General features: G+C 58.8%; 99 protein-coding genes and 3 pseudogenes (2 of these 102 running past the window's edge). 64 read left to right on the top strand and 38 right to left on the bottom strand.

Going from position 1 to position 115,343, the window contains the following annotated elements:
• Both K7H94_RS09000 and K7H94_RS09005 read right to left on the bottom strand, forming a co-directional pair.
• Positions 1-721 carry the beginning of an exoribonuclease II gene (locus K7H94_RS09000; protein WP_222951986.1) on the bottom strand. It extends 1,214 nt beyond the left edge of the window, so only the first 721 of its 1,935 coding nucleotides appear in the window; the start codon lies at positions 719-721; the stop codon falls past the left edge of the window.
• A gap of 126 nt (positions 722-847) precedes the next feature.
• Entirely contained in the window at positions 848-3,157 is a 2,310-nt protein-coding gene (locus K7H94_RS09005; protein ID WP_222951987.1) for an FdhF/YdeP family oxidoreductase, read from the bottom strand.
• A gap of 247 nt (positions 3,158-3,404) precedes the next feature.
• Here K7H94_RS09005 and K7H94_RS09010 point away from each other — a divergent pair, with 247 nt between their 5' ends.
• Positions 3,405-4,994 carry a PTS transporter subunit EIIC gene (locus K7H94_RS09010; protein ID WP_159378135.1) on the top strand — a complete coding sequence of 530 codons (1,590 nt, stop codon included), beginning with the start codon at positions 3,405-3,407 and terminating at the stop codon, positions 4,992-4,994.
• Positions 4,995-5,182: 188 nt separating this feature from the next.
• Positions 5,183-6,079, top strand: coding sequence for a LysR family transcriptional regulator (locus K7H94_RS09015; protein ID WP_215801111.1), 897 nt, complete (start codon positions 5,183-5,185; stop codon positions 6,077-6,079).
• Here the strand turns inward: K7H94_RS09015 and K7H94_RS09020 are convergent.
• From K7H94_RS09020 to sapC, 5 genes are all read right to left on the bottom strand, one after another.
• Positions 6,076-7,206, bottom strand: coding sequence for a CMD domain-containing protein (locus tag K7H94_RS09020; RefSeq protein ID WP_215800074.1), 1,131 nt, complete (start codon positions 7,204-7,206; stop codon positions 6,076-6,078). The two genes, K7H94_RS09015 and K7H94_RS09020, sit on opposite strands and share 4 nt — an antisense overlap.
• 193 nt (positions 7,207-7,399) lie before the next feature.
• Positions 7,400-8,188: an enoyl-ACP reductase FabI gene (gene fabI / locus K7H94_RS09025; protein WP_021505963.1), complete on the bottom strand. Its 789-nt coding sequence runs from the start codon at positions 8,186-8,188 to the stop codon at positions 7,400-7,402.
• Positions 8,189-8,329: 141 nt separating this feature from the next.
• Positions 8,330-9,133 (bottom strand): putrescine export ABC transporter ATP-binding protein SapF, encoded by an 804-nt coding sequence (gene sapF / locus K7H94_RS09030; RefSeq protein WP_058758607.1) that lies wholly within the window; start codon positions 9,131-9,133, stop codon positions 8,330-8,332.
• A complete protein-coding gene (sapD, locus tag K7H94_RS09035) occupies positions 9,133-10,128 on the bottom strand; it encodes a putrescine export ABC transporter ATP-binding protein SapD (RefSeq protein ID WP_021505966.1) in 996 nt (331 codons plus the stop codon). Before sapD ends, sapF begins: the two co-directional genes overlap by 1 nt.
• A complete protein-coding gene (gene sapC / locus K7H94_RS09040) occupies positions 10,128-11,018 on the bottom strand; it encodes a putrescine export ABC transporter permease SapC (RefSeq protein WP_021505967.1) in 891 nt (296 codons plus the stop codon). The genes sapD and sapC overlap by 1 nt, the downstream gene beginning before the upstream one ends.
• A 78-nt stretch (positions 11,019-11,096) precedes the next feature.
• Between sapC and K7H94_RS22990 the strand changes: the two are divergent.
• A pseudogene (locus K7H94_RS22990) lies at positions 11,097-11,254 on the top strand (Arm DNA-binding domain-containing protein); the annotation flags it as partial.
• A 13-nt stretch (positions 11,255-11,267) separates the two neighbouring features.
• Positions 11,268-11,471, top strand: coding sequence for a hypothetical protein (locus K7H94_RS09050; protein WP_420874728.1), 204 nt, complete (start codon positions 11,268-11,270; stop codon positions 11,469-11,471).
• Positions 11,472-11,510: 39 nt separating this feature from the next.
• Here K7H94_RS09050 and K7H94_RS09055 read toward each other — a convergent pair whose 3' ends face one another.
• The 5 genes and pseudogenes from K7H94_RS09055 to sapA form a co-directional block, all read right to left on the bottom strand.
• Complete coding sequence (locus K7H94_RS09055; protein WP_222951988.1) at positions 11,511-11,900, bottom strand: hypothetical protein; 390 nt, start codon at positions 11,898-11,900, stop codon at positions 11,511-11,513.
• Positions 11,890-12,192 (bottom strand): annotated as a pseudogene (locus K7H94_RS22995) (hypothetical protein); the annotation flags it as partial. The gene K7H94_RS09055 and the pseudogene K7H94_RS22995, both read right to left, overlap by 11 nt.
• A gap of 554 nt (positions 12,193-12,746) precedes the next feature.
• Complete coding sequence (locus K7H94_RS09060) at positions 12,747-13,757, bottom strand: hypothetical protein (RefSeq protein ID WP_222951989.1); 1,011 nt, start codon at positions 13,755-13,757, stop codon at positions 12,747-12,749.
• Positions 13,758-14,168: 411 nt separating this feature from the next.
• Positions 14,169-15,134 carry a putrescine export ABC transporter permease SapB gene (gene sapB, locus K7H94_RS09065; protein ID WP_222951990.1) on the bottom strand — a complete coding sequence of 322 codons (966 nt, stop codon included), beginning with the start codon at positions 15,132-15,134 and terminating at the stop codon, positions 14,169-14,171.
• 2 nt (positions 15,135-15,136) lie between these two features.
• Complete coding sequence (gene sapA, locus K7H94_RS09070) at positions 15,137-16,759, bottom strand: ABC transporter substrate-binding protein SapA (RefSeq protein ID WP_222951991.1); 1,623 nt, start codon at positions 16,757-16,759, stop codon at positions 15,137-15,139.
• A 399-nt stretch (positions 16,760-17,158) separates the two neighbouring features.
• On the opposite strand from sapA, the gene K7H94_RS09075 reads away from it, so the two are divergent.
• The 15 genes from K7H94_RS09075 to K7H94_RS09145 all read left to right on the top strand — a co-directional run bounded on the left by K7H94_RS09075 (position 17,159) and on the right by K7H94_RS09145 (position 31,550).
• Positions 17,159-18,088 (top strand): ABC transporter substrate-binding protein, encoded by a 930-nt coding sequence (locus K7H94_RS09075; protein WP_222951992.1) that lies wholly within the window; start codon positions 17,159-17,161, stop codon positions 18,086-18,088.
• An 83-nt stretch (positions 18,089-18,171) separates the two neighbouring features.
• Entirely contained in the window at positions 18,172-19,191 is a 1,020-nt protein-coding gene (locus K7H94_RS09080; protein ID WP_245001415.1) for a dipeptidase, read from the top strand.
• 149 nt (positions 19,192-19,340) lie between these two features.
• Positions 19,341-19,412 carry a pyrroloquinoline quinone precursor peptide PqqA gene (gene pqqA / locus K7H94_RS09085; protein ID WP_010617686.1) on the top strand — a complete coding sequence of 24 codons (72 nt, stop codon included), beginning with the start codon at positions 19,341-19,343 and terminating at the stop codon, positions 19,410-19,412.
• Positions 19,413-19,467: 55 nt separating this feature from the next.
• Positions 19,468-20,394, top strand: a complete 927-nt coding sequence (gene pqqB / locus K7H94_RS09090) for a pyrroloquinoline quinone biosynthesis protein PqqB (RefSeq protein ID WP_021505973.1) — start codon at positions 19,468-19,470, stop codon at positions 20,392-20,394.
• On the top strand, positions 20,391-21,146 hold the full coding sequence (gene pqqC, locus K7H94_RS09095) for a pyrroloquinoline-quinone synthase PqqC (RefSeq protein ID WP_222951994.1): 756 nt from the start codon (positions 20,391-20,393) through the stop codon (positions 21,144-21,146). Before pqqB ends, pqqC begins: the two co-directional genes overlap by 4 nt.
• 4 nt (positions 21,147-21,150) lie before the next feature.
• Positions 21,151-21,429: a pyrroloquinoline quinone biosynthesis peptide chaperone PqqD gene (pqqD, locus tag K7H94_RS09100; protein ID WP_021505975.1), complete on the top strand. Its 279-nt coding sequence runs from the start codon at positions 21,151-21,153 to the stop codon at positions 21,427-21,429.
• Positions 21,416-22,558, top strand: a complete 1,143-nt coding sequence (gene pqqE, locus K7H94_RS09105; protein WP_222951995.1) for a pyrroloquinoline quinone biosynthesis protein PqqE — start codon at positions 21,416-21,418, stop codon at positions 22,556-22,558. Before pqqD ends, pqqE begins: the two co-directional genes overlap by 14 nt.
• Positions 22,558-24,882, top strand: coding sequence for a pyrroloquinoline quinone biosynthesis protein PqqF (pqqF, locus tag K7H94_RS09110; protein WP_222951996.1), 2,325 nt, complete (start codon positions 22,558-22,560; stop codon positions 24,880-24,882). Before pqqE ends, pqqF begins: the two co-directional genes overlap by 1 nt.
• A 120-nt stretch (positions 24,883-25,002) precedes the next feature.
• Complete coding sequence (locus tag K7H94_RS09115; RefSeq protein WP_058758599.1) at positions 25,003-25,353, top strand: hypothetical protein; 351 nt, start codon at positions 25,003-25,005, stop codon at positions 25,351-25,353.
• A 49-nt stretch (positions 25,354-25,402) separates the two neighbouring features.
• Positions 25,403-27,406, top strand: coding sequence for a protein-disulfide reductase DsbD family protein (locus tag K7H94_RS09120; protein ID WP_222951997.1), 2,004 nt, complete (start codon positions 25,403-25,405; stop codon positions 27,404-27,406).
• Entirely contained in the window at positions 27,406-28,128 is a 723-nt protein-coding gene (locus K7H94_RS09125; RefSeq protein WP_141495602.1) for a DsbA family protein, read from the top strand. The genes K7H94_RS09120 and K7H94_RS09125 overlap by 1 nt, the downstream gene beginning before the upstream one ends.
• Positions 28,125-28,628, top strand: coding sequence for a thioredoxin domain-containing protein (locus K7H94_RS09130; protein ID WP_222951998.1), 504 nt, complete (start codon positions 28,125-28,127; stop codon positions 28,626-28,628). The genes K7H94_RS09125 and K7H94_RS09130 overlap by 4 nt, the downstream gene beginning before the upstream one ends.
• A gap of 255 nt (positions 28,629-28,883) precedes the next feature.
• A complete protein-coding gene (locus K7H94_RS09135; RefSeq protein WP_211726161.1) occupies positions 28,884-29,720 on the top strand; it encodes an MBL fold metallo-hydrolase in 837 nt (278 codons plus the stop codon).
• Between the two features lie 115 nt (positions 29,721-29,835).
• The gene (locus K7H94_RS09140) at positions 29,836-30,258 is read left to right on the top strand and encodes a DUF2231 domain-containing protein (protein WP_136547638.1); all 423 of its coding nucleotides are present in this window, start codon (positions 29,836-29,838) and stop codon (positions 30,256-30,258) included.
• Positions 30,255-31,550, top strand: coding sequence for a PQQ-dependent sugar dehydrogenase (locus K7H94_RS09145; RefSeq protein ID WP_215800082.1), 1,296 nt, complete (start codon positions 30,255-30,257; stop codon positions 31,548-31,550). The genes K7H94_RS09140 and K7H94_RS09145 overlap by 4 nt, the downstream gene beginning before the upstream one ends.
• Before the next feature lie 527 nt (positions 31,551-32,077).
• On the opposite strand, the gene K7H94_RS09150 is transcribed toward K7H94_RS09145, so the two are convergent.
• The gene (locus tag K7H94_RS09150; protein WP_088517157.1) at positions 32,078-32,971 is read right to left on the bottom strand and encodes a LysR family transcriptional regulator; all 894 of its coding nucleotides are present in this window, start codon (positions 32,969-32,971) and stop codon (positions 32,078-32,080) included.
• A gap of 102 nt (positions 32,972-33,073) precedes the next feature.
• On the opposite strand from K7H94_RS09150, the gene K7H94_RS09155 reads away from it, so the two are divergent.
• Both K7H94_RS09155 and K7H94_RS09160 read left to right on the top strand, forming a co-directional pair.
• Complete coding sequence (locus K7H94_RS09155; RefSeq protein WP_166718979.1) at positions 33,074-34,168, top strand: oxidoreductase; 1,095 nt, start codon at positions 33,074-33,076, stop codon at positions 34,166-34,168.
• Positions 34,169-34,424: 256 nt separating this feature from the next.
• Positions 34,425-35,552 carry a DDE-type integrase/transposase/recombinase gene (locus tag K7H94_RS09160; protein WP_227746447.1) on the top strand — a complete coding sequence of 376 codons (1,128 nt, stop codon included), beginning with the start codon at positions 34,425-34,427 and terminating at the stop codon, positions 35,550-35,552.
• Positions 35,553-35,669: 117 nt separating this feature from the next.
• On the opposite strand, the gene K7H94_RS09165 is transcribed toward K7H94_RS09160, so the two are convergent.
• Positions 35,670-36,572 carry a ParB/Srx family N-terminal domain-containing protein gene (locus K7H94_RS09165; protein WP_021505991.1) on the bottom strand — a complete coding sequence of 301 codons (903 nt, stop codon included), beginning with the start codon at positions 36,570-36,572 and terminating at the stop codon, positions 35,670-35,672.
• Positions 36,573-36,709: 137 nt separating this feature from the next.
• Between K7H94_RS09165 and K7H94_RS09170 the strand changes: the two genes are divergently transcribed.
• Entirely contained in the window at positions 36,710-37,342 is a 633-nt protein-coding gene (locus K7H94_RS09170; RefSeq protein ID WP_021505992.1) for a DapH/DapD/GlmU-related protein, read from the top strand.
• 3 nt (positions 37,343-37,345) lie between these two features.
• On the opposite strand, the gene K7H94_RS09175 is transcribed toward K7H94_RS09170, so the two are convergent.
• On the bottom strand, positions 37,346-38,665 hold the full coding sequence (locus K7H94_RS09175) for an MFS transporter (RefSeq protein WP_222952037.1): 1,320 nt from the start codon (positions 38,663-38,665) through the stop codon (positions 37,346-37,348).
• 201 nt (positions 38,666-38,866) lie between these two features.
• A complete protein-coding gene (locus tag K7H94_RS09180) occupies positions 38,867-39,835 on the bottom strand; it encodes a GT-D fold domain-containing glycosyltransferase (protein ID WP_222951999.1) in 969 nt (322 codons plus the stop codon).
• A gap of 571 nt (positions 39,836-40,406) precedes the next feature.
• Between K7H94_RS09180 and K7H94_RS09185 the strand changes: the two genes are divergently transcribed.
• The gene (locus tag K7H94_RS09185; RefSeq protein WP_222952000.1) at positions 40,407-42,767 is read left to right on the top strand and encodes a membrane-bound PQQ-dependent dehydrogenase, glucose/quinate/shikimate family; all 2,361 of its coding nucleotides are present in this window, start codon (positions 40,407-40,409) and stop codon (positions 42,765-42,767) included.
• 60 nt (positions 42,768-42,827) lie between these two features.
• On the opposite strand, the gene K7H94_RS09190 is transcribed toward K7H94_RS09185, so the two are convergent.
• Entirely contained in the window at positions 42,828-44,294 is a 1,467-nt protein-coding gene (locus K7H94_RS09190) for a catalase (protein ID WP_215800087.1), read from the bottom strand.
• Between the two features lie 476 nt (positions 44,295-44,770).
• Between K7H94_RS09190 and K7H94_RS09195 the strand changes: the two genes are divergently transcribed.
• From K7H94_RS09195 to K7H94_RS09205, 3 genes are all read left to right on the top strand, one after another.
• A complete protein-coding gene (locus tag K7H94_RS09195) occupies positions 44,771-46,192 on the top strand; it encodes a carbohydrate porin (RefSeq protein ID WP_374710431.1) in 1,422 nt (473 codons plus the stop codon).
• Positions 46,193-46,358: 166 nt separating this feature from the next.
• Entirely contained in the window at positions 46,359-47,036 is a 678-nt protein-coding gene (locus tag K7H94_RS09200; RefSeq protein ID WP_222952001.1) for a glutamate racemase, read from the top strand.
• 80 nt (positions 47,037-47,116) lie between these two features.
• Positions 47,117-47,821: a pirin family protein gene (locus tag K7H94_RS09205; RefSeq protein WP_222952002.1), complete on the top strand. Its 705-nt coding sequence runs from the start codon at positions 47,117-47,119 to the stop codon at positions 47,819-47,821.
• 115 nt (positions 47,822-47,936) lie between these two features.
• On the opposite strand, the gene K7H94_RS09210 is transcribed toward K7H94_RS09205, so the two are convergent.
• Positions 47,937-48,395, bottom strand: a complete 459-nt coding sequence (locus tag K7H94_RS09210; RefSeq protein ID WP_141495417.1) for an RpiB/LacA/LacB family sugar-phosphate isomerase — start codon at positions 48,393-48,395, stop codon at positions 47,937-47,939.
• Positions 48,396-48,828: 433 nt separating this feature from the next.
• On the opposite strand from K7H94_RS09210, the gene K7H94_RS09215 reads away from it, so the two are divergent.
• From K7H94_RS09215 to K7H94_RS09265, 11 genes and pseudogenes are all read left to right on the top strand, one after another.
• Entirely contained in the window at positions 48,829-50,163 is a 1,335-nt protein-coding gene (locus tag K7H94_RS09215; protein ID WP_222952003.1) for an MFS transporter, read from the top strand.
• A gap of 1 nt (position 50,164) precedes the next feature.
• Positions 50,165-51,910, top strand: a complete 1,746-nt coding sequence (locus K7H94_RS09220; protein ID WP_182688953.1) for a dihydroxyacetone kinase family protein — start codon at positions 50,165-50,167, stop codon at positions 51,908-51,910.
• 2 nt (positions 51,911-51,912) lie between these two features.
• Positions 51,913-52,689, top strand: coding sequence for a triose-phosphate isomerase family protein (locus K7H94_RS09225; protein WP_222952004.1), 777 nt, complete (start codon positions 51,913-51,915; stop codon positions 52,687-52,689).
• On the top strand, positions 52,686-53,504 hold the full coding sequence (locus K7H94_RS09230) for a sugar phosphate isomerase/epimerase family protein (RefSeq protein ID WP_222952005.1): 819 nt from the start codon (positions 52,686-52,688) through the stop codon (positions 53,502-53,504). Before K7H94_RS09225 ends, K7H94_RS09230 begins: the two co-directional genes overlap by 4 nt.
• The gene (locus K7H94_RS09235; protein ID WP_021506006.1) at positions 53,501-54,358 is read left to right on the top strand and encodes a phosphogluconate dehydrogenase C-terminal domain-containing protein; all 858 of its coding nucleotides are present in this window, start codon (positions 53,501-53,503) and stop codon (positions 54,356-54,358) included. Before K7H94_RS09230 ends, K7H94_RS09235 begins: the two co-directional genes overlap by 4 nt.
• A 108-nt stretch (positions 54,359-54,466) precedes the next feature.
• Positions 54,467-55,432, top strand: a complete 966-nt coding sequence (locus K7H94_RS09240) for a sugar-binding transcriptional regulator (RefSeq protein WP_021506007.1) — start codon at positions 54,467-54,469, stop codon at positions 55,430-55,432.
• 156 nt (positions 55,433-55,588) lie between these two features.
• Positions 55,589-56,692 carry an ABC transporter ATP-binding protein gene (locus K7H94_RS09245; RefSeq protein ID WP_058758581.1) on the top strand — a complete coding sequence of 368 codons (1,104 nt, stop codon included), beginning with the start codon at positions 55,589-55,591 and terminating at the stop codon, positions 56,690-56,692.
• 27 nt (positions 56,693-56,719) lie between these two features.
• Entirely contained in the window at positions 56,720-57,997 is a 1,278-nt protein-coding gene (locus K7H94_RS09250; protein WP_104092961.1) for an ABC transporter substrate-binding protein, read from the top strand.
• Positions 57,998-58,007: 10 nt separating this feature from the next.
• Positions 58,008-58,919 carry a carbohydrate ABC transporter permease gene (locus K7H94_RS09255; RefSeq protein WP_215800095.1) on the top strand — a complete coding sequence of 304 codons (912 nt, stop codon included), beginning with the start codon at positions 58,008-58,010 and terminating at the stop codon, positions 58,917-58,919.
• Positions 58,916-59,734, top strand: coding sequence for a carbohydrate ABC transporter permease (locus K7H94_RS09260; RefSeq protein WP_058758579.1), 819 nt, complete (start codon positions 58,916-58,918; stop codon positions 59,732-59,734). The genes K7H94_RS09255 and K7H94_RS09260 overlap by 4 nt, the downstream gene beginning before the upstream one ends.
• Positions 59,735-59,746: 12 nt before the next feature.
• Positions 59,747-60,605 (top strand): annotated as a pseudogene (locus tag K7H94_RS09265) (metallophosphoesterase).
• On the opposite strand, the gene K7H94_RS09270 reads toward K7H94_RS09265, so the two are convergent.
• A complete protein-coding gene (locus K7H94_RS09270) occupies positions 60,589-61,257 on the bottom strand; it encodes an MmcQ/YjbR family DNA-binding protein (RefSeq protein WP_222950923.1) in 669 nt (222 codons plus the stop codon). The pseudogene K7H94_RS09265 and the gene K7H94_RS09270 overlap by 17 nt on opposite strands.
• Before the next feature lie 228 nt (positions 61,258-61,485).
• Between K7H94_RS09270 and rluF the strand changes: the two genes are divergently transcribed.
• The 6 genes from rluF (at position 61,486) to K7H94_RS09300 (ending at position 68,486) form a co-directional block, all read left to right on the top strand.
• Entirely contained in the window at positions 61,486-62,367 is an 882-nt protein-coding gene (gene rluF, locus K7H94_RS09275) for a 23S rRNA pseudouridine(2604) synthase RluF (RefSeq protein WP_222950924.1), read from the top strand.
• 265 nt (positions 62,368-62,632) lie between these two features.
• Positions 62,633-63,619: a sugar ABC transporter substrate-binding protein gene (locus K7H94_RS09280; protein ID WP_058774665.1), complete on the top strand. Its 987-nt coding sequence runs from the start codon at positions 62,633-62,635 to the stop codon at positions 63,617-63,619.
• Positions 63,609-65,132 carry a sugar ABC transporter ATP-binding protein gene (locus tag K7H94_RS09285; RefSeq protein ID WP_088515762.1) on the top strand — a complete coding sequence of 508 codons (1,524 nt, stop codon included), beginning with the start codon at positions 63,609-63,611 and terminating at the stop codon, positions 65,130-65,132. Before K7H94_RS09280 ends, K7H94_RS09285 begins: the two co-directional genes overlap by 11 nt.
• On the top strand, positions 65,129-66,142 hold the full coding sequence (locus K7H94_RS09290; RefSeq protein ID WP_222950925.1) for an ABC transporter permease: 1,014 nt from the start codon (positions 65,129-65,131) through the stop codon (positions 66,140-66,142). Before K7H94_RS09285 ends, K7H94_RS09290 begins: the two co-directional genes overlap by 4 nt.
• Positions 66,135-67,109: an ABC transporter permease gene (locus K7H94_RS09295; protein WP_021506018.1), complete on the top strand. Its 975-nt coding sequence runs from the start codon at positions 66,135-66,137 to the stop codon at positions 67,107-67,109. The genes K7H94_RS09290 and K7H94_RS09295 overlap by 8 nt, the downstream gene beginning before the upstream one ends.
• 12 nt (positions 67,110-67,121) lie before the next feature.
• Positions 67,122-68,486 (top strand): LLM class flavin-dependent oxidoreductase, encoded by a 1,365-nt coding sequence (locus tag K7H94_RS09300; protein ID WP_104092956.1) that lies wholly within the window; start codon positions 67,122-67,124, stop codon positions 68,484-68,486.
• Here the strand turns inward: K7H94_RS09300 and K7H94_RS09305 are convergent.
• The 4 genes from K7H94_RS09305 to K7H94_RS09320 form a co-directional block, all read right to left on the bottom strand.
• Positions 68,483-69,748 (bottom strand): SfnB family sulfur acquisition oxidoreductase, encoded by a 1,266-nt coding sequence (locus K7H94_RS09305; protein WP_222950926.1) that lies wholly within the window; start codon positions 69,746-69,748, stop codon positions 68,483-68,485. The genes K7H94_RS09300 and K7H94_RS09305 overlap by 4 nt on opposite strands.
• Positions 69,749-69,898: 150 nt before the next feature.
• Positions 69,899-70,924 carry an NADP-dependent oxidoreductase gene (locus tag K7H94_RS09310; protein WP_222950927.1) on the bottom strand — a complete coding sequence of 342 codons (1,026 nt, stop codon included), beginning with the start codon at positions 70,922-70,924 and terminating at the stop codon, positions 69,899-69,901.
• A gap of 83 nt (positions 70,925-71,007) precedes the next feature.
• A complete protein-coding gene (locus K7H94_RS09315; RefSeq protein WP_222950928.1) occupies positions 71,008-71,358 on the bottom strand; it encodes a DUF3147 family protein in 351 nt (116 codons plus the stop codon).
• Positions 71,359-71,404: 46 nt separating this feature from the next.
• Complete coding sequence (locus K7H94_RS09320) at positions 71,405-71,680, bottom strand: metal/formaldehyde-sensitive transcriptional repressor (protein ID WP_058769814.1); 276 nt, start codon at positions 71,678-71,680, stop codon at positions 71,405-71,407.
• A 121-nt stretch (positions 71,681-71,801) separates the two neighbouring features.
• On the opposite strand from K7H94_RS09320, the gene K7H94_RS09325 reads away from it, so the two are divergent.
• The 5 genes from K7H94_RS09325 (at position 71,802) to K7H94_RS09345 (ending at position 78,427) form a co-directional block, all read left to right on the top strand.
• Positions 71,802-71,984 carry a DUF1289 domain-containing protein gene (locus K7H94_RS09325; RefSeq protein ID WP_222950929.1) on the top strand — a complete coding sequence of 61 codons (183 nt, stop codon included), beginning with the start codon at positions 71,802-71,804 and terminating at the stop codon, positions 71,982-71,984.
• 267 nt (positions 71,985-72,251) lie between these two features.
• Complete coding sequence (locus K7H94_RS09330; RefSeq protein ID WP_059008842.1) at positions 72,252-73,322, top strand: amidohydrolase family protein; 1,071 nt, start codon at positions 72,252-72,254, stop codon at positions 73,320-73,322.
• Positions 73,297-74,571 (top strand): MFS transporter, encoded by a 1,275-nt coding sequence (locus K7H94_RS09335; RefSeq protein WP_222950930.1) that lies wholly within the window; start codon positions 73,297-73,299, stop codon positions 74,569-74,571. Before K7H94_RS09330 ends, K7H94_RS09335 begins: the two co-directional genes overlap by 26 nt.
• A gap of 321 nt (positions 74,572-74,892) precedes the next feature.
• Complete coding sequence (locus K7H94_RS09340) at positions 74,893-76,008, top strand: lactonase family protein (RefSeq protein ID WP_222950931.1); 1,116 nt, start codon at positions 74,893-74,895, stop codon at positions 76,006-76,008.
• Between the two features lie 322 nt (positions 76,009-76,330).
• On the top strand, positions 76,331-78,427 hold the full coding sequence (locus tag K7H94_RS09345) for an FUSC family protein (protein ID WP_222950932.1): 2,097 nt from the start codon (positions 76,331-76,333) through the stop codon (positions 78,425-78,427).
• Here K7H94_RS09345 and K7H94_RS09350 read toward each other — a convergent pair.
• Together K7H94_RS09350 and K7H94_RS09355 are read right to left on the bottom strand one after the other, a co-directional pair.
• Positions 78,424-83,007: an ATP-dependent helicase gene (locus K7H94_RS09350; RefSeq protein ID WP_420874715.1), complete on the bottom strand. Its 4,584-nt coding sequence runs from the start codon at positions 83,005-83,007 to the stop codon at positions 78,424-78,426. The two genes, K7H94_RS09345 and K7H94_RS09350, sit on opposite strands and share 4 nt — an antisense overlap.
• 127 nt (positions 83,008-83,134) lie before the next feature.
• Positions 83,135-84,562 (bottom strand): purine-cytosine permease family protein, encoded by a 1,428-nt coding sequence (locus K7H94_RS09355; RefSeq protein ID WP_021506030.1) that lies wholly within the window; start codon positions 84,560-84,562, stop codon positions 83,135-83,137.
• A 275-nt stretch (positions 84,563-84,837) separates the two neighbouring features.
• On the opposite strand from K7H94_RS09355, the gene K7H94_RS09360 reads away from it, so the two are divergent.
• Positions 84,838-85,368: a GNAT family N-acetyltransferase gene (locus K7H94_RS09360; protein WP_222950934.1), complete on the top strand. Its 531-nt coding sequence runs from the start codon at positions 84,838-84,840 to the stop codon at positions 85,366-85,368.
• 85 nt (positions 85,369-85,453) lie between these two features.
• Here the strand turns inward: K7H94_RS09360 and K7H94_RS09365 are convergent, their stop codons facing one another.
• Positions 85,454-86,233, bottom strand: coding sequence for an alpha/beta hydrolase (locus tag K7H94_RS09365; protein WP_058774676.1), 780 nt, complete (start codon positions 86,231-86,233; stop codon positions 85,454-85,456).
• A gap of 228 nt (positions 86,234-86,461) precedes the next feature.
• Here K7H94_RS09365 and K7H94_RS09370 point away from each other — a divergent pair, with 228 nt between their 5' ends.
• From K7H94_RS09370 to K7H94_RS09385, 4 genes are all read left to right on the top strand, one after another.
• Positions 86,462-87,193 carry a YoaK family protein gene (locus K7H94_RS09370; protein WP_058758557.1) on the top strand — a complete coding sequence of 244 codons (732 nt, stop codon included), beginning with the start codon at positions 86,462-86,464 and terminating at the stop codon, positions 87,191-87,193.
• Positions 87,194-87,339: 146 nt separating this feature from the next.
• Positions 87,340-87,894, top strand: a complete 555-nt coding sequence (gene abiEi, locus K7H94_RS09375; RefSeq protein WP_021506034.1) for a type IV toxin-antitoxin system AbiEi family antitoxin — start codon at positions 87,340-87,342, stop codon at positions 87,892-87,894.
• Positions 87,869-88,786: a nucleotidyl transferase AbiEii/AbiGii toxin family protein gene (locus K7H94_RS09380; RefSeq protein WP_222950935.1), complete on the top strand. Its 918-nt coding sequence runs from the start codon at positions 87,869-87,871 to the stop codon at positions 88,784-88,786. Before abiEi ends, K7H94_RS09380 begins: the two co-directional genes overlap by 26 nt.
• A 182-nt stretch (positions 88,787-88,968) precedes the next feature.
• Positions 88,969-89,484 (top strand): phenolic acid decarboxylase, encoded by a 516-nt coding sequence (locus K7H94_RS09385; protein WP_058758650.1) that lies wholly within the window; start codon positions 88,969-88,971, stop codon positions 89,482-89,484.
• A gap of 596 nt (positions 89,485-90,080) precedes the next feature.
• Here the strand turns inward: K7H94_RS09385 and K7H94_RS09390 are convergent.
• The gene (locus K7H94_RS09390; RefSeq protein WP_222950936.1) at positions 90,081-90,524 is read right to left on the bottom strand and encodes an NUDIX hydrolase; all 444 of its coding nucleotides are present in this window, start codon (positions 90,522-90,524) and stop codon (positions 90,081-90,083) included.
• Positions 90,525-90,846: 322 nt separating this feature from the next.
• Between K7H94_RS09390 and K7H94_RS09395 the strand changes: the two genes are divergently transcribed.
• Entirely contained in the window at positions 90,847-91,602 is a 756-nt protein-coding gene (locus tag K7H94_RS09395; RefSeq protein ID WP_215480315.1) for an SDR family oxidoreductase, read from the top strand.
• A 40-nt stretch (positions 91,603-91,642) separates the two neighbouring features.
• Here K7H94_RS09395 and K7H94_RS09400 read toward each other — a convergent pair whose 3' ends face one another.
• Positions 91,643-92,476, bottom strand: a complete 834-nt coding sequence (locus K7H94_RS09400; RefSeq protein WP_222950937.1) for a LysR family transcriptional regulator — start codon at positions 92,474-92,476, stop codon at positions 91,643-91,645.
• 109 nt (positions 92,477-92,585) lie between these two features.
• Between K7H94_RS09400 and K7H94_RS09405 the strand changes: the two genes are divergently transcribed.
• Positions 92,586-93,320 carry an SDR family oxidoreductase gene (locus K7H94_RS09405; protein WP_222950938.1) on the top strand — a complete coding sequence of 245 codons (735 nt, stop codon included), beginning with the start codon at positions 92,586-92,588 and terminating at the stop codon, positions 93,318-93,320.
• Positions 93,321-93,322: 2 nt separating this feature from the next.
• On the opposite strand, the gene yeiL is transcribed toward K7H94_RS09405, so the two are convergent.
• On the bottom strand, positions 93,323-94,015 hold the full coding sequence (yeiL, locus tag K7H94_RS09410; protein WP_058780660.1) for a transcriptional regulator YeiL: 693 nt from the start codon (positions 94,013-94,015) through the stop codon (positions 93,323-93,325).
• A gap of 136 nt (positions 94,016-94,151) precedes the next feature.
• On the opposite strand from yeiL, the gene rihB reads away from it, so the two are divergent.
• Entirely contained in the window at positions 94,152-95,084 is a 933-nt protein-coding gene (rihB, locus tag K7H94_RS09415; RefSeq protein WP_222950939.1) for a ribosylpyrimidine nucleosidase, read from the top strand.
• A gap of 83 nt (positions 95,085-95,167) precedes the next feature.
• Complete coding sequence (locus K7H94_RS09420) at positions 95,168-96,418, top strand: NupC/NupG family nucleoside CNT transporter (protein ID WP_222952038.1); 1,251 nt, start codon at positions 95,168-95,170, stop codon at positions 96,416-96,418.
• Positions 96,419-96,433: 15 nt separating this feature from the next.
• Here the strand turns inward: K7H94_RS09420 and K7H94_RS09425 are convergent, their stop codons facing one another.
• From K7H94_RS09425 to K7H94_RS09445, 5 genes are all read right to left on the bottom strand, one after another.
• Positions 96,434-97,297 (bottom strand): DeoR/GlpR family DNA-binding transcription regulator, encoded by an 864-nt coding sequence (locus K7H94_RS09425; protein WP_021506045.1) that lies wholly within the window; start codon positions 97,295-97,297, stop codon positions 96,434-96,436.
• A 128-nt stretch (positions 97,298-97,425) separates the two neighbouring features.
• Entirely contained in the window at positions 97,426-98,373 is a 948-nt protein-coding gene (locus K7H94_RS09430; RefSeq protein ID WP_058758551.1) for a D-ribose ABC transporter substrate-binding protein, read from the bottom strand.
• A 74-nt stretch (positions 98,374-98,447) separates the two neighbouring features.
• On the bottom strand, positions 98,448-99,503 hold the full coding sequence (locus tag K7H94_RS09435; protein WP_058758647.1) for an ABC transporter permease: 1,056 nt from the start codon (positions 99,501-99,503) through the stop codon (positions 98,448-98,450).
• A 22-nt stretch (positions 99,504-99,525) separates the two neighbouring features.
• A complete protein-coding gene (locus K7H94_RS09440) occupies positions 99,526-101,064 on the bottom strand; it encodes a sugar ABC transporter ATP-binding protein (RefSeq protein ID WP_058780568.1) in 1,539 nt (512 codons plus the stop codon).
• Positions 101,061-101,714: a DUF2291 domain-containing protein gene (locus tag K7H94_RS09445; protein ID WP_222950940.1), complete on the bottom strand. Its 654-nt coding sequence runs from the start codon at positions 101,712-101,714 to the stop codon at positions 101,061-101,063. The genes K7H94_RS09440 and K7H94_RS09445 overlap by 4 nt, the downstream gene beginning before the upstream one ends.
• A 432-nt stretch (positions 101,715-102,146) precedes the next feature.
• Between K7H94_RS09445 and K7H94_RS09450 the strand changes: the two genes are divergently transcribed.
• The 4 genes from K7H94_RS09450 (at position 102,147) to K7H94_RS09465 (ending at position 107,201) form a co-directional block, all read left to right on the top strand.
• Complete coding sequence (locus K7H94_RS09450; RefSeq protein WP_222950941.1) at positions 102,147-103,703, top strand: FGGY-family carbohydrate kinase; 1,557 nt, start codon at positions 102,147-102,149, stop codon at positions 103,701-103,703.
• A gap of 3 nt (positions 103,704-103,706) precedes the next feature.
• Positions 103,707-105,236, top strand: a complete 1,530-nt coding sequence (locus K7H94_RS09455; RefSeq protein WP_222950942.1) for a glycerol-3-phosphate dehydrogenase — start codon at positions 103,707-103,709, stop codon at positions 105,234-105,236.
• Positions 105,237-105,246: 10 nt separating this feature from the next.
• Positions 105,247-106,182, top strand: a complete 936-nt coding sequence (locus K7H94_RS09460) for a sugar phosphate isomerase/epimerase family protein (protein ID WP_222950943.1) — start codon at positions 105,247-105,249, stop codon at positions 106,180-106,182.
• 62 nt (positions 106,183-106,244) lie between these two features.
• Positions 106,245-107,201, top strand: a complete 957-nt coding sequence (locus tag K7H94_RS09465; protein WP_222950944.1) for a sugar-binding transcriptional regulator — start codon at positions 106,245-106,247, stop codon at positions 107,199-107,201.
• A 6-nt stretch (positions 107,202-107,207) separates the two neighbouring features.
• Here K7H94_RS09465 and K7H94_RS09470 read toward each other — a convergent pair whose 3' ends face one another.
• The 4 genes from K7H94_RS09470 to ampC all read right to left on the bottom strand — a co-directional run bounded on the left by K7H94_RS09470 (position 107,208) and on the right by ampC (position 111,062).
• Positions 107,208-107,948, bottom strand: a complete 741-nt coding sequence (locus K7H94_RS09470) for a DeoR/GlpR family DNA-binding transcription regulator (protein ID WP_222950945.1) — start codon at positions 107,946-107,948, stop codon at positions 107,208-107,210.
• A 41-nt stretch (positions 107,949-107,989) separates the two neighbouring features.
• Positions 107,990-109,252, bottom strand: a complete 1,263-nt coding sequence (locus tag K7H94_RS09475) for a DUF1479 domain-containing protein (protein ID WP_222950946.1) — start codon at positions 109,250-109,252, stop codon at positions 107,990-107,992.
• Between the two features lie 233 nt (positions 109,253-109,485).
• Positions 109,486-109,935, bottom strand: a complete 450-nt coding sequence (locus K7H94_RS09480; protein ID WP_245001369.1) for a GNAT family N-acetyltransferase — start codon at positions 109,933-109,935, stop codon at positions 109,486-109,488.
• Entirely contained in the window at positions 109,932-111,062 is a 1,131-nt protein-coding gene (ampC, locus tag K7H94_RS09485; protein WP_059008810.1) for a class C beta-lactamase, read from the bottom strand. The genes K7H94_RS09480 and ampC overlap by 4 nt, the downstream gene beginning before the upstream one ends.
• Positions 111,063-111,246: 184 nt before the next feature.
• Between ampC and K7H94_RS09490 the strand changes: the two genes are divergently transcribed.
• The 3 genes in view from K7H94_RS09490 to K7H94_RS09500 are tightly spaced (at most 58 nt apart) and all read left to right on the top strand, a layout consistent with a single transcriptional unit that may run on beyond the window.
• Positions 111,247-113,001 carry a glycerol-3-phosphate dehydrogenase/oxidase gene (locus K7H94_RS09490; protein ID WP_215800109.1) on the top strand — a complete coding sequence of 585 codons (1,755 nt, stop codon included), beginning with the start codon at positions 111,247-111,249 and terminating at the stop codon, positions 112,999-113,001.
• Complete coding sequence (locus K7H94_RS09495; RefSeq protein WP_058758540.1) at positions 112,985-113,824, top strand: class I fructose-bisphosphate aldolase; 840 nt, start codon at positions 112,985-112,987, stop codon at positions 113,822-113,824. Before K7H94_RS09490 ends, K7H94_RS09495 begins: the two co-directional genes overlap by 17 nt.
• Positions 113,825-113,882: 58 nt before the next feature.
• Positions 113,883-115,343, top strand: the 5' portion of a protein-coding gene (locus tag K7H94_RS09500; RefSeq protein ID WP_222950947.1) for an FGGY-family carbohydrate kinase. The gene runs 27 nt beyond the window's last position; the window shows 1,461 of its 1,488 coding nt (coding positions 1-1,461); the start codon lies at positions 113,883-113,885; the stop codon falls past the right edge of the window.

Raw genomic sequence — 115,343 nt, forward strand, 5'->3', positions numbered from 1 at the left:
GTTCGCTGCCGGCAGCAACGTAAGCGGTCGGGTCGGCAATAGCGATGGTCAGCGCCAGCTTGCCTTCTGCCAGCTCTTCAACATACAGCGCATCGTCCATATCTTCGGTGCTGGCGCTGTCGATGGTGACAAAGTTCAGCGCCGTGAGATCTTCACGCTGCAACTGTTCGTCCAGCATCTCGCCAAAGCCCACTTCCGGCGCTTCGCGCTCCAGATTGTGGCGCGACAGCGTGACCCACCACGGCGCAAGGTGATCGTCCGCGGTGACAACAAATTCGGTCAGTTCGGCATAGAAACCGCGATCGCCTTTCAGCGGATGGCGGCGCATCTCTGCCACGGCCCAGTCACCGTTCTGGAAATCGTGGGTCAGGCCACGCACCGCACGGCACTGAATCGCGTCTTTCAGCAGCGGATGATCCGGCACGATAGACAGGCGGTCATCTTTTTTCTGCACGCGGCCGACAAAGCGCGTCAGGAACGGCTCAATCAGGGTTTCCGGCTCCGCGCTCTCGCGGTCTTTATCAGTGTGGATCACGGCGGAAATGCGGTCGCCGTGCATCACTTTCTTCATCTGCGGAGGGGGAATGAAGTAGCTTTTCTGAGCGTCAACTTCGAGGAAGCCAAAGCCTTTTTCCGTGCCTTTCACAACACCTTCGGCGCGCGGGGTCTGCGCGTGAAGCTTCTCTTTAAGCTGCGCGAGCAGCGGGTTATCCTGGAACATAATATATTTAGTTTCGTGGCCTAAGAGCGGTGGACAGTTTTACGCGAATCAGGTCCGCGCGGCAAGGCTAAAACAGGCGAAAAAGCCGCTTTACGCGGCTTTTTACTTTCTGGTAACGCACAGAACTCAGGCGATACGCTGGGTGGGCGCGGCGGCGGTCAGCGCCAGCTTCACCGGTACCGATTTAGAGGTGGGCGTGCCGCTGCCGTCACCGTAGCTGGAGAGCGGTACCAGCGGATTGGTCTCCGGATAGTAGGCGGCGAGGTTACCGCGCGGAATATTATACGGCACCAGCTTAAAGCCGCTGACGCGACGCGTCAGACCGTCATTCCACAGGGTTTCAATGTCAACCAGCTGTCCTTCGCTGAAACCGAGTGACGCCATGTCGTCCGGGTGGATAAACACCACTTCACGCTGACCGTATACGCCACGATAGCGGTCATCCAGGCCATAAATGGTGGTGTTGTACTGGTCATGTGAGCGCAGCGTCTGCAACGTGAACGGCACTTCAACGTCATTGCCCAGCTGCGGGAACAGCGAGGTCGGCAGTGCCGCCGCGCTGAATTCTGCCTGACGCGATGGCGTATTGAAACGCAGTTCTGCGGCAGCGTTACCGAGGTAAAAGCCGCCGGGAATATCACACTGACGGTTAAAATCAGCGAAGCCGGGGATGGTCGCCGCAATGTGAGCGCGAATGACGTTGTAATCAGCGGCCATGCCGAGCCAGTCGATGTGGTCGCTGCCCAGCGTCGCATGCGCGATACCGGCCACAATGGCTGTTTCTGAGCGCTGCGTTTCCGCCAGCGGAATGCCGACACCTTCAGAGGCATGCACCATGCTGAACGAATCTTCCACGGTGATGAACTGGTTGCCGCTGGCCTGGCGATCGCGCTCGGTACGGCCCAGCGTCGGCAGAATCAGGCCTTCGTGGCCCGGTACCAGATGGCTGCGGTTCAGCTTGGTGCTGATGTGTACCGTCAGACCACAGTGCTGCAGCGCTTCTTCGGTAACCGGTGAGTCCGGCGCCGCCGCGGCGAGGTTACCGCCCAGCGCAATCAGCACTTTGACTTCATCACGCAGCATGGCGTTGAGCGCTTCAACCGTGTTATGACCGTGCTCGCGCGGCGGTTCAAAAGCAAAATGCGCGCCCAGCGCATCGAGGAACGCTTTCGACGGTTTCTCGTCGATGCCCATGGTGCGGTTACCCTGCACGTTACTGTGGCCACGCACCGGGCACAGGCCCGCGCCTTGTTTGCCGAGCTGGCCAAACAGCAGCTGCAGGTTAACGATTTCCCGTACCGTATCGACCGAGTGTTTGTGCTGAGTGATGCCCATCGCCCAGGTGATGATCACCCGTTCGGCGCTCTGGTAAATGGCGGCGGCTTCGCGAATCTGCGCTTCGCTCAGGCCCGACTGCTGCACAATCTGCTCCCAGCGGGTCTCGTCGACGGCCGCCAGATACTGCTCAACGCCCTGGGTGTTGGCGTCAATAAAGGCCTGATCGAATATGCCTTTTTCACCGGCGGCCAGCCGTTTACGCTGCTCTTCCAGTAGCGCTTTGACCATGCCGCGCACCGCCGCCATATCGCCGCCGAGGTTGGGCTGATAATAGGCAGAACTGATGTTGCCGGCCATCGACGTCACCACTTCCAGCGGCTTCTGCGGATCGGCAAAACGTTCCAGGCCGCGCTCACGCAGGGTATTAAAGGTCACGATTCTGGCGCCGTGATCGGCAGCGTGACGCAGGCTGTGCAGCATGCGCGGATGGTTGGTGCCGGGATTCTGGCCAAAGACAAAAATCGCATCAGCATGGTCGAAATCGTCCAGGCGAATGGTGCCCTTACCGACGCCAATGCTGCGTTTCAGTCCGGTGCCGCTGGCTTCGTGGCACATGTTGGAGCAGTCAGGGAAATTGTTGGTGCCCAGCACGCGACCAAACAGCTGGTACAGCCACGAGGCTTCATTGCTGGCGCGACCGGAAGTGTACAGCTCCAGCTGATCCGGATGATCCATTGCCTGCAAATGCTGCGCGATCAGCGCAAAGGCGTCATCCCAGCTAATCGGCTCATAGTGATCGGTCGCGCTGTTGTAGCGCATCGGGTGGGTCAGGCGGCCCTGATACTCGAGGAAATAGTCGCTCTGCTGATACAGAGTGCTGACGCTGTGCTGGGCAAAAAATTCTGGCTCGACGACGCGGCGTGTCGCTTCCCAGGTCACGGCTTTCGCGCCGTTTTCGCAGAAGCTGAAGGTGCTTTTGTTATCATCGCCCCAGGCACAGCCCGGGCAGTCAAAGCCGCGCGCTTTGTTCATGCGCATCAGGTTACGCATGTTTTTCAGGGCGGCTTTACTGTCAAGGACAAAACGGGTGGTGGCTTCCAGCGAGCCCCAGCCGCCCGCAGCGGCGCGATAGGGCTGAATCTTACGTTTAAATTTCATGATAGTCGCAGGCTTATTGTTTATGAATTGTTATCAGAATATGACTTCTGTTGGTGAGAAGTGTGCGACTGACGGCAAAAGTTGTCTAATTGATTGACTTAATGGTGCGATAGTTAACGTTTATCGCGCACCAGGGGTGAAAGCGTGATCGCCATCATAAATTATCCGCTGCCGCGCGCCGGCGGGTAAGTGCGCGGCCAAATAGTGGCTAATAATTGCTCTTTCCGTTAGCAAAAGGGCGCGCTCCATGAAGCAACTTGCCAGTCAGGTTCACGCATTCGGCAAAGCCTTAATGATGCCGATCTCCGTCATTGCTGCCGCCGGTATTTTTCTCGGTCTGGCCGCCGCGTTGCAGAATCCGGCGATCACCGGTGAAGCATTTGCCAGTTTACAGGTGCCGCAGTTGATCATCGGTTTTATTCGTAAAGTGGCGGGCGCGCTGTTTGCCAACCTGCCGGTATTTTTTGCCGTCGCCAGCGCAATTGGGCTGGCCAAAGCGGAGAAACCCACCGCCGCGTTTGCGGCAGTGATTGGCTATATCGCCATGAATGTGGGGATCAGCGCCACGCTGGCGGCGAAAGGGCTGACGGCAGCCACCACCACGCCCGAGGCGCTGCAGCAGGCGGGTATGGACCAGACCAGCGCCATGATGACGTCAGCCGAGTACATCGACATGCTCGGCATTTTTACCTACAACATGAGCGTGCTGGGCGGGGTGATTGCCGGCCTGCTCACTGTGATGCTGCACAACCGCTTCTATACCCAGCAGTTGCCCACGGCGATCAGCTTTTTTGGCGGGCGTCGCTTTGTGCCCATCGTGACGGTGGTGGTACTGCCGCTGACGGGCGTGCTGCTGGCGCTTATCTGGCCAACCATCGGTCAGGGCATCGCGTGGGTCGGTCAGATGATCGGTAAAAGCGGTCAGTACGGTGCCTTTTTGCTCGGCGCCTGCGAGCGCCTGCTGATCCCGACCGGCCTGCATCACATCCTCAATGAAACCGTGCGCTTTACGCCGATTGGCGGCATGGCGACGGTGGACGGCCAGACCATCGTCGGCGCGCTGAATATTTTTAACACTTCGCTGACCCATCCCGGCGCGATTCCGGACGACACCGTGCGCACCGCCACGCAGTTTCTCGCCCAGGGCAAAATCCCGGTGATGATGTTCGGTCTGCCCGCCGCCGCGCTGGCCATCTATCACACCGCCAAACCTGAACATAAGCAGCGGGTCAAAGCGCTGGTGCTGGCCGGCGCGCTGACCTCATTTACCACCGGCATCACTGAACCGCTGGAGTTCTGCTTCATCTTCGTCTCGCCGGTGTTGTACTTGATGCACGCGCTGCTGACCGGCCTGTCGTTTATGCTGATGTCGATGCTGCACCTGATGATCGGTAACGTGCAGGGCGGCGCGATTGATCTGCTGGTGTTTGGCATTCTCGGCGGCAGCAAAACCCACTGGTGGTGGACGCTGGTGCTGGGCGCCATTTATGCGCCGGTTTATTACTGGGGCTTTCGCCTGGTGATTACCCGGATGCAGGTCGAAACGCCGGGGCGCGAATCCGAAGAGGAAGCCAAACCGTTGCAGGTGGCGGCGGATGAACGCACCCGCGTGATCATCAGCGGGCTGGGCGGAGAGGCCAATATAGAGGACGTCGATTGCTGCTTCACTCGCCTGCGCGTGCGGGTCAAAGAGATGAAAGAAGTGGTGGATCAAACGCTGCTGTCGACCGGTGCCAACGGCGTCAACCGCGTCAGTGAGCACGATGTGCAGGTGATTTACGGGCCGCAGGTCGAGAAAATCGCCAATGAGGTGAAAAGTGCGCTCGGCGTCGCCTGATGCCGGGCGGTACCGTTAATCATGTGGGGCGCGGCCGGTGGCGACCCGCCGCGTCTCCGCGTATACATCACCCGCTATCCGCCTGAGCAATCCGCCTGACAACGCAGAAATTTCTTCGCTGAGTGCGCGTTGGGGCGCGACGAGTTTTGCTACCATAACGCGATAAAAATTCGACGGTGGATAAGAAAATCGACATCAAGCAATTGATTTATTTGTGCAATCTGGAGCGCGAGCGCCATTTTGGCCGCGCGGCGGAGGCCAGCTTCGTCAGCCAGCCCACGCTCTCGATGCGGCTTAAAAATCTTGAGCGTGAGCTGGGGCTGTCGCTGATCAATCGCAGCAACAACTTCGACGGCTTCACGCCAGAAGGGGAACGCGTGCTGACGTGGGCGCGCGAAATTGTTTCGGTGTATCAGGGACTGAAGCTGGAAGTGGAGTCGCTTAAGCACGGCGTCAACGGCACGCTGCGGCTGGGCGTAATGCCACAGTGCAGCGTGGCGCTGCCGGCGTTACTGAAAGCGGTGGAAGCGCGCTATCCGCAACTCGACTATCGCGTTTCCGCCATGAGCGCCGATCAACTGCTGGAAGCGCTTAACAGTCACACCGTGGACGGCGGTATCGGCTTTTTTGAGCTAACGTCACTGCGGGAACTGCATTTCCAGACCGCGCTGCTCAACGATCGCGGCGTCGAAGCGATTTTCCATCCCGATCATTTCCCGGCGCTGCTGCAGCATGAGCGGCTGTCGCTGCACACGCTGGCGAGCCAGCCGCTGTGCCTGGCCGAGCCCACGCGCTATTTTCGGCGTTACCTCGACGGACAGCTGCGTGAAACCGGCGTGCTGCCGCGGGTGATTGTGGAAAGCGCCTCGGTGATGCAGCTGATTCAGAGTGCGCAGGTTGGCCTGGGCGTCATGGTGTCGCCCTGTGGCCATCTGCTACCGGAAATGCTGCACAATCTGGCGCGCCGGCCAATTGATATCGCGCCGATGGGACGTCAGGCGGCGCTGGTGATTGCCGAGCCGGGCAGGGCGTCGCCGCTGTCACAGCACTTCTTTGACGAAGCACGCCGCCACCTGGCGGATTAGCGCGCTTCGCCCAGCGCCATCAGCAGTCGATCCTGCCAGCTGGCAAATGCCACCGCCTGCATCAGCGTGAACAGGCGCTCGCTGCCCCAGCCCGCGTTTAACAGCGGCTGCAGATGGGCAGCACTGAAGCGCTCCGGCAGCCGGGTAAGCTGGGCGCTTAGCGCTATAACCTGATGCGTCAGGCTGTCATCGCTGGCCTGATCCACACCGTGCAGCAAATGCGTGCGCCAGCCGTTCGCCAGCTGCGCGAACTGGCGTCGGCAGCCCAGCACGCGCGCGCTGACTGCCTGCGCCAGCTGTTCCTCTTCCCCACCATAAGCCTCAAGCCGCTGACGCAGCGTCGCCCAGCCATACAGCGCCTGGGCATCGTGCACCAGCAGCCAGACGGCGTCGTCGAGTCCGGCCATACCCTGACAAAAGGTCACCGCCGCCAGCTGGTCAGCACTGGCATAACGCAGCTCAACCGGCTTGATGGCGTGCTGCCAGGCAGCAGCCTGACTGAACAGCGCCGCATCGGCGTCGGCGGGCGGCGTGACGCCAGGGATCCAGCGCACCGGCAGGCCCATCATCGCCTGAAGCGCGGCGACCACGCGCGCCTGATAGCTGACGTAGCCTACTAGCTGGTTGAGCGTAACGATATCGGGTTCAGTCAGGCCTACCGCATCCAGTGCGCTGATGCTGCTGGCGGTAATCAGCTCAGGCTGCATCGCCAGCTGGCGCGCATACTGCGTGATTTGCGTCAGGCGATTATTGCTCTCGCGCGAAGAATCCGGTCCCGGCAGCGGATTAAGCCGCGCCGAGTAGTGATTGCACAGCCGCTGCACGCCAGCCACCTGCGCCACCGTGAGTGCGGTGCTGAGACGATCGTACAGCGTTAGCGTGTGGGTCAGCGAGGTGCTGACCGCATCGGGAAGCAGGGTATGGCTCAGGTCGCGTGCCGCCTGTAGCACTGGCTGAAAGCGCTGCAGCAACGGCAGCAGGGCGCTGGCTTCCTGCTGCAGGCCGAGCAGAAAGCGGTCATCAATATGAGCGGCTTCGGGAACCAGGGGAGCAGCAGCGGACGTATGCGGGCGAGTCTGGCTTTCATAAAACCAGTGGTCATGGCCGGGAGAACGGCGGTGTTCCATGGTCATTCCTTTCGCAAAAAACGGACTGAGTGCACAACGGGCAAATCTGAAAAGCACATCGCCACTCAAGGGCTAGCTTATCGTCGCTGAACGGCTGTCCACGGCAAAAGAATGATGGGGAATAATTAATAGCGTGTGGCTATAAGGCGGGAGAGAAAAGAAAAAGGGCGAGCACCTGGCTCGCCCGCAGAACTCATTTAAGTTCCAGCTCGTTCATCGCGGCAATGCTGAAGCCGCCATCCACGTGCACCACTTCACCGGTGATACCACCCGCCAGGTCTGAACACAGGAAGGCCGCAGAGTTACCCACGTCTTCGATAGTGACGGTACGGCGAATCGGGGTAACCGCTTCGCAGTGTGCCAGCATCTTACGGAAATCTTTAATGCCTGATGCGGCCAGGGTACGGATTGGACCGGCAGACACGGCGTTAACACGCACGCCTTCCGGACCCATCGCGTTCGCCATGTAACGCACGTTGGCTTCCAGCGACGCTTTCGCCAGACCCATCACGTTGTAGTTAGGGATAGCGCGCTCTGCACCCAGGTAAGAGAGGGTCAGCAGTGCTGCGTTCGGGTTCAGCATCGCGCGGCACTCTTTGGCCATCGCCACAAAGCTGTAGGCGCTGATGTCGTGCGCGATTTTGAAGCCTTCACGGGTAACGGCGTTCACGTAGTCGCCATCCAGCTGGTCGCCCGGGGCGAAGCCGATGGAGTGAACAAAGCCGTCAAATTTTGGCCAGGTTTTTGCCAGTTCAGTGAACAGGGCAGTGATGCTCTCGTCTTCTGCCACATCGCACGGCAGAACAATGTCTGAACCCAGTTCTTTAGCGAACTCTTCCACGCGACCTTTCAGTTTGTCGTTCTGGTAGGTGAAAGCCAGTTCTGCGCCCTGTTTGTGCATCGCCTGCGCAATACCGTAGGCGATGGAAAGTTTACTGGCAACGCCAGTAATCAGAATGCGCTTACCGGAAAGAAAACCCATAGCTGTAATCCTTATGGTCATTGTTGTTGGCGGTCGCGATGATTAAAAATTGTGCGACCGACGTTAATCGACGTGCGGATTCTAGCACGTCTGTATCAAATGGGGTAAATCGCGCCGCGTTTTCCGCTACGGCCGTAGCACTCAACGCTCGCGCCGCCACGCCTCGGCGGTTAACGCTTCGCCAAAATGGCTGGCAATCAGCCGTTTGGTTAAGTCGTGCAGCGGCGAGGCCAGCACGTCAGCGGTGCCGCCGCGCTCCACCACTTCGCCCTGATGCATCACCAGCACCTGATCGCTGATGTGCTTCATCATGCCAAGATGCTGAGTAACATAAATATAGGCGATGCCGTGTTTCTCCTGCAGCTCGAGCATCAGGTTCACCAGCTGCGAACGCATGGTCATGTCCAGCGAGGCGAGGGCTTCATCGGCAACAATCACCTTCGGCTGCAGAATCAGCGCGCGCGCCAGCGCCAGACGCTGCTTCTGGCCAGGGGCCAGCATGTGCGGATAGTAGCCGGCGTGGTCGCGCAGCAGCCCGACCTGACGCAGCGTGGCAATGATGCGCTTTTCGCGTGCTTCATCATCAAGATCGGTATTCAGCCGCAGCGGAAAATCAAGGATCTGGCTGACGCGCTGGCGCGGATTGAGCGACGTCGACGGATCCTGAAAAATCATGCGAATCCGCTGGCTGCGGTAGCCGTAATCGCCATAAGAGAGCGGGTGATCGTCGATCAGCATCTCGCCTTCACTTGGCGCCACCATGCCGCTCAGCATCTTCGCCAGCGTGGATTTGCCCGAACCGTTCTCGCCGATAATGGCCAGCGTCTGCTTTTCGCGCAGGGTAAAACTGACGTTTTTCACCGCTTCAACATGCTGGCGCCGGAACAGCCCGGTGCGGTAGCGGTAGGTTTTGCTCAGGTTGCGCACTTCCAGCAGGGTTTCCATTATTGGCTCTCCATATTCAGCGGGAAGTGACAGGCATAAAGATGCGCTTTAGTGCCGCTCAGGCGCGGCGTTTCGATGCATTTACGCTGCGCGTAAGGGCAGCGCGGACCGAGACGGCAGCCAATCGGCAGATGTTCCAGCGACGGTATCGCGCCGGACAGCGTATTCAGGCGGCTTTTATGCGGCAGCGCGCGGCCAAAGTCGGGCATGGCGCGGATCAGCGCCTGGGTATACGGATGGTGCGGCGTTTCCATCAGATCGTCACTCTGCGCGGTTTCCACCGTTTGTCCGCAGTACATCACGTTGATGCGGTCCGCCCACTGACTCATGGTGCGCAGGTCATGGCTGATCAGCAAAATCGTGGTGTTGTTATTCTGATTGAGGCGGCTCAGCAGACGGAAAATCTGCGCCTGGGTGGTGGGCTCCATGGCATTGGTCGGCTCATCGGCAATCAGCAGGCGCGGCTGATTGGCCAGCGCGATGGCGATCATCACCTTCTGACATTCGCCTTCGGTCAGCTCATAAGGGAAGCTGCGCATAATGTCTTTGTGATCTTTAATGCCGACGCGGTGCAGCAGCTCAATGGCGCGCTCTTTGCGCCAGAACCACAGGCGCTGATACCAGCGGCCTTTAAAGGTCCAGCGTGGAATGGCCTGCATCAGCTGGCGGCCGACACTTTCAGAAGGGTCAAGACAGGATTGCGGCTCCTGAAAAATCATCGACACGTTATGGCCAACGATGCGCCGCCGTTCGCGCGGCGACAGGCGCAGCAGATCGATATCATCGAACACCATGCGATCGGCGGTGACGCGCCAGTTATCTTTGGTCACGCCGCAGATGGCTTTCGCCACCAGACTTTTCCCCGAGCCGGATTCGCCCACCAGGCCACGCACTTCGCCCTCGTTTAGCGTCAGATTGATGCGATCGACCGCTTTCACCGGACCTTCAGCGGTCATGAATTCAATGGTCAGATTTCGGATGTCCAGTAACGGCATTATTCCACTCCCGCAGCGACGGCGCGACGGATGCCATCGCCCAGCAGGTTAACAATCAATACGCTTACCATCAGCGCGGCACCCGGCAGCATCACCGTCCACGGTGCCACGTAAATCAGCTCCAGCGCGTCACCCAGCATCGCACCCCATTCGGGCGAGGGCAGCTGCGCGCCGAGGTCAAGAAAGCCGAGCGCGGCGATGTCGAGGATCGCCATCGACAGCGAGCGGGTAAATTCACTGACCAGCAGCGGCAGGACGTTTGGCAGCACCGCATTCCACAGAATGTTCAGGTTGCGCGCGCCATCCAGCCGCAGCGCCACCACATACTCTTTTTCCATCTCGTCATGCACTGCCGTGTAGATTTCGCGCACCAGACGCGGGATCAGCGCCAGCAGTACCGCCAGCATCGCATGCTCCAGCCGCGGGCCAAGAAAGGCCACCACGATAATCGCCAGCAGCAGAGAGGGAATCGACAGCAGCGTATCCAGCACGTGATTCATCACCGCCGAGCGTAAACCGTGGGTAATCCCCGCCAGCACGCCCAGCAGCAGCGCGCAGATTGCTGCCAGCACCGTAACCAGCAGCGCAGAGCCAACCGTCGGTGCCACGCCGCTCAGTAAACGGCTTAGCACATCGCGCCCGAGATCGTCAGTGCCGAGAAAGAAGGAGACATCGCCGTAGCGCGACCACGACGGCGGCAACAGCTGATAGCCGAGAAACTGCTGGTCGATACCGTAAGGCGACAGCAGCCCGCCGAACAGGCAGAGAAACAGCAGGATGCCGAAGCCGTACAGGCCAATCATGGCGCTGGTATCGCGATAAAAGCGCTGCCAGCTGAGGCGAAACGCACTCGGCAGCCGCTTCTCGGCGTAGATGTTATCTGAGGGCATACGTATCCGTTTTACTATGGTTTAATTCGCGCAATTTTTATTCAAAAAATTCATATCAGGCGGTTATCTCGATTTCGTTTTTTTCGGTATCGCTGGAGGGCAAGCCCATCCAGCTAACTATAGGGGATTATCCGTCGATATCCCTGTCGCAGGCAAGGGAAGGGCGTCAGCAATATAGTCTGTTAATCACCGAGGGGCTAGATCCTCGTCAGCTGGTAGCTCCAGACCGCATAAAAAATTGAAAGCGACATTGGCTGTCCATCAACAATGGCTGGTTTTAAATGTGTGCTTCCGGAAAGCGCCCCCGGTATCAGTTGCAAAGAAAATGAAGCTCTTATAATCGATTCCTGTATGAGCCGGCTGAAGCAAATGTGCCCGGATAAATTTCCAGATTGCAAAAGAGTTCATGGAAGGCTGCCTGGCGATGCTGGATGTCAGGCTGAAGATGGATAGCTGGGACTGAGAAAAGGCCCTGAGGTGGGCCTTTAATTATTATGGTAACAGGAGACCGACAAAAGCGAAAACGATGAAACATGCCGTAGCTGCAAACCACAGTGCAGAAAAAAGCTTCATCCAGCGGGGTATTTTGATGTTTTCATCATCAAAGAAGGCGTATGCCGGGTCATTAATGTCCATAAGAAATATTTTCTTCATCTGGCTCAGCTTTATAAAAAACCGTATAACCGGAAATGCACCAAAAAATCCCACCATGTAATAGAAAGAACAAGGGGCGGGGAATTTATATTTCATGCTGTAAGAAGAGATTAGTTTATAATAGTCTTTTCTTTTTGCCACATAGACAAGAAATGAAAAAAATATCAGCCCACTACCCACTAAGCCAAAAAATAATGATGTGCTCGCTAATAATTTATCAGTTATCATAGTAGCTCTGTTACTTTATTGACGATCGCTTCTGCACCAGTGCTGCCAAGGTAACCACCTGCTACAGATCCTACAACAGCACATGCCACCCCACCTACACCCACGGTAGCAATACCTACAGCAGCACAAACACCGGCCATTGCAGCACCGCCATATGCACCTCCAACTACTCCTCCGGCAGTGCCAACTATAAATTTTGAGTAGTCTCTTACAGCAATTTTCCCACATTCCCATACTGGCCTCTACTGCAGGCATCCAACACTTCATTCGTGGTCCCAGCAAAAGAAAGGCCAGCACAACTGCTATGTGATCCTTGATACGCACATCTGTAACACCAACGAAACCGTGTCAACCGGCAAGATGGATGTAAAGGGCACAGGCGCGCTCACTGACATGCCGACTAAAGTGATGTCAGTCTGGAGATGGATTGATTCTATACTTTGGCTCTTATAGGGACCATTGAAGTATCATGGCAAAAGCAGGCCAAAAATAGCAAATAACACATAACATGCGGTAGCAGTGAGCCAAAGAAAAGAATAAAGTTTCATCCACTTACGTATTTTCATTTTTCCGTCATCAAAAAAGGAATAAGCGGGATCGTTTAAGTTAATGTAGCTCATTTTTTTCTTTTGGCTTAATCTTATAAAAAATCTAATGACGGGGAATGCCCCAAAAAATCCAGTCATATAATAGAATGTGCAAGGGGCAGGTAATTTATACCTTTCTTGATAAGAGGATACTAAATTAGTGTAATCCTGTCTTTTAAAGATGTAAACGACAAGTGACACGATTAGAAGGACGCAGCCTAAAGCCCCAAAAAACAATGATGAGCCAGCCAATATTTTATTAGTTATCATAATGGTCTATTACTTTGTTGAGTATTGTCTCTGCCCCTGTGCTTCCTACATAACCACCGGCGACTGAACCAACAACTGCGCATGCAACCCCTCCAGCACCCGCTGTTACAATTCCTATAGCAGCACAACCAGCTAATGCGGCAGAACTACCCCATACGCCACCCAGCATGCCCCCACCTGTTGTAAACGCAAATTTTGAATAGTCTTTAACCGCAATTTTCCCACATTCACCTTCCCGGCCTTTACTGCAAGCATCCACCACATCATTTGTGGTCCCAGCAAAAGAAAATCCAATGCCAATAAAACCTCCCATTTTCATGAATCTGGCGGCTTTAGCTGCATTGCCTACATAATAGGAATATCCTGGTATAGCGCCTATACCCACCGTCGACCACTCGTGAACAATCGAACGGCTGGACAAGTTCAGGGCACGTTTCATATTTTCATATTGCTGAAACTTAATGGAGTAACGAGCCAGGTTTTTGAGTAGGGGCTTATTTACAAGTTCTTTTAATTGATTCAGCAACTGATTTCGCTCGACAAAAAACTGCTGTCCAATCAGCGTTCCCTGAGTGCGAAACTGATTCTGATAACTTGCCTCAATTTTCTTTAGCGTCTGCTCAATGGCATTGAAATATTTTTCACCGGCATCTCCGGCGGTTCCGAAAATTTTATCTCCGGCACTGGTTAGCGCCGCAATCATGCCGTAGTGCTTTTGCATAAAACCGGCTTCTTCGACATTAACGCCGATTAATGCATTATTAGTGCGTGATTTTGCCTGTTTTAATGTTGTGAGTGCCTGCATGGTTAGAGGGGCGGGTGTATCCGGGTCAGCTACAATCAGTATCTGTCCCGGCCTTAACCAGGGCGTATCGGCATTTAGTTGCATAAACATGTTTACGGCTGGGCTGCGAATGTCCCTGAAGATCTCCCTTGCCTGATAATCCAGAGATCCGGCGCGTTCTACTACACAATATCCGGGGGCGATGTTACGAGCCATGATTCCATTCTCCAACTATTGGTGTAACAAGCTTAAGTGAGACGCGTCCAATAAAGCTTTCAATAATATAAATAATTCCACTGCGTTACGCAAAAAGAGTTGTAACCTGCTATGTGTGGTCACCACGCACTGAAACATAACATTCGAAATCTCGCAAATCCGCTTCATCCATAATCTGATACCTATGATTTGAAAGCTCTACTCCAGCCTGCGGCCTTTAACTTTCCACCGAATATTAAACTCTGCACAGCTTATTGTGCAGAGCTGGTTATTTACCAGGGTGTTAGTCACTCATCGCCGCAGCTGCCAAAGCATAATAATGTGTCCATTGCAGAGTGCTATAATTATAATTTTGCTGAGTCATTTCATGCATTATATTGATATATAATGCTTTTTATCTAAAGTAAAACTCTATCTGAGGGCATACCACTCCTTGTGTTTCAGCGGATTGAGCGCCGCACCGATAATATCCGACAGTACGTTGACCAGAATCACCAGCCCGCCAACCACCATCACGCCTGCGGAGATCGCCGCGTAATCCTGCTGACGGATGGCGTTAATCAGCCAGCGCCCCAGTCCGGGCCAGTTGAACACCACTTCGGTGATCATCGCCAGCGTCAGCATGGTGGAGAATTGCAGGCCAAGACGCGGGATCACCGGCGGCAGTGCGTTGTGCAACACGTGACGGCGAATCACGGTGAAGCGCGACAAGCCGCGCGTTGCCGCTGCCTTGACATAATTTTTATCCATCACGTCGCTGGTGCTGGTGCGCAGCAGGCGAATCACTTCAGTGGTCGGTGCCACGGCCAGCACGATCACCGGCAGAATCAGATGCGTCAGCGCGCTGACGAGCATCTCGTGCCGCCACGGTGAAGGGCTAAGCCAGGCGTCAATCAGGGCAAAACCAGTAATGTTCTGCACCGGATAGAGCAGGTCGAAACGGCCGGAAACCGGCAGCCAGCCCAGCGTCAGCGAAAACAGCAGGGTAAACAGCAGTGCCAGCCAGAACACCGGCATTGAGAAGCCGAGCAGCGCCAGCGCGCTGATGGCTTTATCCTGCCATTTATTGCGCATCACGCCGGCGCAGATACCGAGCGGAATACCGACCAGCAGCGCCAGCATAAACGCCAGCACGCACAGTTCCAGCGTGGCGGGAAACACCTCGCGCAGCTGTATATCAATTGCCTGACCGTTGGTGCTGGAAACACCGAAATCAAACTGCAGCAGCCCTTTAAACCAGAACCACCAGGCATCGAACAGCGAGGCGCCTTCCAGCGGCGCGTTAGGCGTGAAATAGCTCAGGCTAAAACTCACCAGCGAGAGTAAGAGCAGGGTGATGATCAACAACAGCAGGCGACGCAACAGATAGATGATCATGCTTACTCCTCGCCGTGCTCATCGCGGTAAACCCCGGCGAACGAGGCATTACCGAAGGGACTCAGCACCAGACCTTTAATATCGTGCCGGTAAGCCTGCAGGCGCAGCGACGACGCCAGCGGCAGCACCGGCAGCGCCTGCGCCAGCATCTGCTGGGCGCGATCGTAGCTGTCGATACGCGCCGACAACTGCTGCGACAGCAGCGCGCGCTGCAGCGCCTCATCAAACGCGGGCGAACACCAGTGCGCGTAATTGGTCTGCGAACGAATTGCCGCGCAGCTCAGCAACGGGCGGAAGAAACTGTCCGGATCGTTACTGTCGGTGGCCCAGCCGGTCAGGGTCAAATCGTGATTCATGGCCATCAGCTGTGCTTCCTGAAAACGTCCCTCGACCGGCGCGATGGTGACGCGCACGCCCACCTGCGCCAGATCCGCCTGCAACAGCTCGGCGGTTTTGAGCGGGCTGGGGTTCCACGACATCGAGGTGATCGGCACCACCAGACGCAGATGCAAATCTTCAATGCCCAGCGCTTTTAGTGCCTCACGCGCTTTTGCCGGATTGTATTCCGTCACGCGCGCATCATTATCGTAAGCCCACGAGGCGCGTGGCAGAATCGAGGCTGCGGTTTCCGCCGTGCCGTAATAAATCGACTCCATCAGACGTTCGTTGTTGATCGCCAGCGCCAGCGCGTGGCGCACTTCCGGACGGTCGAGCGGCGGTTTGCGGGTGTTAAACGCCAGATAGGCGATGTTCATGCCCGGACGCAGCGTCATGCGCAGGCGCGGATCGTCGCGCAGAATCGACAGCTGGCTGGCGGCCGGGTAGGCCAGTACGTCACACTCGCCGGTCAGCAATTTCGACAGGCGGCCAGTGCCGCCCACGCCGAGGTCGATCACCACCTGTTGCAGACGCGGCACGCCTTTCCAGTAGTGCGGATTGCGCGCCAGACGCAGATATTGCCCGGTGCGGTACTCACTCAGCTGGAACGGGCCGGTGCCCACCGGCTGGCGATCCAGCTGTTCCTGCTGGCCTGCCGCGCTCAGCTGGCTGGCGTACTCCTGCGACAGCACCGGCGCGTAATGGGTGGCGATATGCCACAGGAACGAGGCGTCCGGGCTGTTGAGGCGGATCTCTACCGTATCGTTATCCAGCTTCTTCACGCTCTGCACCGAGTCGGCAAACTGCAGGCTGTCGAAGTAGGGATAGCTGCCGCCGTTGACGTTATGCCACGGATGCTGGCGATCAAACATGCGGGCAAAGCTAAAGACCACATCGTCGGCGTTCATTTTGCGCGTCGGCGTAAACCAGTTGGTGTGCTGGAACGAAACATCTTTGCGTAAATGAAAGCGGTAAGTCGCGCCGTTATCGCGCACTTCCCAGCTCTGCGCCAGATCGGGGATCAGGCGATAGGTATAAGGGTCGACGTCGAGCAGGCGGTCATACAACTGTGCCGCCAGCGTATCGACCACCAGCCCGCTGCTGACCATCTGCGGGTTGAAGGTGTTAACCGTGCCGTTGACGCAATAGACAAAGCCGCTGTGGCGGATAGAGTCCGCGGGCGCGGCGAGCGCAGAGGCACTCAGGACGCTGAGACCAAGCAGCAGCGCGGGGAATAATTTTGGCATAGAACTCAACGATTCTCGGGCAATAGCGAGAGTGTATCGCAAAGCAAGCGTACTCCCCAAATCCGCCGCGTATCTGCGCTTTTTTTACCCAGCGGGCGACGGGGGTAAGCACAACCTTAGTGTGGAAATGAGAAAAATTCTCAATTAGAGCTTTACAGATGATAATAGGAATGATTATTATTCTTCTGCGCTTCGACGGTGGCTCTACCGAAGAAGAGCACGACATTGCTCACATTGCTTCCAGTATTACGTTGCCCGCACCTCGTGTTGCGGGCTTTTTTTTGCGCCATCGTCAGCCGCGCGTCGTTATGTTCCTTCCGGCAATCCTCATGCGAAATCGGCATCGGTCATTTGTTACGCGCAGGGTAGTCTGGGCTTTTCATCTGCAGAGAAATGATAATGAAAAGAGTGACTTTAACGATGCTGTTACTGGCCAGCGGCAGCGTCGCGGCACACGGCGTTACCCTGCGCATTGCCGATCAAAAGGGCAACATGCGCGCCGAGCTGGAAGCAGCGCAGCAGCTCAACGATCTCTCCTACCGTATCGAATGGGCGGAATTTCCGGCCGCCGCTCCGCTGGCCGAAGCCCTGAATGCCGGGGCGGTTGATGCCGGTATTATTGGTGATGCGCCGTTGCTGTTCTCGCTGGCCGCAGGTTCGCAGGTTAAAGCGGTGGCCGTCAGCAAATCCACCCCGACCGGGCTGGCGGTGCTGGTTGCGCCGGACTCACCCATCAAAACGCCGCGGGATCTGCGCGGTAAACGCATCGCTACCGGGCGCGGGTCGATCGGTCATTTTATCGCGCTGAAAGCGCTGGAAAGTGCCGGGCTGAGCGATAAAGCGGTCAGCTGGCGCTTTCTCACGCCTGCCGATGCGCGCATTGCGCTGGCGAGTGGTTCCGTCGATGCGTGGGCAACCTGGGATCCTTACACCGCGCTGGCAGAAGTAACGCATACCGGGCACGTGCTGATCAACGGCGTGGGGCTCTCCAGCGGCAACAGCTTCCTCGCCGCCACCGATGCGGCACTGAGTGACGCCAGTAAACGTGCGGCGCTGCAGGATTATATTAACCGGCTGGCGGCCGCTGACCGCTGGGCCAATCGCCACGTTGAGGCGTATTCCGCCAGGCTGGCGAAAATCATCGGTTTTCCTCAGGAGGCTGCCGCCAAATCTTTTGCCCGACGTCAGTCACACTGGCAGAGCATTGACGACCACACTGTACAACAGCAGCAGGAAACTGCCGACTTTTATCAAAAGTACGGCCTGATTGCTCAGCCACTCGATGTCAAGCCGACCTTTTATCGCGGTCTGCAGGTGGCACAGCAGTAACCCTTTGTGCGCCGGTATTTGGCGAACAGGCGGGATGCGCGTAGCATGGCGGCATCAAATCCGTGGCGGATAACCCAATGTTAATCAAAACCTTTGATGGTCATAATGACCTGTTGCTCAACCTGTGGTTGCATCATCGCGACGATCCGGCCGCTGCCTTCTTTACCGGTATCGAAAAAGGACATCTCGATTTTCCGCGCATGCAGCAGGGCGGCTTTGCCGGCGGATTGTTTGCGCTGTTTGTGCCGCCGCAGCGCTACGTCAGCGAAGTGGCGCCGCACCTGGCCGGTGAAGCCTGGCAGCCGCTGGAGATCCTGTGGCAGCAGCTGGAGATTCTCAAAACGCTGGTTGCCCGTTCTGACGGCCGGGCGCGCCTGTGCCTCAGCACCGCCGATATCGCCGCCTGCCGGCGCGACGGCGTGCTGGCGATGGTGGCGCACATTGAGGGCGCGGACGGTTTTGACGGCGACGGCGCCGATCTTGCCGCCTTCTGGCAGGCGGGCGTGCGCAGCATCGGTCCGTTCTGGAATCTGGAAAATCGCTTTGGCGCTGGCGTCACCGGCGCGTTTCCCGGTTCGCCGGATAGCGGTCCGGGACTGACCGCAGACGGCGAGCGGCTGATCGCGCTGGCGAATCAGCAGCGCATGATGATCGATGTGTCGCACATGAATGAAAAAGCGTTCTGGGACACGGCCCGGCTCTCATCCGCGCCGCTGGTCGCCAGCCACTCGAATGCGCACGCGCTGTGCGCGCAGCCGCGCAACCTTACCGACGACCAGCTGCGGGCGATTCGCGATAGCGGTGGCGTGGTCGGCATTAATTTCGGCAACGCCTTTCTGCGCGCCGACGGTAAGCGCGACGATGATGGCGGCTTGATCGAAATTGTTAAACACTGTGAGCATCTGATGACTATTATGGGAAGCGATCACGTCGCGCTGGGGTCGGATTTTGACGGCATCAGCGTGCCCGCAGAGCTTAAAGATGTCACCGGTTTGCCGCGGCTGTATGCGCTGATGCGCAGTCTCAACTATGATCAGGCATTGCTGGAACAACTTGCCTGGGGCAACTGGCAGCGGGTATTGCACCAAATCTGGCAGGCGTAAGTGTATTTCCTTACGCAATCAGGGTTGATCTGCTCGCTACATTGGCGCAACATCGCCCCGCGTTATCCATTGCTGGCGGAAGCTTTGTTTCTGTCGCAATGTTTTTAGCAGAGCCTGCTCTGCGTTTTAAGACTATGAGGAAGAATATTATGTGGAAAAAACCTGAGTTTGTTGACCTGCGTCTGGGCCTGGAAGTAACGCTGTACATCTCCAACCGCTAAGACGTCCTGCCCGCCGTTCGTGCGGGCATTTTCTTTTCCTGCTTCGGTCCTTCACATGTTTATTAAAGTCCTCGGTTCGGCGGCTGGCGGTGGCTTTCCGCAGTGGAACTGTAACTGCGCCAACTGCAGCGGGCTGCGTAACGGCACGCTCCAGGCGCAGGCGCGCACCCAATCCTCAATCATTGTCAGCGATAACGGTACCGACTGGGTGCTGTGCAACGCTTCGCCGGACATCAGCCAGCAAATTGCCCGGACACCGGAACTGGTGAAACACGGCGTGCTGCGCGGAACGGCAATTGGCAGCATTATTTTGACGGACAGCCAGATCGATCACACCACCGGTCTGCTGAGCCTGCGTGAGGGCTGTCCGCATCAGGTATGGTGCACGCCGGAAGTGCATGCCGACCTCACCAGCGGCTTCCCGATTTTTACCATGCTGCAGCACTGGAACGGCGGCCTGCAGCATCGTGCGCTCACGCCGCTTGAGCCGTTTCGCGTTGACGTCTGCGCCAGCCTGCAATTCACCGCCATTCCGATTCTCAGCAATGCGCCACCGTATTCGCCGTATCGCGATCGTCCGCTGCCGGGACATAACGTGGCGCTGTTTATCGAAAACACTGCCAGCGGGCAGACGCTGCTGTATGCGCCAGGCCTCGGCGAACCGGATGCAGTGATTATGCCGTGGCTGCAAAAAGCCGACTGCCTGCTGATCGACGGCACCGTGTGGCAGGATGATGAGCTGCTGACCACTGGCGTCGGCAAAAATACCGGCAAAGCCATGGGCCATCTGGCGCTGGCGGAAGAGCAGGGGCTGATGGCGCTGCTGGCCGCGCTGCCGGCCAGACGCAAAATTCTGATTCACATTAACAACACCAATCCGATTCTCAACGAGCATTCGCCGCAGCGCCAGTTCCTGACGCAGCAGGGCATTGAAGTGAGCTGGGACGGCATGGCGATTCATTTGCAGGAGTCCGCATCGTGATCATTACCGAGGCGTTGTCACCCGAAGCCTTTGAACAGGCGCTGCGTGCCAAAGGCGCGTATTACCATATTCATCATCCTTACCATATCGCGATGCACAACGGTGCCGCGACGCGCGAGCAGATTCAGGGCTGGGTGGCAAACCGTTTTTACTATCAGACCAATATTCCGCTGAAAGATGCGGCGATCATGGCCAACTGTCCGGATCCGGCAACGCGCCGTAAATGGGTACAGCGTATCCTCGATCACGACGGTCGTAACGGTGAGGAAGGCGGCATTGAAGCCTGGCTGCAGCTGGGAGAAGCGGTTGGTCTCGATCGCAAAGTCTTGCTGTCAGAGAAGCTGGTGTTGCCGGGCGTACGGTTTGCCGTTGATGCCTATGTCAACTTTGCGCGTCGCGCCAACTGGCATGAAGCGGCGTGCAGCTCGCTCACCGAGCTGTTTGCCCCGCAGATTCACCAGTCGCGCCTCGACAGCTGGCCGCAGCACTATCCGTGGATCAAAGAGGAAGGCTATTTCTACTTCCGCAGCCGCCTGAGCCAGGCGAACCGCGATGTGGAACACGGCCTGGCGCTGGCGCTGGAGGTCTTTACCAGCGCTGAGCAGCAGAACCGTATGCTGGAGATCCTGCAGTTTAAACTCGACATTCTCTGGACCATGCTGGATGCCATGACCATGGCATACGCGCTGCAGCGTCCGCCGTACCACACGGTGACCGATCAGGTCGCCTGGCACAGTACAAGACTGGTGTAATCACATGAAAGAGACTCTGATTCCGGCGTTTCGCCGCGGCTATCGTCTGCAGTGGGAAGCCGCGCAGGACAGCCACGTGGTGCTTTACCCGGAAGGGATGGCGAAGCTGAATGAAACCGCTGCCGCCATTCTGGAACTGGTGACCGGCAAGCAGGATGTGGCGGCCATTATCGCCACGCTCAATGCGCGTTTTCCGGAGGCGGGTGGTGTCGATGATGACGTCAAAGACTTCCTGCAATCGGCCATTGAACAGAAGTGGATCCAGTGTCGTGAACCCGAATAAACCTGGCGTGAATGCGCCGCTGTGGCTGCTGGCGGAGCTGACTTATCGCTGCCCGCTGCAGTGCCCTTACTGCTCGAACCCGCTGGATTTCTCCCAGCAGGAACAGGAGCTGAGCACCGAACAGTGGATTGAGGTGTTCCGCCAGGCACGCGCCATGGGCAGCGTGCAGCTGGGGTTTTCCGGTGGTGAACCGCTGACGCGCAAAGATCTGCCGGAGCTGATTCGCGCCGCGCGCGATCTGGGCTTTTACACCAACCTGATCACCTCCGGCATTGGCCTGACGGAGAAAAAGCTCGATGCCTTCGCCGACGCCGGGCTGGATCACATCCAGATCAGTTTCCAGGCGAGCGATGAAACGCTGAACGCCGCGCTGGCCGGTTCGCAGAAGGCGTTTCAGCAGAAGCTGGCGATGGCAAAAGCGGTGAAAAAGCACGGCTACCCGATGGTGCTAAACTTCGTGCTGCACCGCCATAACATCGACCAGATCGATAAAGTCATCGATCTGTGTATCGAGCTGGAGGCGGATGATGTCGAGCTGGCCACCTGTCAGTTCTACGGCTGGGCGCATCTTAACCGTCAGGGATTACTGCCAACGCGCGAGCAGATTGCCCGCGCCGAAGCGGTGGTTGCGCGCTACCGTGAGCGCATGGGCAGCAGCGGTAATCTCACCAATCTGCTGTTCGTCACGCCGGATTACTACGAAGAGCGGCCCAAACCCTGTATGGGCGGTTGGGGATCGATATTTCTCAGCGTGACGCCGGAAGGTACGGCGTTACCCTGTCACAGTGCGCGCCAGCTGCCGGTGCAGTTCCCTTCAGTGCTGGAGCAGAACCTGGAGGATATCTGGTACAACTCGTTTGGCTTCAATCGCTATCGCGGCTTCGACTGGATGCCGGAACCGTGCCGCTCATGCGATGAGAAAGAGAAAGATTTCGGCGGTTGCCGCTGCCAGGCATACATGCTGACCGGCGATGCCGACAACACCGACCCGGTGTGCAGCAAGTCGCCGCATCATGGAAAAATTCTTGAGGCACGCCGCGAAGCCAGCTGCAGCGATATCAAAATCGCCCAGCTGCAGTTCCGTAACCGCAGCAATTCTGAGCTGATTTTCAAACAGCGGGTCACCTGATGTGCGAACGCAGCCTGACGCTGGCTAACGGTCTGCGCTGTCATCTGTCGCACCAGCCCGACGCGCGGGAAAGCGCGGCGCTGGTGCGCGTCGGCGCGGGCAGCCTGCACGAACCCGATCGCTGGCCCGGCCTGGCGCATCTGCTGGAACATCTGCTGTTTTGCGGCAGCGCGGGCTTTACCGGCGATGAGCGCCTGATGCCGTGGCTGCAGCAACAGGGTGGTCAGGTGAATGCCACCACGCAACTCAGCCGCAGTGCCTGGTTCTTCCAGCTGCCGGCGCAGGCGCTGGCGGCGGGCGTGGCAAGGCTGGCAGATATGCTGGCTGCGCCACTGCTGACCGGTACGGCGATTACACAGGAAGCGGCGGTCATTGAGGCAGAATATCAGCTGCTGCGGCATCATGCCGAAACGCTGAGTGAAGCAGCGCTGCTCGACGCGGCCGGTGGCGCACTGCGCCGCTTTCGCGTCGGGAGTGCGGCGACTTTTGGTGACAACGTAACGGAGCTGCAGCAGGCGCTACGGCTATTTCATCAGCAGCATTTCGTCGCCGCCAACCAGCGGCTGTGGCTGAGCGGACCGCAATCGCTGGATGAATTACAGCAGCTGGCTGAGGCGTTTGCTGTTCGCCAGTCAGGCGGTGCGGCGCACTCCTTATTGCCAGCCATTTCCGCGCCGGAGCCAGTTGAAACGCTCATCCAGCTTGCCGATGAAGAGTCATTCTGGCTTAGCCTGTTTATCACCGGCGAAGAAAACGCTTTGCGTGACAACGTCACATTGCTGGAGACTTTCTGGCAGGATGAAGCCCCTGGCAGCCTGATGGCGCAGCTGCGCAGCGAGCAACTGTGCGCATCGCTGCAGTGTGAATGGCTGTGGCAGAACGCCGATCATAGCTGGCTGGCGTTGCGCTTCAGTGCGCCAGCGCTGTCAGCGTCGGCGGCAAGACGCATTGAACAGCTCTTCTGGCAGCATCTGCGTGCGGTGCGCGCCGCCACGCCAGCGCAACATCGCCACTATTTGCAACTGGCACAGCAGGATTTCGCTGCGCTGTCGCCGCTGACGCAGCTGCGCGGACGGGCGCTGGGATCGGCGCCATCAGCTGACATTCCCGCAGATTTCACCGGTTTTATCGCCGCACTGCCACAGGCCTCGTGTACGCGGCTGCTGACGCAGCGACAGCTGTCCGCCGCGCCTTATACCACGCAGGGATTCTGTCTGCAGCGCGCGCCATGGCCACAGACTGCGGCTGGCCCGGTCACGCCGGTTAACTGGTCATTTTATCCGTGCGCTGACGCCCTGCATTTGCCGGAACTCCCGGCAAATTGCGCGCCGTTACTGCGCGCAAATCCGGTGCAGCCGCGGGAAATGCTGCTGGTGCGCCCGGCGTTTTATCACACCCTGAGTGACGAGGCGGCGTTAAGCTGGCAGCAGCAGCTGCGCCCACGGCTGGCCGCACTGCGCCATGCCGGTGGCAGCGGACGCTGGCAACAGCAGCAGGGCGTCTGGCAACTGGTGATTGATCTGCCTGACGATGCAATGCCCGCGCTGCAACAGCTGCCTGGCGTGCTGGCGGCGCTGAATGCGCCGGTGCTGCCGCAACCGCACCGCGCTGCACAAAGTATTGTGATTCGTCAGTTGCTGGAAGCGCTACCGCAGCAGCTGCTGGCCCCGGCTGCGCATCCTGCATGGCAGGCCGCCTGGTGCGGCCACAGCGAAAGCGTCAGTCTGCACGCCGCGCACGGGCTGAGCGAGGTGGTCCGGACTCAGCCTGCGCCGGCGCGCGCGGCTACACTACAGCACGGCGTCAGCGCGCTGCGCTGTGCGGCGAACGATCAGGCCTTGTTGCTGTTTATTCCGCTGCCCGCTGCCGATGATGCCAGCCTCGCGGCGCTGCGTGCGCTGGCGCTGATGTTTGAACCACGCTTCTTTCAGCGCCTGCGGGTCGGGCAACAGATTGGCTATGTGGTGTCAGCGCGCTACCAGCGCGTGGCGGATGTGGATGGACTGCAGCTGGCGCTGCAATCACCGTCCATTGGCTGGCGTACACTGCTGCAACACTGCAAAGCGTTTTTGCGCGACATGGTGAGTGAACTCGCCGCCATCAACGATGAAACGCTGCGGGGCTGGCAGGCAACGCTGCTGGCGCAGTGCCAGCCACACCAGAACGCCGACGCCGCCAGTGAGGCACTGCGAAAACAGCAGGGACTGCCGGTGCTTACGCCAGAAGCGGTCGCCGCGCTCACGTTACCCCAGCTGCAGCGGCTGCATCAGCGCCTGCTGCGCGAACGCCGCCGCTGGCGTTTACTGATTAATCAACGTGAATAATTTCTCCCTCTCTGCAGTCAGCCTGCTCCCGCTGGCATAAAGACAAAAGTTTACACAGCAGGGGTTGGTGTTTCTGCTGCTTTTGCATAAACTGGCCGCACTTTTCTCTGAGGCTGTGGCATGACGATATCGCCCCAACGCGCAAAATGGATTCTGGCACTGGTTTGTCTGGTGCTGGCATTTTGTCTCGTCCAGCGCAGCTTCAATCTCCCGACCCAGCCTGTCGTTAGCATTACTGCTCACAGCGCCGCCGTTGATGACGGTGCCAGCAGTGATAAACCCTGTGCGCTGGGCGCTAAGTCACTCAGCGGCAGCGCGCCGCTGCTTGATACCGCGCTGCCGTTCCTCGTACTGCTGCTCGCGTTGATCGCCACGCTATTTCAGACTTCGTCTGCTACCGTCTGGCGGCGTGAACCGCTGTTTGTGCCGCTGCGACGGCGCCATCTCACGCTCTGCGTCTTCCGGGAATAACACCACGCGTTCCACCGCGTAAACCCTGTTATTCACCGGAGAAACGATTATGACATTCCTGATCAGGAGCCTGCTGCTCCTTGTGGCGAGCTGCGCGCTGACCGTGCAAGCCGCCGATACCGGCTGGCTGCGCAACGCGCAAAATAGCCATGCTGAAGTGCGCCTGCGCGCCGCGCCGCAGGGCGATCACCTGCAACTGCTGCTGGATATTCGCCTGCAGCCGGGCTGGAAAACCTACTGGCGCTCGCCGGGCGAAGGCGGCGTCGCGCCGGAAATCCGCTGGCAAACGCCGGATATCAACGCCCGCTGGTCGTGGCCAGTGCCAGCGCGCTTTGACGTCAGCGGCCTCACCACGCAGGGCTACAAAGGCAACGTTACGCTGCCCATCGTGCTCGAATCTGCCCCGCTGGGCACGCTGGCCGGCACGCTGACGCTGTCCACCTGTAGCGACGTCTGCATCCTGACGGACTTTCCGTTCCAGCTCGATCTCTCGCAGCCCGCCAGTCCGGATTTTGCACGTGATTTCGCCCAGGCGATGGGGCAGATCCCGGCTGACAGCGGGCTGACCGATCAGCTTGATGCCAGCTTCGTTGATGGCACGCTGCAAATCCGGGCGCAGCGTCAGCAGGGCTGGCAGCAGCCAGAACTGTTCTTTGATTATCCGCAAGGCAGCATGCTGGCGGCGCCGCAAATCAGCGTGCAGGGCGAGACGCTGACGGCCCGCGTGGCGGTGACCGATGAATGGGGCGAGGCTGCGCCGGACCTGCGCGGTAAAGCGCTGTCGCTGGTTATCGCTGACGCCGGTATCGCTCAGCAAAGCCAGCTGACCCTTGGTCATCAGCCGCTGTTTTCTCCCTCCGCCGGGAACGCCACGCTGTGGTCGGTAGTGCTGCTGGCGCTGCTCGGCGGGCTGATTCTCAACCTGATGCCCTGCGTGCTGCCGGTTCTGGCAATCAAACTGAGCAGCCTGGTGCAGCAGCAGGGACAGACGCAACGCCAGACGCGTCAGCAGTTTCTCGCGTCCAGCGCCGGTATTCTGTTCTCTTTCCTGCTGCTGGCGCTGCTGATGACCGTGCTACGGCTCAGCGGTCAGGCGCTGGGCTGGGGCATTCAGTTTCAGAGCAGCGGCTTTCTGCTGGTGATGGTGCTGGTGATGTTCCTGTTCAGCGCCAGTCTGTTCGATCTGCTGCATTTTCGACTGCCTTCCGGCCTGACTACCCGGCTGGCGACGCACGGCGGTGCCGGTCTGGCAGGACATTTTGGCCAGGGGGCCTTTGCCACGCTGCTGGCGACGCCGTGCAGCGCACCGTTTCTTGGCACCGCCGTCGCCTATGCGCTGACCGCGCCGCTGCCGCAGCTGTGGCTGCTGTTTGTCGCGCTCGGCGTCGGCATGAGTCTGCCGTGGCTGCTGGTTGCGGCCCTGCCGGGTATGGCGCGCTGCCTGCCGCGCCCGGGGCGCTGGATGCTGCATCTGCGCACGCTGCTGGGGCTGCTGATGCTGCTGGCAACGCTGTGGCTGGTGACGCTGCTGATTCCTCACTGGGGCAGCACCGTCGCCATTCTGCTGGCGGCCATCCTTATGCTGGCGCTGACGGGCTGGCTAATCGCACGCCGCGCGCTGCCGCAGGCAGGTCTGGTGTTCATTACCGTGACGCTGGCGGGCGCGCTGTTACTGCTGACGCGCCTCTCCCCGGAAGAGGAATCGCTGGTATGGCAACCGCTGACCGAAGCCGCCATCAATCAGGCGCTTGAGCAGGATAAGCGCGTCTTCGTCGATGTCACCGCTGACTGGTGCATCACCTGCAAAGTGAATAAATCACGGGTGCTGAATCAGCCTGACGTGCGTGCCGCCCTCGGCGCAGAGGATGTGGTGCTGCTGCGCGGTGACTGGACACAACCGGATCCGGCCATCGGCGAGTTCCTGCGCCGCCGCGATCGCGTAGCGATCCCCTTTAACCAGATTTATGGCCCGGCACTGCCGCACGGCCAGATTTTATCGCCGTTATTAAGTCGTGATGCGGTGATTTCAACACTCTCTGAGGCAAAAAAATGATGAAAAAATCCCTGTTACTTTCGCTGATGTTACTGGCGGCACCCGCCCTGGCCGCCGCGCCATTTACCCCCGAGCAGGAGGCGCGCATCAAACAGCTGATTCGCGAAACCCTGGTGCAAAATCCGGCGATTCTGGCAGAAGCTGCCGACGCATTTGATAAAGAAGCCGCGCGCCAGCAGCAAAACGTGGTCGCGCAGATGGTAGAAAAAAACCGCGCGGCGCTGTTTAACGATGCCGGCTCACCGCGCATCGGTGCCAAAAAACCGGCACTGACGCTGGTCTATTTCACCGACTACAACTGCGTCTTTTGCAAAAAGTTTGAGGCGGATATCGAAAAACTGCTGCACAACTATCCGCAGGTGGCCGTGGTACTGAAGCCGCTGCCTTACCGCGCTGAAAGCTCGCTCAGTTCGGCGCGTCTGGCGCTGACGGTGTGGGAGCAGCAGCCGAATAACTTTCTTAAGCTGCATGAACGGCTGATGGCAAAGAAAGGCAACCATGATGAAGCCAGCATCGCCGCCGCGCTGGACAAAAGTGGCATCAGCCTGTCGGCGCCGAGCACCGCCAGCCTCGATACTATCAACCTCAACCTGACGCTGGCGCAGCAGCTGGGTGTGCAGGGTACGCCCGCCACGCTGGTTGGCAATCAGCTGATCAGCGGGGCAGTGCCTTATGCACAGCTGGAAGCCGCGGTGAAAGGTGCGCTGCAGGCTAAGCCATGAGCCGGGTAACGCGCTGGCTGCGCGAAGGCGTGCTGTTGTTGCTGATGGCAGCGGCGCTGCTGCTGGCCATGGACTGGCTGCGTGCACCGCAGCTGCCCACGGATGTGGCCCGGCAGCCGCTCAGCGCGCTGCAGGGCGAGGTGAACCTGGCGAAGCTGAGCCAGCAGCGGCCGGTGCTGGTTTACGTCTGGGCCAGCTGGTGTGGCGTGTGCAAACTCACCACACCGACTGTGGCCGCGCTCAGTCAGCACGGCACACAGGTGGTCAGTGTGGCTCTGCGATCCGGCAGCGATGCGCGCGTCGCCACCTGGCTGGATAAAAAAGGAGTGCGGGGACTCGCCGTCAATGATGAAAGCGGGGCGCTGGGACAGCGCTGGCAAATCAGCGCCACGCCGACGTTCATCGTGCTGCATCAGGGCAAGGTGGTCAGCACCAGCAGCGGCTGGACCAGCAGCTGGGGGCTGAAGCTGCGCCTGTGGTGGGCGGCGCGCGCTGCCTGATTAATCATTAACGGTTAACCGACCGCGTTAAATAACCGTAGCGTGAATAACCTTGCGCTGCGGTTATTTTTTTGCTGATTCAAAATCCGCACAAAATATATCAATGCATTGAAATTAAATAAGTAATAAATAAAGTGATAGATGGATGTTTCTGGTTTATTTGCAATTAGCATCATCATGGCACATATATGTTAAATCACTTTTTTATTTATTTAATAACGGCGCGCTCGCGCCATTTTATTTTGGGGGAGAACAATGCGAATTCATCACCTCAACTGTGGCTGCATGTGCCCGCTCGGTGGCGCGTTATTCGATGGTTTCAGCAAAGGTCCGTTTGCTGAACTGGTGTGCCACTGCTTACTGCTGGAAACTGACCGTCACGGTTTAATCCTCGTGGATACCGGTCTGGGCACGCAGGATATGCGCCATCCTGACCGCCGCCTGTCGGGCTTTTTCCGCGCGCTAAATAATATTCGCTATAACGAGCAGCTCAGCGCGCTGGCACAGATTCAGCTGCTGGGTTTTCGCCCGGAAGAGGTGCGCCACATTATTCTGACCCACCTCGATTTTGACCACGCCGGCGGCATCAGTGATTTTCCGGCCGCCCGCATTCATCTGCTGCAGCGTGAACTGGATACCGTAACCCAGGCGGGCGATAGCAGCTGGCTGGCGCGTCAGCGGTTTCGCCCGCAGCAGTGGACTGCGCACGATGGCTGGCGCGGTTACGCCAGCGGCGGCGAGCGCTGGTATGGCTTTGATGCGGTGAAGGCGGTCGACGATCTCAGCGATGAGATTCTGCTGGTGCCGCTGCCGGGACATACGCTGGGCCATGCGGGCGTGGCGATTCGTCACCAGGGCGGCTGGCTGCTGCATGGCGGCGACGCCTGGTTTTATCGCGGTGAAATGTACCACAGCCAGCGCCACTGTACGCCGGGCCTGCGCGCCTATCAGCGCCTGATGTGCAGTGACCGCGCCGCCTGGCACAGCAATCAGCAGCGGCTGCGTGAGCTGTCACTGCAGCACGCGCAAGAGGTGCAACTGTTCTGCAGCCACGACGCACAGGAACTGAACCAGTTCCGTCGGCACGGTTAACTTTTTGTGCGGGCTATGCGCATGACTCTTTATCTTTACTAATATTTCTCAGGCGTGCGAAGCGATGCCTGGCCGGATCGCTCTCGCCTGGAAAAACTGTGATAGGGAGAGTGCGATGTACCATACCTCGGGACGCTCGGTTGTTGGCGTGACGCTGTTTACCCTGCTTGAGCCATTGCCGCTGGGCTTTTTCTTTGCTGCCTGGCTGTTTGATATTATCTATCTGCAAACCTTCATCGTCATGTGGACTAAAGCCGCCAGCTGGCTGATAGCCATCGGGCTGGTGCTGGCGATTGTGCCGCGACTAATCAGCCTGATTCATTTATTCCGTGGCGCACCTGCCGCAGAGAAAACCCATTTCTGGCTGTCGCTGCTGGCAATCGTGCTGGCCATCGTTAACGCATTCATTCACAGCCGCGATGCCTATGCAGTGGTGCCGATGGGCGTGACGCTCTCCACCCTGGTGGTGGTGCTGTTGCTGATAGCGAATCTGCAGCTGGCGCTGCGCGAGCGTCGTTTACAGGGAGGTCGCCCATGAAATTTCGTGTTATGAGTGCGCTGGGGATTGCGGTACTGCTGAGCGCCTGCGACAGCGGATCGGACCTCGATCCGCAACGGCAAATCGGCCCTGATCCGCAGCTGCCGCAGGCTAAAAACTTCTTTATGCCGCCGATGCAGGTGCCGGAAGGCACCGCGTGGAAAGAGGGCGAGACACCAAAAGTGGCCGACGGCCTGAAGATCGAGAAAATCCCGGCCAGCCTGATGCACCCGCGTCAGCTGTATGTGCTGCCGAATGGCGACGTGCTGGTGGCAGAAGCCAACGGGGTGAAAAACCCGGTCACGGCACCGAAAGAATTGATCATGAGCCTGGTGCAGAAATCTTCCGGCAAAGGTGGCCCGGGCGGCAACCGCATCACGCTGCTGCGCAACGTAAACGGCAAGTGGGAACAGCACCGGTTTATCGAAAACCTCAATGCGCCGTTTGGCATGCAGCTGATTGGCAATACGCTGTATGTGGCTAACGCCGACAGCCTGGTGAAATTCCCTTACCAGACCGGCGAAACCGAAATCCGTACGCCGCCGGAAGAGGTGACGTCGCTGCCGGGCGGTGAGCTGAATCACCACTGGACCAAAGCGCTGCTCGCCAGTCCGGACGGCAGCAAACTGTACGTCGGTGTCGGCTCCAACAGTAACATCACCGAGAACGGTATCGGCGCAGAGTATGGCCGCGCGGCGGTGTGGGAAGTGGACGCCGCAACCGGTGCCAGCCGCATTTATGCCAGCGGCATCCGCAATCCTACCGGCCTGCAGTGGGAGCCGCAAAGCGGCAAGCTGTGGGCCATCGCCAACGAGCGTGACGAAATCGGGTCGGATCTGGTGCCGGATTACCTGACCTCCGTGCAGGACAAAGGTTTCTACGGCTGGCCGTACAGCTACTTTGGTCAGCACGTCGACGAGCGCGCGCAGCCGCAGCGGCCGGATCTGGTGGCGAAAGCCATCAAGCCGGACTATGCGCTGAGCTCACACGTGGCACCGCTCGGCCTGCTGTTCTATGGTGCGGAGAATATGCCGCAGTACCGCGGCGGCGCGTTCATTAGTGAACACGGTAGCTGGAACCGCACGCCGCTCAACGGCTATAAAGTGATTTGGGTGAAATTTGAAAACGGCAAACCGGTCGGGCAACCGCAGACGGTGGTGTCAGGATTCCTCACCGACGATCAGAAGCAGGTACGCGGTTTGCCGGTAGGGCTGGCGACGGATAATCAGGGCGGGGTGTTGATTGCCGACGATGCCGGCAACGCGATCTGGCGTATCAGCGCCGCACAGTAGGGTCATCGCAGGCAATAAAAAAGGATTTGGCCAGGTCGCCAAATCCTTTTTTTATGTTCGTCACCCGGCTGGTAACCGCGCTCGGAACGGGGTGCTCAGCACTCCTCACAAAAGGAATGATAAAATGTGCAGCGAAAGATTTCAAGTTTCGCTAAAATACTGTATGGTTATACAGGTGTTGAGCGCGGCGGATGCTTATTGTTTTCTGATGACTCCAGGGGCGCGGATAGTCAAACCCCGGCAGGTTTCAGGTGGTGCTGGCCTGTGGCTTTCACAATGAGTGCCGCTCAGCGCTCCTCACAGATGTGCTTAGGCGGTCGGCGGGTAGAGTCAGGGCCCCGAAAGCTGAACAGCGCGCTCCTGTCAGAGGAGAAGGAAAGTGATGGAACTTGTTCGATTACTCCTGGACCTGGTCCGGGTGATCCTGCAAATCATCGTTGCCCTTTTGCAACTGACCGGTCAGGCGCACTGACCGGAACTTGAAACAAGGCGGAGCTCACCCCTCCGCCTTTTTTCGTACGCCCGCGTTACTCGCCTGGCCGGCTTTGCTGTTGCATCGCCTGTCTGAGCGCCGCAACAAACACGCTAACGCGCGCCGGCAGGTGGCGCGTGGTGGGAAACAGCGCCCACACGCCCAGCATCTGCGGCTGCGCGTCCTCCAGCTCCAGCGCCACCAGTTCGCCGGATGCCAGCTCTTCCCGCACATCCCATTCAGAAAGCTGCGCGATGCCGCTGCCGGCCACGCACAGCGCACGCACCCCTTCGACATTGCTGCCGCTGAAGCGCCCGTCAACGCTCAGGCTGGAGAGATGACCGTCCACCATAAAACTCCACTGGACCACATTCGACAGGCGCAGACAGTGGTGTTGATGCAGATCCGCCAGATGACGCGGCGTGCCGAAGCGTTGCAGATAGCCCGGAGCCGCACACAGCCGGCGCGGGTTGTCGGCCAGACGGTGTGCCACCAGGCGGGAATCGCGTAGCGGGGCGATGCGAATCGCGACATCAAAGCCCAGCCCGACAATGTCCGTGACATCGTCGCTGAGCTGAAACTCAACGCGCAGCCCGGGGTTTTGCTCCATCAGTGACGGCAGCAGCGGAATGATGGTGCGGCGGCCAAACCCCGTAGGCGCGGTGATGCGCAGCTGGCCGGTGGCCCCCTGTTTATCGGGCGCGAACAGGTTGCGTGCGCTCTGTTCGGTCTCGGCCAGCGTTCTGGCATAGGGAAGAAATTCTTCGCCTTCATCGGTAAGGGCAATGGCGCGCGTGGTGCGATGCAGCAGCCGTACGCCGAGATCTTCCTCCAGTGAGGCCAGCCGGCGCGACACGGTCATAGTGGTGGTGCCGAGCCGCCGCGCCGCCTGCGTCAGGCTGCGGGTTTGCGACACCATCAGAAAAACATCAATATCCCGGGAGTTCATTGTAACGGTTTCCGTTAAGCAGACGTATCATAATCGGTCATTTTTGCCACAATGGCGACTCACTATAATGGCTCCTGATGATAATTTATTTCAGAGCGCCAAATGTCCGACAAACACCTGTTTCAGAGCAGTACGCTTAACCACCTCGATTTAACCAATCGCCTGATGGTGGCACCGATGACGCGCATCTCCGCCAGCGTAGACGGTGTCCCGGGCGAGCGTATGCAGCAGTACTACACGCGTTTTGCCCGCGGTGGCTTTGGCGCGATAATCACCGAAGGTCTCTACATCGATGAAGCCTGGTCACAGACTTACGCTTTTCAGGCCGGGCTGGTCAATCGCCAGCAGATCGCCGGCTGGCGGGCCATCACCAACAGCGTGCACCAGCACGGCAGCAAAATCATTGCACAGCTGATGCACGCCGGTGCGATATCGCAGGGCAATATTTACCGGCGCGATACGCTGGCGCCTTCGGCGATCCCGCCACGTGGCGAACAACTGCGGTTTTACCATGGCCACGGCGCTTATCCGTTGCCGCGCGCCATGAGCGATGAACAGATTGAGCAGGTGATTGACGCCTTTGCTGACAGCGCGGCGCGCGCCATTGAGGCAGCCGGTTTTGACGGCATTGAAATTCACGCGGCCAACGGTTATCTGCTCGATCAGTTCTTTACCGATTACACCAACCAGCGCAGCGACCGCTGGGGCGGCGATATTATCGCAAGACTGACGCTGACGCGGGAGGTGATTGCCGCGGTGCGTCAGCGCATCGGTGCCAACGTCACACTGGGCGTGCGGATTTCTCAGGGGAAAGTGAATGATTTTACGCATAAATGGCAGGAGGGCGCTGCCGGAGCACGCCAGGTATTTGCGCTGTTGGCTGACTCAGGCATCGATTATCTGCATCTGACCGAGCACGATGCGCTGCAGCCGGCGTTCGCGGACGCGACGGAGTCGCTGCTACAGCTGGCGCGCCAGGCTGCGCCACAGTTGCCGGTGGTGATCAACGGATCGCTGTCAGATGCCGAACGCGCCGGCATGGCGTTGTATCAGGGCGCAGATTATGTGGCGCTGGGCAAAAGCGCGCTGGCCAATCCGGACTGGCCACAGCGCGTTCGCCACGGCCAGCCGCTGCGCGCCTTCGATCAAAACCTGCTGGCACCGTCCGCGGATGTTAAAAACAGCGAGCTGGCATAACCGCCGTTTTCGGTCGCCATCCATGGCAACTCTGCCACAACGGTGAAAGACGCCTGCCCGCGCACCAGCAACAATGATATGGGGTTTTGTCGGTTGCGTAATGCTGCGCACCAGCAGCAATAGTGTGTGATTTTGTAGGGTGCGCATTGAGGTACAAACCGGCCACATAGGTAACACTTTAGACCGGGCACATGGGTAACAGTTATAAACGGCATAGCAGAGGAGACTCACTATGCCCTGGACTGAGACTGTTACCATGCAACGCCTTGAATTCATCCTCGCCTGCCAGGCAGGCGGGGAATCCATGACGCAGCTGTGTCACCGCCACGGCATCAGCCGCAAAACCGGCTACAAGTGGCTCAGCCGCTTTAACCCCGGCGAGCTCTCCTCGCTTGAAAATCTCTCCCGCGCCCGCCATCTCCAGCCCGATAAAATCGCCCCCGACATCACCGCGCGCCTCGTTCAGTTCCGCCAGCAGCACCCCGACTGGGGGCCAAAAAAAATCCGCCACTGGTTCCTCAGCAACGGCGCTGACTTCAGCGTCCCTGCCGCCAGCACTATCGGCGACCTGCTGAAGGCGGCGGGAATGGTTCAGCCGCGGACGCCGCGCAAGCGAACGCCGGGCAACCTGCGCAGCCTCACGACGCCCGTGAGGAATAACCACGTCTGGAGCGCTGATTTTAAAGGGCGCTTCCGCCTGAAAGACGGCAGCTGGTGCCGCCCCTTCACGCTTACCGATAACCACAGCCGCTACCTGCTGTCCTGCGAGCCGGGCACGTCGGAGACCACGGTGTTCGTGCGCGGCTGCATGGAAAGGGCCTTCCTGGAAGGCGGGCTGCCCGACGTTATCCGCACCGACAACGGCTCGCCCTTCGTTGCGCCGGGCATTCTCGCGCTGACGCAGCTGAGCGTGTGGCTGATAAAGCTGGGGATACAGCCGGAAAGAACCGCGCCGGGCTGTCCGGGGCAGAACGCCCGCCACGAGCGGATGCACCGGTCGCTGAAGGTCGCCATGAGCCACCACGACGTCTTTGGCTCGCTGCCGGAGCAGCAGGCGTGGTGCAGCGGATGGCGGAACGAGTTCAATCAGGAAAAGCCGCATGAGGCGCACGGGCAGCAGCCGCCCGCGAAAATATGGACGCCTTCACCGCGAAGATGGGACGGAAAAGTGCCGGAGGTGGGCTATCCGGAGGGGGCGAAGCTGTACAAAGTCGGTGAAAAAGGCGACCTGAGGCTGAACGGGCGAACCTTCCTGAGCGCGGCGTTACGGGGGGAATACGTGCGGTTCCTGGAAGTGGACGACGGCATTGACGTCATCCTCTTCGACAGGCTCATCCTTGCGTATTATGACCGGGCAGAAAAGCGTATTATCCGGATCGACTGACCACAAAAAGTGTTACCTGTGTGCCCGGTCTGATCTGTTACCCATGTGCCCGGTCGTACCTTGATGCGCACCTGGATAAACCCAACACCACACTCACATCAACACTACCCAGCCCGCTTAACGTTTAAACGCCCAGCTCAGCTTACCGTTATCGGCGCTTAACTTGTTCAGCGCCTTCTGGTTCACCGCGTCTCTGGCACCGAGCGCCTGCGCCGTCAGCGGACCGCTATCACTCTGCGCAATCACCGTATCCTTCGGCACGCTCACCATCTTCTCCGCCACCTTTTTCACCGCTGCGGCGTAGCCGTCGCGGTCGCGCAGGTTGAACGCTTTCAGCGGCAGTTCCCGGCTCAGCCACTGTCCCCAGAAGAATTCAAGGAACGGCGGCGGGTTGTCTGGCTTATCGAAGCCGATATCGCGCACAAAGTAGATCAGCGAACGATACTCATCATCCTGCATATGCTGGCGACCCAGCTCCTGCGGCAGTGCTTCAGGGGCGATCTTACCGTTTGGCGTCTCCAGCCACACCAGATGTGCCGCCGCCATTTTCTGCCAGAAAGCAGCCTGGCTTTTCAGCGGGCGGAAATCATCGGTAATGCGCACCTGCACCGGCGTTGACAGGCCGGCCATGTCAGCAAAGTTGCTGAACGTATGGTGGCCATCAGTCAGGTACAGTTGATTATCCGGGCCGATCACCGCGGTTTTCATCGGGCCGGGTTCGCTGCCGACCGGCGCCTTACAGCTGAAACTGGCCGGATCGCGCAGGGTGGAGCGCGGCGTGAAACTTTTCACCCCTTTTTGTCCCATGCTTTCGCAATAGTCATCGAACAGCTTTTCCGGATCGGCCTGATAACGATGCTGCTTGTAATCCAGCTGGCGATAACCAATGGCGGCCTGAGTGGGATGCAGCTGCGCCAGTTCGACCTGCACAATTTCTCCGGCTTTGATGTCGGGCGGCAGGGCGGCAAAGGCGGGGGCGGTACTGAATAGCAAGGCTAATAACGGCAGGGACGCTTTCATTCCATTTTCTCCTGAAGATCTCCCGGTGGAGCAACACGATAGCATTCCTGTCATCTTCCCGCTCTAGTGTTGTGGCTCGCGGTTGCGTTGAGGCAACCACTTATCCAGACATCTGACCACAACGGAGCACCTGCTTTATGATTTCTGCCACCCAGCATCCCGCTAAACTGCAACACACCGCGATCGATCCCAGCGTCCGTCTGCGCGACACGCAGATTGGCCAGCAGTGTGAAATTCTGGCGCACAGTTATCTGGAATACAGCGAACTGGGTGATTTTTCCTACCTTGGGGAACACTGCTGCGTGGCGGATGCGCAGATTGGCCGCTTCACGGCCATCGCCAATCAGGTGCGTATCGGGGCACCGAATCATCCGATGGATCGCGCCTCACAGCATCGCTTCACCTACTGCCCGGAGTATTACGACAGCCACGCGCAGCGCGATGCCGGTTTCTTCGCCGGACGCCGTGCCGATCGGGTGATCATTGGTCACGATGTGTGGATCGGTCACGGCGTGATTGTCCTGCCTGGCGTGACGGTCGGTGACGGCGCCGTGCTGGCGGCCGGGGCGGTGGTGAGTAAAGATGTGCCGCCTTACACCATCGTCGGAGGTGTGCCGGCGAAACCGATTCGCGCCCGTTTCAGCGCCGACATCGCGGCGCAGCTGCAGGCGATTGCCTGGTGGAACTGGCCGCTGGAGAAGCTGATGGCGCACCTGGCGGATTTTCAGTCGCCGGATATCGCCGCCTTCTGCCAGCGGCACGGGCGATAACGCTTACAAAGCCTGCTGCGCGGCGGCTGGCGGCGCATCGGCTTGCAGGCGTTTCTCCGGCTGCAGCAGCGTCATGGCCAGCATGCTGCCAAAGGCGATACAGGCGGTGACGGTAAACATGGCGTTATAACCGTAGTACTGCGCCAGCCAGCCGCACAGCATCGGTGAAATGATCGACGCGAGGTTGGCGATGGCCAGCGTCATGCCGCTGAAGGTACCAACCGATGCCTTTGGCGTCACGTCAATCACGACCGACCAGTAGACGTTATTCACCAGCGCATTGAGCGCGTTGCCAAGCGTCATCAGCGCGATAATGCCGGCAGCAGATCCGACCCAGGGAATAGCCATAAAGCAGCAGGCGGTGGCGCACAGCGTCACGGCCGCAAACAGGTTGCGCGCCAGCCGCAGATTGTTAAAGCGTGCCAGCAGGCGATCGGCGATGCGTCCGCCCAGCAGCACCGTCAGGCAGGCACCGCTCCACGGGATCATCGCCACATACCACAGCGAGTGCAGGTCATAGTGGAAATTATCCTGCAGATATTTCGGCAGCCAGGTCACCAGGGTAAAGGTGATGTAGAGGAAACTGAAATAGCCCAGCGCGTTGCACACCAGCGTGCGGCTGGTGAAGAAGCGCCACCACGGCAGCGCGCCTTCGTCCTGCGGCTGCTGGCGTTGCCCGGCAATGATCAGCTGACGCTCGACGGCATTGGCACGCGGATGCTGCTGTGGCGTATCAGTAAAGTGGCGGGCAAACAGCAGCATCGCCAGCAGTGAAAACGCGCCGAGCAGCATAAACATCATGCGCCAGTCGTTGGTGAGCAGCAGCAGTCCGACGGCAATCGGTGCGGTCAGCAGCGAGCCCACCTGGGTGCTCAGCAGGCCAATTCCCAGCGCGAAACCGCGTTCGTTATCCGGTGCCCAGTGGGCGATGGTTTTGTTCATCAACGCGTAGGCCGGCCCTTCGCTGAAGCCAAACAGCACGCGCAGTGCAGCAAACCCCATGATCGCCGAGCCGCCAAACAGCGCCATGCCCAGCTCTCCGGCCCAGGCAGTGGCGATCTCCAGCAGCGACCACAGAATGCCGGCCATCAGCCAGACCTTTTTGGTGCCCAGCCGGTCGGCAAGGAAGCCGCCGCACAGCGACCCGAACAGATAGCCAAAGCCAAAGTAGCCCAGCACGGCACCGAGCTGCACTTTACTGAAGTGAAATTCCTGCGAGATGGCGTTGGCGGCGAACGACAGCGCACCGCGGTCGATGTAGTTAATCAGTGCGATGAGAAACAGCAGCGAGAAAATGGTGTAGCGGGTTGAGGACGCTTTCATCATGCGACTCCTGAAAATGAACACAGGAATCATTAAGCAAAGGTAATGCCAGATTGCTAAGGCTGCTAACTAATTAGTGTCCGCCATGCCATAGTGCCCGCGCCGTCGCAGTCAGAACCATCGCGCTGGCTAATAAATACCCGCTATCTGAGCGTACTGCACCAAACCGATCGCCGGCACGATCGGTTACGGTGCGCTGCATCACACTATCGGCTGCGTGACCACCGCGGCACTGCGCAGTGGCTCCTGACCTAAACCGACGTGCAGCAGAATCTGGCTGCGGTAATGCGCATCCGCTTCCTGCTGTTCGTCACTCTGTAATAAACCGACCTCATTCACATTTTTCCCCGCGACCTGCACCTTAGTGCGTGCCGCGCTGCGCATCCACTCATACTCAATATCGATATGGCCGGTATCAATGCAGCGAATGCCGTGCTGACTGAGGTCGTAAGCCAGCACGGTTGCCGTCGGTCCAAGGGAGATCAATACCATGTCGAAATCGCGCGCGTGCGCCAGCACATTACTGTATAGCTCGTTATAAACCGAAAACGCGTTACGGTTGAGGGTGGTAATGCGCCGGATCTGCCGTGCGCCATCCAGCAGATCGTTACCGAGACCAAGGCGCGTGCCGCTACCCTCAACAATCAGAATTTTTTTATCGTGAAACAGCTGTTTAAATTTGGCAAAAATACGCGCTGCCGGCTGTTTATCTTTATAATCATGATAAGGGCGCGTTACCGACGTATTACCATAGCGATAGCCTTTCTTTAATAAATGCTCATAGTGGCGAAAGAAAAACGCTTTATGAAAAAACCAGAAAAGCGCTGAGCCAAAACGCATATTCCCGGTACCGCGAAAGGCATCGGGCATACACAGCAGATAGCGATTATCGCTCTGCGTGCCACGGCGCATGATCTCTTTCAGGCGAATGGAGAGGCGTTCATCAAAAGACTGAAAGCCTATATTCTTAAATAGCGTCATTTCCAGTTCCCCATCCCCATAGCGGCACACTGAGAGCCGGTCATCGCTGAGCAGCAGATCGATGGTCTGTTCTGCTGACAAGACCTGATATTGCCGGGCGTGCGCATTGGCCACGGGAAATTTAATGGCAGCATGTGTGAGTTTAAATGGAAAACGTAATTTGCGATAAAAAGCGTCTGCGCTGATCATAATAACCTTCTTTTTATAAGCGGCTTTGCCGCAGAGCAGTCAGATAATGTATATCACCGATTAATTTGGCAGACAGGCTAAGGAAACTCTCAAAATAATAAATACGCTATTTCATTTATCAATGTCACCGTGCCGGAAAGACGCTATTTTTAGGGCAAAGCGCAGCGTTGCCTGCTTTTTTAGCATCAGGTTCTGACATGACCAGGACAAATCGCATTTGTACGCCACTAATCAATTAAATAATTTCACCAGAAATACATGCGCCGACAAATTGCAGGCTGCCCGGCAGCACGCCTGTCGCGCCCTTAGTCATATCGCACGCTGCGTTATCAAAAAATGCGGATTTTCCTGATGATTGATTAATTTCCTCCAACAAAATTGAAACGTGATTTCACTCACACTACGAGCGAAGCGGGGCGCAGCATGAAGGAGCAGAGCTACATTGATAAGCGGCACTAACGACACGCCGCCAGGCAGATTTTTAACTGACGGTTACGTAAGTTAAGATTTTGTTGAGTTTATGTGTCTTTAGTTTGGGGTGGTTAATAATGATGAGCGTTGAGGGATTCGCATGATAAACAAACTGACCAGTCTCGTGCTGGCGATTCTGGGTGTTGCGCTGCTCTATATGGGCGGCAAGCTGCTGATGATGGGCGGCAGCGCATTTTACGCATTGATGGCGGTGGGATTACTGATCACCGCCATTTTACTGTTCCGCAATCAGCGCAGCGCGCTGAGCCTGTATGCGGTGCTGATGTGGATCACGCTGGCATGGATGATCTGGGAAGTCGGCTTCGACAAGTGGCAGTGGATCCCGCGCGGCGATCTGTTTGGCGTGATCGGCCTGTGGCTGGCGATGCCGTGGGTGGTCAAACCGCTGTATCAGGGACAGCGTCGCTTCCACGGCCTGCTCGGCAGCACGGTGGCCATCATGATTGTACTGGTGATTGGATTGTGCTTTTACGATCCGCTGCCGCAGGCCGGCACCATCACCAATGCGCGTGAACAAAACAGCGAGCAGGGCGCGAACGCTGACTGGACCGCCTACGGCGGCACCGCCGACGGCCTGCGTTTCTCCGCCCTGAATCAGATCACCAAAGAGAACGTGCGCAATCTCGAAGTGGCCTGGACCTATCACACCGGCGATCTGCGTCAGGATAACGACGCCACCGAATACACCTTCGAAGCCACGCCGCTGAAAGCCAACGGCATGCTCTATTTCTGTACGCCGCACAATGAGGTCCACGCGCTCGATCCGCAGAGTGGTGCGGTGAAGTGGAAATACACGCCGGCGAAAGATCGTTCTTATCTGCAGCAGCATCAGACCTGCCGTGGCGTCAGCTATTACGCGGGCGCACCGGTTGCCGCTCAGGACACGGCGGCGACGCCGGCGATGTGCCGCAAGCGCATCTTTAACGCCACCACTGATGCCCGGCTGATTGCGCTGGATGCCGACAGCGGCAAACCATGCGCCGACTTCGGCAACAACGGTGTGGTGGATCTGCATGCCAATATGGGTGATGTTCGTCCACACGCGCTGATGCAGACCGCCGCGCCGCTGGTCGCGGGCAATCTGGTGATTGTCGGCGGCTCGGTTATGGATAACGGCTTCAACAGCGGTAACCCCTCTGGCGTGATTCGCGCCTATGATGTGCAGAGTGGTCGTCTGGTGTGGAACTTTGATCCGGCTAATCCGCAGAATACCGCGCCGATAGCGGCTGGCCAGACCTATCCGCAGGATACGCCGGTGGCCTGGGGTACGCTGAGCGCCGACCTGAAAAACGGCCTGGTGTACGTGCCGTTTGGCAACGCCTCGCCGGATGAACTGGGCATCGAGCGTGATGCCAATAGCAACACTGAAAAATTCCGTGATGCGTTAGTGGCGCTCGATCTGCAGACCGGGGCGTTCAAATGGCGCTATCAGAGCTCCCATCACGATCTGTGGGACCGCGATAACCCGTCACAGCCGTCGCTGGTCGATATCAATTATCAGGGCCAGAAACAGCCGGTGGTGATCCTGCCGACCAAAACCGGCAACCTGTTTGTGCTCAATCGCCTGACCGGCCAGCCGGTTTATCCGGTAAACGACGTGAAGGTTTCGACGGAAGGCGGCGTGCCGGGCGAGAAATTCGCCGCCACCCAGCCGGTATCCAGCCTGAACTTTATTCCGCAGCCGCTGACTGAGAAGTCAATGTGGGGCATCACGCCCTTTGATCAAATGGCCTGCCGTATGGATTTCCGTAGCCTGCGCTATGACGGCAATCCGTGGACGCCAGCCACAGAAGGCGGCTCGCTGGTGTTCCCGGGCAATATCGGGGTGTTTAACTGGGGATCGGTGGCGGTTGATCCGCAGCGTCAGATGCTGATTGCCGCACCGGTGCGCCTCGCCTACAAATACAACCTGATCAAGCGTACGCCCGCCACGGCGACGGAGCGCCTGTTCACCAAAGATGGCCAGCCTTACTGGAACGAAAACTTCCACGGTGATTACGCCATCCACATCCAGCAGCTGGCCTCCGGTCTCGGCATTCCGTGCATTGCACCGCCGTGGGGCCGCATGGTCGGCGTGGATTTGAAAACCGGCAAAACCGAATGGCTGCGTCGCGTTGGCACCACGAAAAACCTGAAAACCAGCTTCCTGCCGGGCCGCTTCCCGATTGGCTTCCCGATGGGCATGGTGGCGCACGGCGGGCCACTGCTGACGGCCGGCGATCTGGTGTTCCACGGTGCGACCGCAGATAACTTCATTCGCGCCTATGACAGCACCACCGGCGAACTGCTGTGGCAGCAGGAGCTTAGCGCCGGCGCACAGGCGACACCATCCACTTACATGGGCAGCGACGGTAAGCAGTACGTGGTGATTGCCGCAGGCGGTCACGGTTCGCTCGGCACCAAAGCTGGCGACAGCGTGGTGGCGTTCCGTCTGAAATAATCCTGTCGATGCAATAAAGGCGCCCGCGGGCGCCTTTTTTATTGCTCTGATATCAGCGCATTAACGCCTGGCGCGCTCGGTTTGTACCCGCTGGGCAATGCGATCGCCAATCGTCTGGTCGATGTTGCGCCAGTACTCAAACGCGCGCGACAGCACTGGCTCCTCCACGCCGTTGAGCAGATGACCGCTGACGTTATTTACCAGGCGATCACGTGCCGCCTCATCCAGCACTTTATTGACCAGCGTATTGGCCTGGCCAAAGTCATCATCATCCTGACGCAGCGTGTAGGGCGCGCGCACCATGTTGCCGTGCGCTTCCCAGGTGGAATCCGTCGGGTAGCGCTCGCCGTCCGCCGCCGGACCGCCTTTCGAATTCGGCGCGTAAACCGGATCGCTGACCGGATTGATGCGCATCGCGCCATCCTTGCTGTAGCTGTGCACCGGTGCCTGCGGGGCGTTGACCGGAATCTGCTTGTAGTTAACGCCAAGACGGGCGCGGTGGGCATCGGCATAGGCAAACACCCGGCCAATCAGCATCTTATCCGGACTCAGGCCGATGCCGGGCACCAGGTTGTTTGGTTCAAACGCCGCCTGTTCAATCTGCGCATGGTTGTCGGTCGGGTTGCGGTTCAGCATCAGTTTGCCGACTTTAATCAGCGGATAATCGCTGTGTGGCCAGACCTTGGTCAGATCAAACGGGTTGAAGCGGTAGGTTTCCGCCTCGGCGAACGGCATGATCTGCATGTACAGCGTCCAGCTGGGGAAATCACCATTTTTGATGGCGGTGAACAGATCGCGCGTGTGGTAATCACCGTCCTGGCCGGCCAGCAGATCGGCGTTATCCTGCGTCAGGAACTCCACACCCTGATCGGTTTTGAAGTGGTATTTAACCCAGAATTTTTCCCCGGCGGCGTTAACCCACATATAGGTATGGCTGGAGTAACCGTTCATGTGGCGCCAGCTTTTCGGAATGCCACGGTCACCCATCAGCCAGGTCACCTGGTGCGCCGACTCTGGCGACAGCGTCCAGAAATCCCACTGCATATCGTTATCGCGCAGATTGTTGTCGGCACGGCGCTTCTGCGAGCGGATAAAGTGCTGGAACTTCATCGGGTCACGAATAAAGAACACCGGCGTGTTATTGCCCACCATGTCGTAGTTGCCTTCGCTGGTGTAAAACTTGATCGCGAAGCCGCGCGGATCGCGCCAGGTGTCCGGGCTGCCACGCTCGCCGGCCACGGTGGAGAAGCGCATCACCACATCGGTTTTGGTGCCGGGCTGAAATACCGCCGCTTTGGTGTAGCGGCTGACATCTTCTGTCACCTGAAAATAGCCAAATGCACCGCTGCCTTTGGCGTGCGGCTGACGCTCTGGAATACGTTCGCGGTTGAAGTTAGCCATCTGCTCAATCAGGTAGTGATCGTGCAGCATCAGCGGGCCGTCAGGACCGACGGACAAAGAATGTTCGTCGCTGGCTACCGGAATGCCAGCATCCGTGGTGGTCGGCTTGCGATCGTCATTGCTCATAATATCTCCAGCTTTTGTAAGGATAATCCAACCACTAAGCGTAGCAGCGAGGCGCAGGCTTGCCCGAATAATTGCGCCGTCTCATCTGGTTGCCGCATTAAGCGATGCGGCACAGCTCGCAAATTTGTTTTTATTTCTGCTGCTGGCTAAGCAGATTTTCCGTGCCGGAAAAAGCGCCATTCTGCGAATGGGATCGGAAAAGAAAAATTAATTCACCCGTCTTTTAAGACAGGTCGCAAAGGATTTTTCCATTTAAGTAAAAACAGACCTCGAATTAATCAATCACTTTATAACTTCATGTAAAATATAACTTTTTAATTTGATGATATTGATCAAAAAGAACCGCAATCCGCTTATTTATGCTCTCGCTGCGTCAAAGGCAATCCCGTTGTAATTAATGAATGGACATAATAAGAGAGATAAATATGGTGATGCATAAGGCTAAAACCGCGCGCCTGGCGCTGGCTATCGCGGGGATGATGGTGGGTGGCAGTGCAGCGGCACAGTCATTAACGCTGGAGCAGCGTCTGGCCCAGCTGGAAGAGAAAATCGCGCGCGATGAGCAGCAGCAAAAAGAGGCGAGTGCCGGAACAACCAACACGTTTCGTTTCTCCGGCTACGCCCGTTCCGGCCTGCTGATTAATGATAAAGGGCGCGGCGGACGTGCCGGACCTGCTATTTCGCCTGCCAGTTCGATCGGCGGTGATGCGCATATTGGCCGGTTAGGTAATGAAAAAGATCACTACATCGAGCTGGGCTTTCATAATCAAACCCGGTTCAGTAATGGTTCGTGGGCCAATTTCAAAGCGCTGCTGGCAGATGGCTCATCCAGTCCGGACCCGTGGGTGCAGAATAAAGACAATAATCTGAATATCCGCCAGGTGTATGTCGAAATGGGGGATTTCCCCAGCTTCAGCGGTGCTGCCCGGCATGCCTCGCTGTGGGCAGGTAAACGCTTTGACGGCGACAATTTTGATCTGCACTTCACCGATACCGATATCGTCTTTCTTGGCGGCACCGGCGGCGGCATCAGCAACCTGCAATGGAACGAGCAATGGCGCAGCGATTTCTCCATTTATGGCCGCAGTTTTGGCGACCTGGGCAGCAGCCGCTACGACGATAACAACGTGCAAAACCTGTTGCTGACCTCGAACCAGTTTTACGGTAACTGGCAGTGGATGCTGACCGGCATGAGCGCAAACGGCAACGACGAGCTGAAAGGGCGCGCATCGACCACCGGCAGCTATGCGCTGCGCAGTGACGATACGGCAAAGCACGGCGTGTTTACCATGCTGGCCTGGCACGATAAAAACCGCTTCTACGGACTGGCACCGGGCAGCAGCACTCACGCCATTCAGTGGGGGAAAGGCCTGGGCGCAGAAACCCGGCAGATCGGTGGCGACGGCGACTTAACGCGCAACGCCAGCGCGCTGCGACTGGCCACTTTTGGCGTGATGCCACTGAGCGATCGCTGGTCAGTGGCCCCATCGCTGCTGGCGCAGCACAGCGAGGATCGCTACCGCAAAGGCGATCGCTATGACTGGGCAACCATCAACCTGCGCGCCTCCCAGGCGATTACGGAAAACTTTGCGCTGCAGTATGAAGCGTCGTGGCTGTATATGGACCTCAAACCCAATGGCCGCAGCTATCAGGATGGCGGCAGCATCGCGACGTACAACGCGGTAAAGGGCGATGTGTATAAGCTGACCTTTGCGCCAACGTTTAAAGTCGGCAACATCAACGACATGCTGGTGCGGCCGGAGATTCGCCTGTTCGCGACCTGGATGAACTGGTCTAAAGCGCTGGACAACTATGCGCTGAACGATGATTTCGGCAGCGCGGGCTTTACCGCTGGCGGTAGCTGGAACTTTGGCGTACAGGCAGAAGTGTGGTTCTGAGACTACACTTCGCGCTAACCGGCTGAAGGAAGGTTGCACGGTGCGAGGCGTTGAAACGGCCTCGCACCGCATCCGGCGAAGCCTGCCAGCCAGCGGTAAAGCTGCATTCCGTCACCGATTGCGGCTATAGTGCAACGTACTGAACCTGAAGCGATAAGGAATTGTTGTGACCATTGCCTGCCTGCATACCGCCGCCAGTAATATTGCTATTTTTGATGACGCCGCGCAGTCGCTCGGCATTCCGCCTCAGCAAATCAGCCATCTGGTGATGCCACATCTGCTGGCAGAAGCAGAGCTCAGCGGTGGCATGACGCCGGCCCAGCAGCAGCGTCTGGAGCAGCTGTTACTCAGCCTGACGCCGTGGTTCGACGCGATACTGATTACCTGCTCTACCTTAGGTGCCGCCGCGGACAGCCTGCGCGATGCACAACAGCGCTGTGCGGTTTATCGCACTGACCGTATGCTGGCGGACGAAGTGCATCGCCGTGGCGCACCTGCGCTGGTGCTGTGTGCCGCGGAGTCTACGCTGCACAGTACGCGCCAGCTGTTTTGCCCTGAGAGTCTGACACCCGACCAGCGTCCGCAAGTCAGGCTTATCCCTGATGCCTGGGCCGCATTCAAAGCTGGCCGGCTGGACGACTATTACACGCTGATCGCCGATGCCGTCGCTCAGGGACAGCAGCAGGGCGCGGTTCAGGTGACGTTAGCGCAGGTGTCAATGGCCGGCGCCGCGTCGCGTTTTCCTGTGCCACAGCGGCCACTCACCAGCCCGCACCTGGCGCTCAGCTTCGTACTGCAGCGGACTAAAGGCGCGGACGAAGGTCATTCAAAACCACTGATTTAAGCCAACAAAAAGCCCTACTGTTACGCAATTTTGCAGCCTTTATGATGGTCATCAGAACCTGATTTTTGAGGAAGCCACTGATGAACGTGATTAAAGCGCAGCGTGACCAGCTGTTTGAATACGGTCCCTTTACCATTCGCCGGCAGCGGCCGGGAGAACAACTGGGCGCGCTGGCGATTGTCGACCAGATGACGCTGAAGCCCGGCGCGGTGGTACCGATGCGCCGTCATCAGGATGATGAAATTTTCAGCTATGTCTGGCGCGGCTCGGTGCAGTACCGGCGCGAGGAGGGAGAGACTCTCGCCCTCAACGGCAAACGCGCACTGCTGGTGAACGCGGGCAGTGGGGTACGTCATGAAGAGTCAGCACCGCTGATTGAAAGCGAAATGCTGCAGGCGTACATCCGCCCGGCATCCGGTGGCGGTGAAGGGCAGGTGCAGAGCGTGTACCGGGCAGAAGGGGCGGCACTTAACCAGTGGACGCTGCTGGCCGGTCCGCAGCACAGTGAGGCGCCGCTGACGCTGCGTCAGGCCGTTTACATCTATGACGTCAGGCTGGATCGTGGCGCACAGATCGAGGTGCCGCATTTGCCGGGTTATGCCAGCTGGGTCACGGTGCTGGAGGGCATTGCACGCACCGGAAATGTGCGGCTGCAAAAGGGCGATGCGGTGAGCGATAGCGCTGCCTTGCCGGCTATCCATGGTGAACGCGACGCCTTGCTAGTCGCCTTTCTGGTGCAGCAGGATGCGCCTGCGGTGCTGAGCGGTACGCTAAGCGGCAGTTAAAACACCGGGTATGACACGGCTGGCACGCACGAAAGTGGCCAGTCGTGTCAGCGTGCCGCTGGCGATATCACCCACTCAGGCGCTGCCGGCTTTGTAACTCAGCGCCCGATACCCATTATTTCGCGTGTGAAACCTGTTCGTAGTAACCGATCTTCTCCACTTTGGCGGTCGAACCGCCCCCTTCAAACTCGGATGCCAGCCAGGCGTTAACGATGTTTTTCGCCAGCTCCGGTCCGATTACGCGTGAGCCCATGGTCATGATCTGCGCATTGTTACTTTTGCGCGCGCGCTCGGCGGAGAAGGTGTCATGACACTGCGCGGCGCGCACGCCTTCCACTTTATTGGCAACAATCGCGACGCCAATGCCGGTGCCACACAGCAAAATGCCGCGCTCAAACTGCTTTTGCTGCACCGCCGTCGCCAGCGCAAACGCCACGTCCGGATACATCGGGCGGTCATTGTGCGCGTCGTTACTGTAATCAGTTACCTGATAATCCTGCTCTTCCAGCAGCTTTTTAATGATGTTTTTCAAATCGATAGCCGCATCATCGGCACCAATAGCGATAGTTTTCATCACGTCTCTCCAGTGATACAGGGTCTGACACCTGCACATATGTTCGTCAGGTGATTAGATGTTCACTGATAGCCTGCCACAAAATCAAACATATGTTCAATACATGTTCATATGATTTAGCGATCGACCACGCAAAATCTCGTGCCAACTCTGCCGCCATGGTCGCGCAATGCCGCTCTGCTGCGAAAAATCCTGAAAATGTCGCTGAAATCAAATCTCATGCGCATTGTCACACTTTCGCCAACTGCGCTTGAGGATTGAGCAAATATACGTGTAGTGTTCATTTGTTCGCATGACCCTATCCATGTACAAGAAGACCCATTGAGGACTCGAACATGTGTCATTTGCTTCTTACCTCGCATTTTGTCTGTCGCCAGCGCCGGTTTTGCGCCTGGCCAACACCGTCTCACTGCGCACGTTTCGGAGGTGCGTTATGAATCACTCTGCTGTCAGCGCGGTTGAGCAGACCGCAATCCGCAAAATCTCCTGGCGCCTGGTACCGTTTGTGGCGCTGATGTTCTTTATCAACTTCCTCGATCGCACCGCCATTTCCTTTGCCGGCCCAAACGGCATGACGCAGGACCTCGGCCTCAGTGCGCTGCAGTTTGGTCTCGCCTCCGGCATCTTCTTTATTGGTTACATCCTGCTGGAAGTGCCCAGCAACCTGGCGCTGCATAAGTTCGGCGCGCGGCGCTGGCTGGCGCGCATCATGATCAGCTGGGGCATCGTCTCGCTGCTGTTTACCTGGGTCAGCAGTGTCGAAGGGCTGTATACGCTGCGCCTGCTGCTGGGGATTGCCGAGGCCGGTTTCTTCCCGGGCGCCATCCTTTATCTCAGCCTGTGGGTGCCGGCGCGCCACCGCAGCAAAATTCTCTCGCTGTTCTACCTGGCACAACCGCTGACGGTGGTATTTGGCGCACCGCTGGCTGCCTCGCTGATTGAGCAGCACGGCCTGTTTGGCCTGGAGGGCTGGCGCGTAATGTTTATGGGCGTATCGCTGCCAGCAATCCTCATCGGGATTGTGGCGCTGTTCTGGCTGGTGGACTCGCCGCGTCAGGCGAAGTGGCTGAATGACGACGAGAAAAACTGGCTGATAGCCGAACTGGAAGCGGAACATCAGCACAAGCAGGGCCAGCACCCGTACAGCGTGCGTTCGGTGATGGGCAACAGCCGCGTGTGGATGCTGTGCCTGATCTACTTCGGCTTTATTTACGGCCTGTACGCGCTGGCGTTCTTCCTGCCGACCATTATCGCCGGCTTCCAGCAGCAGTTTGGCACCACCTTCAACGTGATGCAGAAAGGGCTGATCACCGGCGTGCCGTACCTGATCGCCGCCGTCGTGATGTTTTTCTGGTCGCGGGATGCCGCGCGGCGTGGCTGTAAAACCTGGCACATCGCGATTCCTGCGGTCGCGGGCGGCGTCAGCGTACCGCTGGCGCTCTACATGGATTCACCGTTTACCACCATCATGGTGATCGCCGTAACGGCCAGCGCCATCTTCGCCGCGTTGCCCAATTTCTGGACGCTGCCAACGCAGTTCCTGACCGGCGCATCGGCCGCGGCGGCGATTGCGCTGATTAACACCCTGGGCAACGTGGCGGGTTTTTCCGCCGGTTACATCACCGGCGCACTGCATGATGCCACTCACAGTTATGTGTTACCGATGTTCGTGGTCGGCGGTTTTATGCTGCTCTCCGCTGTATTGATGCTGTTCCTCAATCGCCGTCGCGCGCAGCCTCTGCCAGCCTCATTTGTACAGGAGCAATAACATGACGTACCTGTTTAACCAGCCATCCGCGTTTGCCGCGGAACTGATCGAAGGCTTTGTGGCCGCCAACGCCGATAAAGTACGCCAGGTGAGCGGTGGCGTGGTGCGCAGCACGCGCAGCCAGCCGGATACCGTGGCGGTGATTGTCGGTGGCGGTTCCGGTCACTATCCCGCCTTTGCCGGATTGGTCGGCCAGGGCCTGGCGCACGGGGCGGCAATGGGCAACCTGTTCGCTTCGCCGTCGGCGCAGCAAATCTATAACGTCGCGCGCGCGGCGCATAACGGCGCGGGTGTGCTGTTGCTGTTTGGAAACTATGCCGGTGACGTGCTGCATTTTGGTCAGGCGTGCGAGCGGCTGCGCGCTGAAGGTATTGCCTGTGAGGTGCTGGCGGTAACGGATGATGTGTCCAGCGCCAGCCACGATGAGCGTCTGAAGCGACGCGGCGTCGCTGGCGATCTGTGTGTGTTTAAAGTGGCGGCGGCCGCGGCAGAAGCGGGTGACGATCTGGCTACGGTGCTGAAAAAAGCGCAGCACGCCAACGATCGCACCCGCACCTTTGGCGTGGCATTTTCCGGCTGTACGCTGCCGGGCGCTTCGCATCCGCTGTTTGAGGTAGAGAAAGGGCGCATGGCGCTCGGGCTGGGCATCCACGGTGAGCCGGGCATCAGCGAAACAGCGGTGCCGCGCGCCGACGAGCTGGCAGAAATCTTTGTCGACCGGCTGCTGAGTGAGCGGCCAGCGGATGTGGCGCAGGTGGCGGGACAGCGCGTGGCGGTAATCCTCAATGGTCTCGGTTCAGTCAAGTATGAAGAGCTGTTTGTGGTGTATCGCCGCATCGCCCAGCTGCTGTCGGCGGCACAGTTGCAGGTGGTGGAGCCGGATGTCGGCGAATTCGTTACCAGTTTTAACATGGCGGGCGTCTCGCTGACGCTGATGTGGCTCGATGATGAGCTGGAAACGCTGTGGCGCGCGCCGGCCAATACGCCAGCCTACCGCAAAGGCAGCGTCCTGATTGCCGAACCGCTCAGCGCCGCCGAGTGCGAAGAGATCCGTGAAGAGACGTTACCTCAGGCCAGCACCGCATCACAACACAGCGCCCGGCGCGTTCTTGAACTGCTGGAAGCAGTGGCGGTGATGATTCAGCGTCATGCCGGCCAGCTGGGCGACATTGATGCGGTAGCGGGCGACGGCGATCACGGCATTGGTATGGAGCGCGGCGTACTCGGCGCAGTGGAAAAGGCGCGTGAGGTGGCCGCGCGTGGCGCCGGCGCTGGCAGTCTGCTGTGTCGCGCCGCCGATGCCTGGGCGGATAAAGCGGGCGGCACGTCCGGAGCCCTGTGGGGCGTGGCACTGACCGCGCTCGGCACCGCGCTGGGCGACAGCGCGGCAGCGGATGCACCACGCGTCGCTGCCGGCGTCCGGGATGCCAAAGAGGGCATTATGCACTTCGGCAAAGCGCGCGTCGGTGATAAAACCATGGTTGACGTGCTGGTTCCGTTTAGCGACACGCTGAGCGCTGCGGTCGCGCAGGGCGCATCACTCACCGAAGCCTGGTTACGTGCGGCAGCGGTGGCGGAGCAGGCCGCGCAGGCCACCGCGCAGCTGGTACCGAAAGTGGGGCGTGCGCGGCCGCTGGCCGAGAAAAGCGTTGGCACGCCGGACGCCGGTGCGGTTTCACTGGCGATGATCGTCAACACCGTTGGCAATCTGTTAAAAGAACACAGTGCATCTGAACAGGGAGCGTAATTATGGCTCAGCCTAAAATCTGGCTTGGCGTCAGCCTGAAAATGTATTTCGGCTATCAGCAAACGCTGGCGTGGTGTCGCGAGGTTGCGACGCTGGCGCAGCATCCGGCAGTGCAGCGCGGTGATGTCGGGCTGTTTGTGCTGCCCGCTTATCCGGCCATCCCGGCGGTGACGGAGATCTTTGCCGGCACGCCGGTGCGCGTCGGCGCGCAGGACGTGTGTCAGGCGGAAAACGGCGCCTGGACCGGTGAGGTCAGCGCCAGCATGCTGCAGGAGCTGGGGTGCTCACTGGCGGAGATTGGCCACGCCGAACGCCGTCGCCATTTTCATGAAGATAAAACGCAGATTGCCGCCAAAGTGGCGATGGCGCTGCGTTATCGCCTGACCCCGGTGCTGTGCATCGGTGAACCGCAGCAGGGCACGCCCGAGCAGGCGATTGCGCTGTGTCAGCAGCAGCTGCAGGAGGCGCTGGCGGAGGCCGCGCAACACGCGCTCAGCGGTGAGGTGTTGTTTGCTTACGAACCGCAGTGGGCCATAGGCGCACCGCAGCCGGCGCCGGACAGCTACATCCGCGCGGTGTGCAGCGGGCTACAGCAGCTGACGACGCCAGACGGCATCACGCTGCGGGTGATTTACGGCGGCAGCGCCGGGCCGGGCCTGATTCAGCGCCTCGGCGGCGACGTCAACGGCCTGTTCCTCGGCCGCTTTGCCCACGATCCACAGGCGCTGGCGCAAATCGTGCAGGAAGCCAGTGAGCTGGCTGAGGAGCTGCCGTCATGAGCCGCATCGGACTCAGCACCTACGCGTTTTTCTGGCGTATGTCGCCCCGGGTGCCACAGCCGTTCACGCTGGCGCAGATGCTGCAGCACACCGCCGATCTCGACGTGTCGGTATTTCAGATTTGCGACTACCCGGCAATTGAGCAGTGGTCAGATGAACAGCTACTGGCGCTGCGTCAGCAGGCGGATGCGCTTGGCATCACGCTGGAGCTGGGGACGCGCGGTCTCGGCAGCGCGCACCTGCGCCGCTATCTGCACATCGCCGCCATTCTCGACGCGCGCGTGGTGCGCTCCATGTTCAACACCGCCGATCACCGGCCATCGCTGGATGAAGCGGCCAATCTGATTGCTGCCGTGCTGCCGGATTTTGCCCGCCAGCAGGTGCGGCTGTGCCTGGAAACCTACGAGCAGGTCAGCAGCGCGGCGATGATGTCGGTGATCAACCGCTTTCTCTCGCCGTGGCTGTGCGTCTGTCTCGATCCGGCCAACTGCGTCGCCGGACTGGAACTGCAGGAGCAGGTGATCGCCAATACCGCTGCGCGCGTCGGCAATCTGCACATCAAAGATTTCGCCTTTACCCGCCGTGCCGGCTGGGTCGGTTTTACCCTGGCCGGCTGTCCGATGGGCGAAGGGAAGCTGGATTATGACCGGCTGATCGCCAGCGTGCGGCCGGTCGATCGCGACATCAACCAAATCATCGAACACTGGTTACCGTGGCAGGACGATGCCGCGCAGACCTGCGCGCGGGAAGCCGAATGGACCCGCCGCGCCGTTGAATTCCTACGCAGTAAACAAGATCAGGAGTCGTTAACATGAGCAAGGCATTGAAAACCATCACCGTGATCGGCGCAGGCGGCAAAATGGGCATGCGTATTTCCGCTAATTTGCAGCACAGCGCTTATCAGGTGTTTTACTGCGAGAATTCACCGCAGGCGCAGCAGCAGGTGATTGCACAGGGACGCGAGCTGTCGGATGCCGCGTCGGTGGTGCCGCTGAGTGACGTGGTGATCCTCGCCGTGCCGGATATCGTACTGGGCAAAGTCTCGCAAAGCGTGGTGCCACAGATGCAAAGCGGTGCGGTGCTGCTGACGCTCGATCCGGCCGCGGCCTACGCCAACCTGATCGCCCAACGTGACGGCATCGAATACGCGGTCGCGCACCCGTGCCATCCGTCGGTATTTCTTGCCCGTTACACCAAAGAGGAGCACGCCGATGCGTTTGGAGGCGTCGCTGCCGTTCAGCACGTCGCGGCAGCCTGGGAAAGCGGCAGCGCTGAACAGAAGGCAGAGCTGAGTAAGGTAATCAGCGTGATGTACGGCCCGGTTGATCAGGTGCACTGGGTCACGGTGACGCAGCTGGCGTATCTGGAGCCGACGCTGGTGGAAACCGTCGCCTGCATGGTCGGTGCCTTCATGAAAGAGGCGCTGGATGAAACGGTGAAACACAGCGGCGTCCCGGAAGAAGCAGCGAAGGCTATGCTTTACGGCCATATTCAGATTGCGCTGGCGGTGGCTTTCCGCGCCACCAACCCGTTCTCGGACGCCTGCATGATCGCCATGGAGTATGGCCGCGAGAAGATCATCAAACCGGACTGGAAACAGATCTTCGATCAGCAAGAGCTGGATAAGGTTATTGCCCGCATGCTGAAAATTGACGCCATTCAGCGTTAAGCGTGACAGCAGCGGCGACTCGCGGCGTTGCTGGCTGGCGAAGCGAGTCGCATCAATGATATAACTCCCAGCTGAGCACTCCGCACGACGATACAAGACAGGTAACGGATGGAAAAAAACACGCTTTCTCAGGACTCCGAGCTGCTGACGGAAATTGCCGTCGCCTACTATCAGGACGAAATCACCCAGGAGGAGATTGCGCGTAAGTTTGGGATTTCCCGTATCAAGGTGGGGCGACTGCTGAAACGCGCGCGTGAAGAGGGCATCGTCGAGATCAATGTGCGCTACCATCCGGTGTTCAGTACGCGGCTGGAACAGCAGTTGCAGACGCGCTTTCCTCATCTGCAGCGCGCGCTGATTGCCCTCGATTCGCCAGACAGCGACGAACAGCGGCGTCAGGTGGCGGCGCTGGTGTCGGCGCATCTCGCGCAGTCGCTGAAAGACAACGCCATTGTCGCCGTGGGCCAGGGGCGCAACGTGGCGGCCGTCGCCGATTATCCCGGTCAGGTGCCGACGCGCAACTGCCTGTTTATCAGCGGCATCGGCGGCACCCATCGTCCGGGGGATGCCATCAACGCGGACCACATCAGCCGCCGGCTGGCCAAAAAGTTTGGCGGCATCAGCGAAACCCTGTACGCCCCGGCTTACGTCGAAAACCGGGCGCTGCGTGACGCTTTCATGCAAAACGGCACCATCAAAGAGACGCTCGACCGCGCGCGGAAAGCGGATGTGGCACTGGTGGGCATCGGCGACATGAACGAAAACAGCTATATGGTAAAGCTCGGCTGGTTCACACCGCACGAAATCATTGATGCCAGCGTCAATCAGGGCGTGACCGGTGACGTGGCCGGCTATGATTTTTTTAATGCCCAGGGCCAGCACGTGGATACGGTGATGAACGACCGGGTAATTGGCCTGAGTATCGACGAGCTGCGTAAAATTCCCTGCGTGATTGCCATTGCCGCTGAAAACACCAAAGCCATGGCGATCCTCGGCGCGCTGCGTACCGGCGCTATCGACATCATTGCCACCACGGCGCAGAACATCCGCACCATTCTGAGCATGTCGCAGTAACGCATAAACGCCTGCCCGGCGCGGCCTGCGGGCGTGCCGGGTGAGGGGGATTCTGCGCCAGGTCGCCGCCCATCACCCAACCGTCACGTCAGCGCCATAAATCTTTCATCCGCCTCAGCTAGCTTACCGCCATTCTGATTTCAGGACTGCGGATGCATGAGCCATCTCTCGCTGCAACACATCACCAAAACCTGGGGCGATAAAATCGCGCTGCAGGATATCAGCTTCGACGTGGCGCAAGGCAGTTTCGTCGCACTGCTGGGGCCTTCAGGCTGCGGTAAATCGACGCTGTTGCGCACCCTCGCCGGGCTGGAAACGGCCGACAGCGGCCGCATTTATTTCAATCACACTGACGTCACGCCTCTGCCACCGGCGCAGCGCAAGCTGTCGATGGTGTTTCAGTCTTACGCACTGTTTCCTCACCTGAGCGTGCGGGAGAATCTGCTGTTTGGCCTGAAGGCGCGCGGTGAAGATAAGCAACAGTTTGCCGCCCGGCTGGCGCAGGTCAGCGCACTGCTTGAACTGGAACCGCTGCTGGCGCGCCTGCCTTCACAGCTCTCCGGCGGGCAGCAGCAGCGCGTGGCGCTGGGCAGGGCGGTGATCGCCAACAATACGCTGTGCCTGATGGATGAGCCATTATCTAACCTGGATGCCAAACTGCGTCAGAGCATGCGGCGCGAAATCCGCGCGCTGCAAAAGCAGCTCGGGCTGACCATGTTATACGTCACCCACGATCAGACCGAAGCGATGAGCATGGCCGATCACATCATTCTGCTCAACGATGGCCGCATTGAGCAGCACGGCACGCCAGACCAGCTCTACAACCAGCCGGCGAGCTGTTTTGCCGCGCAGTTTATTGGCGCACCGCCAATGAATATCCTGCCACTGCACAGCAAAGGCGCGCATCACTACCTCAGCCATCTCAGCACACCGCTGCTGAGCTATGCCGGCGAAACGGCGCTGAGTCTGGGTCTGCGCGCGGAAGATATCCAGCTGGTCGCCCCGCAGCAGGCCGCGCTGAGTGCGCGGGTAGTGAGCTACGAATACATGGGCGCGGATACGCTGCTGGTCTGTCGGTTGCCCGGCATCACGGAATCACTGACCGTCAAAGTGCCCGGCCTGCAGCGCTTCACGGATGACAGCCTGGTCGGCCTGCAGTGGTCCACCAGCCGGCAATACCTGTTTTCCACCACCAGCGGCCAGCGCTGTGTCGCTGCTGAACACCCGATGTTGCTCGCTGAGAAAAAATACGCTGTTTAACCGTTGTCGTTTATTCAAGGGAAAATCATGTCTGCGATCCGTTTCTCGCCTCTGGCTTGTGTCGTTATGCTGTGTGCCTCCGCGTCAGTGTTTGCTGCTGAGCCGGTGAAGTTACAGATGTACTATCCGATTGCGGTCGGCGGTAAAGTCAGCCACACCGTGGAAGCCCTGGTGGCGGATTTTGAAAAACAGCACCCTGAGATCAGCATTCAGCCGGTCTACACCGGCGATTACGCCACCACCGTGACCAAAGCGCTGACGGCGTTTCGCGGCGGTAACGCACCGCAGCTGGCGGTGATGGGCGATATTGAAGCCTGGTCGCTGATGGATGCCGGTGCCATCGTTGCCGCCAGCGATTTAGCCACGGGTGAAGAGGGCAAACAGTGGATCGACAGCTTCTATCCGGCCTTTCTGCGTCGCATTGAGGGCAAAGTGTGGGGCGTGCCTTTTCAGCGCTCAACCGTGGTGATGTACTGGAACAAACAGGCATTTGAGAAAGCCGGTCTCGATCCGAATACACCACCCGCCACCTGGCAGCAGGTGGTGGCATTCAGCAAAAAACTGACGCTGAAACAGGCCAGCGGCGTCAGCCAGTGGGGCATTGAGATCCCTTCCACGCCGAACGGCTACTGGAATTTCCAGGGGCTGGCTGCCACCAATGGCGGACGGCTGGATAACGGCAAGGGCAACGCCGTGTATTTCAACACGCCGGGCAACGTGGAAACCCTGCAGTGGCTGACCGACCTCGGCCAGAAAGAGGAAGTCTCGCCGAAGGGTGCGATTGCCTGGGGCACCACGCCGCAGGACTTTATCAGTGGTAAAACGGCCATGATGGTCACTACCACCGGTAACCTGACCAACGTGCACGATAACGCGACCTTCCCGTTTGGCGTCGCCATGCTGCCGGAGAAAACCCAGCGCGGCAGCCCGACCGGTGGCGGCAACCTGTACGTGTTCAAAAGCGCTTCACCGGCGCAGCAGCAGGCGGCGATGCGCTTCATCCGCTGGGTCACCGCACCGGAACAGGCCGCGCGCTGGAGTATCGCTACCGGCTATGTTGCCACCTCGCCGGCAGCGTGGGACACAGCGGCAATGAAAGCCTATGTGCAGCAGGTGCCTCAGGCACTGGTGGCGCGTGAGCAGCTGAAATATGCTCAGCCGGAGCTCTCGACCTACAACAGCGTGCAGATTCAGGACGCGCTCAATCACGCCATTGAAGCAGCGGTGACGCAGAGCAAAACCCCGGCCCAGGCGCTGGCTGATGCGCAGAAACAGGCTGACCGCCTGCTGAAAAACTATCAGTGATGGCCGCGTGATGAGCTCATTCTCCGTCAGCGCCGCCACGTTGCGCCCGCGCGGGTGGTCATTGCAGCTCAGCGGCTATTTGCTGCTGCTGCCCGCGCTCAGCTTTCTGCTGCTGTTTACCCATTACCCGGCGCTGGCCACGCTGTGGCAGAGCCTGTTCAGCGCCGCGCGCGCTTCGCATCCGGCCCATTTTGTCGGGCTGGATAACTATCGTGCGCTGCTGGATGACGACATTTTTATGCAGTCGCTGTGGAATAACCTGCTGTATGCGCTGATCACCATTCCGCTGGCGGTGACGCTGGCGCTGCTGATGGCGCTGGCGGTCAACCGTCGGCTGCGCGGCAACGCACTGGTGCGTGCGGCCTTCTTCATTCCGTCGCTGCTGCCGATGATCGCCATCGCCAATCTGTGGCTGTTTTTCTATACGCCGCAGCTTGGCATCCTGAATAGCCTGCTGGCATGGTTTTCGCTACCGGCGGTCAACTGGCTCGGCGAGCCGGATACCACGCTGTACTGCCTGATGGCGGTTTCGGTATGGCGCGAGGCGGGGTTTTTCATGATCTTTTACCTCGCCGCCCTGCAGCAGATCGATCCGCGCCTCAGCGAAGCCGCCGCGATTGAAGGCGCATCGCGCGGTTACTTTTTCCGCCGCGTGCAGTGGCCGCTGCTGTTGCCTACCACGCTGTTTGTGCTGATCAACGCCTCGATGAACGCCTTCCGCATTGTCGATCAGGTGATTGCCATGACCAACGGCGGCCCGAACAACAGCAGTAGCCTGCTGCTGTTTTATATCTATCGTACCGCGTTCAGTTTCTGGGACATACCAGCCGCGTCGGCCATGACGGTGGTGCTGCTGGTGATCCTCGGATCGATTGCGTTGATCAAATTTCATCTGCTGGATAAGCGAGCCCATTATCAATGAAAGCTGCATCCTCTCCGGGCGGTTTTGCGCTCAACCTGCTAATTTGGCTGGCCGCGCTGCTGTGGAGCCTGCCGATGCTGGTGGCGCTGTGGATTGCCATTCATCCGGCCGCCGGCCAGGGGCACTTTTCGCTGCTGACGCCGCTGACGCTGGAGAACTTCATCAATGCCTGGCACGCGGCACCGTTTGCCCGCTACTTCCTCAATACCACGCTGCTGGTGCTGATGATTGTGGTGGTCCAGCTGGTGCTGGCCACGCTGGCCGCTTATGCCCTGGTGCGGTTCCGCCTGAAATTTTCCGGTTTCCTCTTCGCGCTGATTCTGCTGCAGCTGATGATCAGCCCGGATGTGCTGATTCTGAATAATTACCGCACCATCAGCGCGCTCGGGCTACGCGATACCCTGACCGGCATTGCGCTGCCGTACTTTGCCTCGGCGTTCGCCATATTTCTGCTGCGGCAGACGTTCAAAAGCATTCCGCTGGTGCTGGAAGAGGCGGCAACCGTTGAGGGGGCCAGCCGGTTTTACATTCTGCGCCACATCTACATTCCGCTGGCAAAGCCAATCTATGTGGCGTTCGCGCTGGTATCGATCAGCTTCCACTGGAACGATTTTCTCTGGCCGCTGGTGATCACCGACTCGGTTCAGGTGCGTCCGTTAACCGTCGGGCTGCAGCTGTTTTCTGCGCCGGAGCAGGGCGTGCAGTGGGCGCTGATTGGGGCAGCAACGCTGATGACCACCTTGCCGTTGCTGCTGCTGTTTTTGCTGTTCCAGCGGCAGTTTATTCAGTCATTCATGCGTGCCGGTATTCGCTAAGGAGAGCCAGAGATGGGATATGCCCATGCGCTAACCGCAGCGCAACGCCAGCGGCTGGGTGATGTCGCTGAGCTGTATCAGTTACCGGATTTACGCGCGGCACCGCTCGACGGCACGCTGCGCTTCGGGCTGCTGGCCGATCCGCAATATGCTGACGTTGAGGCGGATGTCCCGGCGAATCTCTACTATCGTCATGCGCTGCATAAGCTGCCGCAGGCGATAACCGCGCTCAATCAGCAGCCGCTGGATTTTGTCGTTACGCTCGGCGATCTGGTGGATCGCCACTGGGCCAGCTATGCCACGCTGCTGCCGCTCTACGATCGGCTACTCCATCCGCATGCCATGGTGCTGGGGAATCACGACGCCCAGACCATTGCGCAGCACCTCGATGACGCGCTGCCGCTGCCAAAAAGTTACTATGCCTTTCAGCTGCCGGGCTGGCGCTTTATTGTCTACGACGGCAACGATATCAGCCTGTACTGCAATCAACACAACGGCGACGATCGCCAGCGCGCGGCCGCACTGCTGGCTGATTTACAGGCGCGCCTGCGGCCAGCAGGTGGTGGTGTTCGGGCATTATCCGCTGGCACCGGGCTACAGCCACAGTCTGCTCAACGGTGCGCAGCTGGCAGAACTGTTCTGCCGCTATGGCGTGCGCGCCTGTTTTGCCGGCCACGATCATCGCGGCGGCTATCATCGCCGCGCGGATACCGTGTTTATAACCCTGCAGGGGATGCTGGATGGCCCGTCGCGCGTGCCCTTTGCGGTGGTGGAGCTGACGGGCGAGACGTTGCGGCTGCGGGGATGGGGCGGCGAAATCAGCCGCGAAGAGGTATACGGTGCCGCGCCGATGGCTAGCCGGCCAGGTTAAAACTGTTGTCAATGCGCAACAAAACCTCGGCCGTCGGGACTGATCCATCCAGACACAGGGAAACCCAATGCTTTTTGTTCATATGGTAGCCCGGGAAATAAACCTCGCCATCGACCAGCGAAGCGATGGCCTGCGGCGAGACTTTAATATTGACGATTTCAATCAGGCTATCATCCGGTCGGCCCAGCTTGCTGCTGTGAATCGTCAACAGCGCGCCGAACCACTTTTGATTATCTTTGCGGCGAAAGATAGCGTTTTCAGGAAAGCGCGGCCATAAGAATTCCAGCTCAGTCTGATACTGCTGTTTCAGGTGCTGAACGATCGCATCGGCCTGCGCTGTTTTGAAATGCTTTTGCGGAAAACATTTTTCTGCGATATCCAGCAAGATAGCGTCATGTTCTTCACGAACCTGCCCCACAAAGGCACCGGTGGCAGAAGTAATACGATGAAGAATGTAATCTTCTCCTGTGACTTTATCGATAATGGTGGCGGCAATGTCACCCTGAGTAGTGATGTTTACCTGCAGGGTGAACTGTTTATTCATCACATCACAGCGGTAGCCGTAATCCTGCCCATCCTTGCGGAAACCGTAAGCCAGCAGCTTTTTCACATTCATTTCCCGGCTGACGAAAAGATGATTTACGTTGTACATTTTCATGCCTGGTTAACGGAGAGGCGTTCACAATACCCGGAGTTTGCTCAGGGGCGTGCGGGCTATTTTAACCGACAGGATGGATTTTTATGTGCCATAAATCGCTATGACACCCGGCACCGCTTTTTCGCCCTATCACACCGCCAAGAACAACCGCCACCGGACGCTTAACCCAGCCTTACGCAACGCGCGCACATGCTGTATAGTCCGTTTTTTTTCGGAGGAACCATGCTGCCCAACTCATCCACGCGCCTGAATAAATACATCAGCGAGAGCGGAATCTGCTCGCGCCGTGACGCCGATCGTTACATCGAACAAGGCAACGTTTTCATTAACGGCAAACGCGCCAGCGTCGGTGCGCAGGTGTTCGCCGGGGATGAGGTCAAAGTCAACGGGCGGCTGATTGAACCGCGCAATGAAGACGATCTGGTATTAATCGCCCTCAACAAGCCGGTGGGCATTGTCACCACCATGGAAGAGGGCGAGCGTGACAACATTGGTGACTTCGTCAATCACAGCAAGCGCGTGTTCCCGATTGGCCGGCTGGATAAAGACTCGCAGGGGCTGATTTTCCTCACCAATCACGGCGATCTGGTGAATAAAATCCTGCGCGCCGGTAACAATCACGAAAAAGAGTACATGGTCACGGTGGATAAGCCGATCACCGACGAGTTTATTGCCGGTATGGCGGCGGGCGTACCGATGCTCGGCACAGTGACGAAAAAATGCAAAGTGAAGCGGGAGTCGACCTTTGTATTTCGTATTATCCTGGTGCAGGGACTGAACCGGCAGATTCGCCGCATGGCCAAACACTTTGGCTATGAAGTGACGAAACTGGAGCGCACGCGCATCATGAACGTGAGCCTGAAAGGTATCCCGCTCGGTGAGTGGCGCGATCTGACGGACGATGAACTGATCGACCTGTTTAAGCTGATTGAGGATTCGTCGTCAGAAGATCAAAAAACGCAGCAGGCACAGGCGAAGAAAAAAGCGGCGACGCCCGCCGCGAAAAAACCGGCCGTCAGCGCACCGAAACAGAGTGACAAAGCGGGTCAGGGCGCTAACCGCAAGCGCTTTACTCAGCCGGGACGCAAGAAAAAAGGGCGTTAAAATCACACCCGCGGCGCCCGCGACCATCACGTATCTTTAGCGCCGCACGCCTTCATTCCAGCCACGTTTTTATTATTTATAACCGGGCGTCAGAATATCTGCGCCCGGTCATGCTTTTTCACGCAATCAATATGCAAATCCGCTGCATATCCAAAGGAGAAAATGGCATTAGGGATAAATAGTGACTGTGATAATTTTCAGCTATACGCCGGATAGCAGGCGTCACTCACCTTATTTAGCTGAACCTTTTCCAGGGATATAAACAATGCATAAACACCGCCTGGCCGGACTATTACTGGCCTCTGCATCGCTGCTCGCCGGCTTGTCGCTGCACGCTCGCGCCGCTGACGCATCCATTCCCTCACTGGCCGGTAAACGTATCGGTATTACCGTGGCCGGTACCGATCACTACTGGGATCTGAAAGCCTATCAGGGACAAATTGATGAAGTAAAGCGGCTGGGTGGCACGCCTATCGCCCTGGATGGCGGACGCAAAGAGTCACAGCAGATCGCGCAAATTCAAACGCTGATTGCACAAAAACCGGATGCCATTATTGAAACGCTGGGCACCGCCTCAGTGCTGGAACCCTGGCTGAAAAAAATTCGCGACGCCGGCATTCCCTTATTTACCGTGGATACCGCCAGCCCATCCAGTATTAACGTCACGACCTCCGATAACTTTTATATTGGCGAGCAGCTGGCATTAAAACTGGTCAATGATCTGCGCGGCGAAGGCAATATTCTGGTGTTTAATGGTTTTTATGGCGTGCCGGTGGTGGCGATGCGCTATGACCAGTTAAAAGCCGTGCTGAAATGGTATCCGAAAATTAAAATCATTCAGCCCGAACTGCGCGACGTCATTCCCAATACCGTGCAGGATGCCTATGCGCAGATTAGTCAGCTGCTTAACAAGTATCCGCAAGGGTCAGTACAGGCTATCTGGGCGGCATGGGACGTACCGCAGATTGGTGCCACTCAGGCGGTTGATGCTGCCGGTCGCAGTGAAATCAAAACTTACGCCGTGGACGGCAGCCCGGACGTGGTCTCGCTGGTGAAAGATCCGAAATCCAGCGCGGCGGCGGTGGTGGCGCAGCAACCCTATCTGATCGGACAGACTGCGGTACAAAATGTGGCGAAATACCTTGCCGGCGATCGTTCACTTCCGCCCGCCACCTATGTTCCGGCCATTCTGGTCACCAAAGAGAATGCGGCGCAGGCGCAGCAAACGCTGGGCCAGAGCGATGATAAATAAGACAGTGCGACTGCAACTGCGCCAGATCAGTAAAGCCTTTGACGGCATTCCCGCGCTGCAAGCGGTATCGCTTGATGTCCACGCCGGCGAAGTGCATGGGCTGATTGGGCATAACGGAGCCGGAAAATCGACGCTGATCAAAGTGCTGGGCGGCATCCACGCTGCCGATGAGGGCAGCGTGACGCTGGAAGGCCGGCCACTGGTGTTGACCAGTCCGGCTCAGGCACAACAGCAGGGCATCGCCATTGTTCATCAGGAGCGGCTATTGCCCGGCACGCTGACGGTGGCGGAAGCGCTGCTGCTCGGTAATGAGCCACGGATTGGCAGCACACCGTTTATCGATCGCCGGCGTATGCGGCAGCAGGCGCGGCAGCTACTGCAACAGCACTTCGATCTGCAGATCGATCCCGATGCGCTGATCGCCGGGTTAAGCGTGGCGGAACAGCAACTGGTGCAGATCTGTCGCGTATTACAGCGCGCGCCGCGCGTGGTGGTGCTGGATGAACCGACCGCCGCGCTGGCGCGCCACGAGGTGCAGGCGCTGTTTCGCGTTATCGAACGTATGCGTCAGCAGGGGATCGCACTGATCTACGTTTCTCACTATCTCGATGAAATACAGGCGCTGTGCCAGCGGGTTACGGTGCTGCGCGATGGTAAAGACGTCGCGCATTTTACCGGCGACGCCCTTTCTCCGCAGGCGCTGATTAATGCCATGATCGGTGAGACGCAGCAGGCGATTGCACCGCGCGGTCTGCCACCTGACGGCGAGCCGGTGCTGACCGTAGACGCCCTGAGCGCGCCGGGTCGCTTTCACAATGTTTGTTTCAGCGCACGACGTGGCGAGATCGTTGGCATTACCGGCCTGCTGGGCTCCGGAGGGAAGGCGTTAATCAGCGCACTGTTTGGTCTGGAACGTGGCGTGAGCGGGACGCTGCGCGTAGGTGAGACGCACGGCGTACCGGCTTCGCCACATGCCGCGGTGAAACGTGGCATCGCGCTGGTGCCGGAAGATCGCCGCGCCAACGGCATCGCGCTCGATGTGAGCCTGCGCGACAACATCACCCTGACGACCGTGCAGCGCCTGCTGCGCTGGGGCGGCGTCTCCGCAACCGCCGAGACCGCGCTGGTGGCGGACAACATCCGCCAGCTGGCGATCCGCACACCGGGCCAGTTGGCACCGCTGCGTCAGCTGTCCGGCGGAAATCAGCAAAAAGCGGTGCTGGCGAAATGGCTCAACACCCACGCCACGCTCTATCTGCTGGATGAGCCCACGGTTGGCGTCGACATTGCCGCCAAGGCCGCCATTTATCAAACCCTGCAGCAGCTGGCGGCCGCCGGGGCGGTGATTATCCTGTTTTCTACCGATCTGCTGGAACTGCAAACGCTCGCCGACCGCATTATTGTGCTGGCGCGCGGCGAGCAGGTCGCCACGCTGTCCGCCCGGCACACCAGTCATCAGGAGATTCTGTCCCTGGCTTCCGGCACGGGCGCATTGACGGAGCAAATCCTATGAGTGAACTGAGCCAACCGGCGGTGGTGACGGCGGCAGGCAAACCGCAGGGGCAGCCGTGGCTGCAGCACGTCGCGCTGCTGATTATTGTACTGGTGCTGGCGGTATTTGCCTGGCTGTCGCCTATTTTCCTCAGCGTGATCAACCTTGGTAACGTATTGCAGCAAACGGCGGTGGTGGGAACGCTGGCGCTGGGTCTGACGCTGGTGCTAAGCGGTGGTGGTGTTCAGGGGATTAGCGGCGGCATTGATTTATCCATTGCCGCTAATATGGGGTTGTGTGCCGCGGTATTCGCGGAGCAGATCGCTGAGCAACACTCTGTCACTTATGCGCTGCTGCTCACGCTGCTCACCGGCATCGCCGTGGGGATATTCAATGCCCTGGCGATTGTCTGGCTTGGTATTTTGCCCCTGCTGGCGACGCTGACCAGCATGAACATCGCCATGGGACTGGAGATGGTACTGAGCGGAAACGCGTCGATTTCAGCCAGCAGCGCGCTGCAAAACCTGCTGATAGCCAGCGGACCACTGGGCGTTTCCTGGCTCGGCTGGGGATTTCTGCTGCTGGCGTTGAGTGCACTCGCGCTCAGTCGTTTCACCGCGTTTGGCCTGCGCCTGCAGGCGGTGGGTAGCCATCCGCAGGCCGCCAACGCGGCGGGCATTAGCGTGGCGCGCTATCAAAGTCTGAGTTATGTGCTGTGCGGCTTCAGCGCTGCACTGGCAGCCATTGCCTCGGTGGCGCTGCTCAGCGGCAGTTCGCCGGGCGCTAACGACAATCTGCTGATGGTGATTGCCGCCGCGCTGCTCGGCGTGGTGTTTTCGCGTCGCCTGGTGCCGACCCTGGGCGGTGCACTGATCAGCGCGCTGTTTCTGAGTCTGATAGCCAACGGCTTTCAGTTGGTTAACGTCTCAAGTTACTGGATTAACGGCGTCGAGGGTGTGCTCATCCTGCTGGTTGTGGCGCTGACCGCGCTACTGCGGCGCCGTCAGGCGGGGAGGGCATCTCATGTCTGAACTGAGCCTGAGCGGTAAAAAAGTGCCGGGGCTGTTGCGCAGCCTGATGGTGCTGACCTTTGTTGCGCTGCTGCTGTTTTTCATCATCGCCGCGCCCGCGTTTGCCACTGTCGCCAACATTCGTAGCGTGCTGCTGAATAATGTCGCACCGCTGGCGATTGTGGCGCTGGCCATGACGCTGGTCACGCGTATCGGCGCGATCGATCTGTCCGTCGGTACGGCGATTGATGTCGCCTGCCTGGTGCTGGTGACGCTGGTACTGCATCAGGTCGCGCTGCCGCTGGCGCTGTTGGGTGCGCTGACGGCGGCACTGCTGGTAGGCGTGTTCAACGCTTTTCTGGTGACACAACTCGGCGTTGAGCCGTTTCTCGCCACGCTTGGCACGCTGTTTATTGGTCAGAGCGTACAGCAACTGTCGTCCAACGGTGGGCAGCCGGTCTATCTGCTAAGCCAGACGCTGCCGGCGGGTTTTACCGCTATTGGTCACGGCACGCTACTTGGCGTTCCACTACCGCTCTGGCTGTTGCTGGGCGTGGTGCTGGTGCTGTATCAACTGTTGCACCGCAGCGCCAGCGGTCGCGCACTGCGCATGATGGGTGAACAGCTCAGCGTAGCGCATCATTCTGGCGTGGCGGTCAAACGTCTCACCGCGCTGGCATTCATATTCAGTGCACTGGTCGCCGGTATCGTCGGGTTAATTCTCGCCGCCAATGTCAAAGCCTGGGTACCGTTATCGGGCAATGCCTATCTGCTAAATGCCATCGGTGCCAGCTTTATTGGCGCGACCTTCGCGCCTTCGCGCCGCCCGAATGTGCCGGGTACGCTGCTGGGGGTCGTGCTGCTGAGTTTCATCGCCAACGGACTGTTGCTGGTCGGCTGGAACTTTTACTGGCAGCAGGTGGCAACCGGCGCACTGATCTTTGTGGTACTGGCCGTGGGTGCGCTGCGTGCGCGTCGCCCTGTCTGAGGAGGGTAACGGATGCCTTCACCGTTTTTGCTGTTTGCGTTCATGATGAATGTCCCTGGTCATCTCTCTGCCGGATTGTGGCGACATCCCCAGGATCAGGCGCATCGCTATACCGAGCTGGATTACTGGACGACCCTCGCGCGGCAGCTTGATACCGCAGGTTTTGATGCGCTGTTTATTGCTGATGCGCTGGGACAACTGGATGTATGGCAGGGCAAGCCGGACGCGGCGTTGCGCCTGGCCGCTCAGATGCCGGTGAACGATCCGCTGCTGCTGGTCTCAGCCATGGCAGCCGTCACGCAGCACCTCGGTTTCGGTATTACGGTCTCTGCCACCTACGAACATCCTTATTTGCTGGCGCGCAAGTTCACGACGCTTGATCATCTCACCCGCGGGCGTATCGCCTGGAACGTGGTGACTTCCATGCTTGATTCCGCGGCGCGCAATCTGGGTTTGACCCGGCAGCTGCCGCATGATGAGCGTTACGATCGCGCACAGGAGTTTCTGGATGTGACCGCGAAGCTGTGGGAAGGCTCATGGGAGGAAGATGCGGTTAGCCGCGATAAAGCCAACAGCCTGTATAGCGATCCGCAAAAAGTGCACGCTATTCAGCATTATGGTCGCTGGTATCAGGTGCCGGATGCACATCTCAGTGAGCCCAGCCCACAGCGCACCCCGGTGCTGTTTCAGGCTGGCACTTCGGCACGCGGTGCGCAGTTTGCTGCCCGTAACGCAGAAGTCATTTTCCTCGGTGGCGTCACCGCGCAGGCGATTGCCAGCGATATTCAGCGCATTCGTCAGCTGGCCGTGGCAGAAGGGCGCGATCCGGCGTCGCTGCGTTTTGTCACAGCCATCACGGTGATCACGGCCGAAGATGATGCCGCCGCCCGGGCCAAACTTGAGGATTATCAGCAATACATCAGTGAAGAGGCTGCGCTGGCGCTCTTCTCGGCGTGGACCGGTATCGACTGGTCGCAGGAGGATCCGGACATGCCGCTGGCCTTTCGCGAAACCGACGCCTGCCGTTCGGCGCTGGCCAGCCTGACGCGAATTGACGATCAAAAACGCTGGACGCTGCGTGAGGCAGCACGCTACATCGGTATCGGTGGTCTGCATCCGTTGCTGGTGGGCGGCGGCGAAACCATTGCCGATCGGCTGGATCAGTTTGCGGCAGAATCGGGCGTGGACGGCTTTAATCTGGGCTGGGCTATCAGCCCGGGCAGCTTCAACGATTTCATTGCCTGGGTCATGCCGGTGCTGCGCCAGCGCGGGCGGGTGCGTCCTCAGCCAGCACAGCCGTTAACCTTGCGTGAACGTCTCACGGGTCAGCCGCGCCTGGCAGCTGACCATCCGGCAACGCGCTTCCGCCGCCCTTAGCTCCACGCATGGCGCGGCGGCGGCGTGCCGTTGAGATAATAATTACCCACGTGGTAATACTTCCAGCGCACCGGATCGTGCAGCGTATGGGTGCGCGCGTTGCGCCAGTGGCGGTCCAGATTAAACTCCTGCAGCGTGGCGCGGGTGCCAGCCAGCTCAAACAGTTTGTTACCGGCAAGCAGAGCGATCTCCGTCGTCAGCACTTTGGCCTCGGCGGTGGCCACGGTCGCGCGTGCCACGCTGGTCTCATCGGGCTTCGTCAGCGCGGCGTCAATCGCTGCACCGGCCTGCCACAGCAGCGCTTCGGCAGCGTGCAGGCGGATTTTCAAATCACCGACTGCCGCCAGCGTGAAGTGGTCATCAGCAGCGCGCGCCTGGCCACTGTCAATCCACGGCCGCGAGCGTTCGCGAACAAATTGCAGGGTGTCTTCAATGGTGCCGCGCGCAATACCGACATCCACCGCCGCCTGAATGATCTGTGAAATCGGCCCGGCAGCGGTTGGCCGCTCAAACGCCTGCCAGGTTGGAATAACGCGCGACAGCGGGGCGCGGACATTCTCCAGCAGTACGGTACCGGAGGCCGTCGTGCGCTGACCAAAGGCCGACCAGTTATTAATGACGCTGATGCCTGGCGTGTCGCGATCGAGCACAATCAGATGCGCCCGGTCCTGCTCGTCCAGCGCCACGGCATGGATTCGATGCGCCAGCAGCGCGCCAGTGGCATAAAATTTTTCCCCGTTAATCACCACCTCATCACCGTCACGCCGAAAGCGCGTCTGAAAATCGGCGACCGTGCGGCCATGCTTCTCCGAGAAGGCGTTACCCCAGCGCAGCCCGGCCAGTACCTCGCTCAGCAGTACCTGTTTTTGTGCTTCGCTACCGTCTTCCAGCAGATGGGCCACACCGGCCAGATGGTTTTGCGGCAGCTGACCGAGCGCCGGATCGGCAGCTGAAATGATGGCGATCATCCTGGCCACGGTGGTCCACGACACGCCCGCTCCGCCCCAGGCTTTGGGGATGGCCATTGCCCACAGGCCGCTTTGCGAGAACGCATCCAGCTCTTTGAGGGGCAGAATGCCCTCACGATCGCGCAGTGCCGCCTCGCGCGCGAAGCTGACCGCCAACTGATGGGCTACGGCGATAGCTTCCGCATCGTCGCGAATGATATGCGCGGCGCCAGCCGGTAATGGCACCGGTGCTTCCGCCTGTTGCGTATTGACTTTACGCGGCAGCGCCGCGGAGTCGGCTAAGGTCAGCGACATAATGACTTCTCCGGTAGAAGAGGATAGAGGAGGGCATCATCGCATGCGCACGCGGAGGGCTTATACCTCAATAGCGGTTAAGCAAAGCGCAAAAAAGCCTTAGTGCTCGCACACTAAGGCCGGATTTACAGTCGGGGAGAGAACCGCTGGCTACGCCACTTTCACCACGGTTTTGCCGAAGTTTTTGCCTTTCAGCATGTCAATAAACGCCTGCGGCGCATGCTCCAGCCCTTCTACCATGTGTTCGCGGTACAACACTTTTTGTTGCTCGACCAGCGGCGTCATCGCCTGCAGGAATTCCGGATAGCGATCGCCATAATCCTGGAAGATGATGAAGCCCTGCATACGGATGCGGCGTTTCAGAATCCCGCCCATGATCAGCGGCGTGCGATCGGGGCCGGGTGGCAGTTCGCGACTGCTGTAGCCCGACACCAGGCCACACACCGGCACGCGCGCGGCGGTGTTGAGCAGCGGGAAGACGGCATCGAATACTTTGCCGCCGACGTTTTCAAAATAGATGTCGATACCGTCCGGGCAGGCGGCCGCCAGCTGTTCTGCGAAATCGTCACGATGATGATCGATACAGGCGGAAAAACCGAGGGTATCAATCGCGTAGCGGCACTTCTCCTCACCGCCGGCCACGCCGACGACGCGGCAGCCATTCAGCTTACCGAGCTGACCGACCGTGGCACCCACCGGTCCGGTGGCTGCGGCGACAACCAGCGTTTCACCGGCTTTGGGCTGACCGATATCCATCAGGCCCATGTAGGCGGTAAAGCCCGGCATACCCAGAATACCCAGCGCCCAGGATGGATGGGGCAGATGACCGATTTTAGTCACGCCAGTGCCATCGGACAGGGCATAGCTCTGCCAGCCGCTGGCCGCCAGTACCCAGTCGCCGGCGCTGAAGTCCGGATGCTGCGATTCCGCCACCTGGCATACGGTGCCGCCGACCATCGGCTGGTCGAGTTGCGCCGGCGGCGCGTAGGATTTGCTGTCATCCATGCGGCCACGCATATACGGGTCGAGCGACAGATAGTGGGTGCGCAGCAGCATCTGTCCCGCCTGCACCTGCGGCAGCGGTTGTTCGACAAAGCGGAAGTTCTCTTTCACCGGCTCGCCGTCCGGGCGTGACGCCAGCAGCCAGGCGTGATTGAGTGAAGTGTGTTGAGTCATAGCATTTCCTTGTTTCTGCGCGGGTAAAACAGCAAGTGTAGCCAATGACCGGGCAGGGAATGGATGATTGATGCGGCTTGCGCCTACATCAGAATGATACCAAACCGCTTCAGCACTACCGCCCAGAGGGCGAACAGCATCACGGTAATCACGCAGGAGAGTAACAGCGTGAGCCAGAAGCCGGCGCGCTGGTAAAAAAACGGAAACAGGATAAACATCGGCAGTGTCGGCACCACATACCAGAACGTATACCATGCGTGAGCGGCAATCTTTTCCTGCGTTTGTCCTTCTATTTTCATCCAGATAAGCACCAGCAAGGTGACCAGCGGTAAAGCGGCGAGCAGGCCGCCCAGACGATCGCTGCGTTTCGCGGCTTCTGAGATCAGTACCACCATAAAGGCGGTTAACGCGTATTTTGAGATTAGCCAGAGCATCGTTATTCCCGATAATTATCATTAAGCCGGCTGCGTGCCTGAGGTTCTATTTCAGGTAAGAACGAATGACCGCCACGATCTCTTCCAGATCCTCACTTCGCGCCTGCGGCGTAGCCTCTGCGTTCATCAAATGTTCGCGTATATGGCCTTCAAGCAATTCGCTCATCAGGCCATTAATAGCGCCGCGCACTGCCGCGACCTGCTGCAGTACCTTGAGGCACTCTTCACCCGATTCGACGGCGGTTTCCAGCGACGCCGCCTGACCTTTTATACGTCGAATGCGGGTGAGTAAGCTTTTCTGATTTCTCAGGGTATGGGCCATTACTGTCTCCGGTTGATCATGTTCTATACTGGGGTATAGTATATAACTCACTTTACGGCGCTTTCGAGCCGCCTGCAACTGATTACCCCGACATCGACATCCAAATCCCAGGAGGCTGGATATGGCCGCAAAATCGCCGTGCATCGATCTCTGTGTGTTTGATACGAAAACCGGCTGGTGCGAAGGATGCGGACGCACCCTTGGTGAAACCCAAAGCTGGCGCAAGCTTTCGCCTTATCATCGCAAAGCAACAGAGCGGGCGCTTCCGGCGCGCCTGAAAGTGCTTAAAACCCGAGAGGCGTAGTATTGTTCGTCAGGTCGAGGCGACACACATTGAGGGTGACGCTGCTGCCAAAGATTGAAACCTGACGGTGTAGCAGGACATTTGTGATTAACATCTTATTTACATCATTAACATCCCCTTTTTGCTGGCTATCGGTTATGCGGTGAATCTATAGTCAATTTACTATGTAAAACTGTGTTTTATCTGGTGCAACTCATGACTTTGGCGATGAGGCACGCCAGCAGCGTTTCAGACCTGATTTAAATCAGGCAGTTAAGAGGGGATACTATGGAGATTGTTAACGCACCGCATCTGCCTGTCAGAGAACACTGGCTGGCACTGCATCGTGAACCCGCTTTGATGCCCGACCTGCCGATGGTCGATGCGCATCATCACTTATGGGACCGCCAGTCAGGGCGTTATCTGGCGCCTGAATTCAGCCACGATATCGAAACATCCGGCCACCGGATCCTCTCCACTGTCTACATTCAGTGCCGTTCAATGCTGCGCCGCAACGGACCGGAGGCCTTCAAACCCGTCGGTGAGGTGGAGTTTGCCAGCGGCGTCGCGGCAATGTTTAACAGCGGCCATTATGGCGCGGCGGCAGGCTGTGAAGCGATTGTCGGCGGTGCCAGCCTGTTGGCTGGCGATGACCTGCTGCCGGTGATTGAAACCATGACGGAACGTTCAGGCGGACGATTACGCGGGATGCGTAATCCGCTGGCCTGGCACGATGACCCACGCGTGGTATCCAGTCCCGCGACGCCACCCGCCGGTCTGGCGGCCAGTGCCGCATTCCGGCGCGGTGCCGCATGTCTGGCCCGCAAAGGACTGTCGCTGGATGTCTGGGTTTATCACAGCCAACTCGATGAAATCGCTGAGCTGGCACGGGCGCTACCCGATCTGCACATTATTGTGGACCATTGCGGCGGGCCGATCGGTAGCGGACCGTATGCCGGCAAACGGGATGCCACCTTCCAGGAATGGAAAAAGGCCATCATTGCGCTGGCGGCGTTGCCAAACGTGAGCATCAAAATCAGCGGTTTCGGCATGACCGTCATGGGCTACTCCTTCGCCCAGCATGCCATGCCACCGGACTCCCTGACGCTTTCGCAGGCCTGGCGGCCGCAGTTTGAAACCCTGGTTGACGCGTTTGGCGTCGGGCGCTGTATGTTTGCCAGCAACTTCCCGGTCGACAAAGGGATGTTCAGCTACGGCGTATTCTGGAATGCCTGTAAAAGGCTGGCTGAGCGCGCTTCGCCAACCGAAAGAGAACAGCTGTTCTGGCGCACCGCGGCCGCACGCTATCGCTTATCCTCCCTGGAGAATATGGATGAATATCAAATCAAGACTGCATGAAGCGCCTCCCCTGGCGCAGGATGAGTCCGCTGCAGCGATCTCGTACACATCGGCAGAAAAAAGGACGCTGGCGCTGGGCGGGTTAGGATGGACGTTTGAAAGCTATGACTCGTTTTTGCTCTCGCTGTTACTACCGGTACTGGGCGTGGTATTTGATGTCAGCAAAACGGAACTTGGCGTGTTTATCAGCACAACAGCAGGCGGGCAGATTATTGGTGGCATTCTGTTTGGGCTGGTTGCCGATAAAATCGGACGCGTCAGAACGGCCTTCATCTGTATCGCCATCTATTCACTCTTCTCCGGACTGCTGGCGTTCTCCCACCATCCTCAGGCGTTTGCTGCGCTGCGATTCTGCGGTGCGCTGGGTATGGGCGGCATGTGGACGTCAGGAGCGGCACTGATCGCCGAAACATGGCGTCCGGAACGTCGTGCACGCGGTGGCGCGCTGATGCAAATGGGTTTACCGGTGGGGGCGATCCTGGCGATTGGCCTGACGGCGCTGGTGACGGCCCTGACCGGCGGGCTGGAAAACGGCGGCTGGCGCTACCTTTTCATGATTGGCGCACTGCCGGTGTTTATCATGATGGTCATTGCTTATATCACGCCTGAATCACCTGTCTGGCTGGCGCGCCAGCAGGAACGCGCTCACCGCCAGAACAAAACGGCAGGTACCGGCAAAATCAACCTCAAAGGATTGCTGCTGGCATTTACCTTTATCTTTTTCATTCAGTACCTGTTCTGGGGCGTATTCACCTGGACGCCAACCTATCTTCGTGAAGTTAAGCATCTCGATTTTCTTCACAGCCTGAAATTTGTGCTGGCCCTGCAAACCGGTGCCATTGCTGGCTTCCTGGTGTTCTCACTGCTGGCCGATAAGTGGGGGCGCAGGCCGATGTTTCTGCTCTACCTGTTTATCGGTGCGGTGGCGGTCGGCATGTATCTGGCGACCACTCAGCCGCTGATTCTGATGGTTGCCATCTTCATGGCAGGGTTTGGCGTAAACGGTATTTTTGCCGGCTCCGGTCCTTTCCTCGCCGAGATCATTGGCGACACGCAGTCACGCGGCTTTTTAATGGGGCTGGCGTATAACGGCGGGCGCCTGGGCGGCTTTATCGCTCCGCTGCTGATTGGCTTTGTGGCCAGCGTTGGAGGATTCACTGCCGGGCTGGCCACCACGGTGATCGCCTTTCTTGCCGCGATGGTGGTGGTCTGGTTAGCGCCAGAAACCAAAGGCGTGAAGTTGCAGTAAGCTGTGCGCCGGTCGCGCAATCGGCAGGCTAAAGCCTGTGACACGGCTGAACACCTGACGCGCGGTCAGGTGTTCAGCCAGTTGTGTGGTATACCCACCGTAGCCAGAATCCTCACCGCAAAATCCTGCACCACATCGCGGCCACGCCAGGTGAGCCCGCGCACAAACCCGGATAAAACATCAGGTTCGCCGGCGCGCTAATTGCCTGATTAGCCTGGCTTGCTGGAGAAGTGCCCAGGTGACGTCGGGCAATCTCACATAACAGGCGCATACTTTACTGCGTATAACCGGGTCTGATTACCCCTCATCAAGGAGAACACCATGATAAACAGCCTGCGCACCGTTACGCTGCTGGCGGCAATGACGGTGAGCGCGCCACTGCTGGCGCAGACCTTTGTTTACGTATCCGCCGCCGACGACGGCACCATCGCGCGCTATACGCTGGACGCGCGCAGCGGCGCTTTGCAGCTGCTTGGCCACACTCAGGCCGGGGGCAAAGTGATGCCGATGGCGCTCAGTGCGGATCACAAAACGCTGTACGCGGCGATTCGCAGTAAACCGCTGCAACTGGCGAGCTGGCAGATTGACTCGCAGAGCGGCGAGCTGAACAACCGGCACACCGTGCCAGCTGCGGCCAGTTACCCCTACATCAGCACTGACCGTCAGGGACGCTTTCTGCTGGGGGCCTCATATGACGGCGACGTGGTGCAGGTTTACCGCCTGACAGCCAGCGGCACGATCGCTACGCCGCCGGTCGGCAGCTATAAAACCGGTCATGCGGCACATTCGGTGATTGTCGATGCCAGCGGTCGTCACGCTTATGTGGGCAATCTTGGCACCGATCGCGTGCTGCAGCTCCGGCTGGGCGCAAACGGCACGCTCAGCGCCCTTGGTAGGGGCGGGGTAGCAACCGCCGCCGATAACGGTCCGCGTCACTCGGTGTTGTCGCCGGATAATCGCTATCTGTACAACATTGGTGAAATGGGCGGCATCATTACCCAGTTCCGGCGCGAAACCAGCGGCGAACTGATCAAAGTGGCGGAAACGCCTAACGCGGTGGCGGCGCAGTATCATCTGCAACATGGGCGTGAACGGCCGCCGGGTTACAGCGACAGCACGCCGCGCATCTGGTCAGCGGATATCCAGCTGACGCCGGACGGGCGTTTTCTGTATGTCAGCGAACGCACCAGCAGTACCGTGAGCGGTTATCGTGTTAACCAGCAGGATGGCAAACTGACGCTGATCGGCAACTGGCCGGTGGAGAAACAGCCGCGCGGCATGGCGATCAGCGCCGATGGCCGCTGGCTGGTGGTGAGCGGTGAGAAGAGTGCGGTTATTGGCAGCTACGCCATTGAAGCGCGCAGCGGGGCGTTGCAGCGGATGGGCGAGGCGCCAGCCGGCCGGGACGCGAACTGGGTGACCATCGTCAGCTATTAAAATGATCGGGCGCAGGAAACTGCGCCTTATTGCGCGAAATTATTTTATGGATAGCATCGTCCGGCAGCAAAGTGTGATCTGCGACACATTTCTACCGCTGAAGGCAGATTGCTGCTTTCTGCGGCAGTGGCAGCGCAGATATCCCGCCGGCGATCCGCCGATCGCTGCGTTCGATTAGTTTCTTTAAAGCATTCAGTGCCTGATGTCAGGCGCGTATGAACACCGTTTTCGATTACGAAACAATTTGTCGTAGTTATCGGGATGAGCGCCCGCCAGATTCTGGCAGGATACGCCGCACTTAGCGCCTTCTGGTCTCCGTGACATGCAGTGGTTTTCGAAAAACGCCGTTTTTTTTGCTGTAAAAACCTGTCTGGCCGCCTTTCTGGCATTGTATCTGGCTCTAGAACTAAATGTTGATCGTCCCGCCTGGGCGCTGACCACGGTGTTTGTGGCATCGCAGCTTTATTCGGCCTCCACCATCTCCAAATCGCTGTTCCGCCTGCTCGGCACGCTGCTCGGTGGCGTCTTTATCTTTTTTATCTTTCCACTCACCGTGGCGCATCCGCTGCTGTTCAGCCTGTGTATCTCACTGTGGGTGAGCCTGTGTCTCTATCTGTCGCTGCACGACCGCACGCCGAAAAGCTATGTCTTTATGCTGGCGGGCTACAGCGCCGCGATTATGGGTTTCCCGGAGGTGACGACACCGCTCGGTATCACCAGTACCGTGCTGTCGCGCATTGAAGAAATTACCCTGGGCATTGTCTGTAGTAGCCTGGTGCACGCGCTGTTGTTTCCGGTCTTGATGCGCAGTCTGCTGGAGCAGAGCGTCAGCCAGTGGTATCTCAACGGTCGCAAGCTGTGCCGCGATTTACTCTCTGGCATTTCCGCTGACCGATCGCCAGAACGCGACGAAATCCTGACCCGCATGGCCACTAATCCGCAGCAGGTCGAGATCCTGATTACCCATTGCGTGTACGAGGGCGACGCGGCCCGGCGTCTGATTCGCCTGGTCAGCACGCAGTATCAGCATCTTTCATACTTAATCCCCACGCTGACGGCGATTGAAATGCGGCTGCAGCGGCTGGCGGCGCGCCAGATTGCCTTTCCTGCCTGGGTTGAGCAGACCCTGCAGCAATTCCTGCTGTGGCTGAATGACGGCGAGGCAGTGGGCGATGTCATTGGCATTCAGCTGGAACTGAGCCTTTGTCAGGATCGGCTGAATACTGCGTGGCGCAACGGCGAGTTGTCTACCGAACACTGTCTGCTGTTTACCGGTCTGCTGGAGCGGCTGGTGGATTTTGTGCGTATCGCCGGGGCTTACCAGAGCGTAGGCGGGCTGGTCAGCGATCTGTCAGGCGACACCACGCTGGCGCGCGGCAAACGCACGCATCGCTTTTTCGACAAAGGGCTGATTCGGCTGTCGGCGCTGACGGCATTTTGCGCCACCTTTGGCTCCTGTCTGTTGTGGATGGCGACCGGCTGGCGCGACGGGGCATCAGCGCCTGTGATGGCCGCGATTCTCAGCTCCTTCTTCGCCAGCCTCGATACGCCGCTGACCTCAATGAAGCTGTTTATTCGTGGGGTGATCGTGGCGATCTTTATCAGCGTGATTTATGTCGCGCTGCTGCTGCCGCAGGCAACCTCGTTCGAGGCGCTGATCCTCTGCCTGGCTCCGGGTTTGCTGCTGCTCGGGCTGATGATTGCGCGACCGGCCAGCAACATGATCGGTCTGAGCGTGGCGATTCAGATCCCCGGCTTTATCGGGCTCGGGCATCATCTGAAACCCGATCTGGTGCTGCTGGTGAATAACGCGATTGCTTCAATGGCCGGCGTGCTGTTTGCGGTGATCCTGACCGCGCTGATGCGCAACAAGCGGCCATCGTGGACCGCGCGCCGTGCCGTGCGTCATGGCCTGCGTGAACTGCTGCGCTTTATTAAGGAGATTGAGCGCAACGGCTCATCGCTGCTGGGACGCCAGCGTTTTATTGGCCTGATGCTGGATAAGGTCAACGTGGTGCTGCCACGCCTGCACCTTGATCCGCAGTCCGATATGGCGCCGGCGGGAATGCTGCTGACCGAGGTGTGGCTGGGGGTCAATAGCTTTGACTACTACGCGCGCCATCAGGCGCTGCTGAGCCGTTATCAGCTGGACAGCGGGCAGATGTTTCACGAGCTGGGACTGTTTCTCAAGCGCAGGCTGAAGTCGCTGCAGACGCCACCGCATGAGGATTTGCAGGAGGAGCTCGATGTGCTGCTGATGCAGCTGGAACAGCTGGCGCAGCGTGACGAGGCGCTGCTGCTGCCGCTGTTTCATCTGTTCAGCATCCGGTTATACCTGTTTCCGCAACTTAGCTGGCCGGTGGCCACACCGCGTCAGGCCGAACGCCTGCAGCAGCATCGTTACCGCCTGCAGGCTTAGCCATACCAGCTGTAACCTTTCGGCACGCGGGAAAAGCCGATGGCTTTCAGGGCCGGTAGCAGCGATGACTGGCTGGCCGGCTGATCGTCCACCCGTTCGAGGATGAAGCTATGGGTTTTCTCCCGGCGTAAGGCCTGGCCCAGCGCCACGATCGCGGCCTGACGTTGGTCCTCACTAATGTCGCCAAAAGTTAACAGCTCTTTACCACCCGGCGGCAGCCACAGCATAACGTGCCCATTGCCAATCACCACCAGTGCGCCGCTGCGGCGGGTAGGCCGCACGCCACCGACGCTGAGCGGCCACGCCAGCTGCACGCCAAAGGGATTGGCGGGATCCAGCACCGCCAGCGCCACCGGCGGGTGCGTGGCCTGCGCGCTGCCGAGCTGGCGCAGCCGGTCGATGGCCGGATTTTCAGCAAACTGCGCGCCGCCCATGCCGGCAACAAAGCGGCCGCGCAGCAGCCGTCCGGCATCCTCCATACCGCGCAAGAGCGGCTGCAGCGCCGGAAAGCCGCCGGGAATCTGCTCTGCCACGGCGGCACCGCGCGTGATCACGCCGAAGCGGTCGAGCATATTTTCAGTCAGCGCCAGGGCGCGTTCGGTGTCGGTCAGCGGCTGCCGCACAATCAGCGACCAGCGTCCGGCCATGCTGTTGAGCGCGGGCTGCGCAGCTGCACTGCGGCTGGCCGCGAAACTGGCCCGACTGTGGCGACTGCGCGCAGGACGGGCCGGGCGTGGACGCGGCGTGTGGCTGGTGGTGCTGAGCTGGCGCAGCGCGGCCCAGGTATCCATGGTCAGATAGCCGCGCCATACCAGCTCCCACATCGCGGCAAAGACTTCGCCGGGATCGACAGCATGTTCAGGCTGCGCCATCACGCGCGGCAGCAGTTCGCGGGCGAACCAGCCGCCGCCGTCCTGTAACTGCGCCACAATCGCCTGCTGTAAAGGTGACAATGTCACATTATTACCTTCATCAGGCACCGGTAACGTTTCGCTGGCAAACTCGCTCAGGTGCAGTGAGACCAGCCCGTCCTGCGCGCCAGGGGCCCGCTGGCCACTCCAGATGACTTCACCGGAAGAGAGCAGCTCATCCAGCATCGCTGGCTGATAATCACGCACCCGCGCCGGCAAAATCTGGCTTTCCCACAGCGAAACCGGCAGCGCCACGCCAGCCAGCTGTTCAATCACCCGCACCACACCATTGATGCCGGCAAAGGCACCCTGTGCCGCGGATGCTGCGACGTCGCTCAGTAATCCCTGACGCTCAAGCAGAAAAGCCATGTACGCCGGCGCTTCGACCGGTCGGGTGGCCTCGCGCGCCGCCTGCAGCGAGCGCACGCGCAGACGACGGAACACGCTTTCCGCTACCCACTGCGTTGACGCATCGACTGCAGGCGAGAGGAAATCGCCTTTCAGTACGCGTTGCTGCTGACGCAGCTCTTCCAGCGTGTCGTCGACCACGGCCCGGCCCAGGCCAAAGCGGGCGGCGATTTGCAGACTGGTGGCGACAGCGTGGGTGCGCAGATAGCGATTAAGTAAGTCATGCAGCGGACGGGCCACCGGCGCGAGCAGCCCGGCGGGCAGATCAGCTGGCAGCACCGTGCCCAGCGCGTCGCGCAGCCGCACGCCATCTTCGGCGACAGCCCAGCGCGCCTCTGCCGCAATCGTAACCTGAATGATGCGCTGCGCCTGTTGCAGCGCGGTTAGCAGCGGCATCAGCGCCGCCTCGCCGTTGTAGCGCGCCGTGATTTCCGGCACAGTGAGCGGCCCCAGCTCGCGCAGCAGATCAACCACGGCTTCCTGAGTACTGGCCTGATAATCGGGAACGGTGCGCTGAAGTTCCTGCTCAACGCGTGCCACCACCTCGGGTGCCAGCAGCTCGTGCATCTCAATCTGGCCCAACAGATCGCTCAGCAGCGTGCTGTCGAGCGCCAGCATGGAGGCGCGCCGCTCCGCCTGCGGCGCATCGCTGGCATACATGAATTCGGCGACATAGCCAAACAGCAGCGGCGCAGCAAACGGCGAGGGCGTATCGGTGGTAACTTCAGTCAGCTTAACCTCGCCCTGTTGTATCCGCGCCATCAGTTGATGCAGCGCCGGCAGGTCATACACGTCCTGCAGACATTCCCGCGCGGTTTCGATCAAAATCGGGAAATCGTCGAACTGCCGCGCCACCTCCAGCAGCTGCCCGGCGCGCAGCCGCTGCTGCCACAGCGGAGAACGTTTACCGGGGTTGCGGCGCGGCAGCAGCAGGGCGCGCGCGGCACATTCGCGGAAGCGGGCGGCAAACAGCGCAGAATGTCCCACCGCAGCCGTCACCTGTCGCTGGAGTTCGTTCGGCGCAAACAAAAACAGCTCAGCGCCTGGCACCCGGCCTTCGCTGTCAGGGAAGCGCGCGACAATCCCATCATCGCTGGCGACCACGGCCGGATCGAGGCCCATCTGGCGACCAATCCGCTCAGCGATGGCCAGCGCCCATGGCGCATGCACGCGCTGACCATAAGGGGAATGCAAAATCACGCGCCACTCGCCGGTTTCATCGCGACAGCGCTCAATCAGCAAATTGCGATCGTCAGGCACCAGGCCTGTGGCGGCAATCTGTTCGTCGATGAGCGCACGAATGTTGTGTCGGGCATTGGCGTCAAGGTTGTCGCTGCCGGGCAACACCCCGCTGGCGGCATGTCGCAAATAGCGGCCAATGGCTTCGCCGAGTGTCGCCGAACGCCCAAGACTGTCGCCGTGCCAGAAGGGCAGGCGCGCCGAGCGACCGGGTGCCGGCACCACCACCACCTGATCGTGCGTAATTTGCTGGATGCGCCACGAGGTGGCGCCAAGCGTGATGATGTCGTTAATCCGCGACTCATACACCATCTCCTCATCCAGTTCACCGACCCGGCGCGCTCCGGACTGTTCTTCGCCCTCCGGCAGCATCACGCTGAACATCCCGCGGTCCGGAATGGTGCCACCGCTGGTGACGGCCAGATGCTGCGCGCCCGGCCGACCGCTTAAGGTTTGCTGTTGTCGATCCCAGATAATGCGCGGGCGCAGGTTAGCAAACTCGTCCGAAGGGTAGCGGCCAGACAGCATATCCAGCACCGCATCGAAGGCGTTACGCGGTAACGTTTTGAACGGATCGGCACGGCGCACCTGTTGATACCACGCCTCGACGGACAGGGTGTCCATGGCCGCCGCCGCCACCGTATGCTGGGCGAGAATATCGAGCGGATTGTGTGGCAAAGCGATAGCATCCAGTTCGCCTGCCAGCATCGCGTCCACCGTCACGGCCGCATCAACCAGATCGCGACGCGTGCGCGGCCAGATAATGCCTTTCGGCGTACCGCCGACCTGGTGACCGGCCCGGCCAATACGCTGCAGCGCGCTGGCCACCGAAGGCGGTGCCCCGACCTGAATCACCAGGTCGATATCGCCCATGTCAATTCCCAGTTCAAGACTGGATGTCGCCACCACGCAGCGCAGTTCGCCGGCTTTCAGGGCGTTCTCAATCTCCAGCCGCTGCTCTTTCGAGACTGAGCCATGATGCGAACGGGCAATATACGCTTCAGCAGGCGTGGCGCGTTTTTCGGTTCCACCGCTAAAAGAGCCATAGGCGAGGGCGGGCTCTGTTACGCCCTGTTCCGGCGCAGCTCGTCGCGCATACAGTTCGTTGAGTCGTGCGGTGAGTTTCTCCGCCAGCCCACGCGAATTGGTAAACACCAAAGTCGCGCGATGGCGCAATACCTCATCCAGAATGCCGGCTTCAATATGCGGCCAGATGGAACCGGCGGCGAGGCTGCTCTCCTGCGCGGCGCGCGCATCGGGACGCTGCTGGATGTCCGTCATGTCCTCTACCGGCACGGTAATTGTCAGCTGCAGCGGCCGCTGCGCCGGCGGGTTGACGATGCGCGTAGCGCCCGCGCCACCGAGAAAAGCTGCCACCGCTTCTGGCGGTCGCACAGTGGCCGACAGGCCAATGCGCTGAGCAGGCTGCGCCAGCAATACATCGAGCCGTTCCAGGCTGAGCGCCAGGTGGGCGCCGCGTTTACTTCCGGCCACCGCGTGTACTTCGTCAATAATCACGGTCGAGATGCCACGCAGCGTTTCGCGGGCTTTTGACGTCAGCAGCAGGAAAAGCGATTCCGGGGTAGTAATCAGGATGTCCGGCGGCCGGCGCTGCAGCTTTGCCCGTTCGGCGCTGAGCGTGTCGCCGGAGCGCATGCCGACCTCCAGCGTGATTTCCGCCTCACCCAATTCCGCGCGCTGAGCGGCAACGCCCGCCAGCGGTAGCGCCAGGTTACGCTGCACGTCAGCCGCAAGCGCTTTAACCGGTGAAATATACAGAATGCGCGTCTTGTGACTGCGCGCTACGGGTTCGTCACGGCTGCGCTCGCGAAACAGCGCGTCGATCGCATGCAGAAATGCCGCAAGCGTTTTGCCGGAGCCGGTTGGAGCAATCACCAGGCAGTGTTGTCCGCTGGCGATGGCGCGCCAGGCTTCCTGTTGTACGGGGGTCGCCGCCGGGAAAGTGCGGCGAAACCACTGTTGCGTGGCCGGGGTGAACAGTGAAAGCGCTGAGGCTGGCATCCATGACTCCTGCATTCTCGAAAGGGCGATCAGCAGTGTAGCGTGCCGCAGCGTTTACGGCATTATCAGGATATTGCCGATGAGGGCGGCGCGAAAACACGCGCCGCAGTACTAATACGTGACAACGTCACTGAGGATAAACAGAGTCGGCCAGTTTCCCGCGTCGATCAAAGCGACGTGCGGCCAGCCACAGCAGCGCGGTAACAAACCAGCCGATGATCCATGACACATCGTTGCCGGCAAAAATCCACGTCAGGGAACCATGATGCAGCGGGTTATCAATGAACGGCAGCTGTACCAGCACCCCGAGGAAGTAAATGATAATGCCGGCCCAGTTCCAGCGACCGTAGCGGCCATCCGGTTGCGACAGCGCGGGCACATCGACTTTCCCTTTGGTAATCAGATAAAAATCCGTCAGGCTGATGGCGCTCCACGGCACAAAAAAGGCCAGCAGGAACAGCAGGAAGTGGGTAAATGATTTGAGAAACGCCGGTTCGCTGAGTAGCGCAATGATGCAGGATAGCGTGACCATCAGCACCACAAACAGGATACGTCCACCACGGCTGATCGCGGTTTGCTGGCGAAAACCGGAGACAATGGTGGTCAGCGACATAAAGCTGCCGTAGGCATTGAGCGTAGTGAAGGTGATTTTGCCAAAGCAGATGGCGAAGTAGATGACCATCGCCATGGTGGCGCTGCTGCCCAGCCCGACGATGTAGCCCACTTCATTACCGGAGAACGCTTTACCCGCAATTGCAGCCACAATGACGCCGAGCGTCATGGATGCCTGCGTGCCCAGCACGGTGCCAAAAAACACCGAACTGAACAGCTTTTTCGCGGAGACATCCACCGGCAGATAGCGCGAGTAGTCCGACACATAAGGGCAAAACGCAATCTGCCATGACGAGGAGAGCGATACCGCCAGCAGAAAACTGGCAACGCTGAAGTGCTGATTTTGCCAGACGGCCGCCAAATCGTGGCTGGAGAGCAGGGTGATGAACAGGTAAACAAAGGCCAGCACGCCGATGACGCTAGCCACTTTGCCGAGTTTATGAATCACCCGATAGCCGAGCACCGCAATCACAATGATGATGGCGCTGAAGATGATCATGCCGGCTGCATTGCTGACGTTGACCAGCTTCGCCAGCGCCTGGCCGGCCAGTACCGTGCCGCTGGCCGAGAAGCCTACATACATAATGCACACCAGCACCAGCGGGATCACCGCGCCAAACACGCCAAACTGCATACGGCTGGTGATCATCTGCGGCAGGCCAAGGCGCGGGCCCTGGATCGCGTGCAGCGACATGATGGCTGCGCCGACGATCTGTCCCACCAGTAGACCGACAATCGACCACACCACATCGCCACCCAGCACCACCGCCAGCGCACCGGTAACAATGGCGGTAATCTGCAAATTGCCACCAAACCATAACGTGAACTGGCTAAACGGATGCCCGTGACGCTCGCTGAGCGGTATGTAATCAATGGAACGTGTTTCTGACAGGCGCTGTTTCTCTGCACCTGAATAATCTGCGGCAGGTATCTGAGCGGACATAGTTTCCTCGCTGGAACGGCTAAAGGTGGTTAGTCATTGATTTTTCTTGTTAGTCAGTAGTAAATGTCACGAAACATACATGTATATACATGTAGCGATATTGTCACGAGGTTGATAAGGTTACAAGCTGACCGGTCATTGGAAATTGTGATGACGCTGGCAATGTTGTCCGTTAATGTCAGGAGCCTGGCCGGTAACGGACGCGCACAAAGGCGATGATGCGCTAACTACAGACCCACTAACTGTGGCGATCAGGACAACCCGGGGAGGGAATCATGCAGGCAGTGATTGAAACAGAACGCTTACGACTGGAACCCTTTGCGCTAAGCCACCTCACCGGCTTGCGCGCGATGGATGATGACCCGGAAATCATGCGTTATATCAATGAGGGACAGGTGAAGAGCGAGGACGAGACGCTGGCGACCATTGAGCGCGTGCAGCAACGCTGGCAGCGCTATGGTTTTTCCTGGTGGGCGCTGCGCGAGAAGAGCAGCGATGACATCGTCGGAGCGGCTTGTCTGCAGCATCTGGCCCATCAGGAACAGGCGCCGCTGGAAATTGGCTGGCGACTGTTGCGCAGCAGTCAGGGGAAAGGGTATGCCACCGAAGCCGCCACGGCGATTGTGCGGTTTGCTACCGGGCAGATTGGCGTGGATTATCTGGTGGCGGTGGCACATCCGGAAAATCTTGCTTCCCACCGGGTGATGCAGCGGCTGGGTATGCGCTATCGCGGTATCGAGCAGCATTACGACCAGCCCTGTGTGGTTTATGAACTGGATATGAAGAGTGCCCCAGCGCATTCATAAGGCAGGGCGCGCCCCCCTGGTAGCGGCGCGATTTAGCAAGCAATAAATTGCGCCGCTATCAAACATGCACCCGGCAAGGGCGCGATCAATACCCCGGCACGTGCGCGGCTTTCATGATCAGGTTCGCCACCGCCTGCGGCTGGGAAATCAGCGACACATGGCTGGCCTTGAGTTCGATGGTCTGCGCATGCATGCGTTTCGCCATAAAGCGCTGCAGATCCGGATTGATAGTGTGATCCTCCGTCGACACCGCATACCAGCTCGGTTTGCTATGCCAGGCCGCCACGCTGGTTTTCGCCTGGGTAATGGCTTTACCCATCGGCTGCTGAACGGCGTAATAAGCCCGCGCTTCGCTTTCTGGCAGATCGCCGGCAAAGTCGTGGATAAACGCCTGTTCACTGAGCGCTCCAAAGCCATCGTCACGCCACTTCAGGCCAGCGGCAACCGGTGCCGCAGGGAACTTTTTGGTGAGCGCCGGATAATCTTCACCGGCCTCCGGCGCGCGCGCCGCGATATATACCAACCCCTTCACTTCAGGTTCATCGCCCGCCTGACTGATAACCATGCCGCCGTAGGAGTGCGCAACCAGAATCACCGGTCCGTTCTGCTGTGCCAGCGCGCGTTTCACCGCCGCCACGTCATCATTCAGCGACGTCGTTGGGTTTTGTACCGCGGTGACGTGCAGACCTTTCGCCTGCAACAGTGGGATGACTTTGCCCCAGCTGGATCCATCAGCGTACAGGCCATGGACCAGCACAATATTTTTTACTTCCTGCGGCGCGGCAGCGCTGTCGGCATGCGCCAGTCCGGCACTCAGGGCAGAGATTACCAGCGCCGTCAGCGCCGTGATTTTGCGTAATGTCATGATCGGTCCTCATAATTAATCGGGGTTCATGCACCACTGTAAGCGCCGGGGACCAACAATCCGCTGACGTGGAAATGACAAAAAAATGACAGCGACACGATGTGGCAGCGGAGGATTTAAAAGTAATAAAAGCAGAGGATTAGCCGTGAGTCGGAGCATAGCCGCTATGCTTGATAAGGATGAGACCCGACCAACCCGAGAATCTCTCAAAGGAGTGCTGAATAGATTATGCTGTTGCGCAAGAAGAAAATCCGCTCTCACAGCGAAGACCGCCTGCTGGCGTTAACGCTGGCCACCACGGCCGGTATCCTCAACGCCATGGCGTTTGGCGCATTTGGTTTTTTCCCTTCCCATATGACCGGCAATACCTCGCAAATTTCGGCAGAGGTGAATGGTTCTGACCTGCACGATCTGCTGTTTCTGGCCGTGCTGATTTTTGCTTTTGTCTGCGGTGCCATGCTGGCGCGTTTGACGGTAGCTTACGGCCTGAAGCGGAATCTGCGCACCGTTTACTGTCTGGTGCTGCTGGCCGAGGGTATTTTCCTGCTGCTGACCTCCCTGGTAGAAATCCTGTGGTATTCCGAACGAAACAACGGCGAAATTCTGGTTACGCTGAGTTTGCTGATGGGCATCCACAACTCAACCTCGACCCAGCTTTCTTCCGGTCGTGTTCGCTCCACGCACGTGACCGGCACACTGACCGACGCCGGCATCGCGTTAGGCTCCTGGCTGCGCGCATCCTTCAGTCAAAGCGAGGCCGCCGATCGCGATGGCCATCGAACCGTGCTTTTTACTCATCTGGTTACGATCTTCTCATTTCTTTCCGGCTGCGTTGTCGGTTATCTGCTGTTCAGGCACCTTGGATTTGAAGCGATGGCGGGGTTGGGCATTGTGCTGGCGCTGATCGCTGTCGGTGGCATCGCCAGAACCCTGCATTTAACCGGCATGCGATTTTGGTAACACGCACGGAGAGTTGTCCGATTTGAAGCAGGTGGATTAAGTGCACATGAATACTACTTTTTACTGGTATTCATGTGCACTTGAAAGTGCAGGGCAAATCATGTACACATGAATACTCTATAAATGTGGTTTTCCCGTAGACTTATATGAACAAAATGACGGCAATCGAGCGGCTTAACGCGTTTGACAGGCAGGGGCGCTATGTCTTTGCTGTGCGTGATTTAGCCAAAGTCTTTTATGACGACAGTGACAAGGCTTTCAATGCTGGCCTGAACCGTCTGGTGAAGGACGGCATCCTGCAGCGCGCCAGCCGTGGCGTGTATGTTTACGCCTATGCGAGAAGTAAAGACGCTTACACGCTGGAAAGAATCGTACAGACGTTGCGCAGAGGAGAATACAGTTACCTGAGCCTGGAATCGGCGTTATCGGCTTACGGTGTAATTTCACAAATCCCGATGGGGCGTCTTACCGTTATGACCACGGGCCGTTCTGAAGAACACATTACGCCTTATGGCGTGATCGAATTCACGCATACCAAACGATCGCCTGAACAAATTTTGCAGGACACCATTTTGGGCGAGTCGCCTTTGCGCCTGGCAACCAAAAAAGCCGCACTGCGCGATTTACGTCGGGTGGGACGTAATACGCATCTGATTGATGAGGCGGAAACGAACGATGAATCAGAAAGTCAGTTTCACTGAACTGGTCGCTAAGGCCATGGCTTCAGCGCAACTCGAGGGTATGCGTAACGTAGTGGAAAAAGAGCTTTTACACTACGACATCCTTTACTGTCTGGATAAAGCGGGTCTGCTGCAAAATCTGACGTTCCAGGGCGGTACCTCTTTGCGGCTATGTTATGACGGCAATCGGTTTAGCGAGGATCTGGATTTCGCCGGCGGCATCAACTTTTCCGGTGCAGATTTAAAAAACATGAAGGTCTGTATCGAAGACTATCTCGGCACGCGTTACGGTTTAGAAGTTACGGTCAAAGAGCCGGCAGAACTTCGCCGCCAGCCCGGCTATGAAGAGATTAGGGTCGATAAATGGCAGGTCTCCGTGACGACAGCACCCGAAAAACGCGATATGCCTAAGCAACCCATCAAAGTCGAAGTTGCTAATATTCCCGCTTACAGTCGCAAACCGTTGCCGCTGAGCCGCAATTATCCGGTGTTGCCGGATGGCTACAGCGATACGCTGGTGATGTGTGAAAGTCTCGACGAAATCATGAGTGATAAGCTTATTTCTCTGGTTGCGACCACCAAATATCTTCGTTATCGCGATGTCTGGGATTTACCGTGGCTGATGCAGCAAGGCGCTGCGTATGATGTGGGCTGGATTTGGCAAAAAATCGAGGATTACCGGATTCCTGACTATGAAAAGTTATTAAAACAACGACTGGCTGGTATCGAAAACATCGTCAAAGACGGACGTTTTTACAACGAGATGCGCCGTTTCATACCCCAGCAGGTATTTGCCAGAACGCTGGGACGTGCAGAATTTACCGATTACATCGCCGAACGTTTGACCTCGCTGTTGCAAAGATTGCAGCGAGATTTAGCAGGAAAACGACCAGACGACGCCTTCAGAATGTAACAGCGACAGCTGGCCCGGCGTGCAGAGGAGATAAAAGAGCAGGGGACGGGCGCTGTCAAGCCGGCAGCACGCTCAGGAAGCGGATTTTTTTGTTAATTTGCCGTCTGGTTTTCTCACAGGCGCTATAACTTACTATTCCTGCTTCAACAAACTGCTGATGAGGTAAAATAATGGATAACACCATGATAACGGATGAATTTTCCAAAGATTTGTCTGCGTTTGTCGGGACACATTTCGTTTATACCTATGATAATGGCTGGAAATATGAGTGGTACGCGCGCAACGCGACGACCTGTGATTATCGTATCCATCAGGGATTGGTTGGTGGCCGTTGGGTGACCAATCAAAGCATGAATGCGGTGCAGTTTGCACCGGGCATTTATAAAGTCGACTGGCACGAGCCGACCGGCACCTGCGTCAGTCTGCTGTTTGATATCAACCGCAAGGTGATTCACGGCACCATCTTTTTCCCGCAGTGGATTGCCGGCGAAGGACAGCATCCGGAAAAAACCATCTGCTATCAGAATGAATTTATCGAAGATATGCATCGTTTCCGTGATGAAGGGCCTGCATATCCGTACGTAGTGATTCCTGAGTTTGCCAAAGTGACTTACATGAAGAATGAAGGTCCGGATAATGATGCCGTAATCAACATGCCGCCGGGACAAATGCCGGAAGATTATTTTAAAGATAAATGAGGGTGGCAATCCGCTGACGGCGCCGGGTTCGGTCGCCATGAATGGCGACCCTGCGATTGTGCAGTGCGGCGAGGCATTGCAGGGTGCGCATTGATGCGCACCAGGATGACGTCGCGATATTCAGCAAACAGACCGATCGCGCTACGTGAAATCTGACAAAGCGCTGAGGGATAACCGGGAAGTCTTCGCGTAGCGTTCTTGTAGGGTGCGCATTGATGCGCACCAGGATAACGCAGTAGTGTCTACCAAACAGACCGGTGGGACAGGTAAGAGGCGTGAAGGGCGAAACTGAAAGATTGAGATACGTGATCAGATATCTTATTTAACATAATATACATTATGCGCCATTTGATCGCAGGGGCAAAGCTGACCTGATCGCTGTGAGCTAAGCTGACCAGGCCGCTTTAGGCTACCTGCTGAAAATCCTGAAATACCTGTATAAATTCTGCAAGCATTGCCGTGAGTTCATGCTTCAAACTTTGCTTTCCTGAGCTTGCGTCTGCTCTACTGAACATGCTCTTATCATCTGCAATAAAATTCCATTTGAAAGCGGCAATGATAGATTCACACGCTCAACGCTATGACACGTCGCGTGATTAATCTGGCAACCCGCAGAGATCAGCAATATTTGTTGGATAAACGACGTCGCGAGTGTTTCGCAGCTCAGTAAGATCCCACCAGTGATAACTATCAATGACTGACTTTTCATTTTCAGTCCAACCACTGGTACGGATATCTTCATCTCCAACTTTAATTAAATAAAATCGCTCATTTGCCAAAACCACCTCACCGCTGGGAAGCGTCATTTCAAAAATGCGCTTAGTTAACGGCTGACCCACATCATCGACATAAAAGCCTGTTTCTTCTCTGAGTTCTCTGATGGCTGCCTGTTCAAAAGTCTCTCCCGGTTCAACGCCTCCGCCGGGTGTGGCCCAGTATTCTCTGCCTGACAGGGCATTATTTTTATGCTTAAACCAGAATAATAAAACCTGATTAAGAGGATTTATAATAAGCAAACGAGCTGAATCGCGGGTGCGCACTTTATAATTCCTTTATGATTTTTAATACAAATCAGCATAACTGATCATGGTCAGAAAACGAAACGCCACAGTCTGCAGGAACAGGACGACAGGATAGACATCCCTCCCCGGCTCGCTATATAGTAAGCGCGCATCTCACTTCTGACTTGCCGTAGGCGTTACCGTCATCCAACGCGCCCTGAACCGGAATGGGCCTCTGCGCAGAGGAAATCCGGAACAGCGCCACGGCATCGTTCACGCTTTCTACGCATCCTGTTTATCGGGATCGCTAGCAGTGCATCACTGCACGTGGCCTTTCATTCTCTGACTGACAAGGCACACTATGAAACTGACCAACAACACCCTGCTCATCACCGGTGCAACCAGCGGTATTGGCCGCCGGCTGGCCGAGGTTTTTCACGATCGCGGTAACCGCGTCATTATCACCGGCAGACGTCAGGCGCTGCTCGATGAGATCACCGCCCAGCGCCCGGCCATTACCGGTTTTGCTCTGGACGTTAATGACGCCACCGCCCTCGCCCGCTGTTCCGCGGCGATTCACGCGCAGTTCCCGCATATCAACGTGCTGATCGCCAACGCCGGTATCTCGCAGCCGGAAACGGTGACGGCAGACGAATGGACCAGTGATATTGCTGAGCAAATCGTGATGACCAACATCCTCGGTGTGATTCGCGTCACCGCCGCGTTTTTGCCGCTGCTGCGCCGTCAGCCGCAGGCCACGCTGATGGCAACCAGTTCCGCGCTGGCCTTCATGCCGCTGGCCAGTTTTCCCACCTACTGCGCCAGCAAAGCCTTTCTGCATTCCTGGCTGGTTTCGCTGCGTCATCAGCTGCGTAATACCCCGGTCGAGGTGCTGGAAATGCTGCCGCCGTATTTACAGACGGCGCTGACCGGTGATCACCAGCTCAGCGATCCCCGCGCCATGCCGCTGGAAGACTATATCGCGCAGATTCTGCAGATGCTGGAAAATGGTCCGGTCGCGCGAGGCGAACTGCTGCTGGAGCGCGACCATGCGCGGCGCTGGGCCGAACGCGACGGCAATTTTGACGCCATATTTGACATGATGAACCCGCGCTAATCTGCTTTGAACCGGTGCGCCCGGCAGCGCACCGGATCTATCACGGAGTACGCAAAGGCGTGCCGTGGCTGAAGTGCGCCAGCACCCGTTCTACCGCCGAATTGGCCTGCGCCTGAACCGCGTAGCAAATGCCGACACGCCGCATCAGCGGCTGACCGGGTAAAGCGCGCCAGGCCAGGCGATGCCGCGCGGCAACCAGCGGCGCCGGCGCAATGGTGACGCCAAAGCCGGCTTCCGCCAGATCCAGCGCCAGCGCGTAGCTGCCGGCGTTGGCCGCGGCCGCACCCGCACCGTAAAACGGCAGCAGCCGCTGATGCGACTCATCAGTCGGCACCATCACCCACGGCAGCGGATGCAACTGGTCATGGGTCAGCGTCTCCAGCTGACTTAGCGTATGACTGGCGGGATACGCCAGCACGTAGTGCTCTTCAAACAGCGGCATAAACAGCTCGTCTTCGCAGCGCAGGCTTTCACACGCCAGCCGGATATCGCCCACGCAACCGGGCTCGACGCTAAGCAGCACCGTGGGAAAATGTTGCCGGATGGCCGTCAACAGTTGCGCCAGCTGGGCGGGCGCGACATCGCCTTCGACGCCAATCTTCAGCGGCAGACAATCCGACGGCTGCCGAAAGCGTGTGACCAGCGCCTGCATATCGCTGAGCATCTTGCGCGCCTGCGGATAAAGGACGCGAGCGTCCTCCGTGACCTCCACGCCGCGCGGCCTGCGGATAAAAAGCGTGGTGGCCAGCTCCTCTTCCAGCAGTTTGATCGTGGCCGAGAGCGCGGGCTGCGTCAGATTGAGTAACTGTGCGGCGCGCGTGATGTTGCGCTCCTCAAACACGCAGATAAAAGCTTTTAGCTGTCGCTTATCCATAGAAAATCATTATATCGGCGAAAGAAATAAACCATTTTTCACCAATTGCCGCGCGATTTAAAGTGCACGCCTCAGCTTCGCCATTAATTTTATCTATGAGGAAGTCATTATGATGCAGAATGTTAAACCCTTAATCGTTATCACCGGCGCCAGCTCCGGTATCGGTCTTGCCACGGCGAAACTGCTTTCGGCGCGTGGACATGCCCTGCTGCTGCTGGCTCGCCGTATCGATCGTATGACGGCACTGAACCTGCCCAACGCCCTGTGCCGCGCGGTTGATGTGACCGATCGCCACGCATTTTCCGCCGCAGTGCAGGATGCTGAGCAGCAGTTTGGCCCGGCTGATGCGCTGATTAACAATGCGGGCGTGATGCTGCTCGGCGCGATTGAACAACAGGATGCCGGCGAATGGGATAAGATGTTCGACGTCAACGTGAAAGGCCTGCTCAATGGCGTGCAGGCGGTCATCGCAGGCATGATTGACCGTAAAAGGGGCACGATCATTAATATCAGCTCCGTGGCCGGACGGAAGACGTTTCCTAATCACGCAGTGTATGTTGGCACTAAATTCGCTGTGCATGGCATGTCAGAGAACCTGCGCGAAGATCTGTCGCCGCACAATGTACGCGTGATCGTTATCGCGCCGGGCGCAGTTGAAACCGAGCTGTTGAGCCACACCACCAGCGAAGCAATCAAGGACGGTTATCACGCGTGGAAAGCCGAAATGGGCGGCAAGGTGCTCAGCGCAGACGACGTGGCCAGCGCCATCGATTACGCCTATTCGCAGCCGCAGTCGGTCTGCGTGCGGGAGATCGTGCTGGCGGCCACCCGCCAGGGCGCATAAACTCAGTGACCCGGCAGCGCTGCGCCGGGCTCCATCTCTTCGGCTAAGGCCGTCAGCGCCGCGCGGTTACCGATCGCATAACCCCCCTGCTGCTTACGCAGCACCCCTTCTGCGCTGAACTGCGCAAACACATACAGCAGGTGGCGATAGGTCACGCCAAGGTACTCCGCCACCTGCGTATGCTTCTCTTTATACACACCATCATGCTGGGTCAGCAGGATAAAGGCCGCCAGCCGGTTAACCAGCGGAAACGCCTGATTGCGCGTTGAGGTGACAATATTGCGGAAATTCTTTTTCACTAAACCGAGACAGGCGTGGCGCAGGAACTGCGCATCATTTAACAACAGCGTGCGGCAGGTTTTCACCGGCAGCGCCAGGCACCAGCAGGCTTCAATCGCCTGCACCGCGCGTGAAGCATGCGTTTCATCCAGCACTTCAATCTCGCCAATAAAACAGGGCGCATTAAAGAAATCCACCAGCGAAATACGGCCATTGGCCAGTGTGACATACAGTTTGGTGCGACCGCGCGCCAGATAAAACATATACGCCGGCAGAGTCCCCTCGCGCACAATATAGTCCCCGGCAAGAATATGAAATAAATGTGTGTGCGGGATCACATCGGCTGAAAATTTATCGCAATAGCCGGACGCCATTATTAACTGCTGCTTCAGCGCGTCATTATTTATTTCTTTCATCATTCGATGTCCACTATGAGATTTCTCATACTCTGGCGTGTCACGCCGCTGCTAAGGTGAAGGCCTCTACCCTACCGCACCGGAAAATTTCTGCAATGAAATTAAGGTGATAAATAAAGAAGCTGAGGAGTAAACCATGACAGCACGTAAAATTATTCTGGACTGTGATCCCGGTCATGATGATGCCATCGCCATCATGCTGGCCGCAAAACATCCGGCGATTGAATTACTCGGCATCAGTATCGTGGCGGGCAATCAAATTCTGGACAAAACGCTGGTTAATGGCCTGAACGTTTGCCAGACGCTGAATATCGACACGCCAGTTTATGCCGGCATGCCGCAGCCGATTATGCGCCAGCAGATCGTCGCCGATAATATTCACGGCGAAACCGGTCTTGACGGCCCGGTGTTCGGCCCGCTGAAGCGTAAAGCGGAAACAAAGCACGCGGTGAACTTTATTATCGATACGCTGATGAACAGCGACGGGGATATCACGCTGGTGCCGGTCGGCCCGCTCACTAATATTGCGGTAGCGATGCGCATGCAGCCGAAAATCATTCCTAAAATCCGTGAAATCGTGCTGATGGGCGGCGCTTACGGCACCGGTAATTTTACCCCGTCGGCGGAGTTTAATATTTTTGCCGACCCGGAAGCCGCGCGCGTGGTATTTACCGCCGGCGCCCCGCTGGTGATGATGGGCCTCGACTTAACGCACCAGACGGTGTGCACGCCGGACATCATTACCCGCATGGAAAAGGCCGGCGGCCCGGCCGGAAAGCTGTTCAGCGACATGATGAATTTTACGCTGAAAACCCAGCACGACAATTACGGTCTGGCGGGCGGCCCGGTGCATGACGCCACCTGTGTCGCCTATCTGATCAATCCGGATGCCTTCAACGTTCAGCCGATGTTTGTCGAAATCGATGTCAACAGCGGTCCCTGCTATGGCCGCACGGTGTGTGATGCGCTCGGCGTGCTGGGGAAACCGGCAAACACCAAAGTGGGCATCACGCTGGATACCGCCTGGTTCTGGGATTTAGTCGAAGACTGCGTGCGCAGGTACCGCTAATCCTTTAACCCCACAATATGGGCAGAAAGTGGTCGCCCATACCGCTATGCAACCTCACCAGGCTGACATCAGGAAATATCATGATGGATATAATGAGAAGTGTTCTGGGTATGGTGGTATTACTGGCGATCGCGTTTCTGCTGTCAGTAAATAAAAAACACATCAGTCTGCGCACCACCGGTGCCGCGTTACTGATTCAGATTGCCCTCGGCGGCGCGATCCTCTATTTGCCGCCGGGCAAATGGCTGGCGGAAAAAGTCGCCAGCGGCGTGCATCAGGCGCTGGCTTACAGTGATGCGGGCAGCGCGTTTCTATTTGGCGCGCTGGCCGGACCACAAATGGACAAGGTGTTTAACGGCGCCGGCTTTGTGTTTGCTTTTCACGTTCTGCCGGCCATCATCTTTATCACCGCGCTGGTTAGCGTGCTCTACTATCTTGGCGTGATGGGCGCCATCATTCGCCTGCTGGGCGGCATCTTTCAGCGCGCGCTTAATATCAGTAAGATCGAATCCTTCGTGGCGGTCACCACCATTTTCCTCGGCCAGAATGAGATCCCGGCCATCGTCAAACCCTTCGTCAACCGTCTCAATCGCAACGAACTGTTCACCGCCATCTGCAGCGGCATGGCTTCAATAGCCGGTTCCACTATGCTCGGCTATGCCGGGCTGGGGGTACCGATTGAATATCTGCTGGCCGCCTCGCTGATGGCCATTCCTGGCGGCATTCTGTTCGCCCGGCTGCTCAGTCCGGCAACGGAAGCGTCGCAGGTGACTTTTACCCACCTGTCGTTTAGCGACACGCCGGCACGCAGCCTGATTGAAGCCGCCGCCAGCGGAGCGATTACCGGGATGAAAATAGCCGCCGGTCTGGCGACGGTGGTGATGGCGTTTGTCGGTATCATCGCGATGCTCAACGGCATACTTGGCGGCATCGGCGGCTGGTTGGGTCACGGCGACATCAGCCTGCAGGGAATACTCGGCTTCGCGCTGGCCCCGCTGGCGTGGCTGATGGGCGTGGCGTGGCACGATGCGGCGCTGGCGGGCAGCCTGATAGGGCAGAAACTGGTGGTGAACGAGTTTGTCGCCTACATTAGCTTTTCACCTTATCTGCATCAGGCAGGCGCGCTCGACGGCAAAACCATCGCCATCGTCTCGTTCGCCCTGTGCGGCTTTGCTAACTTTGGTTCGATTGGCGTGGTGGTCGGGGCCTTTTCTGCCGTCGCACCAGAGCGCACCCCGGAAATCGCGCGGCTGGGCCTGCGCGCGCTGATCGCCGCAACGCTCTCCAATCTGATGAGCGCCACCATTGCCGGCTTCTTCATCGGCCTTGGCTAACGCGCAAACCGGGCATTACGCCTCTGTGCGTCCCTGCCCGGTTTTCATCGGTGCCACCACCACATTCACCCCCAGCTCCTGCAGGCGACGCAGCACCGGCACCGGCGTGCCCTGATTAACAATCACCACATCAAACTCGCTCAGGTGAGCAAAGCGATGCAGCGCGCGCCGCTCAAACTTGGTGTTATCCATCATCAGGATGCGCTTCTGCGCCGCCTCGAACATCGCGCGCTTGGTTTCCACCGTCTCGGCGGACTGATGAAACACCGCATCATCGATAATCGCCGACATGCTGACAAAAAACACATCGGCGCGCAGGCTGGCGATTTCGTCTCGCGTCATGCGGCCCATAAAGGCGTTACACCAGTGATGAAACTGGCCGCCGAGCCCCATCAGAGTGATATCGCGTCCGTTACGTAATTCATTCATTAACGTCAGCGAGTTGGTGATCACCGTGAGCGGCGCTTTGGCCGGCAGCAGCCGCGCCATCTGCAGCACGGTGGTGGAATCATCCAGAAACAGCGCCTGGCCGGGTTCAAGGTAGCCAGCGGCCACTTCGGCAATCGCCTGTTTCTCTTCCAGCTGGCGCGTGGCACGGTAGAGATCGCTGGATTCCACCAGGCTGGTTGGTGTGGCAGAGACCACGCCGCGTGATTTATGCAGCAGCCCACGCTCAACCATCTCATCAATATCGCGATGAGCGGTCATCAGGCTGATACCGAAACGCTCAGTAATATCTTCGATACGCACCGCGCCTTCGGCCATCACGGCTTCGGCTATGAGCTGGCGTCGTGCCAGCTGACGCGCCTGACGGCTGTCGCCCGGTAAGGTTTCATTCAGGAAGTGACCAGCGGAGGTCTCTTGCGGGTTATGCGCCATGTTTCGTCCGGAAAGTGAAGCGGAAATGCAGTTTCGGCTTTGATTACAGCGCGTAAACGTTTCTTTTGCAAATCAGGCGCGCAGCAGGCAACCGATGACGGCCAGAATGCCGCCATCGGTGATCTGACTTACTGCTTCAGGACAAACGGCGAAACGAAATCACCGGCGTTGTCTTTGGTGATCAGGATACAGTCAAACAGCTGCTTCTCCTGTGCTACCCCGGTTTTGCCGGTTTTGAGGAAGGTGTCCGCCTGCTCTACCGCCTTCTGCGCAAACTGCGCTACCGGCTGCATCACGGTATAGGCCAGCGTACCGGCTTTAACCGCGTCGACCGCATCCGGTGAACCGTCAAACCCACCCACTTTCACCTGACTGAGTTTGCCGGCTTCCTTCAGCGCAGCGATAGCACCCAGCGCCATCTCATCGTTACCGCTGATCACCCCTTTGATGTTCGGATTAGCCTGCAGCAGCGACTGCATTTTGTTAAAGCCCTGGGTGCGATCCCAGTTCGCCACTTCCTGGCCGACTTTCTTCAGCGTCGGGTACTGAGACAGCACGGTATCGAAACCGTTGGCGCGCGTGGCGGCGTTGTTATCCGACGGCGGTCCCACCAGCTCGACATAGCTGGCGCTGTCACCCACCTGCTTCACCCACTCCATCGCGCCTACTGCCGCGCCCTGTGCGTTATTCGACACCAGCTGCGCTTTAGCCAGCCCGCTCTGGTTCAGTTCGGCATTGATCACAAACACCGGAATATTGGCGGCGATGGCTTTCTTTACCGAGCCAATCGAGCCGTCGGCGTTAGCCGGATCGAGAATGATCGCCTTCGATTTATTGGTGATCGCCGTATCAATCAGCTGGCTTTCGGTGTTAGTATCCCCTTTGTGCGCGCTGACTTTGGCACTGTAGCCCAGCTTCTCCGCCGCCTTCTGCGCGACCTGGCCCTCAGTCAGCCAGTATGGGTTGGAGGGATCGTTGACGATGATGGTCATCAGGCCGTTGTTGGCCCAGCTGGGTAAGGCAAAGGTGGAGATGGCCATCGCGGCGGCGGCGATAAACAGACGTTTAGTGAACATAGGTGCTCCGTTATTATTAGGGTACAGGTTTGTTTTACGGTTACTCGCGCGCCAGCCGGCCAGCGCGCACAGGGTTAGCGACCGCGCCGGCCGTATTGCAGGGTGTTGAGCAATACCGCCAGTACAATCACGGCGCCAGTGAACACCGTCTGCCAGTAGGCAGAAACGCCGATAATCACTAAGCCATCAGAGAGAAAGCCAATTACGAACGCGCCCAGCAGCGTGCCGCGCACGTTACCGCGTCCTCCGGTCAGCGCCGCACCTCCAATCACCACCGCAGCAATGGCGGTAAGCTCGTAGGTGGTGCCTGCGGTCGGACCGGCGGAGGTCAGCTGCGAAGAGAGCACCAGCCCGGCCATCGCCGCACAGATACCCGAGAGCACGTAGACGCTGATTTTGATGCGTTTCACCGGCACGCCGGAGAGATCGGCGGCGCGCTCGTTACCGCCCGAGGCATACAGCCAGCGGCCAAACGCCGAGCGACTCAGCAGGAAGCCGCAGGCCAGCGCCACTGCGCCGAGCACCAGCACGCCAACCGGGATGTTGAACAGGCGGTTGAAACCGAGCCAGTCGAAACCGGTATTGCCCAGCGCTTCGCTGCCGGAGAGTTTGTTGTAGGTCAGACCGTTGGTGATCAGCAGCGCGATACCGCGCGCCACATACATGGTGCCGAGCGTGGCAACAAACGCCGGGACGCGAAAAATCGCAATCAGCACGCCGTTGACCAGCCCCACCAGCGCGCCCAGCACCAGCGTCAGAATTGCCACCGCCCACACCGGCAGATAGAGCACCACGCCGAGCGCTTCAAGGTTGATGCCCTGCATCATAAAGCCGGCCATCACGCCAGCCAGTCCCAGCGTCGAGCCGACTGACAAATCAATCCCGCCGTTGAGGATCACCAGCAGCATGCCGATCGCCGGCAAACCGAAGATGGCCACATGCGACGCCATGGTGAGGAAGTTCGCACCGGTAAAGTAGTTGGGCGATAGCAGGGAGAAAGTGGCGATAATCACCAGCAGCGCGATAAAGGCACGCCCTTCCAGCAGCAGCCGCGCCAGATTTAGGCGCTTGCCGCTGGCCGGTTTCGCCACCCGCGGTGCGCTATCCAGCGTTTGGGTTCTGTCAGTCATACCGTTTGCTCCGTTTTTCATGTCATGCCACCAGAGACTCGCCCGAAGCGGCCATAATGCGTTCTTTACTCACGCTGGCGTCGAAGATGGCCGAGATGCGCCCTTTGCTCATCACCACGATGCGGTGCGCGATACTCAGGCACTCGCCCACTTCTGAGGTGGTGTAAACCACCGCCAGCCCTTTGCTGGCGTTCTCCGCCAGCAGACGAAACACTTCGGCTTTGGCACCGATATCGATGCCGCGGCTCGGTTCATCCAGCAGAATCACTTTGGGTCGGGTGGCGAGCATTTTGCCGATCACCACCTTTTGCTGATTGCCGCCGGACAGGGAACCGATAGCCGCCTCACCGCCGGCAGTCTTGACCGTCACGTTACGAATGCTGTCACTAATCAGCTGTTTCTCCCGTCGCGTTGACAGCACCAGTCCGCGCACAAACTCGCTGATGCTGGCCAGCGACAGGTTCTCGCCCACCGTCATGGTCTGCACCAGCCCGTCGCGCTGACGATCCTCCGGGACCAGCGCCAGCCCCATTTTGATGCGCTGCGACAGCGACAGCGCGGAGATCTCGGTATCCTGCAGCAGGATGTGCCCGCTGCTCTGCTTCAGCCGTCCGGCGAGACACTCCAGCAGCTCGGTGCGCCCCGCGCCCATCAGGCCATAAATGCAGACAATCTCGCCGGCCTGCACCGTCAGCGACAGCTGATCCACCAGCCGGATGCCGGTTTTGCTTTTCACGGTTAACGCCTGCACCGTCAGCGCGTCACCGCCGAAGGCATAGCCGCCGGGCGGTGAACCGAGGTCGAAGTGCTCTCCCACCATGTTGCGCACGATCCATTCGAGGTCGATCTCGTCGCGCCGGGCGTAGGCGGTCATCACGCCGTCACGCAGCACTACTGCGCGATCGGTGATCTCCAGAGCTTCCTCCAGATGGTGTGAGATATATACAATCGCCACGCCCTGACTGGTCAGATCGCGGATGACCTGAAACAGCACCGCCACTTCCGCCGCGCTGAGCGCCGAGGTCGGTTCATCCATGATCAGGATTTGTGAATTCACCGACAGCGCGCGGGCGATCTCCACAATCTGCTGCTGCCCGAGGCGCAGGTTCTCCACCGGCGTCAGCGGATCAATATCCTCCTCCAGCGCCGCCATCAGATGGCGGGTCAGCCGCGCCTCTTCGGCGTAATCCACCCCGCCGGGCCGCATGATTTCGCGCCCCATAAAAATGTTGTCGCGCACGTTCATGTTGGGCGCGAGATTCAGCTCCTGATGAATAATCGAGATACCGCAGTCGCGCGCCTCGGTGGCCGAACGGAACACCTTTGCTTCGCCGTTTAACAGAATTTCCCCGGATGTTGGCGTAATCACGCCAGAAAGAATTTTCATCAGCGTCGATTTACCGGCGCCATTTTCACCGAACAGCGTGGTGACTTCGCCGCGGCGGATTTCAAAATTGACGCCTTTCAGCGCATGGGTGGAGCCATATACTTTGCTGACGTTGCGCGCCTGCAGAATCACTTCTCCTTTCAGCAGCGCCGGGTTGACGTTGAACGGTTTCATTGCACCTCCACGCGCACCGGCGTAATCAGCCAGTTGGTCGGACTGAGCAGACGGAACACGCCGACCACCTGCACGGTTTTGCCCGGCAGCGCGTCGCGGTCCAGTTTCTCCAGCACCGCCGCTTTCATGGCGCGGTTAATCGCCGCCCCGGCGTTCTGGTATTCGATCTGATTAGTAAAATCACCAAACTGAATTTTGCCGCTGGCATCACGCAGATCGGTGCCGGTGATCGCCGGACCGGTTTGCAACCGCAGCTGCGTGCCCGCCGGCAGACCGGCGACCTGTAACGGGAAAACACCCATTTGCCCCGGCTGCACCACGCCCTGCAGTTTGACCGGCAGCACCGGCAGCGGCGAGCCGACACCGTATCTGGCCACCGCCTGCTGCCGATTGCTGTTCAGTGCGGCCGCCAGCGTGGCGGCATCCACCGCGCGCGCTTCGACATCCTGCTGGATGCCGGGAAAGGTTTTCTGCCCGTAGCTGTCTGCGGAGAAGCCCTGCTGACGCGCGTCGTCCGCCGAACCGATGCGCACCACTTTGGTATCCAGCGCCATGGCAGCTACCAGCGCCACGATCACCACGCCGCTGAGCGTGTAGCGCCGCCGACGTTTGCGTGCCAGCTGCTGCGTTGAGATTGAGACCTCGGACATAACGTGACCTCTCAGGGTGAACAGCGACGATGTTCATCGCCGCGCAATGTTATAAATGTGATAACTTGTGTGATGAGAATTGTGCTGTTGTGACTAAATTGTCAACAGGTGGCGCGCAATTTTTCGCACAGCGCGATCTGGATCGCTTATTTGCCCGCGATCACCCTTAATTCGTTTAAAAACCCCTTTAATACAATCATTAAAAACCTTTCACAGTGTTCAGACGCACCCGCAACTTATACTGGTTTTGTGATCGGACTCGCCATCCGGAGTGAAATTTATTCTTTTTTGAGAAAAATAATACATCAGATATGTTATCTCCATGAGAAGTGGTGTAAGACAGTATTTAGCAAAATCATCACAGCTCATTAACAAGGCTGCGGATAAACCAAACAGGGGTTCCCGCACCGGGAGCAGCGAACGGAGGTGTATGTGGAGAGTGGCGATATCATTCTGGGTCTGGATTCCGGCACCTCGGTGGTTAAAGCGGTGGCGTTTGATCTGGAAGGTAATCAGCTGGCGTGCGCGTCGGCGCGCAATCGCTATTACCGCAGCGCAGGCGGTGCCGCCCAGCAGTCAATGACGCAAACCTGGCAGGATGCGGTCAGCGCGATTCACAAGCTCGGCGATCGGGTGGAGAATCTGGCGGCGCGCGTGGTGGCCGTGGCGGTGACCGCCCAGGGCGATGGCAGCTGGCTGGTCGGTGCTGATAATCAGCCGGTGGACGATGCGTGGATCTGGCTGGATGCCCGCGCCGCTGCCACGGTGGAAAAACTCAATCAGCAGCCGCTGGCCGCCGCACGCTTTCAGGCCACCGGTACCGGTCTTAACACCTGCCAGCAGGGTGCACAGCTGGCGCACATGGACCAGCACTATCCCGAACTGCTGGCGCGCGCCGAAGTGGCACTGCACTGCAAGGACTGGCTCTATCTCAATCTGACCGGCGTGCGCGCCACCGATCCGTCTGAAGCCAGCTTTACCTTTGGCAACTATCGCCACCAGCGCTATGACGACACGGTGATTGACGCGCTGGGGCTTAACCACCGGCGACACCTGCTGCCGGAGATTATCGACGGCACGCAAATCACCCATGGCCTCACCGCTGACGCCGCCCGACAAACCGGCCTGCTGGCTGGCACGCCGGTGTGTCTCGGCTATGTCGATATGGCCATGACCGCGCTCGGTGCCGGGGTGCACACCGGTGAAGCCAATACCGCCTGTTCGATTGTCGGCTCAACCGGCGTGCATCTGCGCAGCGTCACTATTGACGAGGTATGGCTCAACCCGGCGCAAACCGGCTACGTGATCCCGCTACCGTGGCCAGGTTATGTCACTCAGGTGCAAACCAACATGGCCTCCACGCTCAATCTCGACTGGCTGCTGAACGTGGCCAGCGATCTGCTGAGCAGCTTTGGCTGTGAAACCGATCATGCGCGGCTGGTGCAGCAGATCGATCGCTGGCTCAACGACGCGCAGCCGGGCACCCTGCTGTTCCACCCTTACATTTCGCTGGCCGGTGAACGCGGACCGTTCGTCAACGCCGACGCGCGCGCCAGTTTCACCGGCCTCAACTACCAGCACAACTTTGGCGACCTGGTGCGCGGCGTGATTGAAGGCATCGGCATGGCGGCACGCGACTGTTATCAGGCGATGGGCGCCACGCTGCCGGGAGAAATTCGCCTTACCGGCGGTGCGGTGCGATCGCAGCCGCTCAGGAAGATTCTTGCCGCCTGCATCGGCGCGCCGGTGCGTATCAGCCAGCGCGAGGAAGCCGGCGCAGCGGGTGCGGCCATGATGGCGGCGGTGGCGATTGGCGCGTATCCGGACATGGCGCACTGCGTTGAACGCTGGGTGCGCCCGCTGCTGGACGACGCCGAAGCGCCGTCGCCTGCCCTGATGCAGCGCTACCAGCAGCTGTTCCCCCAGTATCAGCAGATCCGCCGCGATCTTCCTGCCGCCTGGCAGGCATTAAACAGTTTTAAGGAGTAACGCATGAGTGACAACACGTTGGATCTGTTTGTGATCGGCGGTGGCATTAACGGTGCCGGTATCGCGCGCGATGCCGCCGGGCGCGGGCTGTCGGTGATGATGTGTGAAAAAGACGATCTTGCCGCAGGCACCTCCTCGCGCTCCGGTAAACTGGTGCACGGCGGCCTGCGCTATCTGGAGTACTACGAATTCCGCCTGGTGCGCGAGGCGCTGATTGAACGCGAGGTGCTGCTGAACGCGGCGCCGCACATTATCTGGCCGATGCGCTTTGTGCTGCCGCACAGCCCGTCCGATCGCCCGGCGTGGCTGGTGCGGCTGGGGCTGTTTCTGTATGACCACCTTGGCGGACGCAAAAAACTGCCGGGCACGCGCGTGCTCGATTTGACGCGCGATCCTGAAGGCGCACCGCTACTGGACAGCTACCAGAAAGGCTTTGAGTATTCCGATTGCTGGGTGGACGATGCCCGGCTGGTGACGCTCAATGCGCTGGATGCCGCCGAGCGCGGCGCCACCATTCTGCCGCGCACCCGCTGCGTGGCAGCACAGCGTCTGCCGGGCAAATGGCAGATTACCCTGCAGGATCAGGCCAGCGGCGCGCAGCGCACGGTGTTCGCCCGCGCGCTGGTGAATGCCGCCGGGCCGTGGGTGCTGGATATCGTCAATCAGGTTAGCCATACGCAAAGCCAGCGCAGCGTGCGGCTGGTGAAAGGCTCGCACCTCATCGTGCCGAAATTCTGGGAGGGCCAGCAGGCCTATCTGGTGCAAAACACCGACAAGCGGGTGATTTTTATCAATCCCTATGAGGGTGATAAAGCGTTAATCGGCACCACCGACATTCCCTGGCAGGGCAAAGCGGAAGATGTCAGTGCGGATGATAGCGAGCAGCAGTATCTGATTGACGTGGTGAATCGCTACTTCAAGGTTAAGCTGCGCGCCAGCGATGTAATTACCCGCTTCTCCGGCGTACGGCCGCTGTTTGACGACGGCAAAGGCAACCCCTCGGCGGTGACGCGGGATTATGTGTTCGACCTGGATAATCAACAGGATGCCCCGCTACTGCACGTGTTCGGCGGCAAAATTACCACTTTCCGCAAGCTGGCCGAGCATGCGCTGCAACAGCTGGCGCCGTTTTTCCCCAACATGGGCGCGGACTGGACGCGCAGCGCCACGCTGCCGGGCGGCGAGATCGCCCATGCCGATTTTGACAGCTTCCTGGAGGAGATCAAAACGCGCTGGCCGTGGCTGCCGCAGCCGCTGCGCAAGCACTATGCGCGACTGTACGGTGCGCGTATGAGCACGCTGCTGGGCACCGCCGGTTCGCTGAGCGATCTCGGTGAGCATTTTGGCGGCCAGCTGTATGAGGCCGAGGTGCGTTACCTGGTGCAGTACGAATGGGCGCAGCAGCCGGAAGATATTCTCTGGCGTCGCACCAAACATCAGCTGCACCTGAGCGCTGCACAGCGCACCGCGTTCAGCCAGTGGTTCGAACAGACTTTCCACCCTGCCGCGCCGCTGCGCGCCCACGCTGGCTGAGAGGTGCCGCATGCCATTAACGCTTTCGCTGAATACCAATCCGCTGGTGAACCGCTTCGCCGATCCCGGCGATTTAATTCACACCGTGGCGCAGCAGATCCGCATCCGCGATCTGCAGCTGACGCATGAGTTTATCAATCCCGGCTGGCCTGCTGCCACGCTCAGCCACATGACGCGCCGCATGCAGCAGGCGCTGCGTGACACCGGCGTGCGCGTCACCTCCGGCATGACCGGCCCGTATGGCCGCCTCAACCATTTTGGTCATCCGGATGCGGCGGTACGTCGCTACTACATTGACTGGTTTAAAACCTTTGCCGACATCACCGCGGAACTGGGCGGCGTCGCGGTGGGCTCGCAGTTTGCCATCTTCACCCAGCGGGATTTTAACGATGTGGCGCGGCGTGAAGCGCTGATTGCCATCGCCATTGACTGCTGGGCGGAAGTGGCGGAACACGCCAAAGCGGCCGGTCTGCGTTACCTGTTCTGGGAACCGATGAGCGTCGGGCGCGAATTTGGCGAAACCATTCCCGCCTGTATGGCACTGCAGCAGCGGCTGAGCGCGGCACAGTTTGCCCTGCCGATGTGGATGATGGCGGATATCGATCATGGCGATGTCACCTCTGCCGATCCGCGTGACTACGACCCTTACGCGTGGGCTGAAGCGGTGCCGCGCTTTTCGCCCATCATCCATATAAAGCAGAGCATGATGGATAAAGGCGGGCACAGGCCCTTTACATTGCAGTACAATGCCGGCGGTCGCATTCAGCCGCAGCCGCTGCTTGAGGCGCTGGCGCGCGGCGGCGCGCAGGATAACGAGATTTGCCTCGAACTAAGCTTCAAAGAGCGCGAACCCACCGACAGCAATGTGGTGGCGGAGATTGCCGAAAGCGTGGCGTTCTGGGCCGACCATATTGATACCGGGGTGCAGGATTTGCATCTCGCGTGAGCATGCCGTGCTGAGGGCTTTCGTCAGCCCGCAGCACCCCTCAACCAGACAGGGACAACCCGATGAAATCCGCACTGACTTCCGCTGAACGCGATGACTCTCTGGCCCTGCGGGCAGCCTGGCTGCACTATGTCGGCGGCCTGACGCAGGCTGAAGTGGCCAAACGGCTCGGCCTGCCATCGGTGAAAACCCATCGGCTGATTGCGCGCATGGTGGCCGAAGGCGCGGTGAAAGTCACCATCGACGGCGCGATTGTCGCCTGCGTGACGCTGGAAGAGCAATTGCGCAGCCGCTACGGCCTGAACTTTTGTCAGGTGGCACCCGATCTCGGTGAAGAAGGCCTGCCAGTGCGCGCGCTGGGCATGGCCGGTGCCGACTATTTACGTAATCTGCTGGCCTCCACGCCGGCGATCACGCTGGGTCTCGGCCACGGCCGGACGCTGTCGGCAGCAATTCACCAGCTGGCACGTATCGACGCGCCGCACCTGCGCTTTGTCTCCCTGCTCGGCTGCCTGACGCGCAACTACGCGCTCAATCCGCATGACGTGATGCATCGCATCGCCGAAAAAACCGGTGCGCAGGCCTACATGATGCCGGTACCGTTTTTTGCCAACACCGAAGAGGATCGCGATGTGCTGCTGGCGCAGCGTGGTGTCAGCGAAGTGTTCAGCATGGCCGCGCACAGTGAAGTGAAGCTGGTGGGCATTGGCACCGTGGAACCGGCCGCCCAGCTGGTGGAGGCCGGGATGATCGATGCAGCCGAGATCCGTGCCCTGTCGGAAGCCAGCGCGGTGGGCGAACTGCTGGGGCACTTTTTTGCCGCCGACGGGCAGATGATTCACAACTCGCTGACGGCACGCACGCTGTCGGTACCGCTGGATCTGGCGCAGCGCGCAGAGATCGTGGCGCTGACCGGCGGACCGAGCAAAGTGGCAGCGATCCGCGCGGTGCTGGCCAGCGGACTCGTCACCGGTTTGATCACCGACGAGCTGACGGCGCAGGCGCTGCTCAGCGCATGAATCAGGTTAAACCAGACTGAGCTGTAGCGACTGCGCACGCAGCTGCTGCTGCCATCCTGCGGCGAGTTCCGCGTCGGTAATCACCTGCTTAAACGGCTGTAGCGGCGCCAGCGCATAGGGATGAATCTGACCAAATTTGGAGGAGTCAGTCAGCGCGACGGTGTGGGTAGGTTTTTCCATGATGGCGTTCACCACATCGCAGCGCAGCATGTCGCGGCTGGTGAAACCGGTCGCCTCATCCCAGCCGTCAATGCCAATAAACGCCTTATGGAAGTTGAGGTGCTGAATGCACAGCCGCGTTAACGGCCCGACCACTGACTCACTGCTTTTCTGAAACAGCCCGCCGAGGATAATCACATCGCCGCCCTCCTCACGCAGCAGTCCGGCGATGTAATGGCTGACGGTGATGATGGTGATGTCCTGCCGATGGCTGAGCTCTCGCGCCAGCAGCGCATTGGTGCTGCCGCCTTCAATAAACACCGTTTCGCCGGGGTTAACCAGCCCGGCGGCGTACTCCGCCAGGCGTTTTTTCACCGCAAAGCGGGTTTGCATGCGCGCGCCTACGTCATCACTTTCCGGTGCCACGGCGGAACCGTGCACGCGGCGCAGAAAGCCGCCCTTCTCCAGCAGGTTCAAATCCTGACGCACCGTCACCTCCGAAACGCCGGTGGTTTGCGCCAGTTCATTGACGCTGACGCTGCCGCGCTCGCTGACCAGTTGAATAATGTGCTGATGACGTGCGTTCATAGAGCCTGCTGTAAAAAAGTTTTTGCCCAGCTTAGCAGAAATCACGCTAATCCCAGACTGCGCCGGCCGTTTTCATTCAGATCCTGCGGCGTAAAACGGCCGCGCCAGCTGGCTTCGTAATCCTCTTTGGGGAAATCGCCCGGTGAGACACCAGTCGCCAGCGCCTGCGCCACCTGCTGCGCATAGTCGGCGTTTTTACCGCACATCGGCGCGGCGGGAATGTACATCACGTTGCCCCAGCCCTGCTGATTTTCTACCGGCGCCACCGCATGAATCACGTCGCAGTGCCACCACACCGAATCGCCCGCCTGCAGCGCCGGGATCGAACACAGGCCGGCGATTAATTCCGGATGCCAGCGCTCTGATACCGGCAGCACTTTGCCCGGCGCCACGCCGCACAGTTCCTCTTCCGGCACATCCTTCAGTAACGGACGCAGCAGCAGATAGGCCATGGCTTCCGGCACCGGCACCACGTGCAGCAGTCCCTGACCAGGCTGCATGTCGGAGAGCGCGGTCCAGCCCTGGAACGTGCGGAACACCGAACATTTGGTGGTGGTGCCAGACTGGTACTCCTGCACGGCCGTGCGGTGCGCCGCGTCCCACGGATCGTACTGATCGAACTGGTTAGAAAAGATCTTGCTGAACACCTGCTGATAGGCCGGCAACAGCCAGCGCTCCAGCGCGCCGGAATCGGTGTGCGCGCCCAGCCCTTTTGAGGTGGTGCCCGGCAGCCGGCGCCGGATGCGATCCGGATAGATGATGCTCACGTCCGGATCAAACCAGCGCGTACCGGCGGATTCGAATTTCCACAGGCGATTGAGGAACGCCTGGGTTTGCGCCATGGCCTCGCTCTGGCGGGCCGACATCTGCGCATCGCTCCAGTAAATGGGATAGATCTCCGGCCGCGAGGCGTCGAGGTTGCCAAAGAAGTTGTCACCCGGCCCCTGATAAACGCGGTCGAAATCATTGTCGTCGAGGTAGTTGAGCATGTCAGCATCCCACGCCAGCGCCTGCTCGCGGCTGAAGGTTTGCTTCACCACCACGCAGCCGCGGCGGCGGATGTGATCTTTGGTCTGTTCGCTGATGCGGCCAGCGGCCAGATCCGCGAAGCTGACCTGCGGCCACGCCGTTCCGTGCTGCTTCTCTTCGGCGCGCGCGGCCGCGATTTCACTGACAATCTTACTTCTGACCTGCTCAAACAGGCCTTCGACATCGCCAATCTGTGCTCTGAGCGCCTGCTTCATCAGGCGCACATGCTGTTTAAAATCGTCGGGTTGTTGTTCTGAGGTAAAAGTCGTGTTCATCTCGCACTCCGTCTGTTTACGTTTTAGTTTCATTCGAAACACATTACATATTCATTCATAACACTCAGCGAACAAAAAGACAGCACGCAGGCAGAAAATAGCGAGCATGGTCACAGTTATTTATCTGAGGGGTTTTCGTTTGAAAGGGTCAGGGAGCGAAACGGTGGGATGAATAACGCAAGCGCGTCTCGATCAGGCACGCGGGGGCCACCTTCCATGGCAGCCCGGGAAAATTATGGCTGATCGAATAAATGACGGTACTGCACAAAATCGGTTTGTTGCGCCAGCCGATCGTACAGCGCCCGCGCGTGGCCATTAGACGCCTGCGTCAGCCAGTAAACGCGCGAACAGCCGAGCTTCTCTGCCTGTTCATAGACCGCCAGAATCAGCGCCTTGCCGGCACCCAGACCGCGCGCGGCTTCGCTGACGTAGAGGTCCTGCAAATAGCAGTAGTCGCCCTGAGTCCAGGTTGAGCGATGGGTAAGAAAATGCACCAGCCCGACCATCGCGCCGTCCTGCTCGGCCACCAGACAGTGCATGGGTTCCGCGCGGGACAGCAAGCGGCGAAAGCTCTCGCCGGTGGTGTTATCGTCAATGGTAGTCTGATAAAAGCGCTGATAGCCCTGCCACAGCGCCAGCCACGGCATAAAATCTTCTGCGCGCAGCGCTCTGATGGTGATCATTCGCCCTTCCCGATGTTGCTGATGATTTTTTCCGCAGCCACCACCCGATCGTCATTCGGGAACCACTTATTTGCCAGCATAATCAGCGCAACCCGCTGCGACGGGATAAATACCGCGTAGGTGGCGAATCCGTTGGTGGAGCCGGTTTTGTTGTACCACGCCTGCTGCGGCGCAGCCTGCGGCGGCGTAATCCGCGTGGCTTTCATGCCCTTCATGATGCGCGCGCCGCTGTTGCCGTCCACCAGCTGCTGCGTGGTCACCGGCAGCGGGTAATATTCCCACATCATCGCCTGAGTAAAAGCGGTCTCGGTGTGGTAATAGCCCTGATGCGTCGCGGCCACCGCCTGTTGCCATGCGGGCGCGACCGGCTGTTGCTGCAGCTGAATGGCCAGCCAGCGAATCAGATCGGCAGAGGTGGATTTCAGGCCATAGGATTCCGCATCCAGCGGGCCTGGCGTGACCCGTACCGGGCGATCCTGCTTGTTATAACCCTGGGCGTAGCGCCCCATCTGCGATGCAGGCACCTGCACATAGCTGTGCGTCATGCCCATCGCCGGCAGCAGCTGCTTTTCCATCGCGCTGATGAACGGCTGATGCAGACTTTTAGCCGCAATCATGCCGAGCATACCGATACCGAGGTTGGAATAAACGCGCACCGTGCCCGGCTGGGCCTCTGGCTGCCACTGTTTGTACCAGCGCATCAGCTCGCGGGTATTGGTCACGTCATCCGGTACGAACAGCGGCGTGCCGCTGGTGTGCGTCGCCAGATTCAGCAGCGAGACGCGATCAAAAGCGCTGCCTTTCAGTTCCGGCAGCCACTGGCTGGCCGCGTCGCTGAAATTCAGTTTGTTCTGCTGCGCCGCATAGCTGGCTAAGGTGGCGGTAAACGTTTTACTCAGCGAACCGATTTCAAACAGCGTCTGCTCGTTGATCGGCTGTCCGCTCTCTTTCGATGCCACGCCGTAGTTATAAAATTCGGTTTTGCCGTCGTGCAGAATCGCCACCGCCATACCGGGGATCTGATACTGCTGCATCAGCGGTTTGATGATGCTGTCTGGTGATGTCGTTGCCAGCGCACTGCCGCTGACCAGCAGCGCAAGTGCGCTTAATCGGGCCCATGAAAACATGAAAATTCCTTTTCCTGCAGGTTAACCATGATGTCTGACCGGCAGTATATCGTTACCCCTGCCAGGCTTCCCGACAATTCTCATTGGTAGTGAACAAAATCACATCCTGTATGACCTGATTTGCCGTTTGCTGCGCCCGCTCCTATACCTTTGACAAGTAAGCGTTCATCGCAAGGAGCTGAGAATGGAACAGGTTTTGACCCGCGAACAACGGCTTAGCCGCCTGCGCGCGCGCAGTTCGCTGCCGGTGCTGATCGTCGGCGGCGGCATCAACGGCATCAGTACTTTTCGTGAGCTGGCATTACAGGGCATTCCTGCGGTGCTGGTGGAGAAAGGTGACTGGTGCCAGGCGGCCAGCGGCGCGCTGTCGCGCATGATCCACGGCGGCCTGCGCTATCTGGAGACCGGCGAGTTTGGCCTGGTGAAGGAGTCGGTGATGGAGCGCGATCGCCTGCTGAAAAACGCCGCGCACTATGTGTTTCCGCTGCGCACCACCGTACCGATCGATAATCTCGGCGGTGGACTGGTTAACGCCACGCGACGTTTCCTGCGCCTGAGTGATAAGCCCACCCGGCGCGGCGCGCTGCTGATCAAAACCGGTCTGAGCCTGTACGACCTCTACACGCGACAGTACGGCGCTATGCCGCGCCACCAGCTGCGTAACGAAGCCGCCACGCGCGATCGCTGGCCTGGCTTCGCGCCCTGGGTGAAATACAGCGCCAGCTACTACGATGCGTGGATCAGCGCGCCGGAGCGACTCGGGTTTGAGCTGATTGAAGATGCGGAACGCGCCTGCCCGGAGGCGCTGGCGCTCAATTATCTGCGGGTGGTCAGCGCCAGCGACGAGACGGTGCTGCTGGAAGATACGCTGAGCGGTGAGCGCTTTAGCCTGCAGCCGCACGTGCTGGTGAATGCCGGCGGCGCGTGGATCGACCAGCTGAATCAGCAGCTGGCCGTGCATTCGCAGCCGACCAGACTGATAGGCGGCACCAAAGGGTCGCATCTGATCCTCGATCATCCCCAGCTGTTACAGATGCTGGACGGTGAAATGGTCTATTTCGAAAATCAGGAAGGCCGGGTGTGCATCATGTTTCCCTGGTTCGGCAAAGTGCTGGTGGGCTCCACCGATATCCGCGTTGATGACCCTGAGGGCGTGGTGTGCGAAGCCGAAGAGCAGGCTTACATTCTTGAGTCGCTGCGCTTTGTATTTCCTGACATTGTGGTGCCAGCTTCCGCAGTGGTTTACACCTTCTGCGGCGTGCGCCCGCTGCCGGCCAGCGAGGCCAAAGTGAATGGCCAGATTTCACGTAACCATTCGCTGGTGCTGCTGCCGCCTGACCACGCGCGTGCCTGGAGCACGCTGTGTCTGGTCGGCGGTAAATGGACCACCTTCCGCCGCTTCGGGGAAGAGGCCGCCGACCGCGTGTTGCGCCTGCTGGGAGAAAAGCGTCGCGTCTCCAGCAGCGACCTGCCGATTGGCGGCGGCCGGGATTTTCCGGCGCCGTCCGCCCAGCCCGCCTGGCTCAGTGCGCTGGCGCAGCAATATGACCTTCCGCTGGCACGCGTGACGCAACTGGCGAAACGCTACGGCAGCCGGGCCCTGCCGCTGCTGCAGCAGATTCAGCAGCACGGCGAACAGCCGCTGCAGCATCATGCCGGTTACAGCGCCACCGAACTGCGCTATCTGATTGAGCATGAACAGGTGTGCCAGCTGGAAGATGTGCTGGTGCGCCGCACGTCACTGGCTATCTGCGGTGAATTAACGCCGCCGCTCATGCAGGAAATTTCGCAGCTGCTGGCCGACTCGCTCGGCTGGCAGGACAGCCAGCGCGCTAAACATCTGCAGCACACCGCAATCAGCCTGGCGCAGCGCCATGGGCTGCACGCGCTCGCATCCGCGTTTTCACAGGAGGAAGTTCAGGATGTCACTCACCCCTAAAGTTCGCCTCAACCGGTTATTTCACCACGGCAAGTGCCTGGATGTGGCGATCGATCACGGCATCGCCAACGAGCCCGATTTTCTGCTGGGGCTGGAAGATATTGAAAGCGTGATGCGCAACCTGATTGCCGCACAGCCGGATGCGATCCAGGTCAATTATGGTCAGGCCGATCTGCTGCAGTGCGTTGCCGGGCGCAAACCGGCGCTGGTGATGCGCACCGACGTCGGCAATGCCTATAACGCGGCGCGCCATCGCGAGATGTGGGCGGTGCTGCACAATCCGGAGGCACCGATTCTTGCCGCGCTGCAGATGGATGCCGCCGCCGTGGTGGTCAATCTCTACCAGATCCCGGATGAACCGGGCATTTTTCGCATGTGCGTGGAGAACATTGGCCGCCTGCGCCAGGCCTGCGATCGCTATGCCATGCCGCTGATGGTGGAGCCGCTGGTGATGGCCCCCGCCGGCCAGGGCGCGGCGTACGGCTCGCTGGGTGACGTCAGACAAATCGTGCCGCTGGTGCGGCTGGCGCGGGAGCTGGGCGCCGACATCATTAAAGCCGACCCCACGGATAACGTAGAGGATTTCCATCGTGTGGTGGAGGCGGCGCGCTGTCCGACGCTGGTGCGCGGCGGCGGCAAAGGGGAACTGGGCGCGGTGCTGGCGAAAAGCGCCGCGCTGATGGCGCAGGGTGCCAGCGGCATGGTGTATGGCCGCAACGTTTATCAACATGATAATCCGTCACGCGTGGTCAGCGCGCTGATGGCGATTATTCATCAGGGTGTCAGCGGCGCGGATGCGCTGGACATCTACCAGCAGGGTTAAGCGTGACCTGCACCGGCGCTTAAGCGGTGCGCCGTCTTCGCCTGAAACGGAGTCGGATATGAGCCAGATTCTCGGCATCGATGCCGGAAATACCATGATCAAAGCGGTACTGTTTGACCTGAGCGGCCGCGTGCTGTCGGTAGCGGAGTGCGCCGGCGAAACGCATCAGCCGCAGGAAGGCTATGCTGAACGGCCAGTTGAAGATATCTGGCGCGGCGTCAGCAACGCGGTGAGTCGCTGCCTGCAGCAAGCCGGCACGCGCGGCAGCGAAGTGATTGCCGTCGGTGCCGCCGGACACGGCAACGGGTTGTATGCGCTGGATCGTCAGCAGCGCCCGCTGTTTGGCATCCAGTCGATTGATCATCGCGCCAGCGCCACGGTACAGGCGCTGGAATCCAGCGGTGCGGCGCAGCAGATTTACGCGCTGTCGTTGCAAAAACCGTGGCCCGCCGCCACGCCGGTGCTGATCAGCTGGATGCGGCAGCATCAGCCGGAACGCTGGGCGCAGATCGGCCATCTGCTGTGTGCCAAAGATGTCATCGCCCATTTTCTGTGCGGCAACGTCAGCGCGGACTATTCGGATGCCGCCGGTGCCGGGCTGATTGATTATCGCCAGCGCAGCTACAGTCGTGAATTGCTGGCGCTATATAGCATCGAAGAGGCGCTCACTCTGCTGCCACCGCTGCGTGAATCCTGCGAGGTCACCGGCGTGGTCTCGGCCCGCGCGGCACAGCTCACCGGTTTACCGGCCGGCATCCCGGTGGTGGCCGGCATGTTTGACGTGGTTGCCAGCGCGGTCGGCTCGGGCGTAGTGAACTGCGGTGAGGCCTCCATTGTCGCCGGTACCTGGAGCATCAATCAGGTGGTGGTCGACAAACCTGATTATCTGCGCCCGGTGTTTATGAATTCGATCATCGAACGCGATCGCTACATGGCGATCGAGGCCAGCGCCACTTCTGCCGCCAATCTTGACTGGTTCCTGCGTGAATTTGATGATGGCCGCGCTGGCCAGGGCGCGGCGCGCAGCAGCGACAGCGTGGCACAGGTCAGGCCTGACGCGCAGCTGCCGCTGTATCACCCTTACCTCTATTCAGGGCGGAAAGCCGAACCCGCCAAAGCTGGCTTTTACGGCCTCGGCGGCTGGCATACGCGCGCTGACATGCTGTTTGCCCTGTTTGAAGGCGTGACCTTTGCCCACCGGGCGCACATTGACCGGCTGCGCGCGGCCGGCATTACGGTCAACCAGGCCACGCTCTCCGGCGGCGCGACGCGCAGCAGTGTCTGGCCGCAAATGTTTGCGGATGTGCTGGGGATGCCGATTCGCGTCGCAACCTGCCACGAAACCGGGGCGCTGGGTGCGGCCCTGTGTGCGGGCGTGGGCGTGGGTCAGTGGCCGAATCTGGCTGCCGCCGTGCAGCAGGCGGTTACCCTTGCGCCGGAGGCGCTGCAGCCTCGCGCGGCGCGCTTCGCGTTCCATGACACACGCTACCGGCTGTTTAAAAAACTTGAGCTGGCGATG

The sequence above is a fragment of the Pantoea dispersa genome (assembly GCF_019890955.1).
GTDB classification, from domain to species: domain Bacteria; phylum Pseudomonadota; class Gammaproteobacteria; order Enterobacterales; family Enterobacteriaceae; genus Pantoea; species Pantoea dispersa.

Bases quoted from the DNA above. Each gene is read 5' to 3' on its own strand.
- K7H94_RS09005 (WP_222951987.1), bottom strand. From the start codon at position 3,157: ATGAAATTTAAACGTAAGATTCAGCCCTATCGCGCCGCTGCGGGCGGC.
- K7H94_RS09010 (WP_159378135.1), top strand. From the start codon at position 3,405: ATGAAGCAACTTGCCAGTCAGGTTCACGCATTCGGCAAAGCCTTAATG.
- K7H94_RS09020 (WP_215800074.1), bottom strand. From the start codon at position 7,206: ATGGAACACCGCCGTTCTCCCGGCCATGACCACTGGTTTTATGAAAGC.
- fabI (WP_021505963.1), bottom strand. From the start codon at position 8,188: ATGGGTTTTCTTTCCGGTAAGCGCATTCTGATTACTGGCGTTGCCAGT.
- sapF (WP_058758607.1), bottom strand. From the start codon at position 9,133: ATGGAAACCCTGCTGGAAGTGCGCAACCTGAGCAAAACCTACCGCTAC.
- sapD (WP_021505966.1), bottom strand. From the start codon at position 10,128: ATGCCGTTACTGGACATCCGAAATCTGACCATTGAATTCATGACCGCT.
- sapC (WP_021505967.1), bottom strand. From the start codon at position 11,018: ATGCCCTCAGATAACATCTACGCCGAGAAGCGGCTGCCGAGTGCGTTT.
- K7H94_RS09055 (WP_222951988.1), bottom strand. From the start codon at position 11,900: ATGATAACTGATAAATTATTAGCGAGCACATCATTATTTTTTGGCTTA.
- K7H94_RS09060 (WP_222951989.1), bottom strand. From the start codon at position 13,757: ATGGCTCGTAACATCGCCCCCGGATATTGTGTAGTAGAACGCGCCGGA.
- sapB (WP_222951990.1), bottom strand. From the start codon at position 15,134: ATGATCATCTATCTGTTGCGTCGCCTGCTGTTGTTGATCATCACCCTG.
- sapA (WP_222951991.1), bottom strand. From the start codon at position 16,759: ATGCCAAAATTATTCCCCGCGCTGCTGCTTGGTCTCAGCGTCCTGAGT.
- K7H94_RS09075 (WP_222951992.1), top strand. From the start codon at position 17,159: ATGAAAAGAGTGACTTTAACGATGCTGTTACTGGCCAGCGGCAGCGTC.
- pqqB (WP_021505973.1), top strand. From the start codon at position 19,468: ATGTTTATTAAAGTCCTCGGTTCGGCGGCTGGCGGTGGCTTTCCGCAG.
- pqqD (WP_021505975.1), top strand. From the start codon at position 21,151: ATGAAAGAGACTCTGATTCCGGCGTTTCGCCGCGGCTATCGTCTGCAG.
- pqqF (WP_222951996.1), top strand. From the start codon at position 22,558: ATGTGCGAACGCAGCCTGACGCTGGCTAACGGTCTGCGCTGTCATCTG.
- K7H94_RS09115 (WP_058758599.1), top strand. From the start codon at position 25,003: ATGACGATATCGCCCCAACGCGCAAAATGGATTCTGGCACTGGTTTGT.
- K7H94_RS09120 (WP_222951997.1), top strand. From the start codon at position 25,403: ATGACATTCCTGATCAGGAGCCTGCTGCTCCTTGTGGCGAGCTGCGCG.
- K7H94_RS09125 (WP_141495602.1), top strand. From the start codon at position 27,406: ATGAAAAAATCCCTGTTACTTTCGCTGATGTTACTGGCGGCACCCGCC.
- K7H94_RS09130 (WP_222951998.1), top strand. From the start codon at position 28,125: ATGAGCCGGGTAACGCGCTGGCTGCGCGAAGGCGTGCTGTTGTTGCTG.
- K7H94_RS09135 (WP_211726161.1), top strand. From the start codon at position 28,884: ATGCGAATTCATCACCTCAACTGTGGCTGCATGTGCCCGCTCGGTGGC.
- K7H94_RS09140 (WP_136547638.1), top strand. From the start codon at position 29,836: ATGTACCATACCTCGGGACGCTCGGTTGTTGGCGTGACGCTGTTTACC.
- K7H94_RS09145 (WP_215800082.1), top strand. From the start codon at position 30,255: ATGAAATTTCGTGTTATGAGTGCGCTGGGGATTGCGGTACTGCTGAGC.
- K7H94_RS09150 (WP_088517157.1), bottom strand. From the start codon at position 32,971: ATGAACTCCCGGGATATTGATGTTTTTCTGATGGTGTCGCAAACCCGC.
- K7H94_RS09155 (WP_166718979.1), top strand. From the start codon at position 33,074: ATGTCCGACAAACACCTGTTTCAGAGCAGTACGCTTAACCACCTCGAT.
- K7H94_RS09160 (WP_227746447.1), top strand. From the start codon at position 34,425: ATGCAACGCCTTGAATTCATCCTCGCCTGCCAGGCAGGCGGGGAATCC.
- K7H94_RS09165 (WP_021505991.1), bottom strand. From the start codon at position 36,572: ATGAAAGCGTCCCTGCCGTTATTAGCCTTGCTATTCAGTACCGCCCCC.
- K7H94_RS09170 (WP_021505992.1), top strand. From the start codon at position 36,710: ATGATTTCTGCCACCCAGCATCCCGCTAAACTGCAACACACCGCGATC.
- K7H94_RS09175 (WP_222952037.1), bottom strand. From the start codon at position 38,665: ATGAAAGCGTCCTCAACCCGCTACACCATTTTCTCGCTGCTGTTTCTC.
- K7H94_RS09180 (WP_222951999.1), bottom strand. From the start codon at position 39,835: ATGATCAGCGCAGACGCTTTTTATCGCAAATTACGTTTTCCATTTAAA.
- K7H94_RS09185 (WP_222952000.1), top strand. From the start codon at position 40,407: ATGATAAACAAACTGACCAGTCTCGTGCTGGCGATTCTGGGTGTTGCG.
- K7H94_RS09190 (WP_215800087.1), bottom strand. From the start codon at position 44,294: ATGAGCAATGACGATCGCAAGCCGACCACCACGGATGCTGGCATTCCG.
- K7H94_RS09195 (WP_374710431.1), top strand. From the start codon at position 44,771: ATGATGGTGGGTGGCAGTGCAGCGGCACAGTCATTAACGCTGGAGCAG.
- K7H94_RS09205 (WP_222952002.1), top strand. From the start codon at position 47,117: ATGAACGTGATTAAAGCGCAGCGTGACCAGCTGTTTGAATACGGTCCC.
- K7H94_RS09210 (WP_141495417.1), bottom strand. From the start codon at position 48,395: ATGAAAACTATCGCTATTGGTGCCGATGATGCGGCTATCGATTTGAAA.
- K7H94_RS09215 (WP_222952003.1), top strand. From the start codon at position 48,829: ATGAATCACTCTGCTGTCAGCGCGGTTGAGCAGACCGCAATCCGCAAA.
- K7H94_RS09220 (WP_182688953.1), top strand. From the start codon at position 50,165: ATGACGTACCTGTTTAACCAGCCATCCGCGTTTGCCGCGGAACTGATC.
- K7H94_RS09225 (WP_222952004.1), top strand. From the start codon at position 51,913: ATGGCTCAGCCTAAAATCTGGCTTGGCGTCAGCCTGAAAATGTATTTC.
- K7H94_RS09230 (WP_222952005.1), top strand. From the start codon at position 52,686: ATGAGCCGCATCGGACTCAGCACCTACGCGTTTTTCTGGCGTATGTCG.
- K7H94_RS09235 (WP_021506006.1), top strand. From the start codon at position 53,501: ATGAGCAAGGCATTGAAAACCATCACCGTGATCGGCGCAGGCGGCAAA.
- K7H94_RS09240 (WP_021506007.1), top strand. From the start codon at position 54,467: ATGGAAAAAAACACGCTTTCTCAGGACTCCGAGCTGCTGACGGAAATT.
- K7H94_RS09245 (WP_058758581.1), top strand. From the start codon at position 55,589: ATGAGCCATCTCTCGCTGCAACACATCACCAAAACCTGGGGCGATAAA.
- K7H94_RS09250 (WP_104092961.1), top strand. From the start codon at position 56,720: ATGTCTGCGATCCGTTTCTCGCCTCTGGCTTGTGTCGTTATGCTGTGT.
- K7H94_RS09255 (WP_215800095.1), top strand. From the start codon at position 58,008: ATGAGCTCATTCTCCGTCAGCGCCGCCACGTTGCGCCCGCGCGGGTGG.
- K7H94_RS09260 (WP_058758579.1), top strand. From the start codon at position 58,916: ATGAAAGCTGCATCCTCTCCGGGCGGTTTTGCGCTCAACCTGCTAATT.
- K7H94_RS09270 (WP_222950923.1), bottom strand. From the start codon at position 61,257: ATGTACAACGTAAATCATCTTTTCGTCAGCCGGGAAATGAATGTGAAA.
- rluF (WP_222950924.1), top strand. From the start codon at position 61,486: ATGCTGCCCAACTCATCCACGCGCCTGAATAAATACATCAGCGAGAGC.
- K7H94_RS09280 (WP_058774665.1), top strand. From the start codon at position 62,633: ATGCATAAACACCGCCTGGCCGGACTATTACTGGCCTCTGCATCGCTG.
- K7H94_RS09285 (WP_088515762.1), top strand. From the start codon at position 63,609: ATGATAAATAAGACAGTGCGACTGCAACTGCGCCAGATCAGTAAAGCC.
- K7H94_RS09290 (WP_222950925.1), top strand. From the start codon at position 65,129: ATGAGTGAACTGAGCCAACCGGCGGTGGTGACGGCGGCAGGCAAACCG.
- K7H94_RS09295 (WP_021506018.1), top strand. From the start codon at position 66,135: ATGTCTGAACTGAGCCTGAGCGGTAAAAAAGTGCCGGGGCTGTTGCGC.
- K7H94_RS09300 (WP_104092956.1), top strand. From the start codon at position 67,122: ATGCCTTCACCGTTTTTGCTGTTTGCGTTCATGATGAATGTCCCTGGT.
- K7H94_RS09305 (WP_222950926.1), bottom strand. From the start codon at position 69,748: ATGTCGCTGACCTTAGCCGACTCCGCGGCGCTGCCGCGTAAAGTCAAT.
- K7H94_RS09310 (WP_222950927.1), bottom strand. From the start codon at position 70,924: ATGACTCAACACACTTCACTCAATCACGCCTGGCTGCTGGCGTCACGC.
- K7H94_RS09315 (WP_222950928.1), bottom strand. From the start codon at position 71,358: ATGCTCTGGCTAATCTCAAAATACGCGTTAACCGCCTTTATGGTGGTA.
- K7H94_RS09320 (WP_058769814.1), bottom strand. From the start codon at position 71,680: ATGGCCCATACCCTGAGAAATCAGAAAAGCTTACTCACCCGCATTCGA.
- K7H94_RS09325 (WP_222950929.1), top strand. From the start codon at position 71,802: ATGGCCGCAAAATCGCCGTGCATCGATCTCTGTGTGTTTGATACGAAA.
- K7H94_RS09330 (WP_059008842.1), top strand. From the start codon at position 72,252: ATGGAGATTGTTAACGCACCGCATCTGCCTGTCAGAGAACACTGGCTG.
- K7H94_RS09335 (WP_222950930.1), top strand. From the start codon at position 73,297: ATGAATATCAAATCAAGACTGCATGAAGCGCCTCCCCTGGCGCAGGAT.
- K7H94_RS09340 (WP_222950931.1), top strand. From the start codon at position 74,893: ATGATAAACAGCCTGCGCACCGTTACGCTGCTGGCGGCAATGACGGTG.
- K7H94_RS09345 (WP_222950932.1), top strand. From the start codon at position 76,331: ATGCAGTGGTTTTCGAAAAACGCCGTTTTTTTTGCTGTAAAAACCTGT.
- K7H94_RS09350 (WP_420874715.1), bottom strand. From the start codon at position 83,007: ATGCCAGCCTCAGCGCTTTCACTGTTCACCCCGGCCACGCAACAGTGG.
- K7H94_RS09355 (WP_021506030.1), bottom strand. From the start codon at position 84,562: ATGTCCGCTCAGATACCTGCCGCAGATTATTCAGGTGCAGAGAAACAG.
- K7H94_RS09360 (WP_222950934.1), top strand. From the start codon at position 84,838: ATGCAGGCAGTGATTGAAACAGAACGCTTACGACTGGAACCCTTTGCG.
- K7H94_RS09365 (WP_058774676.1), bottom strand. From the start codon at position 86,233: ATGACATTACGCAAAATCACGGCGCTGACGGCGCTGGTAATCTCTGCC.
- K7H94_RS09370 (WP_058758557.1), top strand. From the start codon at position 86,462: ATGCTGTTGCGCAAGAAGAAAATCCGCTCTCACAGCGAAGACCGCCTG.
- abiEi (WP_021506034.1), top strand. From the start codon at position 87,340: ATGAACAAAATGACGGCAATCGAGCGGCTTAACGCGTTTGACAGGCAG.
- K7H94_RS09380 (WP_222950935.1), top strand. From the start codon at position 87,869: ATGAATCAGAAAGTCAGTTTCACTGAACTGGTCGCTAAGGCCATGGCT.
- K7H94_RS09385 (WP_058758650.1), top strand. From the start codon at position 88,969: ATGATAACGGATGAATTTTCCAAAGATTTGTCTGCGTTTGTCGGGACA.
- K7H94_RS09395 (WP_215480315.1), top strand. From the start codon at position 90,847: ATGAAACTGACCAACAACACCCTGCTCATCACCGGTGCAACCAGCGGT.
- K7H94_RS09400 (WP_222950937.1), bottom strand. From the start codon at position 92,476: ATGGATAAGCGACAGCTAAAAGCTTTTATCTGCGTGTTTGAGGAGCGC.
- K7H94_RS09405 (WP_222950938.1), top strand. From the start codon at position 92,586: ATGATGCAGAATGTTAAACCCTTAATCGTTATCACCGGCGCCAGCTCC.
- yeiL (WP_058780660.1), bottom strand. From the start codon at position 94,015: ATGAAAGAAATAAATAATGACGCGCTGAAGCAGCAGTTAATAATGGCG.
- rihB (WP_222950939.1), top strand. From the start codon at position 94,152: ATGACAGCACGTAAAATTATTCTGGACTGTGATCCCGGTCATGATGAT.
- K7H94_RS09420 (WP_222952038.1), top strand. From the start codon at position 95,168: ATGGATATAATGAGAAGTGTTCTGGGTATGGTGGTATTACTGGCGATC.
- K7H94_RS09425 (WP_021506045.1), bottom strand. From the start codon at position 97,297: ATGGCGCATAACCCGCAAGAGACCTCCGCTGGTCACTTCCTGAATGAA.
- K7H94_RS09430 (WP_058758551.1), bottom strand. From the start codon at position 98,373: ATGTTCACTAAACGTCTGTTTATCGCCGCCGCCGCGATGGCCATCTCC.
- K7H94_RS09435 (WP_058758647.1), bottom strand. From the start codon at position 99,503: ATGACTGACAGAACCCAAACGCTGGATAGCGCACCGCGGGTGGCGAAA.
- K7H94_RS09440 (WP_058780568.1), bottom strand. From the start codon at position 101,064: ATGAAACCGTTCAACGTCAACCCGGCGCTGCTGAAAGGAGAAGTGATT.
- K7H94_RS09445 (WP_222950940.1), bottom strand. From the start codon at position 101,714: ATGTCCGAGGTCTCAATCTCAACGCAGCAGCTGGCACGCAAACGTCGG.
- K7H94_RS09455 (WP_222950942.1), top strand. From the start codon at position 103,707: ATGAGTGACAACACGTTGGATCTGTTTGTGATCGGCGGTGGCATTAAC.
- K7H94_RS09460 (WP_222950943.1), top strand. From the start codon at position 105,247: ATGCCATTAACGCTTTCGCTGAATACCAATCCGCTGGTGAACCGCTTC.
- K7H94_RS09465 (WP_222950944.1), top strand. From the start codon at position 106,245: ATGAAATCCGCACTGACTTCCGCTGAACGCGATGACTCTCTGGCCCTG.
- K7H94_RS09470 (WP_222950945.1), bottom strand. From the start codon at position 107,948: ATGAACGCACGTCATCAGCACATTATTCAACTGGTCAGCGAGCGCGGC.
- K7H94_RS09475 (WP_222950946.1), bottom strand. From the start codon at position 109,252: ATGAACACGACTTTTACCTCAGAACAACAACCCGACGATTTTAAACAG.
- K7H94_RS09480 (WP_245001369.1), bottom strand. From the start codon at position 109,935: ATGATCACCATCAGAGCGCTGCGCGCAGAAGATTTTATGCCGTGGCTG.
- ampC (WP_059008810.1), bottom strand. From the start codon at position 111,062: ATGTTTTCATGGGCCCGATTAAGCGCACTTGCGCTGCTGGTCAGCGGC.
- K7H94_RS09490 (WP_215800109.1), top strand. From the start codon at position 111,247: ATGGAACAGGTTTTGACCCGCGAACAACGGCTTAGCCGCCTGCGCGCG.
- K7H94_RS09495 (WP_058758540.1), top strand. From the start codon at position 112,985: ATGTCACTCACCCCTAAAGTTCGCCTCAACCGGTTATTTCACCACGGC.